Below are 115,343 nucleotides of genomic sequence, written 5' to 3' on the forward strand. Positions count from 1 at the left end.
TTCTGCTTTATTGATGTCTTCTTTGACCTCATCAACATTGAATTTGGCAAAGAGGTACTGACGGTCTTGAACTGGGAAACGTTGATCCAGCTGATCGATAGCTCCCACCTCTACAATCCCTTCTGTGATGACAAAATCCATGACATGGCCACCAAAGGTGTGGTCATCTGAGATAAAGTGCAAATGATAACCAGCCACGCTCACGCCATGGAAAATTTCTGGTGTCCAAAAACCGACGATGGTTCCAGTGACATTTTCTCGTGTATACTCTGGCTGATGGGTTGCAACCTCTGCAAACTTCATCTCTGGTGTTGATTTTGGAATCATACGGACATGCATCTTGGCAAAGTCACCACGAATCTTAATGGAGCGGAAAAGATTTTCCCCATCATAATAAGACTCAATACGAGCTTCCAATTCCTCGTCTGTCATTTCAAAACGTTGGCGGAAAATCACTTCTGCTTGGTGAGGAACGACTGCTGCATAAGGAACCTTGGCATCCGGAGAAACTTCAACAATTTCAGGATGGTCGCCAGATCCCTTGGCCTGATATGCCTTACCATCTAATACGATCAACTCTCCATCAATAGAATCCAGCGTCCCAATTCCGAGGTTCCCATGTTCTAAGAGTTCTCCTATCGTAAATGACCCCCCGTACAGACCCGCCATTAGGGCACCTAAGGTATTGTATTGAAAAAGTTTCACTGGTTCCATGTTTTTCTCTCCTCATTCTATCTTCTACCAGTATACCACAAACTATTCCGAATCTTCACGATATGGTTTTGATTAGAGGCTATCATAGAGGGTTTGCATCTGCACATCGTCTGGTACGATCGCCAAATACTGATTAGCCACTTCACGCGCCTTCGTCACATCTCCAGCCTCACGCAACAAATAAACATAGGCTTCGAGGAATTCTGGGTTGTCCTTTAAATCCTCATAGAGCTCTTGGTAGGCTGAGACGGCCTCTTCTGTTTTCTCCAAGGCAGCCAAAGCACGGGCAATGTTCCAACGGGTGACAACCGTTTCGACTTCTTCATTTTGCCAATCCAAGACTTGGTCAAAGCGTTCCTGTTCCAAATAAAGGGTGGTCAGGCGAAGAGCAATCTCTTCTATATCATCTGCCACTTCTTTAGCCTCTAATAGATAAGCTTCTGCTTGCTCAGGTTGGTGGAGTTCATAAGAAAGCTGAGAAGCAAGGAGCTTCAATTGGGCATCAAATGGATTCTTCTGGATCCCTTGTTTAGCAATCTCAAGCGCTTTTTCACGGTCATTTTCAGCCTGTAAAGCTAAAGCATAACCATACTCATAGCCCTCAAAATCAGGCGACAAGGTATCAATTTGTTTGTAGTAGATCAGGGCTTTTTGGAATTCTTCTTGGTCAGACAATAAGGTCGCTAATTCGTAAGCAATCTGGTCATCAAACTCAATCTCCAGAGCCTTCTCTAAGAAAGGAACAGCTGCTTCAAACTTACCAAGATTGGCATAGGCAAACCCAATTCGTTGATAGGTGGAAATTCCTGTTGCTTCCAAAATCTCCCGATTGTCTAACTGGGCATACTCTTGGATAGCCTCTTGGTAGCGTTCCAATTCCAGATCAATTTCAGCTAGCCCTAATTGAATGATGGGATCATCAGACAAATGAGCAGCTTCAACTAATTTTTCACGCGCCACATCTGCTAGGCCTTCCATCTGATAGAGATCCGCCTTAACCAAGAGACTGGCTACATACCAGTTAGACTCAGGGCCAATTTCTTCTAAATATGCAAAGGCCTCTTCCGTTTGCCCTTCCTCTGCAAGGATGGTTGCCAAACTCAGATATACTTCTGGATAGGTTTCTGCAATCTGTTCATAAACCTCTTTTGCCTGAGGGTAAAAACCGATACTTTCAAGATATTGACCCAAATCCAATAATTGCGCTTTACTATCTTCTAACAAGGCCTTTTGAAATTGAACTTCTGCTTCTTCTAGCTCTTGCTGATCAAGAGCCTCTACCATTTGTTGACTATGACTCACTCTGTGTTTCCTCTTCTATTTCATTGTGTTCTTCATACAAGCCACTAACGACCTTATACCATTCAAAGATAGCTCCGATAACGACCTTAGCAGACGCATAGACCGGAATACCAAGGAAAACTCCCCAGATTCCAAACATAGATCCTGACGTCAAGAGCACAAATAAAATGGTAATCGGATGGATATTTAACTGACTTCCCAAAACCAAAGGTGATACGAAACGTCCTTCAATGGTTTGCTCCACTGCAAATACAATCAAGACCTTGATAAACATCTCTGGTCCTGCTACCAAGCCCAATACTAAGGCAGGTAACATGGCTAAGAAACTACCCAAGTAAGGGATCAAATTCAAGATCCCCGCAGAGATCCCAAGTGTCACCGCATAGCGCAAGCCAATGATCTTAAAGAAGATGATGAACATAATGGCGACGACAATGGCTACCGTAATTTGCCCTCGAACGTAGTTGGAGAGTTGGGTATTGACATCTGAGAGAACTTGCTCAGCCGATTTACGAATCTTAGTCGGTAAGAAGCGAACAATGTGGCCCTTTAAATTTTTTCCATCTCGAAGAAGATAAAAGACAATAAAAGGCATGATAATCAAGGCAACAATGACTTGCGAAGCCACCCCGATCAAGTTGCTGACCCAATTGACAGCCCGCCCGGAGATCGAACTCGCCCAAGAAGTAATGTTTGCAGACAGTTCCTTGGTGATCTCATCTAACTGAGGTTTGATATCAGAAGAGACGCGATTATCTAGAAAATCATCGATGGTTGCATTGGCCTTTTCCAAATAAGTTGGCAAGTTATGAAAGAAACTCACCACTTGTCGTTGGACGGATGGAATCACTACAGCTAGACCCCAAATTAAAAGCACTGCAATCAAGAAAAAGACTAAGGAAATCGCAAAAATCCGCTTGAGTCCTTTTCTTTCAAGAAAGTCAACAATAGGGTTAAGCAGGTAATAGAGCAAACCAGAGATAATAACAGGCAGCATGACTGCTCCTGCAAACTCAAAAATAGGAATAAAAATAAAGGTGATTTTACTCAAAACCAAAAGGTTCAAGCCCAACAGCAAGGTAACTAAAAATACGGTAATAGCCTTGTTGTCTAAAAACCATCTAAAAAACCAGGACAAACTAAACTGTTTTTCTTTATTATCCACAGAGAACTCCTTTTCATTTCAATCTGTTTCTATTTTAGCATTTTTTGAGCTTGAAGTTACGAAAAAACTAGCAAAATAAGAAAGAAAGGCCCTCGCCTTTTTAACTAGCAATTGCCTTCCAATAGGACCTTTGATATAATAAACCTAACAAATCATACGAGGTGACCTATGTCTCAAACCATTTATTTCGGTACCTATACCAAAAAAGAATCCAAAGGAATTTACAAGGCACAATTTGACCCTGAAACAGGGGCATTGAGCCAACTTGAACTAGTGGCAGCTGAACCCAATCCAACCTATATCGCTTTTTCTGAAAAAGGCAACCTCTACAGTGTCGGAGCTGAAGAGGGAAAAGGAGGAATCGCAAGCTTTACAGCTGATTTTCAGCCGCTCAATCACGTCGTTGAAGAGGGAGCACCACTCTGCTATGTCTCTGTCGATGACAAGCGTCAACTGGTCTATGGAGCCAACTATCACAAAGGCCAAGTTCTCGTATATAAGCTAGAGGCAGATGGGCGTTTGTCCTTTGTCGATCAAGATACCCACCAAGGAAGTGGTCCTCATGCCAATCAAGCAAGTCCACATACCCACTATGCAGACCTTACACCAGATCAGTACCTGATCACGTGTGACCTAGGAACCGACAGTTTGCATGTCTATGATGTCAGTGAGGAAGGAAACCTAACCCTGATCAATCAGTATCAAACAGCTCCAGGGGCAGGACCTCGTCACCTGGTCTTTCATCCTCACTATAAGACTGCTTATCTCATCAATGAATTAAATGCTACGATCGATGTACTCTTTTATGACGGTATGGGTGAATTCGAACACTTCCAAACTGTTTCTACACTTCCATCAGACTACGATGGTCAAAAATGGGCTTCTGCGATCAAGCTCTCAGCTGATGGAAAATTCCTCTATGCATCTAACCGTGCTCACAATTCCATCGCTGTCTTCAAAGTTGTGGCTGATGGTAGCCTAGAACTGATTGAAATTGTTCCAACTCAAGGGCTCAATCCACGTGATTTCACACTTAGTCCTGATCAAAACTATTTGATCGCAGCCCATCAAGATTCACCTAATGCCACCGTCTTCAAACGAGATTCTGCTAGCGGAAAATTGACCCTTCTATCCGACGACTTCTATGTTCCAGAGGCCGTTTGTACGGTTTTTCATTAAGTCGTTTTAGTTGTCAAACCTCTAAAAAAATGATTAAATAGATGAGAAAAAGGCGTGAGCCTGACTTCACAACTTATATTTTAGGAGACCCTAACATGAATCCATTGGACTTATTTAACCAAGTGAAAGAAATGATCGAAAAGAAAGATTTCGACGCTGCAAAGAAATTTGTTGATGACAACAAAGACAACCTCGGTGACTACCTTGAACAAGCCAAAGGGCTTGTATCTGGAAATGAAATGGTCAGCGGTGCCTTGGACAAAATCAAAGGCTTGTTCTAATAGAACTACTCCTCAACGCTTTAGTTGAGGAGTTTTTGTTTACCCCAATCGCAAAAAAAGATCCTTGAGAAAACTCAAGGATCTTTCTAGTCTAGTAAACTAGATTATTTTTTCAAGTTGTAGAATGATTTCAATCCACGGTATTCAGCTACTTCACCAAGTTGATCTTCGATACGAAGCAATTGGTTGTATTTAGCGATACGGTCTGTACGTGAAAGTGAACCAGTCTTGATTTGTCCTGCGTTTGTTGCAACTGCGATGTCAGCGATTGTTGAATCTTCAGTTTCACCTGAACGGTGTGATACAACGGCAGTGTAACCAGCTTCTTTCGCCATTTCGATAGCATCGAATGTTTCAGTAAGAGTACCAATTTGGTTAACTTTGATAAGGATAGAGTTAGCACATTTTTCTTCGATACCACGTGAAAGGTAGTCAGTGTTTGTTACGAAGAAGTCGTCACCAACCAATTGAACTTTACCACCAAGACGTTCAGTAAGAGCTTTCCAACCGTCCCAGTCGTTTTCGTCCATACCATCTTCGATAGTGATGATTGGGTATTTGTTTACCAATTCTTCAAGGTAGTCGATTTGTTCAGCAGCAGTGCGGACAGCAGCTCCTTCACCTTCGAATTTAGTGTAATCGTAAACTTTGCGTTCTTTATCGTAGAATTCTGATGATGCACAGTCAAATCCGATAAATACGTCTTTACCTGGAACATAACCAGCAGCTTCGATAGCAGCGATGATAGTTTCTACACCATCTTCAGTTCCGTCGAAACGAGGAGCAAATCCACCTTCGTCACCAACGGCTGTTTCAAGACCACGACCTTTAAGGATTTTCTTAAGTGCGTGGAAGATTTCAGCACCCCAACGAAGAGCTTCTTTGAATGTAGGTGCACCAGCAGGTACGATCATGAATTCTTGGAAAGCGATTGGAGCATCTGAGTGAGATCCACCATTGATGATGTTCATCATTGGAGTTGGAAGAACTTTAGTGTTGAATCCACCAAGGTAGCTGTAAAGTGGGATTTCAAGGTAGTCAGCAGCAGCACGAGCTACAGCGATAGACACACCAAGGATTGCGTTTGCTCCCAATTTACCTTTGTTAGGAGTACCGTCAAGGGCGATCATTGCACGGTCAATAGCTTGTTGGTCACGTACATCGTAGCCGATGATTGCTTCAGCAATAATTTTGTTTACGTTGTCAACAGCCTTTTGAGTTCCAAGACCACCGTAACGAGATTTGTCACCGTCACGAAGTTCAACTGCTTCGTGTTCACCAGTAGAAGCTCCTGATGGAACCATACCACGTCCATGAGCACCTGATTCAGTATATACTTCTACTTCAAGTGTTGGGTTACCGCGTGAGTCTAGGACTTCGCGAGCGTAAACATCAGTAATAATTGACATTTCTTACTCTCCTTATTGAGTTATATTTTTTACTCCTCTATCATATCGTAATTAGGCTATTTTTTCAAGAAAAAACAAGGAAATCTACGAAAATTGAGAAGTTTTTAACAAGAAAACGGTTCCACTTTCTTTTTTTCTTCTATTTCCCTCCTTATTTAATTTTTTCGCATTCTTCTATTCTTCTGCTACGCTTTATGCTATACTAAGCTTATGACAGATATTAATAAAACAATTTTAGAAAAAGCTGCTGGTCCTACTCGATTCAATCCGGATGAGCAGCGTCGATTTTTGGAGACATATGAGGAGCGGGTGATTGCTTCATGCACCTTGGAGGAGGCAAGGGACAAGATGTACCTGGAGCAGTATTCGACAATCCTCACTGATATTTCAGATCGCTTTCATCCTGTTTTGGTCAAGATCTCCCCAGCTTTAGATGAAAACAGCCAGCTACAATATTTGAAAAAAACCAAGGAACTTGGACTTGTGGCAAGCATCGTTTCGGATGACTGTCGTCATTCCCCCTTTGGTCTCATCATCCATACTGACCACCCATCTGGAATTTCACCAACAGACATGAATCTCCAGTATCCAAATTTATTTGAAAAGAAAGAAGAGACTGCCGGTCCAGAAAAGAAATCATTCTGGAAACGTCTCTTTAGCTAAAGAAAAACCAATGGAAGGGAACATCTCCTTTCCATTGGTTTTTTAGTTTGCTTTTATTTTCAAAAGGTTCCCAATATTTCGAGCGCAGGAAATCAGATTCCTTTCAGCATGAGCCAGTGCATCTGCTACCTCACAAGGACCAGGTACGATAGAGAAGGCAGCTTCAATGTGATGACTAGGAAAAGCAGGCAAATCCTCCGCTAAGCTACCACAAATAGCTATCACTGGGATCTTCTCTGGTGTTCGTTTGGCCACCCCGACAGGTGCCTTCCCAGAAAGGGATTGGAGATCCATCCTACCTTCCCCAACAACGACCAGATCAGCTTTTTGTACTTTGTGATTAAAGTCAATCAAATCGAGACTTTTTTCAATTCCTGAGGAAATCTGTCCTCCCGCAAAAGCGACCAAGCCAGCAGCCATGCCACCTCCAGCTCCGGCGCTAGGCATAGACAAAATTCGTGCATCAGCTAGCTGGTAAAAATCCTGCATAGCCTGATCAACAGCTGGAAACAGAAGGGGATTCAATCCCTTTTGCCCACCAAAGATATAGGTCGCTCCTTGACTGCCACAGAGAGGATTGGTTACATCCGTTAAGACTTGGAGCTCGATGTCTTGTAAAGCTTTTGGAACCGCACTGGTATCTATTCTAGCCACACGACCGAGCGAAGCCCCGACAGGACGAAGCAGATGGCCTTGATCATCATAGAAGGCTACCCCAAGTCCAGCAGCCATCCCAATCCCACCATCATTCGTTGCAGAACCACCAATTCCTACACAGATCGTTTTAACCCCTTGGTCAACCAATTGCAAAATAAGTTCACCAATTCCTCGCGTTTCCAGTTCAAGAGGATTTCGTTTTTCAGCTGGAATGGAGCCTAAACCAACAAGTGAAGCCATCTCAAAAAAAGCCATCTCATCTTTTTGGTAGTAAGACATTGAAACAGGCTGTCCAAATGGTCCGGTTACTTGAGTTTGGTACTCCGTTACATCCAGAACTCCAGCTAGGGTTTCCATGGTGCCTTCGCCACCATCCCCAATAGGAAGGAGATCAAAAGTTGCATCTGGTAGAGCCTCTTGAAATCCTTTTTTCAAGGCTTCTGCTACTTGTTTGGCAGATAAGGATTCTTTAAATGAATCCGGTGCTAGTAGGATATGCATGCTGTTTCCTTTCTATGCTGGTCTAGAATTTCAAGAACAAGGCTTAAATCCCTCTTCTCGATACAATATGGGGCTCGCTCAGCGACGATTGGCTTTGCCATAAAGGCAATCCCAATACCGGCTGTTTCAATCATCGGAAGGTCATTGGCACCATCACCCATCGCAATCGTCTGACTTCGTGGGACATGATTTTCTTTCGCCCACGTCAGGAGAGACTCTTTTTTCCTTTCAGGTGTGATTATCCCACCGAGGACTTTCCCTGTCAAACGGCCATCAGAAGCCTCTAAACGATTTGCTAGGACTAGATCAATTCCTAAAGACCTCGCAATAGGGTCGATGACTTCATGAAATCCCCCGGAAACAAGACCAACCTTGTAACCTCTTTGATGTAGTTCCGTGATTAATGTTTCAGCACCCGGCGTGACTTCCATCTGCTCCAAAATTTTCGGAAAGATAGAGGTCTCCAATCCCTTCAATAAAGCAACACGCGCCTCTAAAGATGCTGCAAAATCCAGCTCCCCATTCATTGCTTGGGCTGTAATCTCTGCTACTTTTTCTCCCACGCCAGCTTCTTGAGCTAGTAGATCAATCCCTTCCTGTCGGATCAAGGTTCCATCTACATCCATAACGAGAAGACCTGTTACTTCTTTCATCGCTTTCCTTTCTTATTTCTCCCTTACTATACAAAAATAGGGTTTAAATTTCAAGTTTCAATGATGATTTGAAGATAAAAAAATGACCTCCTAAAAGGTCATTTTTCTGTTATTAAAAGCGAATTTGCTCGCGGGTTTTTTCATAGGAAGTAACAAAGCGATCGGTTACGCCTGCTTCTACCATTTCCAAAGCATCTGAGATGACTTTGAAGGAAGCCGCATAGTCATATTCTCTTTCGAAAATATAAAGGGACTCATCAAAGGCTGCCTGTACATGATCATCAAATGAACGGTAACGGTTCGAGTATTGCAACAATTGTTCTGTTAATGTCGCATTTTGAACAATTCGATACGCCGCTTCTTCCAATTCATTCATATCATTGGTCAAGATTTCCAACAAACGATTGGTTGATTCGATGTTGATTTTATCCCCTTCCAACTCATCCATCAAAGCTTCTGTATTGTTACTTGCAGTGAAGAAAATTTCTAAGAATTCTTGAGGAATTCCTGGCAAGTTCCGTTTGTCCATATAGCGTTTAATGGCATGCAAACGGTTGGCATAGATGTTGACTTTTTGGCGAGCATTGGCATCGTCTTTTTCAATTTTTGAAAGGGAATCACTTAAGCCAATTTGCTCATCTTCGATTTCTTTCAAGCGAGCTTCGATAGCTTCTAACTCTTCTTCTACGATAGAATAGGCCTTTTGTGTTTCAGATGAATCTTTCAAGGCATCTTCTACCACATTTTCTTGTGAAGATAGCTCAGCTTCCAACTCTTTTAACTGTTGGCTGAAGCTTTCATTCAAGACGAATGTTTTACCGAGACGTTCCACTTCTGCCGCAAGCTTACTATTGTTATCTTTAGCATGTTTCAAATAGCCAGGCAGTTGTTTCACTAACTTCTTCACAACTTTTTGTGATTCAATTTCACGGGTAAAGATGTGATACAAAGCATCGATTTCTTCTTGAATTTGTTCATTTTCGTAAATGGCATTGTCCAATTCAAGGGCAGATACATTTGCCATATTGTTCTTCAAGGAAGCATGCAACTGTTGGAAACGAGATTCAATATCTGTTTCAGTGAAGTGGTAACCAGATTCCAAAAGCTTGCGGTAGCCACTTTCCAAATCCTCTAATTGGTCTGGAAGTTTTGCTTGAAGGGCAGTGACAATTTCTGGCACTCGCTCAACAATTTGTTTTAAGGCTACAATATGATTTTCAGCTGTATCAAGGATTTCAGCCGCTTCAACAGGGTCACCTGAAGAATTCAAGGTTACAAATTGTGAGAACTCAGATTGAATATTTCCAATTTGTTTTTCAATTTCAGGAAGCGCACTGCCATAACGATCTGGGTCTGAAGTGACTTCTTTTTGAAGTTCTTCAAACATATCCAAGGCATGAACCACACGACCGCTATTCTTTTGTTCCTGCTCTTCCAGATCAGAAAGGGCTTTGCGAATCGCCTTGATATCTTCGTCGATCAATTGGATCTGACTTTCGATATTGTCAATGGCTTGTTTAGCCTTCATGAAACGGAAAGAATTATTATAGCCTTCCGCTTCAAACAGATTGTTTTCAATATCAGCAAATGAATTTAAGGATAAATCTACCCATTTTTGATTCCATTCACGAAATGCAACTTGACTCTGACCAATCAAATGCATGTTTTTTACGGCCTCTACTTCATCGTTGACCGGAAGGTTGTATAACTTTTCTTTTCGTTCTTCCAGTGCTGCCAGTAAGGCTTCATTTCGTTTTCTCAAAATGACTGCAACCACATATCCTACAATCAAGATAAGGGCGACAATAAAGATGAGAACAATTAGTCCACTAGACATATAAAAACTCCTTCATCGTATTACTTGAACGTAATCCTAGTAATTATACCATAAAATATCCATTAATGGGAAGCGTTCGGTGAATTTTATACATCGAGTGTACTATATTCAGCGTTTTCTTCGATAAATTCACGACGTGGTTCCACACGGTCCCCCATCAACATATCAAAGATCTTATCTGCTTCCGCAGCATCGTCTACTGATACTCGTGCCATCAAGCGGTGTTCTGGATTCATGGTTGTTTCCCATAATTGGTGATCATCCATTTCTCCAAGCCCTTTATAGCGTTGGATGGTTGGTTTTGAGCGACCTTCTGAATAACGTTCCAAAGCTGCAGCTAATTCAGCTTCTTGGTTGGCACCAGGTTGGATATATTCTTTGATTTCACTACCGACTTTGACCCCATAGATTGGTGGTTGCGCGATGTAAACATATCCCGCTTCCAAGACTGGTTTCATATAGCGATAGATCAAGGTCAATAGAAGGGTTCGGATATGAGCGCCATCGACATCGGCATCGGTCATGATCACTAATTTTTGATAACGCGCTTTTGTAACATCAAATTCGGCACCAAATCCAGTTCCCATAGCAGTAAATAAACTACGGATCTCTTCATTGGCTAGAATTTTGTCCATACTTGCTTTTTCAACGTTCAAGATCTTACCACGGATTGGGAGAATCGCTTGGAATTCCCGATTTCGACCAGATTTTGCAGATCCTCCGGCTGAATCCCCTTCGACGATAAAGAGTTCTGTTTCTTGTGGATTATTTGAAGAACAATCTGCCAATTTACCAGGTAGGTTGGAAATCTCAAGCCCTGATTTCTTACGGGTTACCTCACGCGCTCGCTTAGCAGCCACGCGAGCTTTCGCTGCTAAAATCCCTTTTTCGACGATTTTCTTAGCAATTTGCGGATTTTCCAAAAGGAAATCAGAAAAGGCATCACTAAAGAGTCGATTGGTAATCTTAACAACTTCTGAATTTCCAAGTTTGGTCTTGGTTTGTCCTTCAAACTGTGGATTTGGATGTTTAACCGAGATCACTGCTGTTAAGCCTTCTCGAACATCTTCCCCAGTTAGATTGTCTTCGTTTTCTTTTAAGAGTTTATTTTTCTTAGCATAATCATTGATCACACGAGTGAGAGCTGTACGGAAGCCCTGTTCATGCGTTCCACCTTCATGGGTATGAATGTTATTCGCAAAACTCATGACCGTCTCATGGTAGCCTGTGGTATATTGCATAGCTACTTCAACGGTAATATCATCCATTTCCCCATCTGTATAGATGGGTTTTTCAAAGATGACATCTTTGTTTTCATTGATGTATTCAACGTAACTAGAGATCCCACCTTCGTAGTGGTAATGCTTTTCTTGCTCTAAGCCTTCTCGCTTATCCGTCAAAGAAATACGCAAGCCACGATTCAAAAAGGCTAATTCTTGAATCCGTTTATTTAATTTGTCAAAATCATACTCGGTGGTTTCCGTGAAGATTTCTGGGTCTGGAATAAAGTGGACGGTTGTCCCTGTCCGATCAGTCTCCCCGATGACTTTCAAATCATCCACAACGTGTCCACGTCGATACTCTTGGTAATGGATACTGCCATTTTTATAGACGCGAACATCGAGGGATGTGGAGAGGGCATTCACAACTGATGACCCTACCCCGTGAAGACCACCAGAAACCTTGTAGCCGCCTCCGCCAAATTTTCCTCCCGCGTGAAGCACGGTAAAGACAGTTTCAACGGCAGGTCGACCCGTCTTTTCTTGGATATCCACTGGAATTCCCCGACCATCATCGACAACCGTGATAGAATTATCTGCTTCAATGAAAACTTCAATATGGCTAGCAAAACCAGCTAAGGCTTCGTCAATCGAGTTATCCACGATTTCCCAGACCAGATGATGAAGACCTTCTTTTGAGGTAGATCCAATATACATCCCCGGACGCATCCGAACTGCTTCTAGTCCTTCCAAGACCTGAATCTGACTGGCATCATATTCTTGCGCTTGAATTTCTTGCTGTTTATCCTCTGTCATAATTTCCCTTTTCTATTCAAATATAAACTGGTGTAAGTGGGGCATGGTATCAAATAAATAGGTTGAAAGCCCTGCAGCCTTCCCAGCTTCAATATCGATCGGACGATCTCCGATGACCAGACCGTCTTGAATGCCATATTTTTCCTTCAAATAAAGCATAGAGGCTGGGTCTGGTTTTCGAGGAAAGCCCTCGTCTGCTGTTACAATCTCCGTAAAGTAGGGTGCAATGCCTGTCTGTTCAATAAGGGTCAAAACTTGGCGATCCCGATGAGATACCAAAAAATGGCGTCCTCCATGTGCTTGGATCTCTTCTAGTAACTCTTTTGCTCCCTCAAATAAGACCGGCTCTTGCAAGCCCAAGGCTTCTTTTTTCTTGTATTCCGTACGAAAATTGGAAATATGAGGGGCAAAGGTTTGAATTGCATCCTGTGTTGAGATTTTTAATGCTGCATAAACAGAATCATGATCGGCTTGGATGTGAAAGTCCTTCAATGTCGCTACAAAGGCATTTGTGGACGTTTCGTAATTATCCAATAGCGTCCCACCAAGATCCCATATAAAATCATGATAATTCATAGTCAATATTATACCACAAATGGACAAAAAAAATAAGCTAAAACCCTCATTTAGGGGGGATTTTAGCCATTTTTTACGGTCATTTCATTTTAAATCATAGAGAAGTCATTTTCCGTCATAGAATGTGAACTTTCACCAGAAAATATGGTGTCCAAAAGATCTTTTTTAAGCATCTCCAAAGACATCTTGATAGAGCATTCCTTGACGAAGACTTTGGGCATCTCCTCCAAATTGCTCTACCAAGGCATAGGCTAAGGCTAGGGCTGTTGAAGGACCACGACTGGTGAGAAGATTACCATCTTTCACCACTGTTTCTTTCTGATAATGGCCATCTTGAATCTCTTCTTCAAAGCCATCGTAACACGTATAGTGTTTATCTTTTAAGAGACCTGCACGCGCCAAAACAATGGGGGCAGCACAAATTGCAGAGATGGTTTTTCCTTTGCCACTTTCTTCCTGAAGGGCTGTGATCAATTCTGCATTGTCCCTCAAATTCGCTGCTCCTGGCATCCCACCTGGTAAGAAGATTCCATCATAATCTGAAAGATCTCCACTCCAAAGGCGATCTACTTCCACTGTAATTTGGTGAGAACCTGTGACTGTTTCTTCCATGCCAATGAGGTCGCAGTCAATCCCAGCACGTCTCAAAACATCGACAATGGTCAAGGCTTCAATTTCTTCAAAACCGTTTGCTAAAATCGTTGCTACTTTTTTCATTTTCATTCCTTCTTTCTAACTATTGCGCCTTTTTAAGGACTACTTTTTTACGGATTGGAACCTCTTCTTCTGGTCCTTTCTTTTTACTACTATGATTATATATTGAGAGTACTAGGCCAATACCAATCAGATTACTAATAATAGAGGAACCTCCTTGTGAGATAAAGGGGAGAGGAATCCCCGTCAAGGGGAGAAGGCCCGTTACCGCTCCGACATTTTCAAAAATATGAAAGACCAGCATCATAATAAATCCAATGGAAATATAGGTATAAAATTGGTTATTGGACTGGAGGGTAATTTTTAAAATGCGGTAAATCAGGGTCACATATAAAATCAACAGCACCAGAGCTCCAACAAAGCCAAAGTCTTCTGCTACTACTGTAAAAATCATATCACTTTCCCGTACGGGAACCAATAAATTGGAGACATTAAAACCTTGCCCAAAGAGGCCACCACTTGCAATGGCTAGCTGTCCTTGCGCCTGCTGGTAGGTGGTGGTTTGTGCATAGTCAAAAGGATTTAACCAGGCTAAAATACGGTTCATCTGGTAGGTTGGCATCCCTAATTGTTGGTGCAGAAAAGCCCGTCCCCCTTCTGAAAGAAAGAGGAAGAGAAAGCCTGCTAGCCCACCTGCCAGAAGCAAGATGACCGGCAAGATAATTTTCCAGGAAACTCCTGAAACAAGCACTAAGCCCGCAAAGATGGCCAAGAATACTAAGGCCGTTCCCAAGTCCTGCTGGAGAGCCAATAAGGCAAATACCGGAATCGTATAGATGGTCAACTCTAGAATCAAAAACCAATCTTGTCGTAATAATCGTTCACGCCCCTTATTTCTTTGCAAAAATCGGACAATAGAGCGTGACAGCATCAGGATGAAGGGGATCTTCATAAATTCTGAGGGCTGAAATAAGGTGATGTTCCCATAAGCCACCCAGTTTTTAGCTCCTGTTGAAGCTACCAAGTTGGGATTATAAAAAACAAGGGGAAGAACCATCAAGGCCAGGCCAAGCAGGTAAAGAAAGGGAGTGATTTTCCAAAGAAATTTCGTGCTAAAAATGGTCACAATCAGGCAAATGACGCATCCCACACCAATCCAGGCCAATTGCTGCCCTAAAAAAGGCCACACCATTTGGGGATAGTCATGAGAAACTGCTACATAAACAGATAAAATCCCAAGCATGAGAAGGGCGAAGACAATCCCAATGATCGAATAATCCAGGTGAATCGTCCAAAAATGATGTTTCTTCATTCACGTTCCTTTCTGTGAGAATCATCAAATCAATTAATAGAACAACATTTGTAGAATCAAGCTAGATCCTGCTACACAAAACCAAGCAATCAACCCTACTAGAAGGGGGGCTGCTCCTGCTGCACGGAACTGTTTCCAAGAAACCTTGCTTCCGATTCCGACCAAGGCCATGGCCATAAAGAGGTGAGAAAGGTCCTTAAGGTAAGGAAGAACCACTTTAGGTACCAAGCCGATAGATGAAAGAATAGAAGCCACAATAAACCAGATGATGAACCAAGGAATAATTTTCTTTAACATTCCTTTGTTTCTTCCTTGTTGCTTGCTCCGATACCATTTTAAACCGATCAAGCCTAAACAAACTGGTACAATCATCAGGGCGCGTGTTAACTTAACAATGGTCGCCATTTCACCCGCCGCTTTACTATAAGAAAACGCTGCTGCTACAACTGATGACGTATCGTTAATGGCTGTTCCTGACCAGAGGCCAAATTGAAAATTAGACATATGCCATACATGCCCTAATACTGGAAAGATAAAGACAGCCAAAATGTTGAAGAAGAAGATAGTTGACATAGATAAGGCAATTTCCTCTTCGTCTGCTTCAATGATCGGAGCAGCTGCTGCGATAGCAGATCCACCACAAATAGCCGTTCCAAATCCAATTAAGGTCCGTAGGTGAGATTTCAGATGGAAGACTCTCCCAAAGATCATCGCTGCAAGAAAGGCAACTGTTATTGTTGGCAGACTAATCTTCAAAGAAGACAAGCCTGTAGAAGCAACCGTCGCAATCGGCAAGCTAAATCCCATGAAGATAATCGAATACTGCAATAATTTCTTACCAGACCAGTTCAGTCCTGGTCGTGAATTCTCTGGCAAATCTACTAATTCATTGAGGACAATTCCTAAAATCAAAGCAAAGACACTGGAGCCAATGATGGGAAAGAAAGTTCCCAATAACATGGCACAAAGAGCCAGTACAAATGCAATTGCAAGTCCAAATCCTTTATTTTTCATTCTCTCAATTCCTTTCAAAAAAGTCAGCTGCTTGCTCAACAAGCCGCTCTCTCACTGTTGTGTGAAGGGGCAACACTTGCTGCAAGCCATCTAAAATTTGTTTTCCATATCGTTTGGTCACCACCCGCTGATCCAATAAGAGGACCAACGATTCCTGGTCTTGAAAACGGCTGGTTCTCCCAATAGCCTGTTTGAGCCTTAAAATCGCGACCGGAAGGCTATAGTCATAAAAGGGATTTTTCCCCTGTTCTCTGAGTTGGGTATTCAGCTTTTGAACCATATAATCTTTAGGGTTGTCAAAAGGAAGGCGCGTGATGATTTGAATCACTTCTTTTTGTTGGGAAAAATCGACTCCCTCCCAAAAGCTTCCTGTTCCCAATAAAATAGAGCTTTCTCCTCGGTCAAATCGTCGCTTAATATTAGCTGCATCGCCATTTCGATACTGGGCCAAATGAGGAAAGTTCAAGGCGTTTGACGTCTCCAGTAACAATTCTTTTGAGGTAAACAAAAGAAAAATTGGTTTTCTTAGAGGAAAAAGTTCATCGATGAGCTGACAAATTTCTCCTGCATACTCCACAGAAGATAAAGAAACGACATCTGGAAAATCTATCGGCACTAACAATTCCTGGTGTTGTTTGACTGTTATTGGCACCCGGTAGATTTGCTGCTCTTGGTATCCCAAAAGGGCAGGTAAATGCACCTTTTTACTGATAGCGATCGTTGCTGATACAAAGAGCACGGGCACTTCTTCAGGAACAAACTCCTTAAAGGATAGCAAGTCCTCAACTCCTCCATGAAGACGAAGAATCTGGTGGCTTTCAGCCACCTCTTTTTCTATCCAAAAGGTTTGGTAGCGCTCATCAAACAATTCCTTTAGATTCTCTAGAGATTCGGTTTTCAATTCCGATACATCCTGCCGAATTTTTGCCACTGTTTGATCTGATAAGACTGCCGTTTTTCCTTGCACGACTTCTTTGGAGCAGGCATTTAACTCAAATTGAATACTCTCCAGCAAACGTCGTTGTAGAAGATCTTTTTCCTCTTCAATAGCGTGTTGCAAGTTTAAAAGAAGAGATTGCAAGGTTTCTTCTCTCTGTGAAAATTGCTCTAAAGCAAAGAAGAGTTTTTGCGCTTCATCCACGACCAGAACAGACTCTTGAAGTAGACTCTTATCATCTTCAAGACGGGTTAGCAGATAAGCATGATTGGTCAAAATCACCCGGCTGGTTTTCACTTTTTCCTGACCAAGACGCCAAAAATCTTCCTGATAAAATAGTGAACGTTTCGACAATTGACCATCGTGGCAAATGTCTGCTACAAAATGGACATGACGATAGAGTTGACCAATTTCACTGAACTCTCCTGTTTCAGTCATGGTCAGCCAAACCAACAGTTGCATTTTAAAGCGTCGAATCATCCCATTATCTGACTCACTCTGTAAGGTCTCATAAAATTTATCGAGTTGGATATAATCCTTGGGACTTTTCAGGCTATGAAAGGGAATTTGGAAAAGATCCTGGATGGTCTTTCCTTCTTTCTTCATAATTTGATCCTGAAGAATTTTAGTTGGAACACTTACAAGAATACACTTGGAGGTTTTAGCCAAAAGCGTTAACAGATAAGCGTAGGTCTTTCCAATTCCCGTTGGCGCTTCAATAAAACTCGGAAGTGGCTGTTGCAAACTATCCTCGATATAAGCAACAAATTCTCTCTGCTCCGGATAAGCCTCCATTCCCAACAGCTGCATATTGAGTTCAAACTGTTCAGACAAATGACGACTTTCTAAAAACTGTTGCGGCTTTCGCAGATAGAGACCATGAACTTCTACTAAATGAGCTGGTAAAAAAAGGCTACTGTCTTCAAGCGCATCTTCTATTAAGAGTCGTGATTCATAAATCAAACAATCTGCCATCGAAAGAAGTTTTTCGATCAATCCTCTTGGTAAGCTCGCAATTTTCTCTCTCAATTTCAACAGAAGCTGGGCTGTTGCCATAGCATCCGCTAGAGCGGAGTGAGCATGGTGCAACTCAATTTCCAGTTCAGCTGCAAGCGCTCCTAAATTGTAGCGTTCTAAAGTCGGATAGAAAATTTGAGACAATTCAACCGTATCAATCCGAGGAGTCGTTAGCTCAAATCCTTCCCAAAAGAGGGCTTCTGCCAATAAATTCGCATCAAATTTGACATTATGGGCCACAAAGACGGCATCTTCTATTAATTCAAAAATTTCTTTTGCCACTTGTGCAAACTCTGGAGCTTTTTTCAAGCGAGCATCTGTCAGGCCAGTCAATTGTTTGATATGCTCATCCAATCGTTCATGGGGATTCACATCTGTCTCATAGGATTGCCTAATCCTCCCATCTTCAATGATGACAATCCCAACCTGAATGATCTTAGCATTGCTTCCAGCACTGGTCGCTTCCAGATCCACAATGGCATATTTCCGTTTCTGTCTTGTCATAATACTTAAAATTATATCACGTTTGAGCAAGCTCTGCAGATTTTTTTCTCCTTTCATGCTGACTTCAATCCTGTTATTTTCCTCGCAATTTGATACACTATTCTAGAAAGGAGTCCTTATGAAAATCTATCGCACTGTTAATCCTGTAGCTTATGAAAACACCTACTACCTTGAAAATGACCACTCCCTCATTCTTGTCGATCCAGGTAGCGACTGGGCGACTATTCAAAAACAAATAGATCGCATCGGAAAACCAATCGTAGCGATTCTTTTAACCCATACGCATTACGATCACATTATGAGTCTTGAAAAGGTTCGTCAGACCTATCATTTCCCACCTGTTTATGTCCATTCAGCAGAAGCCAGTTGGTTGTCTTCTCCTGTCGATAATTTATCTGGTTTGGATCGTCATGCGGATTTAGAAGATGTTGTATGCAAGGAGGCCGACTTCCTTTATGACATTCGCTCCGATTACCAGATAGCTGATTTCCACTTTTATGTTCTGGAGACACCAGGCCACTCTGCAGGAGGAGTCTCCATCGTCTTTCCTGAGGATCACCTGGTTCTATCCGGTGACGCCCTTTTTCGCGAAACCATTGGACGGACCGATCTTCCAACAGGGAACGCGACACAGTTGCTTAGCAGTATCAGAGAAGAACTCTTTACCCTTCCATCTTCCTACACTGTCTATCCGGGTCATGGCCCTGAGACTTCTATTGGTCACGAGAAGATGTTCAATCCCTTCTTTAGACAATCTTAAAGAATCATGTATCCTCCTTCCTGTCCAAATAAAAGGATACAAAAAAAGCAAGTGTGAACTTGCTTTTTTATTATATCTTAAGAAAACGTCTCATGGAGATTGACGAACCGATCGCTCCGATCAAAATTCCTAATCCAAATAAGCCACCGACCATGATCGGTACCAAGAGATGAGGACTATAGAGATACAAGTTTTGATCTGCCAAGTTATTGTTCATAGATGTATAGACAACATTATACACATAGAAGACCAAAGCTGAAGGAACCAAGGCTCCCAAGAGACCGATCCAAGCACCTTCTAAAAGGAATGGTGCACGAATATAGCCATTTTTTGCTCCTACCAGTCGCATAATCTTAATCTCACGACTACGTGAAATGATGGTAATCCGAATGGTATTTGAAATCAAGAAGACTGCGATGAAGATCAATAAAGCTACACCAATCAAGCCCCAGTTTCGGATGAAGGTTCCAAGAGCAAACAAGCGTTGGGTATCGACCCCACCATCTTTAACCTCAGAAACTCCTTCAATTTTTTTAGCATCTGCTGAGACTTGCTTCACATATTTTGGAGCAGTCGTCTCTACATAATAAGCATCATAGAGAGGATTGGCATCTCCATCAAAAATCTTCCAGTTGTTCCCAGCCGTTTTGATCAGTTTATCATACTGTTCTTCCTTGCTAGAAAAATCAACCTTGTCGACATGCTTCATGGCTGTCAGAGCATCGTAGACCTTATGGTAGTTTTCATTGGTCACGGTTTGACCGTCTTTTTCAATCTGCTCGCTCTGATCTTGAATATCCTTGCGCATGTATACTACAACCCGCACACTGTTTTGAATATCATCTGAAAGCTTGATGGTATTGGCAATAACTGAGGCGAAAATAGCAACCAAGCTAAGGGTAATCATAACCGAGCTGACCGCTGCAATCGTCATCCAACCATTTCGTTTCAAGCTTTTAAGCGATTCGATTAAGTGTCGGAAAAATCTTCTAATCATCGTATCCGTACTCTCCTTCCGCTTCATCACGCACTACACGACCATTTTCAATCGCGATGACACGGTGACGTAAAGTATTTACAATCTGGCTATTGTGGGTCGCCATCAATACTGTGGTCCCTTGCAGATTAATCCGCTCCAAAAGATTCATGATTTCCCATGAATTATCTGGGTCCAAGTTCCCCGTTGGCTCATCCGCAATCAAGACTTTCGGATTGTTGACGATCGCACGAGCAATCGCAATCCGTTGTTGCTCCCCACCGGACAATTCATTCGGGAATGAGCGGACCTTGTGTTTCAATCCGACAAGATCCAAAACTTCCATCACACGCTTTTTAATATTGCGACGGCGCTCACCGATAACTTGCATTGCGTAGGCAATGTTTTCATAAACGGTTTTCTTTGGAAGCAATTTATAATCTTGGAAGACCACTCCCACATTGCGTCGCAACATAGGAATATCGCGTTTTTTGATTTTATCCAAATCAAAATCAGCTACTTTCAAACTTCCTTTATCGTGTTTGACTTCACGGTATAAAAGTCGAATAAAGGTCGACTTCCCTGCACCAGAAGGTCCTACGATGTAGGCAAATTCTCCTGGTTCAATTTGGACAGAGACCCCGCGAAGGGCCGTCGTCCCGTTGTCATACTTTTTGACAACATCTTTCATTTCAATCATTGACATGTAATGAAATTCCTTTCATTCTTTTCTGGTTGATTCCCTCAAGGTTATTGGAGACGCCATTTAAGGTAGGCATCGATAAAGCCATCGATATCTCCATCCATCACCTTGTCCACCTGCGCTACTTCGTAGTTGGTCCGGTGATCCTTAACCATGGTGTAAGGGGTAAAAACATAGGAGCGGATTTGACTTCCCCAGGTGATTTCTTTTTTATCCCCTTTTAGAGAATCCACTTCTGCTGCTTTTTTCTCTTGCTCTAATTGGTAGAGTTTAGCTTGCAACATCTTCATCGCACGATCACGGTTCCCGTATTGGGTCCGATCCACGGTGGACGCCACTACAATCCCTGTCGGAATGTGGGTCAAGCGCACCCCTGTAGAGACCTTGTTGACGTTTTGTCCACCAGCTCCACCAGAGCGGAAGGTGTCCATCTTGATATCATCATCACGAACTTCGACTTCAATGGTATCGTCTAATTCGGGCATGACCTCAACAGATGTAAAGGAGGTATGACGACGTTTAGCGGAGTCAAATGGAGAGATTCGAACCAAACGGTGTACCCCCATTTCAGATTTCAGAAGACCGTATGCATGTGGCCCTTCAAAGGATAGGGTCACAGACTTGATTCCAGCCTCATCTCCAGCCTGATAGTCCAAGACTTCAACTTTAAAGCCGTGGGCATTTCCAAAACGAGTATACATCCGAAGAAGCATGTCGCCCCAGTCCTGAGCTTCTGTCCCTCCTGAACCTGGGTGGATTTCTAAGATGGCATTATTATTGTCATAGGGTTCAGACAATAGCAAGGTCATCTCATAGCTGGTCATACGTTTATCCAGCTCCTCCAACTTCTCGATCAATTCTTCCTTGACCGAATCATCTTCTGCCAAAAAGTCCAGTAAGATTTCTGACTCATCAAAGAGATCCACCATTTGATGGAAATTTTCATAGGTCTGCTTGAGTTCATTTAATTCTTGAGATGTCTTTTGCGCAGCAATGTTATCATCCCAAAAATCAGGTTCTGTCATTTTATTTTCTAAAATGGCAATTTCTTCTTCCAATGCCTCTAAGTCAAAGAGACCCCCTGAAAGAAGCTAATTTTTCACGATTTGCGTCAATTTTTTGACGAATTTCTGAAATGTCCATAAGTACCTCTTTCTATGTATCTAGTCTATTATATCATAACCTTCACTATTTGCCCACCTTCCAATATTGGATCTGCTGGTTGACCACTGCCAAGCCAGCTTTTTTTCAGTATTTTTCTATTTCTTTGTAACCTAATTGTTAGAAAAAAAGATCCTCTTATGCTAGACTGGTAGCATGACAACAGTAGCTTTTATGTCCGATTTACATATTGATTCAAACAACTTCGGCAAAGACGAAATAGAGACCCTGATCACTCTTTTCAAGGACAAAAAAATTCAACATCTCCATATTGCAGGAGATATTGCCAACGGCTTTGAAAAGACCTCACAGGAATTTTTAGACCAACTTCAATGTCACCTTCCAGTGACCTTTAGCCTAGGAAATCATGATATGCTGGGCCTATCAGAAGAAGCCATGAGACCTTTTGAATTTCAAAAGATTCCCTTCTCCAATCATACGCTTCTTGCCTTTTCGGGCTGGTATGACTACAGCTTTGTTCCTACCATCTCTCCCCAAAAACATCTCTAAACCAAAAATCTATTTTGGTTTGACAGACGCCTCCAACGAATGGGATCTGATCCAGCCATTACCCAACGTCTGTTGCAAGAGCTGGAACAAGAGCTCATGCGAGTAGACCAACCCCTGATCATCGCCATGCACTTTGTGCCTCATAGTCATTTTCTTATGCGCCACCCTTATTTTGAACGCTTTAATGCTTTTCTAGGGAGCCAAGCCTTTCATGAACTGTTTAGACAATATCCTGTCAAAGAGGTGATTTTTGGTCATAGCCACCATCGAATGCCAGCAACAACCATTGACAACATCACCTATCATGCTAGACCTTTAGGCTATGTCCGAGAATGGGAGCTCTGCAAACAATTTTTCGAAGCTTTTCCTGAATATGATTTTTCAAAACGATACGATCCCTACAAACGCTATCGCAGAATCAAAGACCTCCCCGAATTTAAAGCATACAAGAAAAAACAGCTCACTCATGAATTTTCTCAAGCCATGACGATCCTTGAACTATAAAAAAATTGGTCCCTCTGGGACCAATTTTTTTACACTTCTGTATCCAAGAGATTTTTTGCAACGATTGCAGCCAGAACACCACCGACAATTGGAGCCAAGATAAAGATCCAAATTTGTTGAAGGGCTGCACCACCAACAAAGAGGGCAGGTGCCAAGCTACGAGCTGGGTTAACAGAAAGTCCAGTAATGTTCAAACCAACAAGAATAATCAAAGTCAAGCTCAAACCGATCACAAGACCAGCGATCTTGCCATTACCTTTGGTAGCTGATGTTACTGTCATGATGACCAAAATAAAGATAAAGGAAGCAATTACTTCAAACAAGAATCCGCCAAATGGAGTCACACCCTTCGCTAGGGCGTTTTCACCAAGACTAGCTGTTGACATACCTGAATTTGACAAGAGGAAGAGAACTGTTGCAGATGCGAGAACCGCCCCCACTACTTGAGCTGCAATATAATTAACCAAGTCCTTTGAAGACAAGCGTTTGTTCACAAACATGGCAATCGAAACAGCCGGGTTCAAGTGGGCACCTGAAACAGTCCCAATTGAGTAAGCTGCTGCAACAATGGATAAACCGAATGCCAAGGCAATTCCTAAATGTCCCAGACCTTCTGTTCCATTTCCAAAAACGACTGCGCCAGTCCCGATAAAGACAAGCATAAATGTGCCGATTACTTCAGCAAAAAACTTTTTCATAACTAAGTTTCCTTTCTTCAAACTGTTGACTAGTTTATCAAAAATCCACACCTACCTCAAGAAATATGCCCAGTCTATTTTGCCCACAAAAAAAGCCATCCAAAGATGACTTTTTTATGTTTAAATGGCGTTTTTATCTTTTCCAAGTGCACGTTGAACAGCTTTAACAATCTCAACGAGAACAACAATCAAGAGCGAACCAATCATAACTGCTAACCATTGTGTCAAACTCAAATGAGAGACATGGAAGAGTTTGTTAAATCCAGGGACAATGATGGTCGCCATCAAGAGAACAAAGGCAACTGGAATCGACCAGTTAAAGGTCTTGTTCTTGAAGAGTCCCACTTTAAAGATCGATTGGTAAACCGATTTAACGTTAAAGGCATGGAGCAATTGGATCAAACCAAGAGTTGCAAATGCCATGGTCAAAGCGTCTGCATGGATTTCGGCACGAGTCGCATGTTCTGGAGAGAGTAAGGCCCAGCCATAAACACCAAGAACCAGCATGGTTTGGAAGATACCTTGATAAAGAATAGCTCCGAAGACCCCACCGTCAAAGAAGTTCGATTTACGTCCACGAGGTTTGTGGGTCATGACACCTGGCTCAGCTGGTTCCACACCAAGAGCGATGGCTGGAAGAGTATCGGTAACCAGGTTAATCCAGAGAAGATGTACTGGTTGAAGAACATCCCATCCAAAGAGGGTTGCAAAGAAGATGGTGAAGACCTCAGCCATATTGGCAGACAAGAGGTATTGGATAGATTTTTGGATATTTGAGAAGACCTTACGTCCTTCTTCTACCGCTACGATAATGGTTGCAAAGTTATCATCGGCAAGGACCATATCTGAAGCTCCCTTAGAAACTTCTGTACCTGTAATCCCCATACCGATACCGATATCAGCTGTCTTAAGTGATGGTGCATCGTTGACCCCATCCCCTGTCATGGCAACAACTTTTCCTTCATTTTGCCAAGCTTTCACGATCCGAACCTTGTGTTCAGGTGATACACGCGCATAGACAGAATATTGCTTGAAGACTTTTTGGAATTCTTCGTCAGAGAGTTCATTCAACTCAGCCCCTGTGAAGACATGGTCTTCGGTATCATTTGGATCGATGATTCCCAGACGTTTGGCAATAGCTTCTGCTGTATCTTGGTGGTCACCAGTGATCATGATCGGACGGATACCCGCTTCCTTAGCGACACGGACAGCTTCTGCAGCTTCTGGACGCTCAGGGTCAATCATACCGACCAAACCAGAGAAGATCAGGTCAGACTCAACAATTTCAGACTCCAAAGTTGGAATTTCCTTGCTTGTCTTATAAGCCATCATCAAGACACGAAGGGCTTGTTTAGCCAAGTCTTTGTTGGTAGCAAGGATAGCTTTCTTATCTTCATCCGTGATAGGACGAACTTCCCCATTGACTTCAATACGCGTCACACGTTTGAGCAATTGGTCAGGCGCACCCTTCACAGCGATAAAGTAAGAACCGTTTTCTTCTTTATGGATGGTAGACATAAGCTTACGGTCTGAGTCAAATGGCAATTCAGCTACACGTGGCTCATCCTTCAAGACTTCACGAACATCAAAGTTGTGATCTAAGCCAAACTGCACCAAGGCAGTTTCTGTTGGGTCCCCAATCAACTTGCCAGATGGGTCCACCTTGGTATCATTGGCAAAGTTCATGATACGAAGGGTATTGTTGCTAGCAGCTATCTCAGTTGCTGCACTTTGTAATTGACCGTTGGTATAGACTTTTTCAACCGTCATTTGGTTCATGGTCAAAGTACCTGTTTTATCAGATGCGATGATTTCTGTTGAACCAAGTGTTTCAACGGCTGGCAATTTACGAACAATCGAATTGCGTTTGGCAAGGGTTGTTGTTCCCAAAGAAAGAACGATGGTTACAATGGCAGGAAGTCCTTCTGGAATCGCCGCAACCGCAAGGGCTACCGCAACCATCAAGCCTTCCAATGGATGCTCTCCACGAACGAAGACACCAACTAAGAAAGTAATGACCGCAATCACAACAATTAAGTAAGTCAAGGCTTTAGAGAGTTGTTCCAAACTTTGCTTCAACGGTGTTTCTGTTTCATCCGCATTGGCCAACATATCCGCAATCTTCCCAACTTCTGTATACATACCAGTGTTAGTCACGACACCAATACCACGACCGTATGTTACGTTTGAGTTTTGGTAACCCATATTGACACGGTCACCAATACCTGCATCAGCTTCGACAAGTCCTGTCACATCTTTTTCAACTGGGACAGATTCCCCTGTAAGAGCTGCTTCTTCGATTTTAAGGGAAGCTGCTTCAAACAAGCGCATATCAGCAGGCACGACATCTCCCGCTTCTAGCAAGACGATGTCCCCAGGAACTAATTCTTTTGAATCAATCTCAATAACGTGGCCATCCCGACGAACCCGGGCCATCGGGCTAGACATATTTTTCAACGCTTCAATGGCTGCTTCTGCTTGCCCTTCTTGGTATACCCCAAAGGCAGCATTCAAGACAACTACGGCCAAGATGATCATGGCATCCGTTAAACCGTCCATCCCTTCTGTAAGCACAGAAAGTGCTGCTGCCACAAGCAAGATGATAATCATCAAATCCTTAAATTGATCAAGGAATTTAGCTAGTAGGCTACGTTTTTCGCCCTCTTCCAACTCATTTCGACCATAAGTCGCTAGGCGTTCTTGAGCCTGGGCGGTTGACAAACCTTCGACAGATGAGTCCAAGTTCTTTAGGACTTCCTCAGAAGATTGCGTGTAAAACAAATCTTTATTTTGTTCTTTTGACAAAACAGTCTCCTCCTTTTTGGCCTCTTTTTACAAAAAAAGAGACCTGTTTTTTAAAAAAACAAGTCTCGCTGTTTAATATAGTGCCGGAAATAATTCGTAATGACGACACTATCGCGGAAAACCGCCAGCTACTCCCTTGAGTGGTTTTATTATACCATTTTTATAGAATAAAGCAAGCGGGATCTCTAATAATTTAATGAGGTCTATTCTTCCCATTCCACTAGTAATTGATAATTGGCAAATTCCTGTTCTCCATCGAGAGTTAACAAGCGATAAGAGACTTGCAAATGACCTGCTTCTAATTGAAAGAGGTCTGTTGTAATCAAAAACTGCTGAATGCCCATCGGAGTTGGGATGATTGCCCCACCATCTTCATTTTTGTAGAAACGCATGATGGATTTAGGACTTGAGAATCGTGTCATGACCAATTCATCGTTGGAAAATTTCAAAGCAACCTTTTCATCTTCTTCATTGGTATACAAGAGATATTGAAAACCTGCTTTTTCCTTCCATTCACCTTGATAGTACTGATCAACGATTTCCATTTCTTCTCCAAATCGAATGGTATTTTGAATGCGAATCTGCATCTTTGTCTCCTTCTCTTCTTTTATTGCCTTACTATTCTATCAAATTTTACGCATTTTGACTGCCCCTATTAGCCTCTAGATCGCAAAATAGGCTTTTTTTTGCTATAATAGACCCATGAATGAAAAAGTCTTTCGCGATCCCGTACATGATTACGTTCATGTGGATCATCCCATCATTTATCAATTAATTAATAGTAAAGAATTTCAACGACTACGCCGCATCAAACAACTGGGGACATCTGGTTTTACCTTCCACGGTGGGGAGCATAGTCGTTTTTCTCACTGTCTTGGCGCCTATGAAATTTCAAGACGCATCCTGTCCATTTTTGAGGAAAAGTATGCAGAGCAATGGAATTCTGATGAAAACTTACTGACCATGACAGCCGCTCTTCTTCATGATATCGGGCATGGTGCCTATTCCCATACCTTCGAAGGACTCTTTGGGACCGATCACGAAAAAATGACCCAGCTGATCATCACCAGTCCAGAGACAGAGGTCAATCAGATCCTCTTACAGGTGGCACCTGATTTCCCTAATCGTGTAGCCAGCGTCATTGACCACACCTACCCCAATAAGCAAGTGGTGCAATTGATTTCTAGTCAAATTGATGTGGACCGGATGGATTATTTACTACGGGATGCTTACTTTACAGGTGCTTCCTATGGAAAATTCGACTTGACCCGCATTCTTCGCGTCATTCGACCGATTGAAAATGGCATTGCCTTCCAACAAAATGGCATGCACGCTGTCGAGGATTACGTGGTCAGCCGTTACCAAATGTATATGCAGGTCTACTTCCACCCGGCTACTCGTGCCATGGAAGTCCTCCTTCAAAATCTTCTCAAACGAGCTAGAACCATTTATCCAGATCAGAAAGAGTATTTTCAACTGACTTCACCTCGCTTGATTCCATTTTTTGAAGAAGAGGTCACCATTCAAGACTACCTAAATCTAGATGACGGTGTGATGAATACCTATTTCCAAGTCTGGATGGATAGTCCGGATACCATCTTGTCTGATCTTGCTCAGCGCTATATCAATCGGAAAGTCTTTAAGTCGATTCTATTTACAGAAGATAAGCGGAAAGACTTAGCAATCCTTGAAAAACTGATTAAAGAGGTTGGCTTTAATCCAACCTACTACACCGCTATTCATCAAAATTTTGACCTGCCTTACGATATTTATCGACCAGAGCTTGAAAAACCACGGACCCAGATCGAGATGATCCGAAAAGATGGGAGTCTCGCTGAATTATCTCAGTTGTCTCCACTCGTCGCTGCTTTAGCAGGAACTCGCTATGGGGACAACCGCTTCTATTTTCCAAAAGAAATGCTGGAGGTTAATGGACTTTTCAGTAAGCAAGTAGAAGAATTCACTTCTTACATTACCAATGATTATTTTACAGGAGAGACGGATGTCCATTAAATTAGTTGCGATCGATATCGATGGTACACTCCTCAATTCAAAAAAAGAGATCACACCTTCCGTATTTGAAGCCATTCAAGATGCTAAAGCCGCAGGCGTTAAAATCGTGATCACAACCGGTCGTCCTATCGCAGGGGTCTCAAAACTTTTAAAAGAACTCCATTTGATGGATCCTGGAGACTATGTCATTACCTTTAATGGCGGTCTGGTGCAAGAAACTGCTACTGGAAAAGAACTCATCAAAGACCTTTTACATTATGAGGACTATCTCGATATCGAGTCTCTTGCTAACAAACTCCAAATCCACTCTCATGCTATTACTAAAGACGGCATCTATACCAGCAATCGCGATATCGGACGCTACACCATTCATGAATCTCAACTGGTCAATATGCCCCTTTATTACCGGACGCCTGAAGAAGTTCGTGAGAAAGAATTTGTCAAGGCCATGTATATCGATGAACCAGATATTCTAGATGCTGCGATTGCAAAAATCCCTAAAGAATTCAAGGATCGCTTCACTATGGTCAAATCAGCCCCTTTTTATTTAGAAATTCTAGGGAAAACAACCAATAAGGGATCAGCTGTTCTTCATCTAGCTGAACGACTTGGAATTCAGCAAGAAGAAACCATGGCCATCGGAGATGAGGAAAATGACCGTTCCATGCTAGAAGTCGTGGGACATGCCGTCGTTATGGAGAATGGCAATCCAGCTCTTAAAAAAATTGCTACAACTATTACCAAATCAAATGATGAATCTGGCGTTGCATACGCCATTAGAAAGTGGGTATTATAAGAAATGTACCATTACCAGCTAGGAATTTCTGCTAGTGAGCATGATGACTTTGTTATTCAGAGTGACCAAACTAATCTCTTACAAAGCAGCTCATGGGCAAAAATCAAAGATAATTGGGGAAATGAACGGGTTGGTTTTTATCAAGAAGACCAATTAGTCGCTGTTGCTAGCATCTTGATTCAACCCCTGCCACTTGGCTTTTCCATGCTCTACATTCCTCGAGGTCCAATCATGGATTACCAAAACAAAGAGCTGGTTTCATTTGTGATCCAGTCCCTTAAAAAGATAGCCAAACAATACAAGGCCTTGTTTGTGAAATTTGATCCAAGTCTTTTCTTGAGTAAACACTTGATTGGACAAGAAAAGACGGAAGCTCCTACTGTGCAAGCGATGATCGACACCTTAACTAAAGAAGGGGTTGAATGGACTGGCCGAACCAGTGATATGGCAGAAAATATCCAACCACGCTTTCAAGCAAATATCCACAAAGAGTTTTTCACCGAGCAAGATCTTTCAAAATCTACTCGACAAGCCATCCGAACTGCTCGAAACAAAGGAATCCAAGTCCAATTTGGCGGAACCGAATTGTTAGAGGACTTTGCTTCTCTCATGAAAAAGACTGAGGCTCGTAAAAGCATTCATTTACGTGGAAAAGACTACTACGAAAAACTGCTCACAACCTACCAAGGACAATCCTACATTACCTTGTCTACGCTAGATCTCGAGAAACGGAAAACCTCCCTTACAAAAGATCTTGAAAAAAACAAGGCAGAGGCTGAAAAATTCACAGAAAAAACAAAGCCTGGCAAGGTTGAGAATAACCAAAAAGAAAAAGAGCGGATAGAGGAAGAACTGCAATTTCTTGAACAGCATCTCCAAGCAGGTAGACAGATCGTTCCTTTATCTGGGACCTTAACCCTTGAATTCGGTGGGACGTCTGAAAATGTTTATGCAGGGATGGATGAAGAATTCCGCCGTTACCAACCTGCTATCCTCACCTGGTATGAAACTGCCCAACACGCTTTCGACCGTGGTGCTTCTTGGCAAAATATGGGGGGCATTGAAAATTCACTCGATGGTGGTCTCTATCATTTTAAATCTAAATTTAATCCTGTCATTGAAGAATTTGTTGGGGAATTCAACCTCCCAACCAGTCCACTCTATCCACTTGTAAACAAAGTCTACAAGATCCGGAAAAAATTAAGGAGTAAATAAAGTTACATGACTCTTACGACAATTTCAAAAGAAGAATTTACCTCATTTGCAAATACTGTCTCCCATCGCTCTTTTATCCAGTCTGCTGAAATGGCAGATCTGCTTAAAAAGCGAGGAAATACCGTCCAATTTATCGCTTGGAAGCAAGAAGATCAAGTCCAAGTGGCAGCAATCTTGTACAGTCTTCCTATGACAGGTGGTCTCCATATGGAAATCAATTCTGGCCCCCTTTACCAAGAGGAATCTATGCTAGAACCCTTCTATGCAGCCTTAAAAGACTATGCGAAAGAAAATGGGGCTATTGAACTCGTTATCAAGCCCTATGATACCTATCAAAACTTTGACAGTGACGGCAATCCAACCAGTGAAGAGCAAACCCATTTTATGGATACCCTAAAAAAATTGGGCTATCAGCATGATGGTTTAACAACAGGTTATCCAGGTGGAGAAGGTGATTGGCATTATGTGAAAGATATGGAGGGTATCACCGAGAAAAATCTTCTCAAGAGCTTCAGTAAAAAAGGAAAGCCACTTGTCAAGAAAGCCAAATCTTTCGGTATTGAACTGAAACGATTAAACCGAGATGAACTGCAACTCTTTAAGGATATTACTTCCTCTACCAGTGACCGTCGCGACTATCAGGATAAGACCTTGGATTATTACCAAACTTTCTATGACAGTTTTGGCGACAATGCAGATTTCATGATCGCAACACTGAACTTCCACCATTACTACACGAATCTTGAAAAAGACCAAGGAAAACTAGCACAGAAGATTGAGAAATTACAGAAGGATCTTGAAGTCAACCCCAATTCAGAGAAAAAACAAAATCAACTTCGTGAATTCTCTAGCCAGTTTGATACCTTTGAGGTGAGAAAGAGGGACGCAAAAGAATATATTGAAAAATATGGAGATCAAGACGTCATTCTTGCAGGTAGCCTCTTCGTCTATATGCCACAAGAATCCACCTATTTATTCAGTGGCTCTTATACAGAATTTAATAAGTTCTATGCTCCTGCTGTTCTCCAGGAATATATGATGCTTGAAACCATCAAACGTGGTATCCCAAGATATAACTTCCTTGGTATTCAAGGAATCTTTGACGGGTCAGACGGTGTTCTTCGTTTCAAACAAAACTTCAACGGCTACATCGTCCGTAAGATGGGGACCTTCCGTTATTACCCAAGTCCTCTGAAATACAAACTGATTTCTCTCGTTAAGAAACTATTAGGACGTTCCTAACTTAAAAGACCAGCTTTGTAGCTGGTCTTTTCTACTATAAAAAAGACGAGAAACCTCTCGCCTTTTTATATGTCATTATTTAACGAAGTCAAGCAATGCCAAGAAGCTTTCTGGATCAAGTGATGCACCACCTACAAGAGCTCCGTCAACGTCTGGACAAGCCATGTATTCAGCAACGTTTTCAGGTTTCACTGAACCACCGTATTGAACACGTACTTTGTCAGCCACTTCTTGACCAAAGTCAGCAGCTACAACGTCACGAACAACTTTACACATTTTTTGTGCGTCGTCTTGTGAAGCTGATTTACCAGTACCGATCGCCCAGATTGGTTCGTATGCGATAACTGTTGAAGCCACTTGTTCTGCAGTCAATCCAGCAAGAGCAGCTGAAACTTGAGCCCCTACAAATTCTGCTGCTTTACCAGCTTCGTAAGTTTCAAGGCTTTCACCACAACAGATGATTGGAAGCATACCGTTCGCAAAGATTGCTTTTGCTTTTTTGTTGATATCTTCATCAGTTTCATGGAAGTAGTCACGACGTTCTGAGTGACCGATCACAACGTAGTCAGTACCGATTTCTTTCAAAACTTGTGGGCTAGTTTCACCAGTGAAGGCACCAGCATTTTCAAAGTAAGTGTTTTGGGCAGCAACTTTAAGGTTTGAACCTTTAGCAGCAGCAAGAACAGTTGTCAAGTCAACTGCAGGAGCTGCGATACCAGCTTCAACAAGGTCAGCTGAAGGAAGTTTTGATGCTACAGCTTCAACGAATGCTTTTGCTTCTTCTGGATTTTTGTTCATTTTCCAGTTACCAGCGATAAATGGTTTACGTGACATTTCACATACCTCTTTTTTCTAATTTTATACTATCTATTTTACCATAATTTTCGTCATAATGAAAGGTTGCACAAGCTCATTTTACTTTTTACCAAAATAAAAACCCCGTCTTCACGGGGTTTTCTGTCTGTCTATATAATTGTTAATCTGGGAACTAGATCGAATTAAGCTTCGATTTCAGTAACCATACCTGAACCAACAGTACGTCCACCTTCACGGATTGAGAATGTAGTACCTTGTTCAACGGCGATTGGGTGGATCAACTCAACGTCGATAGTCACGTTATCACCAGGCATTACCATTTCAGTTCCAGCTGGAAGTTCGATAGATCCAGTTACGTCAGTTGTACGGAAGTAGAACTGTGGACGGTAGTTGTTGAAGAATGGAGTATGACGTCCACCTTCTTCTTTAGTAAGGATGTAAACTTCACCTTTGAATTTAGTGTGTGGGTTGATTGAACCTGGTTTAGCGATAACTTGTCCACGTTCGATTTCATCACGTTGGATACCACGAAGAAGCACACCAACGTTATCCCCTGCAAGACCTTCGTCAAGTTGTTTACGGAACATTTCAACACCAGTAACAACTGCTTTTTGGATTTCGTCTTTGATACCAACGATTTCGATTTCATCGTTGACACGAACAACACCACGGTCGATACGTCCTGAAGCAACTGTACCACGTCCAGTGATTGAGAATACGTCTTCGACTGGAAGAAGCAATGGTTTGTCAGTATCGCGTTCTGGTTCTGGGATGTACTCATCAACAGTATCCATCAATTCCATGATGATATCTTCATATTTAGAGTCACCTTCAAGAGCTTTAAGAGCTGAACCTTGGATAACTGGAAGGTCATCACCTGGGAAATCGTATTCTGAAAGAAGGTCACGGATTTCCATTTCAACCAATTCAAGCAATTCTTCATCGTCAACCAAGTCAACTTTGTTCATGAAGACGATCAAGTGTTTAACACCAACCTGACGTGAAAGAAGGATGTGTTCACGTGTTTGTGGCATTGGTCCGTCAGTTGAAGCTACTACAAGGATAGCTCCGTCCATTTGAGCGGCACCAGTGATCATGTTTTTAACGTAGTCCGCGTGTCCTGGAGCGTCGATGTGAGCGTAGTGACGTTTAGCAGTTTCGTACTCAACGTGTGCAGTGTTGATGGTGATACCGCGTTCGCGTTCTTCTGGAGCAGCATCGATAGACGCATAGTCTTTAGGTTGGTTAACTGATGAAGGCAAACGACGTGCCAAAACAGTTGTGATTGCTGCAGTTAGGGTAGTTTTACCGTGGTCAACGTGTCCGATTGTACCGATGTTAACGTGCGGTTTACTACGATCGTATTTTTCTTTTGCCATTTGAGTAAAAGCCTCCAATAAAATATATTTTATAGATAGACAGTAGGCAATACAGTCTAACTTTCCTTACTATTCTATCGAATTTTAGATAAAATTGCAAGCCTTTTACCTATATTTTCTTAATTATTCCTCTTCTTTTCTTTTATTTTATCAGCTTGCTGAAAGATCCTGATCTAGCTTTGAAAATTCTCATTTAAAATCTGCTATTTAAGCCTTTCTGTACCTTTTGCTTCTTTGGGTTCAGGGAATAAAAAAATCGGAACAGTCGTTCCGATTTTTTTAACCTGAATTACGTAATCCTGTCGCCACACCGTTGATGGTGATATGGATTAGCTTGTCTTGATCGGCTGATAATTGTCCGGTCCGTTGACGTCGAATCAATTCTAACTGAATATAGTTCAAAACGTTAAAGTACGGCATCCGATAATCTAAACTTTCTTTCAGATAAGGGTTTTCAGCGAGCAACTCGTCTTGCTCTTCAATCATCAAGATGATGTCCTTGGTCAATTGCCATTCATGTAAGATGATCTGATAGATATTACGAACTTCTTCCTCTTCACACAATTGGGCGTACTCAAAGGCAATGTCCATGTTGGCTTTGGATAAGACCATGTCCACATTTGACAAGAGAGATTGGAAGAAAGGCCAGTTTTTATACATGTATCGAAGGGTTTCGATATTCTCAGGATCCTCATCGATAAATTCCTTAAAGCTAGAACCTACTCCGTACCAACCAGGGAACATCACCCGACTTTGTGACCATGAGAAGACCCATGGGATAGCACGCAAACCACCGATTTCTGTAATGGTCTTACGAGCAGCAGGACGTGAACCAATATTAAAGCTTGAAATTGCTTTGATCGGACTTGATTCAAAGAAGTAGTCATAGAAGTGCTCATTTCCAAAGACCAAATCACGATAGATATCGTAACTGCGATTCACGACTTTATCCATGACTTCCCCGAAACGATCAAACATAGAGAATGGACTCTTTTGTTCGGCAATCATTCGGTTAATGGTTGCAGAGACGAGCATCTCAAGGTTGTAGTAGGCAGCATCTTTATTTCCATATTTATTGCCGATCACTTCCCCTTGCTCAGTTAAGCGGATACGGTCATTAATGGATTTCAACGGTTGAGACGTGATGGCTTCATAAGTAGGACCTCCACCACGGCCAACAGTACCACCACGACCATGGAAGAAGGTAATCTTCACTCCAAACTCATCTCCGATAGCGGTCAATTGTTGTTGGGCTTTAAAGAGGGTCCAACAAGAAGACAAGTATCCACCATCTTTGTTGGAATCAGAGTATCCTAACATAATCTCTTGGTAGTTGTTCTTAGAAGCAATCCAACGTTTGGCAATCGGAAGAGACAAGTAACTTCTCATGGTTTCTTCTGAATGATCCAAATCTTCGATCGTTTCAAACAAAGGTACGATTTGAACGCGAGCTTTTTCTGTATCGACTAAGCCCACTTCTTTCAGCATCACAGCCAATTCCAACATATCTGACACACTGGTTGCATGAGAAATGATGTTTTGACGAATGACTTCTTCTCCTAAACGATCCTTCAATTCACGGGCTGTTTGGAAAATCGCCAATTCTTTTTCAAGCAGTTCAGATTTTTCAGCATGAGTTGCTGATAAAATACGTGGGTCTTCTAAAAGTTCTTTCAGGAGAACTTGACACTTTTCATCCTCTGATAAATCAGAATAATGGTCATTAATTCCAGCTGATTTCAGCAATTCTGCCACACAGGCTTCATGCACACTAGAATCCTGGCGCATATCAATAGAGGCCAGATAGAATCCAAAAACATCGATGGCTTCTAGCAGTTCTGCAAACTCACCAGAAATTAAATACTCTGATTTGTTTTCTAACAAGGAATCTTTTATCTTTTCAAGGTCTTCTTTAAATTCTTGAGCTGATGCATAAGCTGGAGCTTCTTTCTCAGAAATTTTCTTTAGAGCCCCAGAGATACGATTGCCGATATAATCAGAAACTGGCCCTTGTTGATGAGCGTTTGCCCCTAATAATCTCTCGACAGCATAACGATCTTCTCTAGTTTCCCCAACCATAGTCCATTCTTTTAAATTGACCAAGGTTTGGATCAATTTTGACTGGATATAGTGGAAAGCCCGACGGTAAGGTTCTTTTTCACGAAAGACGGATGTATCACTGGATAGGGCGGCCATTTCAGCTACTGCTTCACTTGTTTTAGAAAGACTCGTTGAAAGGGAGAAATGACGGTATAATTTTGAAATCTTTTCGATGTAATAGTTCAAAATGACTTCACTTTGAATAGTTGCTGAACGCTTCAAGGTCTCAGCTGTTACAAATGGATTCCCGTCCCGGTCTCCCCCGATCCACATACCCATTGTGATCGGACGTGGTTGTTCAAGCTCTAATCCATGCTCTTTTGCCAAGCGTTTGTATTCCAACATCAGGTTTGGAACAGCTTGCAAGAAGGAGCTATTGTAATATTCCATGACGTTGGTGATTTCATTAGTAACCTTCAATTTTTTGTCACGAATCATATCCGTTTGCATCATGATTTCGATATTACAACGAAGGTTGTTATACCACTTATTCTCATTCATTAAACCAGCTTTAACATCCCGGTGCTGACGAAGAAGAGCATGAATATGATTGGTTAGATCCAGCATGGTTTTTCGTTGCACTTGAGTTGGATGGGCTGTTAAAACAGGTACAATATTGAGATTTTCAAGAATTTCTTGTGCATCTTCATTTTTTGCAACTTCTTTAATGGTTGAAGAAAGTTTTCCGAGGTATTCACCATCCACGTTATTCAAATGATTGATTTCATAGGCCAAATCGACATCTTCTGAGATGTTAATCAAGAGTGGTAAAATGGCAAAATAACGTGAAATCACTGTCATTTCTTCATTTGTCAATTGTTCCACTATTTGATTCAACTCACGATAGTTCTGTGTTTTTGATAGATCCTTCAACTGCCTAATTTTATCAAAGGTTTCCGGACGAACCAAATTTTTCGTAATATCATCTAATAAATTGGTTAAGATTTCGGCTTCTTCTTTGATAATATCTTTATTTGTGAAGTTCTCTAATTTTTGTAAGACCATTTTTTCTCCTTTTTGAATAGCCATTCAACAATTCCCTTTTAATAATAAGGTTTGATTTTACCTTTTTCTTCAAAAACCATGCCTTCTTGTTCCATCTTAGCCCGTTTTTCACTAGCATCGATATTCAAAACGAAAGCAATCGCTACGGATAAGACCCATAAGCTATTTCCCCCTTGGGATAAGAAGGGGAAGGTCACTCCTGTAGACGGAATCAAACCAGAAATTCCTCCGATGTTAATGAAGGTTTGCACTAAGATCATCCCACCGATCCCAATGGCCATCATCGAATTAAAAGGATTCTTTGCTCGAATACCGACTAAAATGATCCGAAGAATTAAGAAAAATAGGAGAGCAAGGATCAAGCTAGCTCCAACAAAACCTAATTCTTCAATCACGATCGCAAACACAAAGTCTGTGTGCGCTTCTGGTAAGTAACCTTGTTTTTCAATGGAATTTCCTAGCCCCAAGCCAAACCAACCACCGTTACTCATGGCATAGTAAGAATTAGCTAATTGGTGACCTGCGCCAGACAAGTCATTAAAGGGGTTAAAGAAGGCACTAAAACGTTTGGCTACATAACCAAAGACAGGAATTTTAGCGACACGGTCCACACCGATAATCCAAATTGAACCAAGGACAATGGTGGATGCTCCTACAACTAAACCAAGTAAAGAGGTAAACCAACGATAGCCCACTCCACTAGCCGTAATCATGATCAAGACCGTTAAGGCCAAGATCGTCGCATTTCCCAAGTCCGGCATAATCACAACGATTCCAATCAGAATCAAGGTCAGCCAACGCCAATCGTTTAAATTCCTTGGAATCCATTCATTGTGGGTCAAGGCTTGATAATCATAATCGCGGATCTCGTCTTGTCGTTTAGAAAAGATCAAGGCTAGATACCAGACTAAGATCACCTTGAGATATTCTGCTGGCTGGATACTAAACCCTCCAGGAATGGTCAACCAACCGTGAGCCCCATTGACCGTATCTGTGATAAACCTAGACAAAATCAACAAAATCACTTCAGCAAAAATGACAACAGCCAGTACTTTTTTATTTCGAAGGAAATCTAAGCTAAATTTATAAATCAGGGCGATGGTTAGGAGACTAAGGATAAAAAAGAGTCCCTGTGTCCGTACCATCCGAATCGAACTCACTCCACTTTGAATTGCCAAGGCACTTGTTGTCGAATAGACAACAATCAAGCCAATGATGGATAAAATCAAATAGGGAATGAGGATGGAATAATTTAAAAGATGTCTTTTTTCAATTTTCATAATTCACCATATTCCTAATGTTCAACCTTCATTATATCATTTTTAAGAAGCAAAACCAAGGAAAGGCCAGAAAAGATTCGGCTTCTTCCCTATTTTCAAGAAATATTCTAATCATTCTTCTTATTTTCATATATTTTTATCCTTTTTCGATGAAAAGATTCCTTTTTTTTGAAAATAATGGCTGAAATCAGCATCTTTTAAGCATTAAGTTTTGCCTTTTCGTTTTTTTTACGGTAAAATGTTTCTGTATGAGAAAAAGGATAAAACCCGTTGTTCTCTTGGTCTTTTTTATCGGTATCATTTCTTTTCTCGTTCTTTCACGAACGATTGCCGATCTACAAGCAAGAGAGCGACAAGAAACAACCAAAACCATTCCGAACTCCAATACATCAAAAAAAGCAACAACTGCTTCCTCTTCTTCAAAAAAAGAAGAAGACATTAATCCAGAACTGGTTGGTCGCCCGATCATTGATATTTCTGGTTGGCAATTGCCAAGTGAAATCGATTATGATACCCTTTCTCAAAATGTAGGGGGCGTGATCGTTCGTGTTCACAGTGGTGCTCAAGCTAAAAAGGAAAATGCAGCGACCTACTTAAATGGTCTGGATAAATCTTATCAAACTCATATCCAAGAATTCCAAAAGCGGAACATTCCTGTCGCGGTCTATGCTTATGTCGCGGCCAAGGATAAAAAAGAAATGGAGAAAGAGGCAGAAGAATTTTACAAGGCTGCTTCTCCTTATAAACCGACCTACTATTGGTTGGATGTTGAAGAAAAAACCATGAAGGATATGAATGCAGGCGTTGAAGCTTTCCGAGCAAAACTACAAGCTTTGGGTGCAAAAAATATTGGACTCTATATCGGAACCTACTTCATGGAAGAACACAGTATCTCCACTGATAAATTTACGGCTCTTTGGATTCCTACTTATGGATTTGATGATGGCTACTATAATGCTGCACCAGATACCAACACGGAATACGACTTGCATCAATATACCTCTCAAGGGCAATTAAATGGATTCTCACACTACTTGGATCTCAACCAAATTGCTCCGACGCAAGACCAGGAAGCGATTTATCGGAAACTTTTCAAGGTACAAAAAGATAACTCTTCCTCATAGCCTTAAAACAGCAGATCAAGTGATCTTCACTTTTTCTGCTGTTTTCTATTTTTAAGGAGAAGACAATATCGTCGCTATTATATGTTATAATGGTCTAATGAAATCTGATTTTGTAGAGAAAAAGAGAAAAGGAGAAAGCCATGGCAAAAAAAAATAAAGTAAAAAAAACCTTGGTCGAGCAGATCTTGACAAAAGCAAAAATTGAACACGTAGGCCTACAAATCAACGCTTTAGAAGGGATCTTACCAGAAGGGATTGATCGCTCTACTATTTTCAAAACCCTAGCTCTCAAAGGTGATAAAACGGGTCCTGTGATTGGGATCATTCCTATTACGGAGCATCTTTCAGAGAAAAAATTGGCCAAATTATCGGGAAATAAGAAAGTGGCTATGATTCCTCAAAAGGATCTCGAAAAAACCACAGGTTATATTCATGGTGCCAATAATCCGGTGGGCATTCGTCAAAAGCATCCTTTCCCAATCTTTATCGATGAATCAGCCCTTCAGTTAGAGAGCATGATCGTATCTGCTGGGGAAATCGGCCATAGTATTCAAATCAAACCACAACTTCTAGCAGACTTCGTACAAGCGACTTTTGCAGATATTTTGGAATAACGACAGAGAAGGAGACAAGATTGTGAAACTATATTTTATTCGACACGGACGGACAGAATGGAATGAAGAGGGACGTTTTCAGGGATCAAATGGCGATTCTCCGCTGTTACCAGCCTCTATTCATCAGCTTGAAAAATTAGGAAAGCACCTAGCTAGTGTTCCTTTTGATGCAGCCTTTGCAAGTGATCTGCCACGAACAGTCCATACCGCACAGATCATCCTCGATCAATTGGAGACACCTCTAGAATTGCAAGCAACGCCTGCTCTTCGTGAGTGGAATTTAGGAAAACTGGAAGGTGCTAAAATTTCTACCATTTCAGCTATCTATCCCCAACAAATGGATGCCTTTCGCCATAACCTAGCCCGCTTTCAAAATGAAATCTTTGATGCAGAATCTGTCTATGAAACGACCAAACGTACCTGTGATTTTGTAAAAAGCCTGAAAGGAAAAGAGCTCGATACTGTTCTCATCGTTGGACATGGGGCTAATTTGACAGCTTCTATTCGAACCTTGCTTGGTTATGACACAGGAGAACTCCGCAAAAATGGCGGACTAGATAATGCCAGCGTGACGATTCTGTCAACAGATGATTTTGAGCACTATCACTTAGACACTTGGAACGACACCTCTTATATGGAAGACTAAAAAACACTGATCTTGCGATCAGTGTTTTCTTTTAGCTTATTTCATAGTTGGGAAGAGTAGGACGTCGCGAATTGTTGTTACATTGGTCAACAACATAACGAGACGGTCAATACCAATTCCAAGTCCACCTGTTGGTGGCATACCATATTCAAGGGCTTCAACATAGTCATAGTCGATGCCTGTAGCCTCGTCATCTCCCAATTCTTTGGCACGCGCTTGCGCTTCAAACCGTTGCAATTGATCGATTGGATCATTCAATTCCGTGAAGGCATTGGCATACTCTTTGGTCATGATAAAGAGTTCGAAACGGTCAGTGAAGCGTGGATCTTCTGGATTTTTCTTAGCCAATGGAGATACTGCTACTGGGTGACCGTAAACAAAAGTTGGTTGTGTCAAGGTTTCTTCAACGAATTCTTCGAAGAAGGCATTGATAATTTGTCCCACTTCTGTGTAGTGTTTTTCAACTGGTACATGTTTTTCGTTTGCCAGTGCTACAGCTTCTTCAAAGGTCATGTCTTTCCAGAAGTCAACACCTGTGATTTCTTTAATCGCATCAACCATGTGAACCCGTTTGAATGGTTCGTTGATTTTGATTTCTGTTCCTTGGTAGTCAATTGGACCATCACCATGGACCGCTTTCGCAGCATGTTGGATAATGCCTTCAGTTAAGTCCATGATATCGTGGAAGTCAGCGTAAGCTTGATACACTTCGATCGAAGTGAATTCAGGGTTGTGAGTGGCATCCATTCCTTCGTTACGGAAGATCCGTCCGATTTCGTAAACGCGTTCCATCCCACCAACAATCAAACGTTTCAAGTGAAGCTCAGTCGCGATACGAAGCACCATGTCAATATTTTGCGCATTGTGGTGAGTGATAAATGGTTTGGCAGCCGCACCACCAGCTTCATTGTGAAGCACTGGTGTTTCCACTTCAAGGAATCCTTGACCATCTAAATAACGACGGATTTCAGAGATGATTTTTGAACGGGTTACAAAGCGTTCGAAGCTTTCACGGTTTGAAATCAAATCCAAATAACGTTTGCGATAGATGGTTTCAACATCTGAAAGTCCGTGGAATTTTTCAGGCAAGGGACGAAGGGCTTTTGACAAGTGAGTGATATGAGTTGCTTTAATCGAAAGTTCACCCATATCTGTGCGCATGATTTCCCCTTCAACACCAAGGAAATCACCAAGGTCTGCTTTTTTGAAGATCTCGTAGTTTTCTTCTCCAACTGCATCCTTACGAACGTAGATCTGAATTTGACCTTCACGGTCTTGAAGATGGGCAAAGCCAACCTTTCCTTTTCCACGTTTTGTTACAAGACGACCGGCAATAATAGCTGTTTCGTTCAAGTCGTGGAGTTGTTCTTTATCTAATTCTGAATATTTTTCTTTTAATTGACCTGAATTTGCAGTACGTTCGAATCGTTTCCCAAATGGATCGATTCCTTGTTCACGAAGGGCCGCCATTTTCTCACGACGGACAATCTGCTGGTCATTCAATTCTTCCATATGTTCAGTAGTCATTTGGAACCTCCTAAGTTATTCTCCCCTATTCTATCATATTTAGGCCAGAAATTCACTAATATTTACCAATTAAACAAAAATAAGATGGAAGAAAAAATGCAGCTTCTTGAATGAATACTCAAAAACATCTGAAGACCGTCATTGACTGTCCAAATAGTTTGACCTGTATAAGACAAGGTTTCGACAAGCTATTCCAAAACAGCATCAAAAAGGAGCTTGGAGAATCTTAAGCAATTCATCCTGACCCGCTCCTATTTTTTTATTCATAACGCAGTGCTTCGATCGGGTTTAACTTAGAAGCCTTATTCGCTGGTAAAATTCCAAAGATGATGCCTACAAAAGCAGAGAAAATAATACTGCCGATGGCGACATTTAAGGAAATAATCGGTGGTCCTTCTAGGGAGGCTGCTGCGAGTGTAGTAATCAAGCTATTCACACCATAAGCAAGGCCAAGGCCAATCAGCCCACCAATGATGGTTAAGACCATCGACTCAATCAAAAATTGAACCAAAATCTTACCTCGGGTTGCTCCCAATGCTTTGCGAAGACCGATCTCTCTCGTCCGCTCTGTCACAGAAACCAACATGATATTCATGACTCCAATCCCGCCAACCAAAAGGGAAATCCCTGCAATAGCTCCGATGACTGATGTCATAATTCCTACTACTTTATTGGTTTCCTCTAAGATGCTATCCAAATTAAAGATTTGGAATTCTCCCTGGCGAACACCTGAAAGTTCTGTTAACTTTTGAGCAGCTTCGATCCCAACGGTTTTGATCTGTTTCACATCTGGTACATGGACGACAATATTTTGAATTTCATCGGTTCCAAATTCAGATGCCAGCTGGGTATTAGCCATCAAGGCACTTCCACCTGAAGAAGCTCCATAGAGGGCTGTCCCTGCATTTGGATCCTTGAAAATACCAACGACGCGATAATTGTTATCCCCAACAGAGACCACCTGATTCAGTGGATTCTCCGTTCCAAATAATTGTTGGGCCAATCCTTCATCAAGGAGCACCACCCGGGAGAAATTACTATAGTCTGAAGGGGTTAATTTTCGTCCAGATAAGAGCTCAACCTTTTTGACAGAAAAATAGGTTTCATTTACCCCTTGGATGTTTACCCCTTCTGCTTTTTTCTTTTGAAAAGCAATGGTTGCATTGGAGGTATTGCTAACATAGTAACCATCGATGCCTTGAATCTTGGTTAATTCCTTAACCCAAGATTCTTGCACAACTGGTGGTGCTTCTTGGACTTGACCATCAACATCTTCAGCGTTTTCCCCATCGATATCCGATGGAGCAGCCATCCCTCGGTCTTCAGCTGCAGGGCCACTTTCGCCTCCGCCTTCTCCTTCTCCAGTATCATCAGAAGGACCAATATTGATCCCAGTCACATAGCCACTCTTGTTGGGAGAATAGGAGATTTGTACATACTCTTGGTCCTTGGTGAAGGTCTTGGTGACACCAGCTTTCATACCATCTCCCAGAGCCATGATGACAACGACAGAAGCGACCCCAATAATGATCCCCACCATGGTCAAGAAAGACCGTAATTTATGGCTCATAATTGAGCTGATCGCAAATTTCCAATTTTGCATTAGGTCCCCCTTTCCAGCTTGCTATCTGAGGAGATCACTCCATCACGAATGACGATGCGGCGATGCGCAAAGGCTGCAATTTCTGGCTCGTGTGTAACCATGATAATGGTTTTTCCTTCTTGGTTTAGCTTGGTTAACAAGTCCATTATTTGCTCCCCCGTCTTGGTATCTAGGGCTCCAGTCGGCTCATCTGCTAAGACGATGGCTGGCTGATTGACAAGGGCTCGAGCAATCGCAACCCGCTGTTTTTGACCCCCTGAGAGTTCCGACGGCAAATGGTGCATGCGAGAATGGAGCTCCACCTTTTCAAGGTACTGCTCAGCTAATTCCTTCCGTTTAGCTGGATGAACTCCCGCATAAATGAGAGGCAGTTCTACATTTTGAAAGGCATTGAGCTTAGAGAGAAGAAAGAATTGTTGAAAGACAAAACCGATCTGTTCATTTCGAACACGTGCTAATTTTTTCTCACTGAGATTTCCAACCTCCTGATCTTCTAGAAAATACTCTCCACTGGTCGGGCGGTCCAACAAGCCAATGACGTTCATCAAGGTCGATTTTCCTGAGCCAGATGGACCCATAATGGCCACAAATTCTCCCTCTTCGACTTCTAAATCGATGTCTTTTAAGACACGAAGTTCCTGATCCCCATTTTTATAGGTTTTATTGATTCCTTTTAGTTCAATCAATTTTGTCATATTTTCCGATCTCTTTTCCATCTTCCAGTTTCTCATTAGGATTCACAATAACTTGAGCATCTTTCTTCAAGCCTGACAAGATTTCCTGGTTTTCAGCATCGGCGTTACCAAGCGTCACTTTTACTTTCTTAGCCTTGCCATTTTCGACCGTCCATACATAGCTCGTATCCCCATCAGCCATGACACTTGTCACGGGAACAAGGGGATGTTGAGTAGAACTTTTGACTTCAATATTGACAGAAAAGCCTTGTTTGAGTTCTCCAATCTCACTGGTAATATCCACTGTAAATGGGTACTTGGCTCCACCGCTTCCTTGTGTTCCACCTGCTGCATTGGCACCTGCTTGACCCGCGTCGGTCGGATAGTTGGCTACATAAGAAATCTTGCCTGTCCAGGTTTTATCCGGATAAACCTTGGAAGTGAGGACCACTTCCTGACCTTCAGAGATATTGGCCAAATTGTATTCAGACAACTCCCCTTTGACTTGTAAATTCCCGTTGCTCACAATGTGAACCAGAGTTTGGTTGGTCCCTGTAGTCGATTTTGAAACATCTTTATTGACTTCGACCACGGTACCATCTGTATTACTCCTAACTGTTGTCGCATCCAGAAGAGCCTTAGCCTTGTTCATATTATCGACCGCATCCGACTTGGCATCTCGTAAATCGCTAGCTTGAGAATCAACTGTTCGTTGGGTCTGAGAAGCTGATTTGGCATCTGCTTCTTCATCACCTGTCGTATCAATGGTCACACCATTTGTCAGTAAGTCATTTAACTGACGATCTGCCTTATTGACAGCACGAACGGCTGCATCATAAGCTGTTTGGGCCTCTGTACTGCTATACTGAACAATTGGCTGACCGGCCGTCACTTGATCTCCTACATTGACCAAAATCGATTGCAAATCCCCTTTTGTTCCATCAAAATAGACATACTGTTCCTGGTTGGCAGTGACTTTCCCAGTTAACAAGACTGAAGAAGCGATCGATCCATCCTTGACCGTTTGCACCATTGGAGTTTCTTTCGTGATTGCTTGATCAGGTGTATTTGGGTGCGAAAACATCATCACACTTCCTGTTCCAATCACCACAATTGCTGCACCTGCAGCTGTAAATAGTTGCCATTTTTTCAATTTCTTCATCGTTTTTCTCCATCAAAGAAAGCGTTTTATTCTATACCATAGTATACCATATTTCCTTACTTTTCTATCTAAAATTGACACGGCAAAATGAAATTTAAATGCTTGGTAACATGCTAAACCCTTGACTTTTGTAACAGTTGATATTACAATCAAACTGAAATCCCATTTAGGAGGAAAACATGAAAGAATTTGATATTATTTCAATTGGTGGAGGTAGTGGAGGAATCGCTACCATGAACCGGGCTGGGGAGCACGGAGCGCGCGCTGCTGTCATTGAAGAAAAACAATTGGGTGGCACCTGTGTCAACAGAGGATGTGTGCCTAAAAAGATTATGTGGTATGGTGCACAAATTGCAGAAGCTATTCGCGCTTATGGACCAGACTATGGATTTACTTCTGAACAAACAAGATTTGATTTTGCAACCTTAAGAAAAAATCGCGAAGCCTATATTGATCGTTCCCGTAATTCCTATGATGGCAGTTTCAAGCGAAATGGAGTTGAACGAATTGAAGGACGTGCCCGTTTTGTGGATGCTCATACGGTTGAGGTAAATGGAGAAACCATTAAGGCTAAGCATATCGTGATTGCGACCGGTGCCCATCCTTTTATCCCTTCTGTTCCTGGAGCAGAATTCGGCGAAACTTCTGATGATGTCTTTGCTTGGGAAAAACTGCCAAGTTCCGTTGCCATTATTGGAGCTGGCTACATCGCGGTGGAACTAGCTGGTGTGCTCCACCATTTAGGCGTTCAAACAGACCTCTTCATCCGAAAAGATCGGGTTTTACGTAGTTTTGATTCCTACATTATCGATGGCTTAATGGAAGAAATGGAAAAACAAAACCTTCCGCTTCACAAACACAAGGTTCCCATGAAGCTTGAAAAATTAGAAGACGGTCGTGTGAAGATTTATTTTGAGGATATGACCAGCCACGTGGCAGATCATGTTATCTGGGCAACAGGACGAAAACCAAATGTCCAGGATCTCAATCTAGAAGCTGCCGGCGTCACCTTAAATGAAAAAGGATTCATCGCAGTGGATGAATACCAGAATACAGTTATTCCAGGAATCTATGCTCTTGGGGATGTCACAGGAGAAAAAGAATTAACCCCTGTCGCTATTAAAGCTGGACGCACTCTTTCTGAACAACTATTCAATGGAAAAGTCAATGCCAAAATGGATTATACAAACATCCCAACCGTTGTCTTTTCTCACCCTGCTATTGGAACCGTTGGCCTAACGGAGGAAGAAGCCCAGCAAACTTATGGAAAAGAGAATATCAAAGTCTATACTTCTCAATTTGCTTCCATGTACACCGCTGTTACCCAACACCGCCAGCAAGCAAAATTCAAACTCATCACTGCTGGTCCCGAAGAAAGGGTCGTTGGCCTTCATGGTCTTGGCTACGGAGTCGATGAAATGATCCAAGGATTTGCAGTTGCTATCAAGATGGGAGCGACAAAAGCCGATTTCGATGCAACTGTCGCCATTCACCCAACCGGATCCGAAGAATTTGTGACGATGAGATAAAAAATAAGAGAGTGGGACAGAAATCGGTAATTCCTTAGAATTCGATTTCGTCGTCCCACCTCCGCACAGTTGAGTAGGGCTGTAAAAGCTGATGAAATCAGCGTAGTAGAGCCCACTCAACCACTGCGTCTTGTTCTACAATCCAAAAACAATTGAGAGGCTAGGACTTTTGTCCCAGCCTCTTTTTCTTTGTTTATGGTAAGATGGCAATGGCACGGACAGGTGAACCAGTTGCCTTGTCCCAGTGAGGGAAAGCAATCGAAATCAAAGCACCTACAGCTGGAACTTGGTCCAATTGGTTCAAGACTTCAACTTGGTAGATATTTTGTTCCAAGAGGTAGTATTCATTGACCAAACCATGCTCTGCTGCTGGAATACCTGCATCGGTATCAAAGGTTTCATGACCCACAGCCTTGACATGGCGTTCATGAATCAAGAATTCCAAGGCTTCACGGCTCCATCCTGGACTTTGTTGAACACCATTTTCATCTAGGTTACGCATAGCATCTTGATCTGGCCAACGTTTTGACCAATCACTGCGGAAGGCAACAAAAGCACCCTCAGCAATTTGTCCATGCTCTGCCTCAAAGTCTAAGATATCTTGTTTGCTCAAGATAAAGTTTGGATTGGCAGCAACTTCTTTAGACTTGTCGATAACATAAAGTGGCAAGAGGAGATCTTTGAGGTCAATCTCATCCAACCAACGACCCCCTTTTACAAAGTGAATCGGTGCATCAATATGCGTTCCGTATTGACCAACCACTGTAAATTTTTGAACATGGAAACCATCTTTTAATGTGAAAAGATCTTCTTGTTGCAAAGCAGGAAGGGCTGGGAAGTGTGGACTTTCCGCATTGATTTGGTGACTCAAGTCCACCCATTTTTTAGCTTGCAATTCTTTATAAATACTTAGTAAATCTGACATGTTTCTTCCTCCTTATTCGCCCCAAACTTCAGCGACAATTTCCTTAATCAAACCGATTTTTTTCCATTGGTCTTCTTCTGTCAAAATGTTTCCTTCTTCTGTCGAAGCAAAGCCACACTGAGTAGACAGGTAAAGATTTTCCAACGGTACATACTGACTTGCTTCTTTAATACGAGCAATCACTTCGTCCTTGTTCTCCAATTGACCACTCTTAGATGTCAAGAGGCCTAACACCACTCCTTTACCAGGGGTTACTTCTGCAAGTGGTTCAAAACCACCAGCTCGATCAGTATCAAACTCTAGGAAGTAAGCATTGACGGCTTCTTCTCCAAGGAGTTCTTTGGCAATCGGCGCATAGCCACCTGATGAAGCCCAAGTAGAATGGAAGTTTCCACGACAAACGTGCGTATTGACGGTCAAACCAGCTGGAACATTTTGGTAGACATCGTTGTTAAAGATCAAGAAGAGATCAGCGAGTTCTCGGCGAACCTCATCTTTTGACTTGCCTTGAGCTGCTCCCCAAGCCGTCAAGAAATTATCATCTACCAAGACACCCCACGTACAGTCATCTACTTGAAGAGTCCGAAGACCTGCATCATACAAATCTTGAATCACTTGAAGATAGGCTTGCTTGATGTCTTCACGAACAGCCGCAAAATCAGGATAGATGGTATTCAATTGTTCTACATGTTCTGCATCACGGATCAATTCAAAATAGAATTGCGCAGGTGCTGGAATGGTATATTTAGCCTCTACACCATCTACATCTGCCACAAGATCCCGCAAGAACTTGTAATGCTCTACAAATGGATGATTGGCTCCTGTGATTTTTCCAACGACAAGTGCTGAGTCCGCCTTGGTTGTTTCATCATGGAATTGATAACCTTGAGCAGCCTGGACATGATCAATGCCCCCAAAGCCCCAGAAGAAATCCAAATGCCAATAAGCTCGGCGGAATTCTCCATCAGTTACTGACTTCAGACCAGCAGCAATTTCTTTTTCAACGAGGTCACGAATCGCCTGATCTTCTACTTTTGTTAAGTTAGCCTGACTGATTTTTCCAGCTGCGAAATCTTCACGAGCCTGAACCAAAGCGGCTGGACGAAGAAATGAACCAACATGGTCTACACGATAAGGTGCATGTGTATGTGTCAATATGATTCCCTCTTTCCTATAAGTTTTACATTAATTCATCAATGCAACCATTATAGCAGTCTAAAACTTGATAAACAAGGGTTTAGGATAATCTAATATCTTTGACATCTATATAGCCTTAGACTATAACAAAAAAGAAGCCCTTGAAGGACCTCTTTTTCTTAATTTTTAAATGCATCGAGCATGACTTGGAACTCTTCGTTCGTGAGTGTAATGCCTTTTCCCATCTTTGTATGGTCGGGACTCCAGGTCCGGATATCATACTTAGCAGGAGCACCATTAAAACTCACACGGTTCAATTCTTTGGTCCAACCCTTGTCATTTTCTGACAAGACCAGCAAATGTTCTTCGATTTGGAATGAAAATTCTGCCATTTCACGACTCCTTTCTTGCCTTCTCATCTCTAATATTCGTAAATCATTTACAAAATCGTTGAAATTATCTATAATATATTGTATCAAGTTATGGAGAATTTAGCTATGAAAAAATTTCTCGAGATCGTTAAAGACCGAGCAAATGAATTTTTCAATGGAAAAGTCAGTACCCCTGCCCCATTAGAAGATGAGAGAATTATTGACATCATTCAACAAGCATTGCGAAAAAAACAAGGGGTACATGTTATTTTTTCAAACAAGAGTTTTACAGGCGATATTGTCAAGTATGACCAAGAACGCCGACAACTGATCGTGAAAAATTTTAAAAAGAGTATGTCCACGATTATTCGGATTTCTGAGATCCAGAAAATCAGTTTGGTCCCCAATAATATTCGCATCGCCCAACAAAAAGGAGAGGTTTAACCCTCTCTTTTTTTGTTATACTCGAACAGTTTTACTTGCCCCATCTTTTGAGTAGAGATTGATTAAACCTTCCTGGCAAGAACGAATCATATCTCCTGGCTTGACTTCTTGTGGAACGGTGATCGTAAGAAGTTCCATCGGATTTGGTGCGCGATCAATCTTCACTCCATCCTTATCATGTAAGTCTTGGATCTGGCATTCAAAATGACGGAAGCCTGGTCCGTAGAATTCCACTTGGTCGCCTTCATTGATGACATTCCGTTGGCGAATCGTCGCAGTCATGGTAGATGGATCAAAGTCAACCACTTCTCCTACAAATTTGTATTGAGGAATCTTACGACGTGCCCCAAACAATTGTTCGTTTTCAGTCGGTGTTTGGTAGTAGAATCCAGTTGCCAATTCACGTTGAGCAACTTTCCACAATTCATTGATCAAATCATCCTTGATGGCATAAAAGGCTTCTGGACTTTCCATATAAGCATCACAAGCTGCCTTGTAACAGTTGGCTACTGTTGATACGTAATGGACAGATTTCATCCGGCCTTCAATCTTCAAACTATCAACCCCATTATCAATCATATCTGGAATATTTTCGATCATACACATGTCCACGGCTGACATAGAGTATTCTTCTGGGACTTGCCCTTTGATACTCTTGCGTTCTTGGCCAAATGGCATATCATAGAGATCGTATTTCCAACGACAAGATTGAGAACAACCACCACGGTTGGCATCCCGGTCAGACATGTGGTTAGAAAGGGTACAACGTCCGGAATAAGAAATACACATGGCTCCATGAACGAAGGCTTCGATCTCAAGATCGGTACGCTTACGGATCTCTGCCAACTCTTCCATGGATACTTCACGGGCCAAGACGACACGGGTCAAGCCATATTCTTTCCAGAAATGGAAGGTCTCCACATTGGTTGCAGAAGCTTGCGTAGACAAGTGAATATTGAGTCCAGGTGCATAGGTTGCACAGATTTCAATCAAGGCCGGGTCTGAAACGATCACGGCATCAAGGCCCATATCCCGTAATTCACGGAACCATTCACCAGCCCCTTGTTCATTTCCCTCATGGGTTACCATGTTCGAAGCCACGTGTACATCTACGCCACGTGCATGAGCATATTCGATACCTTCACGAAGCTCATCCATGGTGAAGTTTCCGGCACGGCTACGCAAACCATAGGCTTGTCCACCAACGAACACAGCGTCTGCCCCATAATTAACGGCAACTTTTAATTTTTCTAATGTTCCAGCAGGTACCAAGACCTCTGGACGTTTTTTTGTATTTGTCATGTTTTCTCCAATTTACAAGATTGTCGATATGATGAATAGCCTCTTCGTTCCCTGAAAAAGGAAAACTCACAAACGAAGAAGTCCTAGTTTTTTTATTATTTTACACGATCTGGTTCATAATCATAGAAACCAGTATCCAAACCACGATTAGCTGGATGCAATTTGCGGATTTCTTCATCAAACAGATAGGCTTGATCCTGTGTAAATGTTCCATTTTGAATCAAATCACGAGCCTTGACAAAGTACTCTGTAATCTTGACAAAGTTTTCACCCGGACAGTAGACACCATCGAGTTTCCAATGATCAAATCCGTGTTCTACCAACTCAGACAATTTGGTCATCATATTCAAGTCATTATTTGAGAAGATATGGGTTCCATGTTTGTCCTCATAGACTGAATAGTGAGAATTGGGATCTCCTGGTTCTGCTAAGAACAGATCGCGATCTTTGGTCACAGACTCTTCTGTCTTGATAAAGTTGTAATAATTCTGAAGTAGCGGTCGTTTCGAATGGTGAATAATGCTAGCACCATAGACCAAGACTTCTGCTGGAATCTGAAGATTCTCAGCCATTACGAATAATTCGGCAGATGGAATCTCACGAGCCAAAACAGCCTCGGAAGCTCCTGCTTGTTTTCCCCAGAAGTTGATCTGGCGGCTAGAAGTGACCATGGTAGAAGCATCGTAAATCGTTTTGAATGGATAGCCATCTCGTTTCAAGACATAAAAAACGCCCGCATCTCCGACAGTAATATAATCAGCCTGAATTTCCTTTAAAAAATCTAGGAAAGGCTTGATTGAATCCATCATCGATTGGTGCATGAGTGCATTTACAGCTACTGTCAATTCTTTGCCAGCAGCATGGACCAGTTGGGCAATTCGATTTATTTCGTCATAGCTTAAAGTTTGAGGCAATCGTAATCCGTAGTTTTTTTCACCGACATAGATTCGGTCAACCCCTGCATCAATCAGGGCTTGCGTTTGCTCAACACTCTCTGCTGTTGCTGTAATAATAATATTTTTCATAGAACCATTATAACAAAAATTCCGATATTCTAGAAAAATTTATTCATTTTGTAAAATTTGTAACATTTTTGTAACATTTATATAGCTGAATTCATGATAGAATAATAGAGTACTGTTAGGAGAGAGAAAATGCCCGTAAGAAATTTAAGACACTATGATGAAGAATTCGATTATATCGAATTAACCAAACAAACCCAAGAAACCCCTATTCAGGACTATGCTCCTGAAGTTGAACCCGCACCTCAATTAAGTGAATTGCTATATTTTTTGAATATCGCTATTTTCTGTGTGTTGACGGTTGTATTTAGTTTTGTCTTTTTAGCAACAAAAATGAATACCTTCTTTGCGTTTGCTTTAGCGATTGGTTCTAGCTTTGCTACTATTCAAGGGTTCCGAATTTACTACAATAAACGAAAAAAATAAAATCAGGTTCGCCTGATTTTTTTATTTACTCGAATTTTTTTAATTCCTAAGTTGTCAAATTAAGTTAGACTTTTCATGTAACTCAGAAAAACTTGGTATGGTGTTTGATAATTCAAAGGCTTCCTAGGAATTCTATAAGAATAAATACTTTTTATGAGTTAAAGTTATTCAATGATCTTTTGAAACTTTCCGCCGTGAGAAAAGTGCCTGAAACAATTATGTTTCAGGCACTCGGGAGTTTTGAAACTTTAGGTTCAAAACTAAGTCATGGAACTTCTTTGAAGTTCGCTGACGTCCGTACTCACTTAAGGAAAGTTTCTAAGATGAATTTATCTTCAATCTGAAAAGAGGCTCACTGAGCCTCATTTTTTATGCTTCTTTTGTTTCTTCTTCAGCTGCTTCTTCAGAATTTTTTTCATCCAATTCTAAAACGATGTCTTCTGATTCTGTTTGTTTGCGAATGGATTGAACCAAGTCATTGCCACTTAGATTTTCTTTTTGAAGTTTATCCTTAAATGAGTGATAGACTTCTTGAGATTTTTCAACCACATCTTGCGTCTTTTCTTTGACAGATTCCAAAACAGTTCCTGTCGTAATTTCTCCAGAACCAACTTTTTCTTTGGTTTGTTGGATCACTTCTGCTGCTTGTTTTGAAACATCCTTAGCAGTTTGTTTCACCGATTCATGTACTTCTTGAGGATCTTCTTGATAATCTTTTACGAAGCGCACCACTTTTTTAGTGACTTTCTTTCCTTGCTCTGTTGATAAATAGTAGGCTGCTGAAGCACCTGAAATCACACCAATTAATAAACTAGATAAACGTCCCATATTCTTCCTCGATTCTATTTAAATAATTTTGAAGCCATCTTAATCGCTTTTAATCCGATAGAGGCTTTCACTGTTTTTCCACCAGCTGACACCGCTTTGACACTCAATTGACGGGCTTGATCATTCAAATCTGAAACAGACTCTGAAAGATCCGCCACGGCTGTAAAGAGCGGGTCAATCGTTGCAACTTTTTGATTCAAATCATCCGTTAAAACATTGACCTTTGCCAATAGATCATTGGTCTGATGCAAGGTGACATTGACATCTGATGTCAAAACTTGGATGGCTTTTTGCGTCTCATCTACTACTTTTCCAATCTTTGAGAGGAAAAAAATCATATAAATGACAAGCGCTACTAAGGCAAGGCCTAAGAGGCCGTAGGCAATTTCAATAAACATATATTACTCCTTTGCTTCTACATAATAAGGGGCTTTTTTGCAACGTTGGTAGATGATGATGGCGAGTCCAACTAGAATCAGGATCATCGACAACCACTGGGAAACACGTAAGCCCGCAAACATCAGGCTATCTGTCCGCATTCCTTCGATGATCATCCGACCAAAACCATACCAGATAAGGTAAAAGGCTGTGATCTCACCTTGCCGCAAAAATTGTGGCTTCCTCCGAAGAATCAAGATCAAGAGAAAACCTAGCAGATTCCAACTGGATTCATATAAGAAGGTTGGCTGACGGTAACTACCATCTATATACATTTGATCTCGAATAAAAGAGGGCAGGTAGTTGAGACTTTTAACAGCAGCTCCATAAGCTTCCTGGTTAAAGAAGTTTCCCCAGCGACCAATACTCTGTGCAATCATGACGCTTGGGGCCGCAATATCTAAGAAATCAATTGGCTCAATCAAGCGTCTACGAGAGAATAGATAGAGGACAAGGGCACCTGTCAAGAGGCCACCATAAATCGCGATTCCTCCGTTCCAGATCGCAAAAATCTCACTAAGATGCTGGCTATAGTAACCCCATTCGAAAATAACGTAATAGAGTCTGGCCCCCACAATCGCAAGAGGAAAGGCGATCAAAATGAAATCAATGATAGCATCTGGATCAATTTTTTTACGGGGCGCTTCTTTCATAGAAAGATAAACGGCTAGAATCAAGCCAGAGACAATACAAATCGCGTACCAACGAATACTGATCGGACCTAATTGAAGGGCTACTGGATTCATTCCTTCACCTCATTTTGACTAATCAACTGGGACAAACGTTCTTCAAAAGTTTTGGTAGCATCATAGCCCATTTCTTTGGCACGAACATTCATCGCTGCGGCTTCGATCACGACCGAAATGTTCCGACCAGTCTTCACAGGGATGCGAATCCGAGGAATGGTCACGCCACCGATTTCTAACTCTTCTGCATTATTACCCAGACGATCATAAACCTGATCTTTGGCATAATTTTCCAAGTAAACGGCGATTTGGACTTGTGAAGAATCCTTGACAGCACTGGCTCCGTAGAGACTCATGACATCTATAATCCCGACACCACGGATCTCTAGTAAGTGGCGTAGGATTTCAGCTGGCTCTCCCCAAAGGGTCATCTCATCTCTCGCATAGATATCGACTCGGTCATCTGCTACGAGGCGGTGACCCCGTTTGACAAGTTCCAGACCTGTCTCGCTTTTTCCGATTCCACTATCTCCTTGGATCAAGACACCCATCCCATAAATATCCATCAAGACACCGTGTACACTCGTACGTTCTGCTAGCCGACTATCCAAATAGCTAGAAAGCTCTCCAGATAAACGACTCGTTGCAACATTGCTCTTCAAAATAGCTAGTTGCTTCTCTTCCGCAGCACGCAACATTTCTTCTGGAATTTCTAAGTTCCGCGCGACAATGATGACAGGTGTCTCTGGCTGGAACATCTTGCGCAGGACCTGATGACGGTTGTGAGAGCTCATCTTCACCAGGTAGGACCATTCTTTCATTCCTACAAGCTGAATCCGCTCAGGTGTGTAATAGTCGAAATAGCCCGTCATTTCAAGACCTGGACGTGAAATGTCCGCAGTCGTAATTTCCTTGCTTAAGAGTTTATCATCCCCATAAACAACCGATAGACGAAGCTTTTCCTGTAGATCGCGAACAGTAACTGCCATATCATTCTCCCTTTTCAAATTCTCTCTCTATTATAGCAGATTTTCTCTTCAGACGAGAGACTGAAGTATCATTTGAAAGATCCATTTTCAACTCCTTTTTAAGGCAAGCAAAAAGAGGCCAAGACAAAGGTCTCCAACCTCTAGGAAATGATGGGAACATATGAAGAATGCTCTAGCCTTGGCCTTGCAAGAAATCTTTGATCATAGATTTGATTCCGGTAGAGACTGCATAGACCACCGCATTTGAAGGAAATGCGATCAAGCCTAGCATAAAGGTGGTAGGTCCTCCCCCCAGCAAGGACAAAACCAGATACAAAATCGGAAGAAATAAAATCGAAAACCGATAAATTTGTGGTTTTCTAGCCATTTCTGTTGGCAGAAACAAGAGGTAGAAGAGGCTATTCCAAATGCCCAGTGGAAAAAGGAGCATTCCGATCAAAACTGTTCCAACTCCTTCACCAAAAAAACGATTTAAAATGAAAAACTGTCCTATAAAACTGAAGAAGAGATATAGAATAAAAGCAAGGGAATAGAACTTCTGCTTCACTCAAATCTCCTTTTAGAAAAATGGACTATCATTCTGATCATGGATGGGTTCGGCCTCTTTTCTTCGACGAGGTCGAGGGCCATCGTCAAACATTTCCTGCTCCTCCTCGTCCTTATAAGGCAAGGTCGTATCTAACAGTAAATAGATAATCACACCGATAAAGGCATGAGAAACCGTAAAAAGAATAAACAAGAAGCGTAGGAGAGTTACACTCAGACCAAATTTATCAGCTAAGCCAGCTAGCACACCTGAAACCAGGCGATGTCGTTTTAATTTGTAAAATGATGATGTCATTTGATTTTCCTCTTTCTAGTTAGACCTATTTTAGCAGAGTCGAACTGGAAAGAGATCCGCCTAAAGACTGATTCTTACACTTGTCTCATTTCAAGAAATTGCAGGCGGCTGTGACAGCGACCGCAGGCATATCTCTTCAGATCGATTTTTCGCTTTCGTCTATACTCTTGGCCACAATGGGGACATTGATAGAGATAGATCCGCTTGACTCGCCCAGTTCTATCTGGTAGAGGAGGTGTGAAACGAAGACCGTCCACTTGCTGGAGAAGTTGCTTAAAGTCTAGATCTTTATGGCGATAGCCTTTACCTTGATCGTAAAGATGGTAATGGCAGAGCTCGTGACGGACGATTTTACGAAAGACCTCTAACCCGAAAGCTTGGTATATTTTCGGGTTGAAATCAAGGTGTCGATCTTTGGGAAAGAAACGACCCCCAGTAGTTTGAAGACGTGAATTCCACTCTGCTTGATGGCGGAATTCTCTCCCAAAATCTTCTAGGGATACTTGGCGTACATACTCAGTCAGATTCATTCGGAGCTACCAAACTGAGATTGACTTTTTCGCGTTCCACATCAATCTTCTTCACCCAGACGGTTACCAAATCACCCACTGAGACGACCTGGCTTGGATGCTTGATAAACTGCTTACTCATATGGGAGATATGAATCAAGCCATCTTCGTGAATGCCAATATCGACAAAGGCTCCAAAGTCAACCACATTACGCACAACCCCTTCTAATTTTTGGCCTATATGGAGGTCTTTAATATCTAAGACATCCTGACGGAGCACGGGTGCATCAAAGGAATCCCGCAAATCGCGACCTGGTTTTAGGAGATCGGCAATAATATCTTTCAGGGTTTCTGGTCCCAGATCCAGCTGAGTAGACATCTCCTTTATGTTCACAGCTTTTAATTTTTCCTGAGCGGATGCATCGAGGTCGGTAATTTCAAGAAGTTGAAAAAGTTTTTCAACTTCCTTGTAACTTTCAGGGTGAACGCCGGTATTGTCCAAGATATTTTTACTTTCAGGAATGCGTAAGAATCCAGCCGCTTGCTCGAAAGCCTTGGCGCCGAGACGAGGGACTTTTTTAATCTGTGCTCGTGAAAGAATCATTCCTTCTTCTTCCCGGTATTTCACAATATTTTCAGAGATGGTTTTATTGAGTCCTGCTACATGGGCTAAGAGAGAGGGACTAGCCGTATTGATATTGACCCCAACTTGGTTGACGACAGTATCTACCACGAAATCCAAGCTTTCTGTCAGTTTTTTCTGATTGACATCGTGTTGGTATTGACCGACACCGATGGATTTGGCATCGATTTTCACCAATTCTGCTAATGGGTCTTGCAGACGACGGGCAATGGAGATGGCCGAGCGTTTTTCAACGGTTAATTCTGGGAATTCGTGACGGGCCAACTCACTAGCTGAGTAGACAGAGGCTCCACTTTCATTGACAATGACATAGCGAACTCCTGGATGGTCATGGAGGACCTCTGCGACAAAGGCCTCACTTTCACGGCTGGCGGTTCCATTTCCAATCGCAATAATTTCTACTCCGAACTCCTTGATCAAGGAGGACAGATCCTTTTTAGCCTGCTCGATCTGAGCTGGTTTTGCAGGAGCAACTGGATAGATGACCTGGGTGGCAAGCATCTTTCCTGTCTCATCGACAACGGCTAGTTTAGCACCAGTCCGAAAGGCTGGGTCAAATCCAAGGACCACGCGCCCTTTCAATGGAGGTATTAACAGGAGATTCCGTAGATTCTCAGAGAACAATTGAATGGCCCCGTCTTCTGCCACTTCTGTCAATTCTGTCCGTATCCGACGTTCGATTGCAGGTACGATTTTTTTCTTAACCGCTTGCTGAATAACCTCATCGACATAGGCATTTTTGGTTTTAAAACGAGCTTCAAAGATGCGAATGATTCGATCCAGATGGTGCTCAAATCCGACTTTAAGAACCCCCAATTTTTCCCCACGATTGAGAGCCAGGGTCCGGTAGCCCTGCATACTCTTGATCTTCTCGGAAAAATCATAGTAAATTTCAAAGGTTCTCTTAGGATCTAAACTTTCATCCTTCAAGGTTGACGTCATGAGAGAATGACCATGAATTTCTTGATAGGTGAGGGCCCGTAATTGGGTATCCTCTGAAATAGCTTCTACCAGAATATCCACTGCACCAGCTAAAGCCGCTGTTTCAGTTGGGAAGGCCTCACAGGTAAATTTCTGAGCCTCTGCTTCCAAGTTTGGACTATTCTGCAGGATGAGACGTGCCAAGGGGAAAAGTCCTGCTTCTCGGGCAATCGTCGCCTTAGTCCGCCGTTTTTCCTTATAAGGTAGATAAAGCTCTTCGACATCCGCTAATTTTTCAGCAGCTTCAATAGCCTGCTTGAGCGCCTCTGTCAGTTTTCCTTGTTCCTCAATCTTAGCAAGGACGGTTTCCTTTCGTTCAGCTAGAGCCGTTAAGGATTTGTCCCGATCAATAATAGCCTTGATCGCTACTTCATCTAAATTTCCCGTCATATCTTTTCGATAGCGAGCAATGAAGGGAATGGTTGAGCCTTCTGCGGTCAGACTCAATACGGTATCGATTTGTTTTAAGCTAACACCCAATTCGTGGGCTATTTTTTCATATTTATCCATAGCTTCTATTATAGCATATTTTACCGTAGCCAAGGCTTCTAGCCACCTATTTGCTAGGGTTTTGTAGAAGTTTCCTCCTTGTCTTTTATGCTCCATTTCCCCCTTGCTCTTTCCTTTTTGTTATAATGAAAGAAAATAAAAAGGAGGCCCAACAATGGCTATTAAATTCTCAAAAACAGATGATCTTGATAAAATGTTTGAAAATTTTGCGAGTTTTCCGGATGTAGAAAAGAAAGTAGAATTTCCTGAAGAGAAAAAGAAGGCAGAAACTGCTACCACTAAAGAAGCAAAGAAGGTTAAGTAATGACATTCTTTCAACACCTTCCCTCTAGCGTCTTGCAGGCTGGGGCTATTTTTCTCTCGATTATTATCGAGGCCCTACCGTTTGTCCTAATCGGAAGTATCATTTCAGGGATTATTGAGGTCTATATCACCCCCGAGAGGGTCTACCGCTTTCTTCCCAAAAATAAATTTGGGCGGATCTTCTTTGGGACTTTTATCGGCTTTATCTTTCCTTCCTGTGAATGTGGAATTGTTCCCATTATCAATCGCTTTCTAGAAAAGAAAGTCCCAAGTTATACTGCTGTTCCCTTTCTGGTGACAGCACCGGTCATCAATCCCATCGTTCTCTTTGCGACCTACTCAGCCTTTGGGAATTCTGTTAAGATGGCCCTCTACCGCGCCCTTGGTTCCTTGCTTGTCGCAACAGTACTAGGGATCTTCCTTGGCTTTATTCAGACAGATTCGATCCAAAAAGAACATCGCAAACCTGTGCATGAACATGATTTTAGGGACTTGAGCAAAGGCCAAAAGCTCTTTCAAGTCTTGGTGCAAGCCATTGATGAATTCTTTGATACAGGACGTTACCTGGTATTTGGTTGTCTCTTTGCCAGCCTCGTCCAAGTCTATGTCCCAACACGGATCCTTACCTCGATCAGTGCGACACCGGTTATTGCTATTCTCCTCCTTATGGTCTTGTCCTTCCTCCTCTCACTTTGTAGCGAGGCGGACGCCTTTATCGGCTCTTCTCTTTTGAGTAGTTTTGGAGTAGCGCCTGTGCTTGCCTTTCTGGTGATTGGGCCTATGCTTGATGTCAAAAATCTCCTCATGATGAAAAATTATCTCAAAACCCGTTTTATCTGGCAATTTATCGGGATTGTGAGTGGAGTTGTGCTCCTTTATGCTTGGTTTGTGGGGGTAGTGCTATGATTCGTTTCTTGATATTAGCTGGCTATTTTGAGCTCACTATGTACCTGCAATTATCTGGTAAGCTCAATCAATACATCAACTTACACTATTCTTACTTGGCTTATATTTCCATGTTCTTGTCCTTTGTTTTAGCTCTTGTGCAGCTGATCATCTGGGTCAAGCAGATGAAGATCCACAGTCATCTCTCTAGCTTCTGGGCAAAAGTGGCGAGTATTTTCTTGCTCTGTATTCCTTTATTTGTCGGGCTATTTTTCCCTACAGTGACACTGGATTCCCAAACAGTCTCTGCCAAAGGCTACCACTTCCCGGTTGCTGCTGGTTCTTCCAAGGAAATCCAGCAGGACGAAGGAACAACTACCCAGTATCTCAAACCAGATACTAGTAGCTATTTTACCAAGTCAGCCTATGAGTCAGAAATGAAGCAGGCGGCAAAGAAATATGTTGATAAAAAAGTGATCCAGGTGACCACTGAGAATTACATGGAAGTCATGGAGGTCATTTATGATTATCCAGATCAATTTGCGGGAAAAACCATCGAGTTGACCGGTTTTGTTTACAATGACCCTAATAACAAAGACAGTCAATTCCTCTTTCGCTTTGGGATCATCCACTGTATCGCAGACTCGGGTGTCTACGGTCTTTTAACAACCGGTGCTCCTCAACATTTTGACAACAATACCTGGATCCATGCAAAAGGAACCTTGTCCATTGAATACCACAAACAGCTCAAGCAAAGCTTGCCTGTCCTCCACATTACGGATTGTCAAACCATTACAAAACCGGCTAATCCTTATGTCTACCGCGTATTCTGATGGAGCTTCCGTTGTAGATCCAATTACCTTATAACAGTTCAAGCTAGAATCCACATTGGTTCTAGCTTTTTCGATGCTGTCTACTCAAATCCCATCGGAAAATATTCGGAACAACGATTCCAGCAAAGAAATCTTGTAGATTTTATGGTAAAATATGGTTAATAAAATAGGAAATAGGTACTTAAATGTCTTCAAAAGTTATTGTAACCATTTTCGGGGCCAGTGGAGATTTAGCCAATCGCAAACTCTACCCATCCCTTTTTAGACTCTATAAATCAGGAAATCTATCTGAACACTTTGCGGTTATCGGAACAGCCCGTAGACCATGGAGCAAAGAATATTTTGAATCAGTCGTGGTAGAATCCATCACAGACCTCGCAGATAGCCCTCAACAAGCCCAAGAATTCGCCAGTCATTTCTACTATCAAAGTCATGATGTCAATGATACCGAACATTACATCGCCCTGCGCGAATTGCAAAGCACTCTGGATGAAAAATACCAAACAGAACACAACAAGGTCTTCTTCTTATCTATGGCCCCTCAATTTTTTGGAACTATTGCCAAACACCTGAAATCAGAAGGGATTGTCGATGGACAAGGTTTCGAGCGCTTGATCGTTGAAAAACCTTTTGGTACAGACCTAGAAACGGCTAGTCAGCTCAACAAAGAATTGGAAGAAACCTTTGATGAAGAACAAATCTTCCGAATTGACCACTACCTTGGCAAAGAAATGATCCAAAATATCTTTGCCATTCGTTTCGGCAATCTCATTTTTGACAACCTCTGGAACCGAGACTTTATTGACAATATCCAAATTACCTTTGCTGAACGCTTGGGTGTTGAAGAACGCGGTGGCTACTATGATCACTCAGGTGCCCTCCGGGATATGGTGCAAAACCACACTCTTCAGCTTTTGTCTTTGCTTGCCATGGATAAACCAGCTACCTTTACCAAGGATGCGATTCGAGCTGAAAAAGTTAAAGTTTTTGAGCAATTGCACAATCCAACAGATGAAGAATTAAAGAAATTCTTTATCCGTGGTCAATACCATTCAGGGACCATCGAAGGGAAAAAAGACATCTCTTATCGCAGTGAGCCCAATGTCGACCCTGAATCTACTACGGAGACCTATGCTTCTGGTGCGTTCTTTGTTGATAGCGATCGCTTCCGTGGAGTTCCTTTCTTCTTCCGTACTGGAAAACGCTTGACGCAAAAGGGAACCATGGTCAATGTGGTCTTCAAGCAAACCGACTCCATTTTTGGACATAGCTTGCAACCTAATGTCTTGACCATTTATATCCAACCAAATGAAGGTTTCTCATTGAGTATCAACGGAAAAGAGGTCGGAGAAAAATTCAGTATCGCACCGATTTCCTTTGACTACGAAACAGATGCAACTGCAACTGGTGCTTCCCCAGACCCTTATGAAAAATTAATTTTCGACGTGTTGAACAATGACTCAACTAATTACAGCCACTGGCACGAAGTCCGCGCTTCATGGCAATTGATTGACCGGATCGAAAAACTATGGGCTGAAAATGGAGCACCGCTCTATGAGTACAAGTCAGGATCCATGGGACCAACAGCATCCGATGATCTCCTTGCAGACTACGGAGCAGAGTGGGTTTGGAAACCTGAACCTAAGAATTAAAGTAAGCCACCTTCGGGTGGTTTTTTGATAGCGCATGGAAACAAAAAAGACAAATTGTCCTTCCAACAATTTGTCTTTTTTATTCGACTTTAAATCAAGCCTTCCAAGAGACCTCTCATGAAGTTTTCTGAATGGAATGGTCCGATGTCATCGATCTTTTCTCCAAATCCAATCAACTTCACCGGAATGTCCAATTCTTCACGGATCGCAAGAACAACTCCACCTCGAGCCGTTCCATCGATCTTGGTCAATACAATCCCTGTCACAGGCGTAATTTTTGAAAACTCTTTGGCTTGCACCAAGGCATTTTGACCGGTTGAAGCATCAAGGGCCAGCAAAGTTTCATGTGGTGCCTCTGGTACCACCCGTTTGATAATCCGGCCGATTTTTTCAAGCTCGGCCATGAGGTTGTCCTTGTTTTGCAGACGACCAGCCGTATCAATCATCAGAACATCGATGTTTTCAGCGATCGCGCGTTCCATTCCATCAAACACGACGCTAGCAGGATCTGATTTTTCAGGACCTGTTACAACTGGAACATCTACGCGGCGTCCCCATTCTGCCAGTTGAGCCACTGCTCCTGCACGGAAAGTATCTGCTGCAACCAACATGACTTTCTTGCCCTCTTGTTTATATCGGTGGGCTAACTTCCCGATAGATGTGGTTTTACCAACTCCATTGACCCCAACAAAGAGCATGACTGTGAGACCATCTTGAAAACGAATGGCTTCATTAAATTGGCCATCCTTTTCATACAAGTCCACCAATTTTTCGATGATCACGCGCTTGAGAGCATCTGGTTTTTTGGCATTTTCCAAACGGGCTTCATAGCGCAACTCTTCGGTTAAATTAGAGGCCACTTGAACCCCTACGTCACTCATGATCAAGAGTTCTTCCAATTCTTCAAAGAATTCTTCATCGACTGAACGGAAATTGGCAAAGAAGGCATTGAGGCGTGCTCCAAATCCAGTTCGTGTCTTTTTCAAGCTACGATCGTATTTTTCCTGAATGGTTTCTCGCTGAGGCTCAACCTCGTCTGGAATTGGCTGCTCTGCCTCTTCAACAGTCTTTTCCTCAACGACTGATGCAGCTTCTCCTTGAGGAAGTCTGGACTCGGCTTCTGCCACTTCTGCAGTTTCCTCCACTTGAGCGATCGCTTCTGATACTTCAGGTTCTGGGACAGCATCCTGAGCTTCTACTAGTTCTGGAACCTCCTCTTCTGTCGTGCTCCCTTCTACTAGCTCAGCTTCAGATGATGGAGAAGCAATCGGTGACTCTTCTTCCAGTTCTACAACATCAATCTCATCTGCTTCTCCAACGGTTTCAGTTTCTTCCACTTCCATTTTCACTTCTTCAAGAGGCTCAGTCTCCTCCGTTTCATCAGCTAGTGGTGAAACTTCTTCTGGACTGGCCTCTGTTTGAGCAGGTTCAAAGGCCACTGGAGACTCCTCTACTGGTACTTGGTCTTCATGAGTCTCTGATGTCACTTTTTCTTCTACAAAAGGTTCCTCTGACGGCTCTTCTTGAGCGACGGTTGAAGCAGGTTGATGAGTGGCTGCAATTCGCGCTTTGAGCTCTTGGTAATAAGCCTCCATATCAGCGATTTTTTGCTCTTCCTTGTCATTTCGGGTAGCCGCCGGCTCCTCTGTGACAGTTTCTTCAACCTCAGTACTTTCCGTCACTTCTTCAGAAGACGGAAGCACTTTTTCAGCTTCTTCTTTTTTTCCAAATAAACGATCAAATAACCCCATTTATTCACTCTCCTTTAGCACATAATTTTCAATCGCCCATGCGACAGCATCTTGGTCATTGGTCACAGGGGCCACAAGCGCTGCAACTTCCTTCACTGCTGGAATCGCATTGCCCATGGCAACCCCCAGCCCAGCCCATTGGATCATTGACAGGTCATTAGCTTCATCTCCACAGGCCATGACTTGATCTGCCTTAAGACCCAAAATAGTTGCCAGTGCCTCTAAACCTGTCGCTTTGTGAACATTTTTAGGGCACCATTCCAGCAACATTTCCCGAGATTTAAATATTTCATAGTCTTGAAATAAGTCCGGCTTGATCTCCTTGATCGCTGCATCTAAAAAGTCTTGATCAACGGCTGTCACACACTTGTTGTAGGAAATCGTGGATGGCAGGTCTTTAAAATCTGTCTCAATAAAGTTCAGATAGGGATTGTAAAGGGAATAGAGAGACTTTCGATCTGCATGAATCTCATAAACCCTTCCCTCACTGATAGCATCCAGCGGAAGGCCTAGACGGGCTGTTTCATCATGAATAGTTGCAACATCTTCTGGTGCCAAGACAACTTTTGAGAGAATCTCTCCATTATTTCGCTGCACCAGACCACCGTTGAAGGTAATCGTATACTCTTCTTTGAGGCCTGCTGTTCCCAATTCTTCCAAAAGAAAATCCATGGCTTTCAAGGGGCGACCAGTGGTTAGAACCACCTTGACACCTTGGGCCTGTGCAGCAACGAGGGCTGCTCTATTGCGAGGGGAGATCTTTTTTTCAGAATTGAGAAGGGTCCCATCTAAATCCAGCGCAATCAAGGAAATCTGACTCATACAATTTCCTCCATGTAGCGTAGGACAGAACCCGTCGCATGGTGGCCGATGACTGTTTCAGCAATCGCTAAGATTTCAGGACGTGCATTTTCTGGCGCTACAGGATGGCCCACGACTTGCATCATATGGAGGTCATTTAAGTTATCCCCGAAAGCCATCACCTGATCCATCGAGATCCCTAGTTTATCCGCTAAGGCGGTAATGGCCACTCCCTTACCGACATAATCGAGGACAATATCAATCGATTCAAAACCTGTCGTCATCGCTTTGACACCTGGGATATTCTCAGTGACCCATTGTTCACCTTCAAGTACAAGAGCTGCATCAAAGTTGGTGGTCAATTTGAAAATTTCATCCTGAATATCTGCTAGGCTTTTCACTTTTTGAATGTTTTCATTGTAGTGCTGACTCAAGGCCAGATAGTCGGGATCTACTGTTTCTAATACATAGCTCCCTTTTTTCCCAGTCAAAAGAAGCTTATTCGGGTCTGCATAAGGTGAGGATTTCAAAGCCTCAAAAACACCCAAATAAAAGTCTTTGGACATGGTCGCTTCGTAGAGATCTTCTCCATGAAATTCTACCACACTACCATTTTCAGCAATGAAAATCATCTGGTCCTCAAATCCTTTAAAGAGGGATTTGAGAGAAAGGAGGGCACGGCCACTTGCAGCAGCAAAATAGATGCCTTTTTCTTTGCAACTTGCTAATACCTTGCGTAAAAGGTCTTGATCATACTGATGTTGGTCATTTAGAAAAGTTCCATCCATATCCGTAGCGATCAATTTAATATCATTATTCTTCATTTTCTAAGTCTTTCAATTTTACTGAGACGATTTTAGAAACCCCAGATTCTTGCATGGTCACACCATAGATGGAATCTGCAGCCGACATAGTTCCTTTCCGGTGCGTCACGACAATAAACTGGCTTTCCTTATCAAAGCGGTTCAAATAATCCCCAAAGCGCTTAACATTGGCCTCATCTAGGGCTGCCTCTACCTCATCCAAAATGACAAATGGAATAGTCTTGACACGAATAATCGAGAACAAGAGAGCCAAGGCAGACAAGGCCTTTTCTCCTCCACTCATGAGGTTTAAGGATTGGATCTTTTTACCAGGTGGCTGCACAGAAATCTCAACACCAGCTGTCAGAAGATCTGGCTCTGTCAGAATCAAATCAGCAGCCCCCCCACCAAACATTTGACGGAAAGTAACTTTAAAGGATTCACGAATGGCTTCAAAAGTTGATTTAAAGCGTTCCTTGACTTCGTCATTCATGTCGTTGATGGTAGACAGTAGCATATTTTTCGCAGCCAAGACATCCTCACGCTGGCTCGAAAGGAAATCAAAGCGTCCCTTCACCTCGTCATACTGCCCGATCGCATCCACATTGACTGGACCAAGTGCCTTAATATCTTTTTCGATGCTCTTGAGCTGGTTTTCAGCTGCCGCAAGATTTTCAACAGGTTTGGCCTGCTCTTTGGCTTGGTCAAAGCTTTGCATGAATTCATCGGTAATTTGCGTTAAAAGCTTGTTCAAACGATCCGCATGCTTTTCACGCGTCGCTTCAGCCTTGGCTTGTTGACGAATCCACTCTTCGTTTTTCTTGCGAGCTTGTTCCATCTGTTCTGCAACATCTTCGGCCTGGCCTTCCAAATCATCCAGCTCAAAGCGTTTCCGAATAACTCCTTGTTCCAAGTCCGTTTTCTTAGCTTGGGCCTGTGCCAATTGATTGGCTAGCTGCTCCACATCCACTGTCTGAACTTGGGCCTCGCCTTGTTCAATCAGCAATTGCAACTGACGCTTTTCTACTTCCAACTGGGAGATCGTTTCTTCCAAGCGACGAGCATCTGTTTGCTCATAGCTTTGTTGGCTCTTACATTCGGTCTGTTGAAGTCGCAATTCTGCCAATTGCTCTTGCAAGTATTGCACTTTTTGTTGCAGAACATCTTTATCCGACTTCATGGTTTCAATATCGCGATTTAAGTTTTCTTTTTGAAGCTCAATTTCTGCCAATTGCTCAGTAAGGGACTCCAGCTCTTCTTGGAGAGACTGGGTCGCATCTGTTGCCAATTCTGACTTCAAAGCTTCTAAGAGTTCCTGAATTTCTTTCAGTTGCTCTTGGCTTTGTTGGTAGGCCAATTGGGCCCGCTGTTGCTCTAGACGCGCTTGCTCACCCTGGCTTTGAATGGAGGCTAGGTATTCTTGCGCCTGCTTGAGCAGATTGTCCTTGGTCTCGACCTCCTGCTCTGCTTCTCTCAAACGAGCATCCAGAGCTTGCATTTCCTGCTTCAAACTATCTAATTCTGGTTTGACAAAAACCGTATTTTGGGAGCGATTGGCACCACCGGCATACGATCCTCCGGTCCGCAATTCGGTCCCATCCAAGGTCACCATCCGAACTTGATAATTGACTTTACGAGCCGCCTCACGCGCATGCTCCGTCGTGTCAAAGATGGCCGTTACTCCAAGCAGGTTTTGGAAAATCTGTTCAAAACGATTTTCATAGGTCACTAAGTCACTCGCAATTCCTAGAAATCCTGCACTGGCTTGAATCAATTCCAAATTCCGAGGAGATAGTTGACGGGCTTTGATCGTCGTGAGCGGAAGGAAAGTTGCCCGTCCCAAGCGATTGCGTTTCAAGAAATCGATCGCTCGCGTTGCGGCCTTTTCATCCTCGACAATGATCTGTTGGCTGCTAGCCCCCAGAGCAATTTCAAGCGCCGTCTGGTAGTCTTTTGAGAAACTCAAATTCTCACTAACAGCCCCACAGATGCCTCCTAACCGTTCTGCTTCTTGCAAAACGCTCTTGACGCCTGCATAGAAGTTACTATGGTTCTTCTGAATAGCTTCCAAGCTATTGATCCGCGCCCGCTTGTTCTTGCTCTCATCCATCAGGTCAAACATAGCCGTTTGAGCCTCTTGGTAAGTAGCTTTGGCCTGCTCCACTTTTACCAATTGCTCTTGATATTCTACTAGTAAACCTTTGACTGTCGCTTGTGCCTGATCCAACTCTTCCAATTGTCGGACTTCTTTTTCCTTGGCAGTTTCAAAGTTTGTTTGTGCCTTGGTCAAATCCTCTTGACGATGGCTAGATTCTTGCAGGAGTGCTTGGATCCGGCTCTCAATGGCTGTCCGCTCATTCGATTTTTCAGCCTCTGTCTGCAAGAGTGCGACATACTGCTCGCGTAGATGCTCAATGACTTGTTCCGGATCTTCTTCGTAGTTGGCTAATTCTTTTTCCAACTCTTCTTGTTGCTGACGGTTCTCTGTCAGTCTTTGTTGAAGCACAGCTAGCGTCTCTTGTTTTTGCGCCAGCTCTTTTTTCGCTTCTTCCAGACGGGCCAAAACAGCATCCAGCCGCTCAAGATTTTCCCTGCGACTATGGGCTGCTTGACTCGATTGCAACTTAGCTACTTCGATTTGCTTTTCCAAATCACTGATCAAACGAGTGACCTCAAGTAAGCTGGCCTGGTCCTCAGCTAAGCTTTCATCCAACTGATGGCGGGCTTTCTTGATACGTACATTATCTTCTTCTAAGACCTGACGACGTTGGTAATAAGAAGCCAACTGTTCTTGAATGGCTTTTTCTTCTTGATCAGCCTTTTCGTAGAGCTCTTTTGTCAGATCGACTTGAGCAACTAAAACATCTAGCAAGAGAACCTGCCGTTCTTGGTCTAATTCCAAGAAACGACGAGCAACCGTCGCTTGCTTTTCAAGAGGCTGGATCTGTCCTTCTAATTCATAGAGGATGTCCTCTAGACGGTCCAAATTCTCCTGGGTTTGGTTGAGTTTGGTCTCCGTTTCCTTGCGCCTCGTCTTAAATTTCAAGACACCAGCAGCTTCCTCAAAGATAGCCCGGCGTTCTTCCGGTTTGGAGTTAAAGATTTCCTCTACACGACCTTGGGAGATAATCGAGAAAGAATCCCGTCCCAATCCCGTATCCATGAACAAATCATGCACATCTCTGAGACGTACTTTCTTACCATCGATCTTGTACTCGCTGTCTCCCGAACGATAAATATGGCGTTCGACCCGAATTTCTTTACCTGCCTGCTGGATAAAACCATCCTGGTTATCTAAGACAACTGTAACACAAGCATAATTCAGCGGTTTACGCGATTCTGTCCCTGCAAAAATGACATCGGGCATCTTGCCTCCACGTAGACTCTTGACACTGGATTCCCCTAAGGCCCACCGCAAGCTCTCCGTGATATTTGATTTTCCAGATCCATTAGGCCCTACAACGGCAGTAACCCCCTTGTCGAACACGACTTTTGTCTTATCCGCAAAGGATTTAAAGCCTTGGATTTCAATCTCTTTTAGATACATGGCCCATCATTCCTCGTTTCAACTGCATTGCGGGCTGCTTCTTGCTCCGCTAACTTCTTGGAACGACCATGACCGTGCCCTAGGGTTTTGCCGTTCACGAACACTTCCACTTCAAACTCCTTTGCATGAGCGGGACCAGACTCATTTACCACTTGGTACTGGATCTCCACATCCCCGTGAACCTGCAACAGTTCTTGCAAACGAGTCTTGTAGTCAATAACTTGGGAAAATTGACCCGTTTCAACCTTAGGAATCATGACCTGATAGATGAAGCGTTTGACCGCTTCCACACCTTGATCTAAGAGCAAGGCACCTAAAAAGGCTTCAAATAAATCGCCAAGAATCGTATCGCGGTCCCGACCACCAGATTTTTCTTCGCCTTTGCCTAGTTTGATATAACGGTCAAATTGGCAATCCCGAGAAAAACCAGCCAAACTTTCTTCACGGACAATCATGGAACGGAATTTGGACAAATCTCCCTCCGGTCTGTTTGGGTGTTCCTTATACAAATATTCGGAAATAACTAATTGAAGAACAGCGTCTCCTAAAAATTCCAAACGTTCGTTATGTGAAATTTTTAAGAGGCGGTGCTCATTGGCATAAGAGGTGTGTGTAAAAGCTGTATCTAATAAACTGCTATCTGAAAAAACGATCTGAAACCGTTCCGATAACAGGGTTTGTAATTTCTCCATGGGAAGCCTACTTTCTAATAAATTCATACCTTTAAGTATACCAAAAAAGAAGCACGAACGCACTTCTTTTCCTAGTTCTAGGGCCTGAATTCTCCAATTTTAATCAGGATCTTCTTCTGTTTGATTTTCGGACTTATTGGGAATCACTTTTAAGAGATAATAGGTGATAAAAATCGTCAAAGCACCTAGAGCAAGCTTCACCCAAATAATCGGTGCCAGATAGATCGAAATCCCCATCAGAATGTAGATCTGAAGAAGGATCCATTTCTTCCGTTCTTTGGCAATCGATTTGGTCTCTCGGTAATCCGCTACATAGGTTTGATAAAGCTTGGTTTGGTAGAGCCAGGTTTCAAAGCGTTTGGAACTTTTAGCAAAGCAGGCCATCGATAGCAGTAAAAAGGGAGTCGTCGGTAAAATCGGTAAAGGAATCCCAATAATTCCTAATCCCAAAGACACAAAACCAATCGTAAGATAAACAAGGCGCATTTACTTCTCCTTTGTATGATTCATTTTTTGCTATCACTCTACAGCGTTCACGTCTGACATTTGAAGCTTCATCTTAGATGGGTTTGACATTCCATCGACAATCTTCATTTGCTCCTCGTTCAATGGTAATAATATCATAGTTGCTGTATGAGAGGGTAATTCACCACTATCTTTGATGAAATAGCTAACCTTTTGATTCTCAAAAATAGTCTTGCTATCATAAGACCACGTAATTGAAAAATTTAAATCTTTCTTGATATCTACATCTGTCTTATTGACCAGCATGAGTGCAGCTCTTCCTTCAGAAATAGCTCCCGTGAAGTAGAGCGCCATATTACCTTCACTTCCGAGTTCAGGATGTTCCTTGACCAATTTTTTTCCTAGCTCGATGAGATCAGACGTTTTACCTTCATACTGAGGTGCTACTACAAATTTCAAACCTTTTTCTTCTTTATCTTTAGAAGACTCTGATATTTTTGTTTCCTTCGTCGTTTGATTGGAAGTCGACTCTTTCGTAGCTTGCTTAGACTGACTACAAGCAGTTAAAGCAACCAAACCAGCCAGTAATAACATCATTTTTTTCATTTATTATCTCTCCTCTACTTTCGTGATTCTCACTCAGAATTCGTTCTTTCCTATCATACACGAATTTTGGGTAAAGAGCAAATTCATTACTAGATATAGATTTCCTCAAATAGGCAGATAAAAAACCACCCGAAGGTGGTTTTCTATCTTATATCTTCGTCAAAGGGGTCGCGGTATCTGGCGAGGTATCTAGCACCTCAAAATCATGGCCAACAGCTAGATCTGCTCGAGCCAGTTGATTCTCCATAGTCATATGGGCCAATTCTTTGATATTGTTCTCTTTTGACAAATGTCCCAGATAAATCTTCTTGGTGCGATTTCCCAAGGTTCGGATCATGGCATCCGCACCGTCTTCGTTAGAAAGGTGGCCTAGGTCTGACAAGATCCGCTGCTTCAAGCGCCACGCATACGAACCTGCTCGAAGGATCTCTACATCATGGTTGGACTCAATCAGATAGCCATCAGCATCTGCGACGATTCCTGCCAAGCGATCACTCACATAGCCCGTATCCGTCAGCATGACGAAGCTCTTGCCATCCTTCATAAAGCGATAGAATTGAGGGGCAGCAGCATCGTGACTGACCCCAAAACTTTCGATATCAATATCGCCAAATGTCTTGGTCTTCCCCATTTCAAAAATGTGCTTTTGAGCATCATCGACCTTGCCTAGATACTTGGTGCCTTCCATGGCCTTCCAAGTTGCTTCATTAGCATATAGATCCATGCCATATTTCCGCGCTAAAACACCCACACCATGGATATGGTCTGAGTGTTCGTGCGTAATCAAAATGGCATCTAAGTCTTCTGGTTTGCGATCAATTTCAGCCAATAGTCCCGTAATCTTTTTCCCTGATAACCCTGCATCAATAAGCAGTTTTTTCTTTGGCGTCTCAAGGTAGAAAGAATTCCCACTAGAACCTGAAGCTAAAATACTATACTTAAATCCCTCTTCTGTCATTGACTCCTTATTCTTCCTCTTCTGTATCCCAGTCGTCTTTAATAGCATCTTTGTCGTACGGCAAGACAATGGTAAAGGTAGATCCCTTGCCATATTCACTCTTGGCCCAAATAAAGCCTTTGTGTTGCTTAACGATCTCCTTAGCAATGGCTAAGCCTAGACCAGTCCCACCTTGGGCCCGGCTACGCGCCTTATCCACTCGGTAAAAGCGATCAAAAATACGTGGCAAGTCTTTCTTGGGAATCCCCAAGCCCTCATCTGAGATAGAGATAATCAACTGAGCATCTGTCGTTTTCATCCCTACCTTGATCTTTCCACCATCAGGTGAGTACTTGATGGCATTGTTCAAGATATTATCGATCACCTGGGTCATTTTATCCGTATCAATTTCCACCCAGATCGGAGTGATCGGGTATTCCCGGATCAGTTCATACTTCTTGGTATCTTCTTGCGATTGACTCTTGATCTTATCAAACCGGTTTAAAATAAAGGTGATAAAAGCCGTAAAGTTGGTCAACTCGATGTCCAACTGACTGGTTTCATTATCGATTCGAGACAAGCTCAATAGATCTGTGACCATGCGCATCATGCGGTTGGTTTCATTGAGTGAAACCTTGACAAAATCTGGTGCTACTGGTTCTGACAAAGCGCCATCGTCAAGGGCTTCCAGATAGGATTTCACACTGGTCAAAGGAGTCCGTAATTCATGACTCACATTGGAAACAAAGAGGCGACGCTCCCGCTCTTCCTTGTCCTGCTCTGTCGTATCGTGCAAGACAGCTACCAGACCAGAGATAAAACCTGACTCGCGACGAATCAAGGCAAAGCGCACACGAAGACTTAAGTATTCCCCATTTTCATCCTGGGAATCGATGGTCAATTCTGGTACTTCTGTAATCAAGCTGCGCAGATCATACTCGTCTCCAATCGAAAGCAAATCCAGAATACTGGTATTGAGCACCTCATCTGGATTAACATTCAATTGCTTGGCTGCCATTTCATTGACCATGATGATCTGACCACGTCTATTGGTCGCAAGCACCCCGTCTGTCATGTAAGAAAGGATACTGGTCAAACGCTTGGTTTCTTGTTCCAAGTTTTCATGCGTCAGGCGAATAACCTCCGACAGATCATTAATGCTATTGGTCATATCTGTCAGTTCTGGACTTCCTTGCATGTCGACCACTTCGGAATAGTCCCCTGCAATCAGATCCTTAATTTTGGCGTTTAATTGTCTGAGCTTGATATTGTCCCTACGGTTTTCTAGCAAAAGCAAGGCTACCACAATGATAAACCCAACCGTAATCAGAACAAAGACAAAGTTCGACGACATTACAAATTGTTTTAGTTGATCAATCATTGTTTCTCATATAATATCCGACACCACGGCGGGTCAAGATATATTCTGGACGTCCCGGTGTGTCCTCGATTTTTTCACGCAAACGACGAACTGTCACGTCCACTGTCCGAACATCACCAAAGTAATCATAGCCCCACACCGTCTCAAGAAGGTGTTCACGGGTCATCACTTGACCGACATGGGTCGCAAGGTGATAGAGCAATTCAAATTCGCGATGGGTCAAGTCCAATTCTTTGTTGCCTTTTTGAACCAAGAAGGCATCTGGAAGAATGTGAAGATCACCAATGACAATTTCCGTATCGGCATCATTTTCAAGCTGAGGATCAGCCGCAAACTCAGAACGACGCAACAAGGCTTTCACACGCGCTTGCAATTCCCGATTCGAGAAGGGTTTGGTCACATAGTCATCCGCACCGATTTCAAGCCCGATGACCTTATCAAATTCCGTATCCTTAGCAGATAGGACAATGATCGGCACATTGCTAGTCTTACGAATGGTACGCGCCACTTCCAAACCATCAATCTCTGGCAACATCAAATCAAGAATAATAATATCCGGATTTTCAGCCGCAAAGACCTCTAAAGCTTCCCGACCATCAAAGGCTGTCAATACCTCATAGCCTTCTTTTGCCATGTTAAATTTGATAATATCTGAAATTGGTTTTTCATCATCAACTACTAATATTTTTTTCATCTTACATACCTGTTTCTAATGATACTTTTCCTTATCAATCTCTATCTTCTTATTATATCAAACTTATGAAGAAATGTGGAGTCTCAATTGCTGGACTTTCCAATAAGACAAAGCAAAAAGAATGAGATCGTTACATCTCAATCTTTTTATTTTTTCATTATTTCTCAACACGTGATTTGTTGGAGATATCAGCTAGGATTGCTGCTACAAACTCATCATCTTTAAACATTAAAACGGTATCTACTTTCAGAGGAGATACCGTTCTCCTTCTTTGAATAAGGAATCTAAAATTTCTGACTTTCTCTATCTGTTCAATTGATAGATTTCTTCAGAGAAAGACTGTAAAATTTTTGATATAATATGCAGGATGGACTGATGGATATTTAAAAGATAATGTTCAAAAGAATTACAAATGAGAATTAAAAACATGTCAGTTTGGACAGAAGTCTCTCTACCATCATCCATGCAGAAACAAGATTATATGAAATAAAAGGAGTAACCAATGTCCGGAAACTATTCAACACGTGAATTCCGCGAGAAACTATATGATGACCTTCATGTTCGATTAAGAGATACAGTGATTTTGATGTGTTCGATTTTTATTGCCTCTATAGGTCTAAATATGAATTCAACAGCTGTCATTATTGGAGCCATGCTGATTTCCCCTCTTATGACACCGATTATTGGACTGGGGTTTGGTTTAGCTATTTTTGATACGCGTTTAATCAAGCAATCTCTAGGGGTTTTATTTACTCAAGTATTGGTCAGTTTGCTTGTCTCGACTCTATATTTCTGGATTTCTCCCTTATCTTATGCAAGTAGCGAATTGATTGCACGAACCTCTCCAACCATTTGGGATGTTCTCATTGCTATTGCGGGTGGGATAGCAGGTGTCATTGGTTCAAGAAAAAAAGAAGCAAACAATATCGTGCCAGGAGTAGCTATTGCAACAGCTCTGATGCCACCTATCTGCACTGCAGGCTATGGTTTAGCTAATGGAAATGTACGATTTTTATTTGGGGCTCTCTATCTTTTCTTGATCAACTGTGTCTTTATCATGCTAATCAATATTGTTGGAACAAGAATTATGATGAGACAATCTCCCTTAAGTTCATTTAAAGAGCTAAACATGAAAATGAGAATTGGGTTGATCTCCTTGATTGTATTATTGGTTCTTCCAGCCAGCTATTCAGCAGTCACTCTGACGATGGATCAAGCACGAAAAGAAGGGATCAAACAGTTTGTAGGAAAAGAGTTTGCCAATCATACGATCATTAATCAAGTCTACAAGTCAAGTAGCAATGAATTGGTCTTGACAGTTGTTGGAGATCCGATTTCAGAAGAAGAATTAGAAACCATTCGCCAAAAACAAGACTCTTACGGTATTCAATCTGTTCAATTGAAAGTCAATCAAGTCCATAATTCGACAAAATTAGACAGTGAGACGACCAAGGAATTTTACGAAAACATTGACAAGTATATCGATCAAAAACTCTCTGAAAAAGATTCACAAAACGATCTCGTAAAAGAAAATGAAGCAGACAAGGACTGAGGATAGTCAACTTATCTAACTCATGGAAGCAAATCTTGGGAGGATATCCTATATCCAAAAGTTAATGGATAGAAAGGATTGTTGATGAGGATACTATTTATGGTGGTTTGACCGATCACTACTGGCTCAGGTGAAACAAAATAGAAAAAGCAACAACTGAAATAGTTGTTGCTTTTTCTTACTAATAAATATTTTTCAGACTGTGATCGTTTTATTTCTCAACACGGGATTTATTTGCAATATCTGCAAGAATCAATTCTACAAATGCATCTACCGGCATGGTTTCTGTTTCTTTTTGACCATAACGGCGAACGTTTACAGCCTGCTCTTCCATTTCCTTGTCCCCAACGATCAATTGGTAAGGAATCTTTTGTGTTTGAGAAGCACGGATCTTGAACTGCATTTTTTCATTGCGTTCATCCACATCGGCACGAACACCACGATCACGAAGTTTCTTAGCTACTTCCCAAGCGTAGTCCACGTGTTTTTCGTTCGATACTGGGATGAGGGTTACTTGGTGTGGCGCAAGCCAGGTTGGGAAGGCACCCTTGTAATTTTCAATCAAGATCGCTGTGAAGCGTTCCATGGTTGAGATAACCCCACGGTGGATCATAACTGGACGGTGTTCTTCTCCGTCTGCTCCAATGTAATGAAGATCAAAGCGTTCTGGAAGCAAGAAGTCTAATTGGATAGTAGAAAGAGTTTCTTCTTTACCAAGAGCTGTTTTCACTTGGATATCCAATTTTGGTCCGTAGAAGGCTGCTTCCCCTTCAGCTTCATAGTACTCAACACCCATATCATCAACGGCTGCTTTCAACATGCGTTGAGCATTTTCCCACATTTCATCGTTATCAAAGTATTTGTGTTTGTCTTCAGGATCACGGTAAGACAAGCGGAAACGGTAATCTATCAAGTTAAAGTCTTCATACACATCGATGATCAATTGAAGGATCTTCTTGAATTCTTCCTCGATTTGTTCTGGAGCCACAAAGGTATGACCATCATTCAGAGACATTTCACGCACACGTTGAAGTCCTGTAAGGGCACCAGATTTTTCATAACGGTGCATCATCCCGATTTCAGCGATACGGATTGGCAATTCACGGTAAGAATGCACATGGTGTTTGTAGACTTCAATGTGGTGAGGGCAGTTCATTGGACGAAGAACAAACTCTTCTCCATCTCCCATATCCATTGGTGGGAACATGTCTTCACGGTAGTGATCCCAGTGACCTGAAGTTTTATACAGTTCTACAGAAGCAATTGGTGGAGTGTAGACGTGTTGGTAGCCTGCTGCTACTTCTTTATCAACGATGTAGCGTTCCAACTCACGACGGATGGTCGCACCATTTGGCAACCAGAATGGAAGACCTTGACCAACTTCTTGAGAAATCATGAACAAATCAAGCTCTTTACCAAGTTTACGATGGTCACGTTCCTTAGCTTCTTCACGCATTTGAAGGTAGTTCTTCAAGTCTTTCTTATCAAACCAAGCTGTACCATAGATCCGTTGCATCATCGCGTTGTCGCTATTACCACGCCAGTAAGCACCAGCAACGTTAAGAAGGTGGAAGATTTGGATGCGACCAGTTGATGGGACGTGTGGGCCACGGCAAAGGTCAACGTATTCACCTTGACGGTAGATCGTTAATCCACCTTCGTCTTCTGAGTGTTCTTCAATCAATTCTAATTTGTATGGATCATTTTTGAAGATTTCACGCGCTTCATCTTTGGTCACTTCTTCACGAATAGATGGGAAGTTTTCTTTCACGATTTTCTTCATTTCTTCTTCGATACGGGGAAGGTCTTCGTTAGAGATTTGACCCGCTTGGTTGTCTGTATCGTAGTAGAAACCATCTTCGATCGCTGGACCAACACCCAAGTGAATGTCTGGGAAGAGGCGACGAGCAGCTTGGGCAAATAAGTGAGCCGCTGAGTGACGCAAGATTGGAAGAGCATCTTCGTGATCAGGTGTCACGATTTCAATGCTTCCATCTTCGGTGATGGCACGAGTTGTGTCAATCAATTTGCCGTTGAATTTACCAGCAAGAGCTTTTTTAGCCAAAGAATTGCTGATAGATTGGGCAATTTCAAAAGTAGTAACGCCAGAATCGAATTCACGAACAGCGCCATCTGGGAAAGTAATCTTAATCATGATGTTCTCCTTATAAAGTTTTTAGTAGCTAAATGGGTGGGAGGTATCTTTGAACATTGGAATCGTCTCTTCTTTAGATTTCTTCATTAAGAAATCAAAAAAGCGACCTCCTCGAAAGGACGTCGCAACGTGGTTCCACCTTCATTTATGTTCCTCAAAAAAGAGGGACACCTCTGATTGGCTCTAACGTAGCCACCGTTTTATGTTTGCATAAAAGAATCACGAGTAGTCCCAAACCTATCCTCTACGCGATTTCCAGCCCCACGCGCTCTCTATCAGATTTCCTAGATTTGATATGTCTCTGTCAGTTATTATAGCACGATTGAAAAATTTTGCAAGAAAAAGTTTCGTTTTCAATCAAAGAAATGCGTGATTTTACGGATTTTCTTCACTTGTTTGACCGAAGCCTTCATCATCTTCACAGATCCATTGACCGGAAGAGCAATCACCTTGGTCGGGATTTTCACAATGGTCTTAGACATCCGCTTAACCCGACTTTGCTCAGGATTCAAATCATTTGAAAAGTCTTTCGAGATGATTTTATCCAGGTAAAATTCGTAGACCCGACGGCCAAAAGTTGCTGCAGAAATATCATCAATCTTTTCTGCCCACTTGGTCTCATCGATTGCAGGCATCTCATCAATCGCTTCAAGAATCGCTTGTGCCAGATCGCTCTCCTCATAAAAGAGCTTTCCAAACATAGGATCATCAATCACATGATCGAGATAAGGATTGCCATGAGCGATGATCGGGGTACCACTCGCAATACTCTCTAAATAGGTCAACCCTTGCGTCTCACTCGTTGAAGCTGAAATAAAGAAGTCAGCCGCCTTATAGTAGAGAGCTGTCTCATTTGGCTGGATCATCCCTGTAAAGACAATAGCATCTGATACGCCAAGTTTCGCCGCTTGTTTTTTCAAATCATCCAAATAAGGACCATCTCCAGCCACGATCAACTTAACTTTAGAATTGGCTTGAAGGACATCAGGAAGGGCCGCAATGACAGCCTGAATATTTTTTTCATAAGAGACCCGCGACAAGCTCAATAAAAGCGTTTCATCTTCTGCGACTTCATATTTTTCACGAAGAGCGGCTGTCTCTATCGGAGTGATTTCTGGCCGGTCAAACTTGGCCAAATCAATCCCTGTCGGAATAATGCGTTTTTCTGCCTTGACCTTGTACTTTTGGAGCAAGTCATAGACGATCTCGCTTGGGCAGATGACACCGTCCAGATCATTCATATAACTTCTCACAATGTATTTGACCATACTTGGGCGAATGACCATGCCTCTCGCAATATAGCGGACATAGTCCTCATACTGGGTATGGTAGGTATGAATGACTGGAATCCGCAACTCGCGTCCAATCCAAACTCCCAAAAGGCCCAGTGAAAACTCAGTCTGGGTATGGATAATATCCAGCTGGTATTGCTTGGCAATGGCAAGCGCCTTTGAGAAGCCACGATATGCAACGCGGCGGTCCTTAAAGGCGAAGAAAGGCACACTTGGAATCCGAATGATCTGCCAATCTTCATAGCGGTTGACATCTTTATCCGTTGTCGTAAAGATAAAGACCGTGTGACCCAATTTTTCTAATTCTGTTTTGAGCGTCCGAATACTGGTCGCCACTCCCGAAACTTGCGGGAAATAGGTATCTGTAAATAACCCTACACGCATCTTACATCTCCAAAACTGTTTGATAGGCTTCGACCAATTGATAAGCCACTAAGTCGATCGAACGACTTTCAGCGACCTTGTAGCCCGCCTCCCGCTTGTCTACTTGTCCGTTCAAGACCTTGTTCAAGGAATCCACAAATTCGTCTACATTATGGCACAATTCAGAAGACGTCTCGTCGATCCAGCCATTGTATACTGGAATATCCCGCAAGACCGTGTGCTGATGACTGGCCAAGGCTTCCAAAACAACGATTCCTTCTGTTTCTTCATAAGATGGGAAGAAGAAAGCATCTGAACCCGTCATGGCCCCTTGGAAGACCGCTCCCTTGAAGTAGCCAGGGAATTCCACATTACTTGGATGATCCTTTTCCACGATACGACGAATCTTACGCGGAATGATCCATTTGTTGATAGAACCTAGCCAGATAAAGCGCACATCCGGCATGCGACGAGCCACTTCTACGAAATCTTCAATCCCTTTGCGTTTAAAATAAAGCCCTGCACAGATGACAACCTTTTGGCCTTCTTGGATATTAAAATGCTTGCGAAAGACTTCTTCTTTTTTCGGATCCTTCTTGTATTTTTCCAAATCAATTCCATTGGAAACCGCGATAATCGGTGTGGTCACCCCATAAGACTGAATCAGGTGTTTGGAATACTCAGATGGCGTGATCACATAGTCTGCCTTTTGGTACATGTGAGCCAAATACTTCCCAAACAAGGGCGCAAAAAAGTTAGACCCGATAAAGGAATTTTCAAAATCCTCACGGGTTGAATGGCCATGCATGATGACTTTCTTTCCACGACGCTTTGCTGCATGGAGCAAAAGGAAACTCCGTGGGCCATAGGTATTGATATGCACCACATCATAATCTCCTAAAATATCTGTCGTATACGGAATCCCAGCCAAATCCAGCGCATGCATTTGATGCTGCAAGGCTCGACCAATTCCTGATTTTTGTAATACGGATTTTCCTTCTAAATACAGTAAAACTTTCATACCTTCTATTATACCGAAATAAAGAGTGCCCAGCAAGTCTCTACCTGTTTGCAGTATAAAAAAGAGGCTAGAACAGTTCTGTTCTAGCCTCTCAGACTAGTAGACACGTCTTCCCATGTCGAGACTCTAGTCTACTAATCCTTATTTTTTGGTCGTTCCACGTTGGTTGATCGTATGAGACAACAGTACTTCGCGTTCTTCCAACTCTTCTTTATGCATGATCTTGGTCAACATGCGCATACTGATCGCACCAAGGTCATACAAAGGTTGGCCAATCGTTGATAGATTTGGACGTGTGTAACGAGTTACTTGTGAATCATCACTAGTAATGATTTCAAAGTCTTCTGGTACTTTGATACCGTGATCAGACAAGCCGTTCAAGAGACCTGCAGCCAATTCATCACCTGTTACAAAAGCAGCTGTTGCTTTTGACGCAATGATACGTTCTGCCAAGTTGTAACCTTCATCATAACGGTATTTCGATTCAAAGACAAGTCCTTCGCTGTAGCTCAATTTTTTCGTTTTCAAAGCTTCTTTATAGCCAGCCAAACGGATTTTTCCATTGATATCATCCACCAATGGGCCACTTACAAAAGCAATCTTCTTATTGTGTTTTGCCAATTGTGCAACAGCATCAACAGTCGCTTGCTTGTAGTCGATATTGACACTTGGTAATTGGTGTTCTACATCGACTGTCCCAGCAAGGACGACTGGCGTCCGAGAGCGTGAAAACTCTGAGCGAATCTTTTCTGTCAAGTGATAGCCCATGAAAATGATTCCATCCACTTGTTTTGAAAAGAGGTTGTTTACTACTGAAACTTCTTTGTCATCGTCTTCATCGCTATTTGCAAGGACGATGTTGTACTTGTACATTTCCGCAATGTCATCAATCCCTTTAGCCAAGGTAGAGAAATAGCTGTTGGTAATGTTTGGAATCACAACACCGACCGTTGTGGTTTTCTTGCTGGCAAGACCACGCGCAACAGCATTTGGACGGTAATCCAAGCGTTCGATCACTTCCAAAACTTTTTTACGTGTATTTTCTTTAACGTTCTTATTTCCATTCACTACACGACTAACGGTTGCCATTGAAACCCCTGCTTCACGGGCGACATCATAAATCGTTACTGTATCGTCTGTATTCATAAGATTTCCTTTCATTGTTGAAAATTTCGTTTTCATTCTCTAATTAATCCTATTTTATCATGGATTGTAAACACTTTCAAGTATTTTGGTAAAATTTTGTAAACTCTTGCTTTTTTAGGGAAAATTTGACAAAATAGATCCATAGAAAGAAGGTAGCATTATGTCTAAATTAGATCAAATCGTCGATTTTCTTGAAACTGAAAAAACAGACGTCGCTGTTGTATCTGATCCTGTCACGATCAATTACCTGACTGGATTTTACAGTGATCCCCACGAACGCCAACTCTTCTTGTTCGTCTATACAGACCACGAACCCCTTCTCTTCGTTCCTGCACTTGAAGTGGAACGGGCGACTGCAGTTGTCGATTTCCAAGTGGTTGGCTATGTGGATTCTGAAAACCCATGGGAAAAGATTAAAGGAGCTATCGCAAAACCCGATGCCAAAACCGTTGCACTTGAATATGATAACTTGATCCTTACCAAATACAATGGCTTGCGCACAGTCTTTGAACAAGCTCAATTCACCAACTTGACACCACGGATTAACCGGATGCGCTTGATCAAATCTGCTGATGAGATCCAAAAAATGTTGGTGGCTGGTCAATATGCAGATAAGGCTGTCAATATGGGATTCGACGCCATCTCACTGGATAAAACTGAAACTGATATCGTAGCAGAAATCGACTTTGGTATCAAACGCTTGGGCTATGAAATGAGCTTTGAAACCATGGTCTTGACGGGAAATAATGCAGCTAACCCACACGGAATTCCTGGAAGCAATAAAGTCGAAAACAATGCTCTCTTGCTCTTTGACCTTGGCTGTATGGTCAATGGTTATGCATCAGATATGACCCGTACCGTCGCGGTTGGAAAACCGGATGATTTCAAAAAAGAAATCTACCACTTGACGTTAGAAGCTCAACAAGCAGCCATCGATATGATCAAACCTGGTGTAACCGCACATGACGTTGACCGTGCTGCACGGAGCGTCATCGAAAAAGCTGGCTATGGTGAATACTTCAACCACCGCCTTGGACACGGTATCGGTATGGATGTGCATGAATTTCCTTCTATTATGGAAGGAAATGACCTGGTACTTGAAGAAGGCATGTGCTTCTCAGTCGAACCAGGGATCTATATTCCAGGTAAAGTCGGAGTCCGTATCGAAGACTGCGGCTATGTGACAAAAGACGGCTTTGGACTCTTTACAGAAACCAGCAAAGACTTGCTTTACTTTGACTAATCCTTTTGTAGATCCAAGTCGCAGCAAACAGAATGTTTCGTCAATAAATATAAAAAATGAGGCTGGGACAAAAGTCCTAGCCTCTTAATTGTTTTTGGATTGTCGAACAAGACGCAGTGGTTGAGTAGTCTATACTGCGCTGATTTTATCAGCTTTTACAGCCTACTCAACTGTTCGGAGGTGGGACGACGAAATCGAATTCTAACGAATGACCGATTTCTGTCCCACTCTCTTTTTTCTTATGAAACCGATTCGAGGTCCATTCTTTTCTGCGCGTCTTCTACGACTTCTTTTAGGCTGGTTTGAGCCATCTCTTTTTCCATAGCAGTCTGAATGTCTTCGAGCTTCCCATCTAAGACATGATGGATATTGTGACCTATTGGGCAATTTGGATTGGGGTTTTCATGGAAACCAAATAATTGGCCTGTCGAACCTAAGCATTCGACCGCTTGATAGATATCCAGCAGACTGATCTCATCGGCTGCTTTAGCGAGTTCAGCTCCTCCTGTCCCACGCGCTACATGGATCAATCCCGCTTTCTTTAACTGAGACAAGGTCTTTCGAATAATGACCGGGTTCACCCCAACACTCTCAGCAATCATATCACTGGTCACCTTGGTACAGTCCCCTTTTAGGGCAATCATCACTAGTACATGGGTTCCAATGGTAAAGCGACTCGAAATTTGCATGTCTTTTCTCCTTTCTGCCTGTTCTGAAAGTGACATCCATTGGACGATTGTCAACAGATGACTCTTACTACCCTTATTATACTAGTTTTTGTTGTAATGTCAACAGTTACACTATTGAAAAAAGTCCTCTAACCAAGCATCGATTTCTCGATCATGACCTTCTCTCTGCTCAATCTCATGAAGTAGCTCATGATTGTGGGTATGATGAATGCCATTGACCAAACTTTCATAATACACTTGATAATAAGGAAGATGGAGGTCTTTTGCCAGTTGAAGTTCTTTTTGCACATCATAATCCACCCGTTTAAAATCGATATCTTTTAGCCCCGTTTGATCAAATTCAAGAATGGCATACATGGCCCGAAGATCCTTGCGAAGATTCTTTTCCAAAAAGAAAGGTTGACCGATCGACCCAGGATTGATGATCAGTTCTCCTCCTGTCCCGTAGCGAAAAAACTGCTGGTGAATGTGTCCGTAAACTGCAATATCACAAGACGGGTTTGTCACCAAGCGATCAAAATCCTTCTGCTCACCAATGTGGATCAATTCCCGACCCCAATTCTTATCGGGTAAGTGGTGGGTAATGCCGATCTTTAAACCGGCGATTTCTCTATGGACCTGCATGGGCATTTCCTGCATGGCTTCAATTTCCTGAGGCGTGATTTCTTCAAGAATATATTGACACTGGCGCATAAGGTAGCGATGACTTGGTCTAGTCTCATCCAACATCCCCCTCATGGCGCGCCAAAGACTATCTTCCCAGTTTCCAAGGACTTTCACCGTAATAGGAAGCTCCTCTAACAGCTCCAAAAGAGCGCGTCTGCCTGTTCCAGGCATCAAACTATCTCCCAAGAGCCAATATTCATCCACCTTGGCTTTTCGACTATCCTCTAGGACAGCTTCCAAAGCTGTCGTATTTCCATGAATATCTGAAAGTAAAGCAATTTTAGTCATGATCTTCTCCTACTCTCCATTATAACAAAGAGAAGAAAAACTTCCACCCTGAGGTGAAAGTTTTATGAGAATTCTGTGCTGCTCGAAATGAAAAATAAGGTTAGAGGGCTCATTTTGTCGCTATCAGCTACGGGCTTTGTATCTTATAAACGAACACGCCTCCAACTCTTTGTATCTTAGTCTACTGATTTGAGAGCTTCGAGCATGTCTACTTTTCGGAGATAATGGTCAACATAAATTCCTAACAGGAGCAAGAGAAGGAGCATTCCTCCGACAGGAAAGAGAAAAACGCTAAGTCCCACTTTAGGGTAAAAGAGAATGGCATCTGGTGCAATCATTGCAATGAGGAATTGATGAAGATAATAACCACCCACTAATCCCATGAGGATCCCTATGATAGACAATAAGATGGTTTCGCGGTAAATATAGAGCGTCACTTCCTTATTATGGAATCCTAAGACCTTAATGGTCGATAATTCACGGATCCGCTCTGCCACATTGATATTGGTTAAATTATACAAGATCACGATAGCTAGCAAGATCGATACGACTACTAGAATCATCATAGTGGTGTCCAAAGATTTGGCAACTGAGTTAAAGAGGGAAATCATCGAAGCGTTCTGACTAACCGCCTTCACAGCTGCAAGATTCATCATATCCCGACTAACAGCCTGCACTTGTCGTGTAGAAGGATTTTTCAACTGCAGCAAATAGCTATTTGCTGAAGTCCGCTTTCCGTAGATTTTTTGGTAACTTGCCTGATCCATATAGACAAAATGGCCGACATAATTTTCAGTGATCCCTGCTACCTTAAAAGTATGGTCATCTAAGGTCAGTCGATCGCCAACTGTAACTCGGGCTAGTTGTGCTAGCTTACTACTGATGATAACCCCTTTCTTGAGAGACAAGGGCTCTCCTTGCTTGAGAGAACGCAGGCTGACAAAGGGAGAAAAACCTGCACGATCCGTAACCATCATCGTAATGGTCTGCTTGTCGCGTCCACCCTTTAAAGAAGCTTCGATGACCTTACTATAAATGGCTCGATAATCTTTGATATCTGATTTTGCCAGACGATTGGTTAGTTCCTTGCTTTCTTGGCTTGATACATTGGGTTTTTTGGCTACAATCAACTCATAGGATAGGATCTCTTGAAATTGGCGTTTAGAAACCCCTCCTACAGAAGATTGAATCCCTAGCCCTGCAAAGAGGAGAGCAACAGAACCTGCCACTCCAAATATGGTCATCAGCATCCGTTGTTTGTAACGAAAGAGATTACGAGCAGTGACCTTGTGGGTGAAACTCAGACGCTTCCAAATAAACTGGAGACGCTCCAGGAAAATCTTCGAACCAGATACCGGTGGTTTGGGCAGTAATAACAGATTGGCTTCTTCTTTTAATTCCTTACGCGAAACCCAGTAAGCCGGAAGCACACTCGCGACGAAAGACAGTCCGAGCGCAATCAGAGTCATATCCCCATAAAAATACTCTCTGCTCTCTCCAATCACCATCCCTTGCGTAATAATGTTGGAAATGATCCCCGATAGGAAATAATGGCCCAGCAGGGTTCCTAGTAGGGTCCCGATCGTCCCTGCAAAGAATCCATAGAGGACAAATTTGAGAATGATATCCTTGGTACGATAGCCCAGTGCCTTAAATATACCTGCATTGGTCCGCTCTTCATCGACAAAGCGGGTCATCGTGGTAAAGGTCACCATGGCGGCTACCAGATAAAGAACGACTGGAAAAATATTTCCGACAGCGGAAATACTACTACTAGCATTGCTATACATCAAGTAACCTTGTCCACCTGGCATGGTCTTGCGGTCATAGACATGATAAGTTGGAATTTCCAGCTGATCTCGCTCCCTTTGCGCTTTTTTCAGCTCCTCCTCTTTTTTTGCGAGCTCCGTTTCACCTGCAGTCCAGTCCTTCTTTTTCTGATCAATTTGTTCTTGGGCTTGATGGAGCTTTTCTTGACTGGCTACTTGCTCTTTAGCTGGCAGAAATGGAGCTAATTTCTTGAACTGGGCCTCCTGCAAGTCTAATTGTTTTTGAGCCTGATCGATCTGATTTTTAGCTGACTGGAGTGTTTCCTCGGCACGACTGAGTTCTTTCTGGCCTTTTTGAATCTGCCCATCCGCCTCCTGCTTGAGTCTTTGATAGCGGGCCTTTCCATTGTCTTTCAGAAGTTTTTCTAACTCTTCTTGATGAGCTTTGAGCCCTTTTTGGTAGACTTGCGAAAAAGAATCTAAAGACTTCAGATCATCAAACTGGATCCGCGCCATCGCGGGAAGTTTAGTCGTAAAGACCTCTTTTGAAACTAGTGCATAGGCATCTAGATTTCCACTGCCACTCATGGCAGTGCCTAAATTCTTTTGAGACCACATCTCAGAGGATTGAACAAAACCAACAATGGTGAATTGCTTTCGCTTTAAACTAGAGCGCGTTCCAGCCTTTTCTTCAAGTGTGAGGGTATCCCCTATCTGATAGCGATCCTCCCAAAAATTTGCTAGGGCCAGTTCCCCTTCTTTTTGGGGCAGGCGCCCCTTGGTCACACGAAAAGAAGAAAGACTTTTTGGGGCAGAAAAAAGTCGAATTGCCTTTCCTGTTCCTCTCACTGTCAGATCTAGCAGTAAACCAAATTCGACACGCGCTCCTTTGACTCCTAAAAGTTCCTCTTGGTCTGCCTGGTCTAATCCCAAGTCCCCCATGACAGCAAGATCTAGCATCTTTTGTTGCTGAATAAACTGGTTAGCCGTTCGGTGCATATTTGGAGTGGTCACCTTTAGGCCTACCAAGGCCAAGCTTCCCAACAACATCAAGGTTAAGATGGAGAGAAAACGTCCTTTTGAATGTGTAAAGGAAGCAAATAGATCCTTCCAATAGACTTTTCGTTTCATGCTACCACCTCTTCTAATACTCTAGTGTAGCAATATCTTGAGGAAGCTCATTGATTTCTACCGACTTGACCTTGGCATCATGCATGCGAATCACACGGTCTGCAATCGGAGCTAGGGCACCATTATGGGTTACGATGATGACCGTCGCTCCCTTTTTTCGAGACATATCCTGTAAAATCCCCAATACTTGCTTACCCGTCTGGTAATCCAAGGCTCCCGTTGGCTCATCACAAAGGAGAATTTTAGGGTTCTTCGCCACTGCCCGAGCGATCGCCACCCGTTGTTGCTCTCCCCCTGACAATTGGGTAGGAAAATTATCAAGACGATTGCCAAGTCCTACTTCTTTTAAAACAGCTTCCGGATCTAGAGCATCAGAAACAATTTCTGAAGCCAACTCAACATTCTCCTTAGCTGTCAAATTAGGGACCAGATTATAAAATTGAAAGACAAAACCAACATCATCTCGTCGATAATTGGTTCGTTGATGGGCATTGAGTTTTGCAATATCCACTCCATCAATCAGAACCTGACCCTCGTCATTGGTGTCCATCCCTCCTAAGATATTGAGAACCGTTGATTTTCCAGCTCCTGACGCCCCTAAAATAATGACCAACTCGCCTTTTTCAATCTCAAAGGAAACATCCTGGTTAGCGAAAATTTCTGTTTCTCCACTCGTATAGCGCTTGTAACAGTGCTGCATTTCGATGTAGGCCATTTCCTCTCCTCCCTCCTACTTCCTATCTATATTATAGTCCTTTTCTGATAGATTACAAAGAAATCGAGGTAGTATAAAACAAGGTTATCCTAAATTATCATGAACTATTATAAATTTTATGCTATAATTAGAGACAAATTTGATTTATTCTTAGAAAGAAGGCTCATTATGAGTTTACAACAGTTTGAAAGGAAATCACTTCAAGAAATCAACCAATCTATTGACGTGCCAAAAGGGATCCCTTTTTGGAAGACTCTCCTGCTCTTTTCAGGGCCAGGAAGTCTAGTAGCTGTCGGCTATATGGATCCGGGAAACTGGATTACTAGTGTCGTTGGAGGGGCCCAATACCGTTACCTCCTCTTATCAGTGGTTCTTCTCTCGTCTTTAATCGCCATGCAGTTGCAACAAATGGCTGGTAAACTTGGGATTGTCCATCGTAAGGATCTAGCTCAAACAACCGCCCATCATTTGCCAAAATGGCTTCGCTATACCCTTTGGATTGTGATTGAGCTTGCCTTGATGGCGACAGATTTAGCAGAAGTCATCGGATCAGGGATTGCCCTTCACCTCCTCTTTGGCTGGCCCTTGCTCTTTTCCATCCTGATCACCATCTTTGATGTCTTCCTATTACTAGGACTCATGCATCTAGGATTTCGAAAGATCGAGGCCATCGTATCAACCTTGATCCTCACGATCCTTGCAATTTTTGGCTATCTGGTATTCCTATCGAAACCAGATATCGGAGGAATCTTCGCTGGCTTCCTCCCTCAAAAAGAGGTGCTAGGAATTGGACTTCCAAAAGGAAATGAAGCCTTAACCTTGGCGCTTGGAATCATCGGGGCAACCGTAATGCCCCACAACCTCTATCTCCACTCTTCCATTTCGCAAACGCGAAAGGTGGACTACAAAGATCCAGCAGATATCAAACGGGCAGTGCGCTTTATGACCTGGGATTCAAATATTGAATTGAGTTTGGCCTTCGTCGTCAACTCCCTCCTCTTGATTCTTGGAGCAGCCCTCTTCTTTGGTCACGGAGATAAGATCGGTGCTTTCTCTAGCATGTATAATGCCCTCAAAGATAATCATATTGCCGGCGCTATCGCTAGTCCCTTCTTGTCCACCCTCTTTGCCATCGCTTTGTTAGCCAGTGGTCAAAATTCAACCATTACCGGGACCCTAACCGGTCAAATCGTTATGGAAGGTTTCTTGAGATTCCGCCTGCCACAATGGGTCGTTCGTCTCATGACTCGGATCATTGCCCTTCTTCCTGTCATCATCGTTGCGATCTTATTTGGAGATCAGGAACATGTCCTCGACGACCTTCTAGTCTACTCTCAAGTCTTCCTATCAGCGGCTCTTCCATTCTCCATCTTCCCTCTGGTTTATTTCACCTCCAACAAGGAAATCATGGGAGAACATGTCAATGCGAAATGGAATACTTTCTTAGGCTATCTCGTTGCGATTGTCTTAACTATCTTAAATTTCAATTTGATCGTGACAACTTTTATCAAATAAAGAGAGAGTGGGACAGAAATCGGTAATTCGTTAGAATTCGATTTCGTCGTCCCACCTCCGCACAGTTGAGTAGGGCTGTAAAAGCTGATGAAATCAGTGCAGTAGAGCCCACTCAACCACTGCGTCTTGCTCGACAATCCAAAAATAATTGAGAGGCTAGGACTTTTGTCCCAGCCTCTTTTGGTTGATTACACTCCCTTTTCCATCTTGCTCCTCCATTTCCTAAAAATTTCCTGACCATTTTTTTAGGAGGGAATTATTTTAAATCACTAATTATTGTGAGATTTTCACAAAATCTTGTCAGTGCCCGTCATTCATAAACTTGTAAAATTTTTGTACACTTTCCGTTATCTGTACAAAAATTAGAATTGTTGTCTAATTTATTCTTTTGGAGTATAATGCTCTTTGTTAGTGTCGTAAAATTATTTAACATATAAATTATTTTAACGTCAAATAAATAGAAACAGATTGATACAACTACAGAAAGGAACATATGGTACGCCAAAGACAAACAACAACCAAGTCAGACTTACGAAATGCGCTCTCAAAACTCCTCTTGCAACAACCTTTTGAAAGCATCACTATTCGACAATTAACTGAAACCGCTGGGATTAACCGCGGGACCTTCTACTTGCACTATGTCGATAAATACGACATGTTTGAGCAAATGAAAATGGACATGATGCAGGAATTGGATAGCCTCTTCGTTGAAGGAAGCCCTGTCAAGGTAAACTTTCTCAATGTGTTAACCGCTATTAAAGAGAATTATGATTTTATTTACGCATTGTCACAATCCTGTTGCTCGGACTTCCGTAAATTGGTAAGAAGTTTTACCCTTCATGCACTAGACGATACTCCCCATGCGAAAGAACACATCATTTCAGACTTTCAAGTTCCATACAAGTATGGGCTAGAAATTTTCATCGCTACAATCGAATCTGTGATTGTGACCTGGTTAGAATCCGGTGCCAAGGAAGAGCCAATCGAAATCGGGACGATCATTCTCAGCGTCTGCGACTTTGCTAGCTGGAACTAAATTCCCCAACCTTTTCCTACCTTTATGGAGAAGGTTTTTCTTTTTGGCAAATGAACAACATATAGATCACCTTGTTCAACTTGTTTGTAGAAAGCAAAAAAGCAGGATGCTAGGCTCCTGCTTTTTCTTTATTTTTTCTTTGCCAACATGGTTGCAAATCGAAGTTGAATCCGATGGCCATTCTCATCTCGCCGATGGAGATGGCCTGGATTTTCATTGTACTTGACCAATTCCCAATCCTTGTAATACTCCGCCAATTCTCCTTCTTTGAAGGTGAACGAGAAGGGCATCTGGCAAGGATAATCTTCCGTATCCATGGCACAGACAATGAGATTATAGCCCCCTGGATTGGTATGCTCTTGCATATTGCGGATAATCGCTGGAATCCGATCAGCGTCTAAAAACATGAGGACCACAGTTGATACGATGAAGTCATAGTTTTGGGTAAGAGCTGCAGCATTGATATCATAGAGGCCCACTGGCATGTCCAGATCTTCCTCAGCGACAATACTTTGTAAGATTTCAAGAGCCAGTTCATTTTGATCTACAGCTGTTACGTCAAAGCCATGTTGGGCCAAAAAGAGGGCGTTGCGTCCTTGCCCGCATCCTAGATCCAGTGCCTTTCCAGCTGGGACAATTCCCACTGCTTCTAGCACTTCTGAATGGACAGGATTGGTGTTGTATTTTTTGGGGAAATAGTCTTTTGGCTCACAGTAAAATTCCAAGTACCACTCCACATCGTCCGTCGCTGCTTCCACACGGTGCCAGGCCTGGGGCTCGGCCATGGGGTTCTCTGCTCCTGCTTCAAAGAGGTGGCTCGCGATTTCTTCCCCCTCTTCGGTCAATTCAATAAATCGTAACTGACCTTTTAAAACAGTAATCTTTCCCCAGGTTCCTACCTTGGTATTGTGCTTTCTTTGAAGAGCTTCTGGCATGGTATCCTTGGTCCAGATAGGCATGCGTTTGTAAGCGATCAATTTTTGTGTCATGCTGCTTCTCCTTTTTCTTTCACTACCCTTATCATACAGAAAAAAGCCCCTTTTTACAAGTTGGAAAAAGGAGAGCCCATCTCTAAGAAAAAAGACAGTTCTGAAACAAGTTTCAAAACTGCCTTTTTCTTTAACGTGTATTGTATTGTTTCATGACCCGTTCGATGTCTCGGTTTTGTTCCCTACGTTTGATGGATTCACGCTTGTCATAATCATGTTTCCCTTTAGCAAGCCCCAAAAGCAATTTGGCATAGCCATCCTTGAGATAGACCTTCAAAGGCACCAAGGTCATTCCGGTCCCTTTGGTGTCTTGGTCCAGCTTTTGGATTTGCTTTTTATGAAGAAGGAGCTTGCGACGACTGTCTGGATCTTGGTTCCAGATATTGCCTTCCTCATATGGAGCAATGTGGACATTGCTAAGCCAAACTTCGCCATTTTTCACTTGCGCAAAGCCATCTTTCAAGTTAATGCGTGCTGCACGGACACTTTTGATCTCTGTCCCCGTCAGCACCATCCCTGCTTCAATCGTATCCACGATGGTGTAGTCATGTCTCGCCTTTTTATTTTGCGCGACTACCTTTCCTTCGCCCTTTGCCATGTTTGGCTCCTTTCTTTGCTACTTCCTTGTAAAATGGTTTCTTCCCTTTTTTCTTTTTGGATTTAGAGGAAGAATCTTTCCGCTTGTCATCTTTTCTAGCGGTTGATCCCTTAGAAACTTTTTTGTCCTTGCGTCTACGATCCCTGCGATTACCATCTCGGTCACGTACTTTTGCTTTGAGGCCTGTTTCGACGACATCCCATTCACTTGGAATATAAGAGAAATCAATCTCTCCTGTCATCTTGTCGGCTCTTTCTACTTTGATCCGGATTTGCTGACCGACACGGAAGGTTACTCCTGATTTTTCCCCGCGAAGGGTTAGATCTCGTTCATTAAAGTGGTAGAATTCAGGGAGATTGGTAATATGGATCAAGCCTTCAACCGTATTTGGCAACTCCACAAAGAGGCCAAATTTAACCACACTGGAAACCACGGCATCGTACTCTTCCCCAACATAGTCTTCCATGTATTCGGCCTTCTTCATGGCTTCTACTTCGCGCTCTGCGTCAATAGCCCGGCGCTCTCGACTAGAGGATTGGCTGGCAATGTCTGGAAGGACTTGTTCAAAGTGTTCTGCCACTTCTTGGTATTTACCGTATTCGCGCACCATTCGATGAACCATCAGGTCTGGATACCGGCGAATGGGACTGGTAAAGTGGGTGTAATATTCCGCAGCAAGCCCATAGTGGCCATGGTTGTGCTCTGAATAACGGGCCTGTTGCATCGAGCGCAACAACATCATCGAAAGGACATCTGCATAGGGTTCTCCTTCGACCTTGCGCATGATTTCTTGCAGGGCTTCTTGGCTCATCTCACTAGCCGTTCCGTAGATCTGGATCCCAAAGCTAGAAGCATAATCGATAAACTTCTGTACTTTTTCTGCCTTTGGATCTTCGTGGATCCGGTAGATGAACGGCAGTTTCATTCGTGTAAAGTGCTCCGCCACTGTCTCATTGGCAATCAGCATAAAGGACTCAATCATCCGCTCGGCAATTCCTCTTTGACGAAGGACAATGTCGACCGGTTTTCCTTCTTTATTGACCAGAATTTTAGCCTCATTGGTATCAAAATTGAGGGCTCCGCGACGAATCCGCATGCTTTCTAGAATGCCATGCAAGGTGGCCATTTGATGAATACTTGGGACAATTTTCTTAAAGGTTTGAGCCTTTTCTTCGTCTCCCGCTAAGATATCATTGACGTCGCTATAGGTCATTCGGAAGGTTGTGTTGATCACTGTTTGGGTAATGGTATGCTTGACAACCTTGCCATGAGGATCAATCTCCATGATGGCAGACTGGGTCAGGCGGTCCACATTCGGATTTAAAGAACAGATCCCATTGGAGAGACGCTCTGGCAACATGGGTACTACTCGGTCGGTCACATAGACAGAGGTCGCCCGATTTAGAGCTTCCTTGTCGAGTGCTGAACCTTCCTGAACGTAATAAGAAACATCTGCGATGTGAACACCCAGCTCAAAGTTGCCATTCTTGAGTAACTTGATATGGACCGCATCGTCCAAGTCTTTGGCATCAGCCCCGTCGATGGTAAAGGTGATCTCATCTCGCAGATCCAAGCGTCCCTCTAAATCCTTTGCAGACGGTGCATCTGGAACCTGCTCGGCTTCCTTCAGCACTTCTTCTGGAAATTCTGAGACAATGTCCATGGATTCTAACACTTCCAAAACATCGATTCCTGGATCTGTCACATGACCGACCACATCCCGCACCGTCGCCACAAAATAATTGTGCTTGCGGCTCGGGTATTGATCAATTTCGACCTTGAGGATTTCGGTCCCTTCCAATTGGATGGCTGGCTTCTTCACATAGATCAGCTGGCTGATCTTTTGATTTTTCGAACGAATGTAGCCGGCATATTTAGGCTTTTCCTCATCCAGAACGATTTGTCCAACTACCGTTTTGATGCTATGCTCCAAGACATCAATAATCTTAGCTTCTGCTGCCGTTCCCTTGTTTCGGTCTGCTACCTTGGTAATGACGATCTCAACGGTGTCACCATCGATAGCGTGATTAACATCATTTCGGCCAACAAAGAGGTCCTCTTCTTCGCCTTCTAAACTGACAAAGCCAAAGCCATTCTTATGCGCATGAAAGATCCCCTTGAGGGTAATGGCTGGGGCCTTCTTTTGAGCTAAACGAAGAGAGCCATCATCTTCGAATTTCAACTCATGACGGCGTTCCATCAGAGAGATGGTTTTGACCAAGTCACGGAAATCCTTAGACCCTTCCTTTCCTAGAGCTGCTGCCAGATCATTGATCTGGGCTTTGTCATGCTCCTGTAAATATTCTTTAATACTTGTTTTCATTGATTTATTTGCTGGTTATCCAGCCTCCTTTTTCTATCTACTTGTGTCTTTGTTTTACAAAATAAAAATAGGCAAAGACATTGTCTGAGCCTATCTTATCTACTAGAAAGTACCATTAAGATCATCGCGATCAATAACCAAAAGAAGATCATAATAGCTGTTAAACGCTGCATCACGGCTTCAAACCCGCGCGCTTTTGAACGTTCAAACAAGTCATTTGAGCTTGCGTCAAAGACGTTGCTCGATTGGTTTTTTGTTGGTTGCATAAAAATTGCGATAATAATCAATACTGATAATACTAGTAAAATAGTTGTTAATGCTCCGCTCATATTCAAAACTCCTTAAAATCTTCACTATTATACCATGAAAATCATTTTGATTCAATATGTAAGGTTACTTTTCTTTCCTTGGGACAATACTTCAAGACCTCGATCTTTTCAGGATGGGTTTTGATATTTTTACTGGTCAAATAATTCTGACTCCCACAGCTGGTGCAGGTCAATTGAACTTTAATTCGCACGTACGTCTCTCACTTTCAAATACTTTCTAAATAAGAATAAGAGGAACATCAAATCGGTAAAGGCCAAAAGGGCTGTACCGTAAAATACCCAATGATAGCCAAAATGCATGAAAATACTCGATCCCATCATTGGCCCTAATACACCACCTAAGTAATAAAAGAGCTGGTTGTAGCTAAAGATCCGAGAAATCCCTTCAGGAGGGGTTAAACGATTCAATAATGCAGAAACTCCTGGTAGTAGGGCTCCTGTCCCGATCCCAAAGAGGAAGCGTAAAATCCCTAATTGAAGGGGTGTTTGCGCTTGGGCACAAAGGATATAGAGACAGCCACTATAGAGAAGGGCGATTAATAAGAGCCGGTGATTCCCGATTCGGTCTCCGAGTTTTCCCATCCAACCTGAAAAGAGCATACTGGAGACTCCCATAGCTGAAACAATCATCCCCGATACGAAGATCAGATTATCTCTTTGTCCCAAAGCTCGCACATAAAGAGGCAGGATCGGAGAAATAGATTGAGCGATCATTTGAATGGTCATGCTGGTCAAAAAGAGGCCTAAGAGGATATCTTTTTGCTGAATAGATTTGAGCAACTCCCAACTGGATTTTTGTTCTTCTTTTGGAAGGGGCTCATAGTCTTCCTCAATGCCCCAGAAGGTTAAGAGGGAAACCAAAAATAAGAAGAAACCGACCAAGAGAAAGACATTGCGCATTCCCAGATTTTCGGCAATGAGTCCCCCAATCAAAGGCCCCATCAAGGTTCCAGCCACGACACCGGTCGACAAGGTCCCTAGGGCATAGCCGGATTGGTCCTTGGGAACTTGACTGGCAATCAGGGCTGTACTATTGGGGACAAAGCCTGAAAAGACCCCATTGAGCAAGCGCAGGACCAAGAGCCAAAAGACGGATGGGACAAAGGCAATGCCTCCCATGGTCAGCGTCATGGCAATGGAAGCTCTAAGCATCATGGGTTTTCGACCATAGCGGTCGGCTAAGCTCCCCCAGATGGGAGACATGATCGCAGAAGTTACAGAAGAACTTGCGACGGCAATGCCAGCATAAAAGGGAACAGCCTTGCCCGTAACACCCAACTCTTCCACAAAGAGGGCCATAAAAGGAACGACTAAAGAAAGGCTGGCTCCGATGAAAAAGCACCCGATCCAGGCAATATATAGATTTTTACGCCAATTGATTTCTCTTGTGATAAAATCATCTTCTTTCTAATTGTTGTAGGGCTGCATCTAATTGGGCATAGAGGGCCGTTAGATCGCCATTATTGTCTAAGACCAGATCTGCATGGGCTCTTTTTTCATCTAGCGGCATTTGAGACGCGATGCGTTCTTGGGCCTGCAGTTCTGATAAGTGGTTGCGTTCCATCAGGCGTTTGAGCTGGGTTTCTTTTGATACAGCTACCAACCAGACAGATTCAAACCACCCTTCATAGTGCTGCTCGATTAAGAGAGGAATATCCATAAAAAAGAGATCGGATTGTGCAGCTTGTCTATCTCTTACCTCAGCTAGAGCCTCACGAATAAGCCTGCCTTGAACGCGATTGGACCAGTCTCTTTCACTAAGGTCTGAAAAGATCCGCTGACCCAAAGCGACGCGATCCAGCTCTCCTTCTTTGGTAAGGATCTCTCTCCCAAAATGATCCACTAAGACACGGTAGAGGGCTCCTCCTGGTGCTTGCAAATCATGGACCACTTGATCCGCATCAATGACAGGATACCCTTTTCCTCTCAAATAGGAGGTGACAGTGGACTTTCCTGAAGCAATCCCTCCTGTTAATCCGATGATTCTTGCCATCTAGTTCTCCTTTTGGCAGTGGGGGCAAAAATGGGTTCCGCGTCCCCCTAACTGGATTTTCTCAATCGGTGTCCCGCAGCGCAAACAAGGCTGGCCTGTTTTCCCATAGACCTGGTGTTCTTCCTGCATGGTACCATCTTCTCCAAAAGCATTGCTGTAGGAGCGAATGGTGGAGCCACCCTTTTCAACAGCTTGAGCAAGCACAGCAATCGTTTCTTTGCGGATTGCTTTGGCTTCTCTAGCAGTCAAGCTTTGACCCAAACGTGCTGGATGAACCTTGGCTCGATAAAGAACCTCATCCACATAAATATTGCCCAAACCAGCCACTAATTTTTGGTCTAAAAGAGCTGATTTAATGGGTTTCTTTGATTTTTTAAGAGCTGCTTGGAAGGCTGGTGCTTTAAAATCCGCTTCTGTCGGCTCTGGACCAATTTTTTTCGCCAAAAAATAGCTGTCGACAAGCTCAGGTACTAGGACTTCCATGGTCCCAAACTTGCGGACATCTTCATAGACCAGGGTGCTACCATCTGTAAAATGAAAGAAGACATGGGCATGCTTGCGAAGAGGAACCTCGTCTGGATAAAAGAAATACTTGCCTTCCATCCGCAAATGCGAGATCAAAACCAAATCCGTCAAATAAAACAAGAGGTATTTCCCGCGGCGCCCCATGGCCCGAATTTCTTGACCTGGAAGATCTTGACAAAAAGCATCTAGATCCGTATGAATCATCTTTTGATACTTTACTTCCACTGATTGGATGGTTTTCCCAAGAATTAATTTCTCAAGACCACGCCGAACGGTCTCAACTTCTGGTAATTCCGGCATAGAACTCCTTTCAAAAACAAGAAGCAGGCTTCTGCCCACCTCTTCTTAGTATTCTTTTTCGTTGTACCCGAAATCGGCAAGATCCAATTTCTTATCCCGCCAATTTTTTTTGACCTTGACCCAAGTTTCTAAGAAGACCTTGTCTCCTAGCATGAGCTCGATATCCTTACGCGCAAGGGTTCCGATCTTCTTGAGCATGGCGCCACCTTTTCCGATGACAATGCCTTTTTGGCTATCGCGTTCCACCATGATGGTTGCACGGATATGAACCTTATCTGTTTCTTCATCCCGCTTCATGGAATCCACTACTACTGCAACAGAGTGGGGAATTTCTTCTCGTGTCAAGTGCAAGACCTTTTCACGGATCATTTCAGAGACCAAGAAACGCTCTGGGTGGTCAGTAATCTGATCAGCAGGGAAATATTGGAAACCTTCTTCTAAATTTTCGCTCAAAATATCAATCAAACGCGAAACATTGTTTCCTTGAAGGGCTGAAATCGGCACGATTTCCTTGAAGTCCATCTGACTATGGAAGTCATCGATTTGCGCCAAGAGTTGGTCAGGGTGCACCTTGTCGATCTTATTGACCACCAGAATAACCGGCACCTTAGCAGCCTTGAGGCGTTCGATAATCATATCATCGCCCTTCCCACGTGGCTCGTCTGCTGGGACCATAAAGAGAACGGTATCCACTTCTCGAAGGGTACTATAGGCCGACTCCACCATGAAGTCTCCAAGGGCTGTCTTGGGTTTGTGAATCCCTGGGGTATCGATAAAGACGATCTGTTCCTTATCGGTCGTGTAGATTCCCATAATCTTATTGCGCGTTGTTTGCGCCTTGTCACTCATGATGGCAATCTTTTGCCCCATGACGTGGTTCAAAAATGTTGACTTCCCGACATTGGGACGTCCTAAAATGGCTACAAAGCCTGATTTAAATGTCATATTATCCTTTCACGAGGGCATGCTCCCTCTTATCCAAATACCAAGGCCCAGAATTTGGGCACAAAAATGATCAATCCTGTCACCAAGGCAAAAACTGATACAACGAGGACCGCTCCAGCCGCCATGTCTTTGGCATTCTTTGCCAACATAGAGAAATGGTAGTTACTGGCTAGATCCACCACATTTTCAATGGCTGAATTCATAATTTCAAAAGCAATCACCAAGGTAATGCTGAGCAATAAAAAGAGCCATTCTGTCGCAGAAATCCTAAATACCAAACCAGCAAGCATTGCTACAAGGGCTGATAAGGCGTGCTTGCGCATATTGCGCTCTTCTTTGATCGATGTGAAAATTCCTGTTATCGCAAACTCCAGGCTTGAAGTGAAGTCTCGATTTTTCCATTTTCGCTTATTGTCTTGTGAGTCCATAGGCTGTCAAAATCTCTTCCTGTAAGCCAAACATTTCCTTTTCTTCTTCTGGCGTATAGTGATCATAGCCATTGATGTGAAGAAAACCATGTACTGCCAAAAATCCCATTTCGCGCTCAAAGCTATGACCATATTCTTCCGCTTGCTCCCGCGCCTTGTCAATTGAAATAAAGAGCTCACCAATATAGGTATCGAATTCCGCCATCATCTCTGCCAATTCTGGATTTTCTGCAAGGTCTTCCTCATCAAAAGAAATCTCCATCTCAGGCTTGTATTCTAAACTGATGACATCTGTCGGACGATCCGTATCACGGTATTCAAGATTTAGTTCATGACTGCGTTCATTGGTCACAAAAGTCACAGCCATTTCCTTGTCTTCTTTCCCAATTTTTTGAGCAGCAAATTCTAAAATTTCTTGCGTTTGTTTTAAGATTTCGTCAGAGACTTGGCCCGTCTCATCTACCATTTCAATATACATCTGGATCACCTCACTATTATCACTTCATTATAGCATAAAACCAGCCTATATACTAGATACAGGCTGGTTTTCAAACTTTTTCTTTGCATGATAATCTTACACCACTGTTTGCTGGATGGCATTCATCTGGGCATAGATCCCGCCTAGTGCAACCAGGTCCTCATGTCTACCACGCTCTACAATGCGCCCTTCAGATAAGACTAAGATCTGATCTGCATCTTGGATAGTGGACAAACGATGGGCAATGATAAAAGTGGTCCGGCCCTTTTGGAGGACCGCCATAGCTTGTTGGATGACTTCTTCTGTTTCCGTATCGATGTGAGAGGTTGCCTCATCCAAAATCAGTATTTGCGGATTCATATAGAGCGTCCGCGCAAAGGAAATCAACTGGCGCTCGCCACTTGAAAAGGCAGCTCCTTTTTCTACGACTGGATGGTCGATTCCCTTTTCAAGACGCTCTACAAAGGGCCAAGCACCAACTTTTTTCAGCGCCTCTTTGACCGCATCCCGATCAATATGATCCTGGCTCATGGCCACATTGCTGGCAATGGTTCCTGTAAATAGATAAGGATCTTGCAGAACAATGCCCATGTGGCTTCGCAGGCTCTCTCGAGAGACTTGGCGAATATCTTGCCCATCGATCAAAATCGCTCCATCTTGAGGATCATAGAAACGATAGAGCAGATTCATAATAGAAGACTTACCCGATCCAGTATGGCCCACAAGAGCGATGGTTTCCCCGGGACTCGCCTGAAAGGCAATATCCTGTAAAACTGGCTTGCCTTCTTCATAAGCAAATTGAACATCATCAAACACGACTTGAGCCTTTTCTATCTTCAGTTCCGATGCACCATCGGCCTCTAAGGGTTGATCCAAGAAGGCAAGGACGCGACTCCCCGTCTCTAGTGATCGCCGAATATTCGGAAATTGACGACTGAGATTGGCCATGAGATCAAACAGATTGATGACATAGTTAATATTGATAAATAAGAAACCAGCTGTCACACCGATATTGCCCTGTAGGAAAGAAATCCCAGCGATGGTCAATATACCTGCAATCACTAAAAACTTGAGCAATTCTGTCAAGGTCCAAGAAGCGATGGAATCAGCTAAGAGGATCCGATCATTGGCTCCTAACATCTTCTGGGTAGTGGCTTCAAACTCCTCTACCACACCAGGTTCTTGATGATAGAGTTGAATCATACTGGCACCATGCAAGAGTTCATTGACTTGGGTATTGACCTCGCTTCTCGCATCAAAGAAATCCTTCATAGGTTGGTCCGTCATGACCTTGTAGAGATACTGGATTCCATAGAAAATTGGAAAAACCAGACACAAGAGTAGCCCCATCATAGGACTCAGGTAAAAGAGAATCCCTAGGATAAAGAGAAATCGCACCAAATAGATGACTAGTATCATACAAGAGTTATAAAACTGGGTCCGCAAGGTCTCCGTATCATTGACAATTCTTGTTGCGATCTTTCCAGCCGGCTTGTCATCAAAATAAGAAATAGGCAGACCTTGCATGACTTGAAAGGCTTGGTCTCTCAGACTAGCGGTTACTTGATTACTTCCATGTAATAAGATCCGATTTCCTAGGTAGCTAATCAGCTGTCCTATGCTCAAGACCAAGAGATAAAATGCTCCCATCTGAAGCAAGTCCCCTTGTCCTCCACCGTGGGTCAGTGCAGTCAAAGGCCCATCAATCATCTTTTGGAGAAGAAAAGGAGACAATTCAGAAAAAATGGTGGCTAGTAAGAGACAAATAAAGCCGGAAAGAAAAACCATCGGATAAAGAGTGATCCGAGATAATAATCGTTTCAATACTTTCATCTTATTCTCCTTCCTGTTTTTGTTGCCGTTGGTATTGTTCATAATACCAGCCCTCTTGAGCCAGTAAATCACTAGCTCTACCTTCTTCCACAATCTGTCCTTGATCCAAGACAATGATCCAATCCGCCTGATGAACCGCAGACAAGCGATGGGAAACAATGAGGGTCGTCTTGCCTTTTCGCTCTGTTTGAATGGTGTCAATAATGGCCTGTTCGGTCTTGGCATCCACCGCTGAAAGGGAATCATCTAACAGCAAGAGATCCGCATCCCTTAAAAAAGCACGTGCCAACGAGATCCGCTGTTTTTGACCACCTGATACAGAGACCCCTTTCTCACCGATCATGGTGTCCATTCCCTGAGACATCCGCTCAAGATCATCCGCAAAAGCAGCTTGGGCAACAGCTTCCACTAATTCCTCTTCACTAGCACCATTTTTACCCAGAGCAATATTGTCGCGAATGGATTTTGAGAATAAAATATGTTCTTGGGAAACGTAGCCGATTTTAGCTTCAATGGAGTGTCGGTTGTAGTCCACGATCGGTTGCTGGTTGACCAAGAATTCTCCCTCACCAACTGGGTACTGCCGCAAGAATTGTCGAACCAGACTAGTCTTTCCTGCTCCGGTACGACCAACAATTCCAACTGTCTGTCCTTTCTGAATGGTCCAATCAATGCCTGATAGACTCTTTCGCTCAGCACCAGGATAGCTGAAAGAATAATTCTTAAACTGCACCGAATCAATCTGCTCTAAATAGTTAGGACCATCTGGTTCGAGATCATCCGTTTCATCAATCACTTCTTTTAATTTTTTATAGGACATTTGCCCTGTCTGATAGACCAAGATCAGGTCCGCCATCATCCACATAGGCTCAATTAAAAAGACCAAATACAGCTGCAAAGCCAATAACTTGCCAAGGCTCAATTGCCCGCTTGCTAATGACTGACCTCCAAATACCAAGAGTAGGACCGTCGAAAAACCAATAAACAACAGGGCTAAGGGGCCAAAAGAATATTGGATAGAAGCAATTTTGTCCCCTGTTTTGGATAGACTGGCTGTTTTCTTCTGAAACTGTTTGGCCTGCTGGTCCCGTTTACTATAGGCCCTCATGACCCGAACCCCTTCGATAGACTCCAAGACTTCATCATTCAACTGAGCGACTGCTTCCCGGTTTTGCTCAACATACTCCTCCTGCTTTCTACTCAAAAAATAGGTCGAGACGATGAGGAAGATCATCGGAATAAAGGAAATCAAGGTTAATTGCCAAGAAATGAAAAACATGGTTGGAATAATAAAGGCAAACAAGCCACCGCCAAACAGGAGCACCATCATCCCGTAACCAGCCATGTCGGCCATGCCATCGACATCTGTCGTGAACCGCGTCAAGAGATCTCCTGAACGGAATTTCTCAAAAAAGGGACGCCGCATAGCTACTAGTTTACGAAAAGCTTGTCCCTGAAGGGTCGCCTTGAAATGAACTGACGACTGAAAGAGGCGCAACTGCCAATAAAAAGCCGTCAGGTAATTGAGGATGGCTGATCCTACCAAGAGGACCATATCCCATACAAAGTTGGATTGCGTCAGCGTCTGCTGACTCAGACGATCCACTAGACGCTGAATAACTTGCGTCGGGATCAATAAGGTGTAATCATAAAGAATCAGGATCATAGCGATCTTCACATATCGCCACTTGCGCTCCCTGATATACTCCCAAATAGCTCTGATCATATATTCTCCTTTTCAAAACGGCACAGAAAAAACCCAAGCAAGGAGCTGAGTAGGTGCTCAGTCCACACTTGGGCCTTCTGATGCCTGTCACCAATTCAGTTAAGGCAGGCAAAAATGCATACAAAAAACCCAAGACAGACTCCTCCATCTTGGGTTTCATTCATTGTTTACATAGAACTCAACTGAGATTGGAGAAGCTGTGTATTCAATTGTGTCATCAAAACATCTACTTTGTTCATGATGGTTTTCTCCTTTCTCTTTGTTGCTCTAACTTTACCACGGATTTCTGTGCTTGTCAACGTTTTTTTGAAAATTATTGAAAAAAGCTGGACTTTTAAAAATGGACTCGTAAAAAAAAGAAGCCTAGATCCTCTCTAAGCTTCTCTCTTCTGCTATGCTAGTTGCCGGGATTGAACCGGCGACCTCATCCTTACCATGGATGCGCTCTACCGACTGAGCTAAACCAGCAGTACCTATCTACTATATCATGGAGATAGGTCTTTTGTCAATATCCTGACTCATTTTTCTGTCAAATATTCTTCCTTTGTGAGGACATAATGAACTCTCGTCACCATTCGCCCCTCTTCATGCAAGTCTAGCATCGCGTAGGGCTCCTCGTGAGAATATTTCATCCCTGATTTAGCCATCACCCGGCCAGAAGCTGGATTGTCCTTATCATGAACAGCAATGAGCTTGTTCATTCCTAACTGTTCAAAAGCCAAGGCAATAACTGCCTTGGTAGCCTCTGTCGCAAGACCCTGGTTCCAATAGTCTTTATTCAGAACATAGCCGATACTCCCCTTCTTCAGACAAAGATCCAAATCCAGTAAATCAATCGTCCCTATAAATTTTTCATTTTCTTTGAGCTCGATCCCCCATTTTCCAAGTGGGCTCGCTAGGTAAAAGAGGGCAATATTATTACGCGTCTCTTCAAGACTATGATTGGTTGCAAAGGTATAGCGCGTAACTGTCTCATCAGAAGCATACTCAAACATAGCTGGTGCATCATCAAGAGTGACCGGACGCAAGTGCAAACGCTCTGTCTCCACTTCACGATAAGCCGCTAACTTCACATATAAATTTTCCATTTGACACTCCTTCTTTAGGTATTAGTTTAGCAAATAACCTAAAGGAAGGCAAGCTCAAATTTTTCTTGCTTTTTAACCCACTTTTCTATACAATTAAATCAATCAAAACAATCAGATAAGGAGTGAAAAGGTCATTGAGTCAAGAGAGCCATCTCACACCAATGGCCTTTTTACACCTAAATCTGAGCAAGGAGGCAAGAATGCTCATTGGAATTCCTAAAGAAATTAAAAACAACGAAAATCGGGTCGGTTTGACTCCTGCAGGCGTACAAAGCTTGGTCAAGAAAGGCCATCAAGTTTTTGTAGAAACAAATGCCGGACTTGGTTCTGGCTTTGCGGATGAAGATTACACGAAGCAAGGGGCAACCATCGTTGCGACTGCTGCAGAAGCTTGGGCCGCTGAGATGGTGGTCAAAGTCAAAGAACCCCTCGCTGAAGAATATGGTTTCCTTCGCGAAGACCTCTTGCTCTTCACTTACTTGCATATGGCTGCTGCTCCAGAATTAGCGGACGCTATGGTCGCAGCTAAAACAACAGGGGTGGCCTACGAAACGGTGCGTGACCTTGATGGACAATTGCCACTTTTGGTGCCAATGAGTGAGGTGGCTGGACGGATGGCCGTGCAAATCGGTGCTCACTTCCTGACCAAACAAGAAGGTGGATCAGGAGTCCTCCTAGGTGGGGTGCCAGGTGTTCCAAAAGGAAAAGTTACCATCATCGGAGGCGGGGTCGTTGGAACCCACGCGGCTCGTATCGCCCTTGGACTTGGTGCCCAAGTGACCATCTTAGATATCAGTGCTAAACGTTTGGCTGTTCTGGAAGATGTCTTTGGTCACCAAATCCAAACCCTTATGTCCAATCCATTTAACATTGAAGCCAGCGTCCGTGATGCCGATGTTGTCATCGGAGCTGTCTTGATCCCTGGAGCTAAAGCTCCTAAATTAGTGACAGACGATATGGTCAAACAAATGCGTCCCGGTTCAGTCATCGTCGATGTGGCCGTTGACCAAGGTGGTGTTATCGAAACAGCAGACCGTGTCACAACGCATACGGAACCAGTTTACGAAAAACATGGCGTGCTCCACTATGCCGTTGCCAATATCCCAGGGGCTGTCGCTCGTACCTCTACTATCGCCCTTACCAATGTGACCCTTCCTTATGTTGAATCCCTAGCTGACAATGGCTTCCACAAGGCCATCGCCCTCGATGAAGGCTTACGCCAAGGTGTCACTACTTACCAAGGCCATATCACAAGCCAACCTGTTGCTACTGGTTTAGAGCGCGACTTCACACCAATCGATGAATTGGTTTAAACTATCATATATTTAAAGAATTACCATCGAAAAAAATAAGCAACTTTTTTTCATATGAACTAATTAAAAATGTTTTGAGTTTCTAAATCATTTTCAAAGACTTTCCGCCGTGAGAAAAGTGCTTGAAACAATTTAGTTTCAAGCACTCGGAATAATTGAGACCTTAGGCTCAATTATTAGTCATGGAACTTCGTAGAAGTTCGCTGACGTCCGTTCTCACCAAAGGAAAGGCTAGGAGATGATTTCATCGTCAATTTAAGGCAAAGATCCGATGATCTTTGCCTTTTCTTTTATTCTTCTTCCACATCCAGTTTTTCTTTGACAACTGAATTTGGAATGGGCTCGTAGGCCCGGATAATCTCTGCTACTACCGGATGTCGAACGACATCCTTGGCAGAGAAATGCACAAAGTCAATTTGAGAAATGTTCTTCAATTTCTCCTGAGCATCAATCAATCCGGATTTCACATTTCGCGGAAGGTCGATCTGGCTGGTATCCCCATTAACAATCATCTTGGAATTAAAACCAAGACGGGTCAAAAACATCTTCATCTGCATGATGGTGGTATTTTGCGCTTCATCGAGAATGACAAAGGCATCATCCAAGGTCCGGCCCCGCATATAAGCTAAGGGAGCTATCTCGATAATCTCGCGCTCCATCATCCGAGTTGTTTGGTCCTTGCCCAAGATTTGATAGAGGGCATCATAGACCGGACGGAGATAAGGGTCTACTTTTTCTTTGAGATCTCCTGGAAGGAAACCAAGGCTTTCTCCGGCTTCCACAGCTGGACGAGTCAAAATGATTCGCTTAACCTGACCACGCTTGAGGGCGGTCACGGCCAAGGTCACAGCTAGGAAGGTTTTCCCAGTCCCCGCTGGTCCGATTCCAAAGGTGACATCATGATTTTTGACACTATCGACATAAATCTTTTGACCCAGCGTTTTAACCCGAATGGGCTTGCCGTAACTATCCTTGATAATCTCTTCTTCATAGAGAGCGATGAACTTATCCAATTCCCCATTTCTCACCATGGTAATGGCGGTCACCACATCTGGCGTTCCAATGGTCATGCCACGGTTGACGAGGACCAAGAGAGCCTGGATGACCTGACGAACCTGCTCGCAGTTTTCCTCTTCCCCAATGATTTGGACGATTTCTGTCCGGGCATGAATAGTCACCCCAAATTCTTGCTCCATCAAACGGAGATGGCGTTCGTTGGATCCAAACAAATGAAAGAGATCGTCTGGATGCGTTAATGTAATTTCAACTGAATGTTCTTGCAAATAAAGAACCTCTCTACCTGTGTTTTTCTATTATTATAACAAAGAGGTCGAGAAAAAACCATCCTCGACCTGTCCTTTTCTAATGGGCTTGGTATTCTTCCCAAATCGCATCAAAATCGCTAAGATTAAATGAAAAGCTGGCATGCTCTTCTAGATAGCGACTGACTTCGTCGAAGTCATCTGTATGCTTGGGAAAAGCGGACTCATGAAATGCAAGATCCGCTAAAATGGCCTTAGGAGCATTGCTTTTAGGATTGCGCTCCGTCATCAACCAAGTATAAAATGATTTTCGCATAAGCCTCCTCTTAGATCAACTCTGTTCCAAACTGGTCTTGCTTGATTTTTTTGGCCTTCATCAGCCCCCCCAAAGCCTTTTTGAACTGCCCTTTTGAAATCCCAAAGGTTGCCTTGATCTCTTCTGGAGATGACTTATCATTCAGGGTCATAAAGCCTCCATTGGCTTCCAAATAGGTCAGAATCATTTGGGCATCGTTTTCAAGCATTTCAAAAGAGCGTGGCTTCAGCGACAAGTTCAAGGTCCGATCCACTTCACGAAAACCGATGACGCGAGCATTTACGACCTCTCCCAAACGAGGTTCTGCATAGCGCTCACTTGGGTGGATAAAGCCCAGCATATTGTTCTCTGGAAGGTAAACAAAAGTTCCAGACAATTTCAAGCGGTAGACAATGGCTGGCCAGTTTTGGTTTTGCATATTGTTGTAAGCTGGACGAGCCAAACGCTGGAAATCTTCCTGGTAGGCTAAGATCCCCCAAATCCGATCTTTCTTATCGACTTCTAAGCGAATATAGAGACGATCGCCCTTTTTAGGCCATAGATCTTTGATCTCCGGTAGGATATCTAGTGAGACAACAATCTGCTTATCTGGAAGCCCTGTATCCACGAAGACTCCCAAATCCTTGCGCACTTCCGTGACCGTTCCCCAGCCAAAGCTTTCTTGAGTTGCAGTGACTTCAAGTGTCGTGAGTCGTAGCTTTTGCTTCATATCTGTATAGGCAAAGCCCTTGACACTTTCTCCGACTTGGTGTGGGCCTTCTGCTTTATCAAGCGCGTAGGTCTGGCCATCTTTTTGAACAAAATAGAAGTGATCATTTTCATCAATGACCATTCCCATGATGTAGCTTGCTAGATTCGTATTCATGTTTCCTTCTTTCCTCTTGCCTCTTCACAAGAATAATGGAAATAAAACCCAGCCAGCAGTGCCAACTGAGTCTATCTTTCCTGTAATGGTTGGGATGGATTAAACTTCCATCAATTCTTTTTCTTTGTGAGCTGTCATTTCATCTACATGCTTAACAGCGTCATCCGTAACTTTTTGAATCTCTTTTTCAAGACCTTTCAATTCATCTTCTGTGATTTCTTTTGCTTTTTCTTGTTTCTTCGCTTCATCCATAGCATCACGACGGATGTTACGGATCGCTACTTTAGCATTTTCACCCACTTTTTTCACTTCTTTTGCCAAGTCACGACGAGTTTCTTCTGTCAAAGCTGGGATAACCAAGCGGATAACAGATCCATCGTTGGCTGGAGTGATGCCAAGGTCAGAAGCATTGATGCTGTGCTCGATGTCTTTCAAAGATGATTTATCAAATGGAGTGATCAACAAGACACGCGCTTCTGGAATGGTGATAGATGCCAATTGGTTCAAAGGAGTCTCTACTCCGTAGTATTCTACGAAAATACGATCCAAAAGACTTGCGTTTGCACGTCCAGCACGGATGCTACCAAATTCACGTCCCAAACTTTGGTGAGACTGGGTCATTCTTTCTTTTGCTTTTTCTACGATTGGGTTTGCCATAATCTTCCTCTATTTTCTATTATTTTTCTACGTTATTCGATACGGTTGTACCGATATTTTCACCAAAGACAACTCGTTTGATATTGCCTGGTTCATTCATATTGAAGACAACCAAGTCAATGTCGTTGTCCATGGAGAGAGTAGAGGCTGTTGAGTCCATGATGCGAAGACCTTTGTTGATCACATCACGGTGGGTCAATTCCTCAAATTTGACAGCTGAAGCATCTTTTTTCGGATCAGCATTGTAAACACCATCCACCCCATTTTTAGCCATGAGGATGGCATCTGCTTCAATCTCAGCTGCACGAAGGGCTGCAGTCGTATCTGTTGAGAAGTATGGAGAACCGATCCCTGCACCAAAGATCACGATCCGATCTTTTTCAAGGTGACGAAGGGCCCGACCACGGATATAAGGTTCTGCAACTTGTTGCATGGCAATCGCTGTTTGAACACGGGTATCCACGCCAACTTGTTGAAGCGAATCAGCCATCACAAGGGCGTTCATGACGGTACCGAGCATGCCTGTGTAGTCTGCTTGGACACGATCCATCCCTGCTTCAGCAGCAGGTTCTCCACGCCAAAGGTTTCCACCACCGATAACCAAGGCAATTTCAATTCCAAGTTCGTGAACTTCCTTGATTTCTTGCGCCATATTTTGGACAGTTTTGATATCGATTCCGACACCACGTTCGCCAGCAAGGGCTTCACCAGATAGCTTGATTAAGATACGTTTATACTTAGGTTCTACCATTTTCTCTCTCCTTTTTTGATCTGTATTATTTTACCATAAATTACGTTTTTTATATAGTCATATCCATCAAAATTTTCTTTTTTCCATCCGATTAGTTTTACCAACTGTAGCAAATAAAAATGGCGTACAAAAAAAGCTACCCGAAGGTAGCTTTTCATTTCAATTAAAGTGAGTTAACATCCACTTTGATACCAGGACCTTGAGTTGTAGTCAAAGTCAAGCTAGTTACGTAAGTACCTTTAGCTGTAGCTGGTTTTGCTTTTTGGATTGTGTCGTTGAAAGCTTTAAAGTTTTCAACCAATTTAGTATCATCGAATGAAACTTTACCGATGATCGCTTGAACGATACCTGCTTTATCAGCACGGTAAGTGATTTTACCACCTTTAGACTCTTCAACTGCTTTCGCAACATCCATTGTTACTGTACCAGTTTTAGGGTTTGGCATCAAGTTACGAGGTCCAAGGACACGTCCAAGACGTCCAACAAGAGCCATCATATCTGGTGTAGCGATAACTACGTCGAAGTCCAACCAACCATCGTTGATTTTCGCAACAAGGTCATCTTCACCTACGAAGTCTGCACCAGCAGCTTTTGCTTCTTCAGCTTTTGCACCACGTGCAAATACAAGTACGCGAGCTGTTTTACCAGTTCCGTTTGGCAATACCATTGCACCACGGATTTGTTGGTCAGCTTTTTTCACGTCGATGTTCAAGTTGTATGCAACTTCTACAGTTGCGTCAAATTTTGCAAAGTTAGTTTCTTTTGCAAGAGCTACAGCTTCTTCTACGCTGTAGACTTTTGTGCTGTCGATTTTTTCAAGAGCAGCACGAAGTTGTTTGCTTTTTTTAGCCATTTTATCTTTCTCCTTGTAATGTGGTCATATCGATTTTCATCTCCCACGTCACTCGTCATTTGATCAAGTGTATTGCGGGCAAATAGGATTGTTACAATTAGTCAGTAACAGTGAATCCCATAGAACGAGCAGTACCTTCGATCATACGCATTGCAGACTCAATGTTTGCAGCGTTCAAATCTGGCATCTTAGTTTCAGCGATTTGTTGTACTTGTGCACGAGTTACAGTTGCAACTTTCGTTTTGTTCGGTGTACCTGAACCTTTTTCAACACCTGCAGCTTTTTTCAAAAGAACAGCAGCTGGTGGTGTTTTTGTAACGAAATCGAATGATTTGTCTTCATAAACAGTGATAACAACTGGGATGATCATACCAGCTTGATCAGCTGTACGAGCGTTAAACTCTTTAGTGAATCCCATGATGTTGATACCTGCTTGACCAAGCGCTGGACCAACCGGTGGAGCTGGAGTAGCTTTACCAGCAGGGATTTGCAATTTTACAAGTTTTTCGACTTTTTTAGCCATTTCTTAAATCCTCCTTTGTGGTTTTGGCGGTAATTACAGATTTTTACCTCCCACAAGTATGCTTTGTGCATACCTTTCTATTATACACGATTTCTCATTTTTTGCAAGAAAAAATTAAAATATAGTAAACTTTTTTTTCGTTTTATGATAGAATGAAGCTATGTTAATCAAAGTTGCTTCTGTATTATTTATTTTTTTAACGCTGATTCTGAGCGGCATCATTGTTCACCTCTTTAAGCTTCAGAAAAGAGGATGGCGATCGACCGATATTGCCTTTCCTTTATTTGCCCTAGAGTACTACCTGATCTCAGACAGCGCCTTTTATCACAGCCTCTTGCCGCTGCTAGCTTTAAGCCTTTCGCTTTTAGCTTTGGGGCTAACGATTTATTTCTTAAAAAAGAAAAAGTGTTTTTATTACCCTAGATTTATCAAATACTTCTGGCGTGCTGGATTTCTAGTTACCTTCTTACTCTATCTGATCTTAACAGCTAGTTTGTTTATTTAATACCAAAAGGAGGCTGGGACAAAAGTCCTAGCCTCTCAATTGTTTTTGGATTGTCGAGCAAGACGCAGTGGTTGAGTGGGCTCTACTACGCTGATTTCATCAGCTGTTACAGCCCTACTCAACTGTGCGGAGGTGGGACGACGAAATCGAATTCTAACGAATGACCGATTTCTGTCCCACTCTCTTTCTTTTATTTCTTCCGATGAAAGAACCAGCCCACTAACTTCTTAAATACTTGAATTAAGACGAGAGCGAGAGCCGCCATGATGGCGCAGATAAGCAGCGTTTGAAGTCTCAAGGGGCTCATGTTAAAGAATTTACCTAGGATACTACTTGAAACCAGAAAAGCTAGGATATTTCCTAGGAAAACCAGTCTTTTGTAGTGATTGAGAGGCTGGGATTCTTGGTAGATGATGGTAAAACCGACAAAGGCCATCAAGCAGATGGCTGCACTCGAGAGCTCTTCCGATTTCATACCAAATGCTGAAGAGAGCAAAATCAGACTAAAGATCAGTATAAAATCCGTCAAGGCAGCAGGCAGTGCATTTTTAAAGACCGTTTCGATAAAGCGCCCCTTGATGCGCTCGCTATTGGGCTCAAGCGCCAGGAAGAATCCTGGAATCCCAATTGTAAAACCACTGATCAAAGACATCTGCGACGGCATGATGGGATAGGTAAAGGCTAAGAGCGTCACTGAGATAGCCAACAAAATGGAGAAGATATTCTTGATCAAAAAGAGACTAGCTGATCGCTGAATATTATTGACCACCCGCCGACCTTCTGCCACGATAGACGGCATCTTCCCAAAGTCAGAATCCAGTAAGACCACTTGCGCCATCTTTTTGGTCGCATCATTTCCAGATTCCATCGCAATACTACAATCCGCTGTTTTTAAGGCTAAAATATCGTTAACACCATCTCCGGTCATAGCGACCTTGTGTCCTTTTGCCTGCAAGCCTTCTACAAGGCTTTTCTTTTGCTCTGGGGTCACCCGACCAAAGACTGTATACTGGTTCGCAGCTTGGTGCAAGTCTTCTTCCGTCAGTAAGGTTCTGGCATCGATCAAGTCTTCTGCTCCTTCAATGCCTGCTTTTTGTGCAATAGCTGAGACGGTAGCAGGGTTGTCCCCTGAAATGACCTTAATGGTTACACCTTGTTCTTTAAAGTAGGCAAATGTTTCTTTGGCATTTTTTCTCAAAGGATTGGAGAGAATAATCCAGGCTACTAAATCTACAGGAGCCTCTAACGTCTCTCTAAGGTCTTCTCCCCTATATTTCCCAAAGGCCAAGACCCGATTACCTGCCTGCGTAGCTGGGGCAATCTCTTTTTCAAGCTCAGAGAAGCCTTCTCTTAAGACAAATTCTGGTGCGCCTAATACATAGATCCCCGATTCAAAGGCAATGGCCCCATACTTTTTCTTAGACGTAAAGGGCAGTATTTCAAGAGGCTTCCAAGGACGGCTGACTGGCATCTTGTGGAATTTTCGGATCGCATCCATGGTATCGTTTTGATCCATACTAGCTTCTACATACTGAGCTAGAGCTTCCAAGTCTTGAGCGTCTTTTGCCGGACGAATCTCTGTCACTTCCATACCAGGCTCTGTAATAGTCCCTGTCTTATCGACACAAAGGACATCCACGCGCGATAAGGTCTCAATCCCCTTCATGCTATTGAGCAGAACCTTTTCCTTGGCCAATCTGACAGCACCAAGAGCCAGCGCCAAGGTCATCAAGAGGTACAAACCTTCTGGAATCATCCCGATCAAGGCTCCGACTGTTGAAGTCACACTGAGCTTAAGGCTGTCACCTAGGCTGATATAGCTCCGAAGAAAAAGGAGGGAACCTAGCGGAATGATAAGGAGACCAATGATCCCTACGATGCGGTTAACTGCATGAACCATATCAGACTCCTCATGGGACTTGACCTGCTTGGCTTCCAAGCTCAATTGGTTGATGTAGGAGTCATTCCCCACTTTTTCCAATCGTGCCAGCCCTTGACCAGCAATCACAAAGCTACCTGACATGAGCGCATCTTGCGCTCCTTTTTTGACCTCATCAGCTTCACCTGTCAATTGAGATTCATCGACTTTTAGCTCGCCCTCCAGCAAGACCCCATCCGCATAGATCTGGTCTCCAGCTTGAAAGCGAACTAGATCGCCCTCCACCAGCTGATCGATAGGTAGAGCGACTTCTTTGCCTTCGCGAAGAGCGATCGCCTCACTCATGTGTAGAAATTGCATCTGACGTAAGATCCGTCTAGAGCGGACTTCCTGCACAATTCCAACTAAGGAGTTGACCACCACAATCGGGACAAACAAGAGATTGTTCCAAGATTTCACTGCTACCAGCAAGACCGCCAAGACCAGGAAAATCAGATTAAAGTAAGTAAAGACATTGTCTCGAATGATCTGCCCAATACTTTTTTCTGTCTTAATCGTGACCTTATTTTGCTTGCCCTCTTGGATCTTTTTCGCTACTTCTTCCTGACTGAGTCCTTCTAATCTAACCATTGCTTTCCTCACTCATGTATTTCCAAGGGCAATCCTTCTGGATCGAAGAAAAATGCCATCTTCTTGCCATCAAAATCATCATAGCGAAGGCCTGTATTCTCAATACCTAGCTGATCCAATCTAGCTAGATAGGTCTCTACATCGTCCACTTTAAAGGCCAGATGACGCAGTCCCGCATGCTCGGGCAAGGGGAGCTTAGGCCGTTCTGGGGCCGTCGGTTTGATAAAGAGTTCTAAAGTCAACTCCCCTTGGCGGAGATTGATCAAGATATCTCTGCGTTCGGGACGGTCATACTCACTGACAATCGCAAAGCCCAACTGGTCCACATAAAAATGCAACATGGCGTCGCGATCCCGTCCAATGATGGCAATATGATGAATCGTGTCTAACTTCATCTGGTCCTACTTTCTATTTTCTATAAAAAGAAAAGGGAGTGGGGCATATGCCCTTTTTCCCTATCCTTATGATTGTTGCAATACTTTTCGAGGCTTGGTCCCTTCAGCTGGTCCAATCACACCCGCTGCTTCCAACTCTTCCATGAGGCGAGTCGCCCGGTTAAAACCAACCGATAAGCGGCGCTGGATCATTGAAGCACTGGCTTTTTGGGTCTCGATGACGAGCGTTTTGGCCTCTTCAAAGAGAGGATCACCTTCGTCTAAGCCACCCATGCCTCCGTCAAAGTCCGACTCCGATACTTCGCCTGGATCAAAGGCATCATCATAATCAGCTTCTGCCTGCTCTTTGACAAAGTTGACAATCTGCTCCACATCGTCATCTGAGATAAAGGATCCTTGTAGACGGATTGGATGATTTTCATCGATCGGTTTAAAGAGCATGTCCCCACGACCGAGCAATTTCTCTGCGCCATTTTCATCCAAGATGGTCCGTGAGTCGGTTCCAGATGATACCGCAAAAGCGACACGGGAAGGCACATTGGCCTTGATCAAACCTGAGATAACGTCAACCGATGGCCGTTGAGTCGCAAGGATCATGTGGAT

General features: G+C 42.9%; 106 protein-coding genes, 1 tRNA gene and 1 pseudogene (1 of these 108 running past the window's edge). 25 read left to right on the forward strand and 83 right to left on the reverse strand.

Annotation, left to right across the window (positions count from 1 at the left end):
* From budA to O3629_RS00015, 3 genes are all read right to left on the reverse strand, one after another.
* Positions 1 to 714 (reverse strand): acetolactate decarboxylase (gene budA, locus O3629_RS00005; RefSeq protein ID WP_371608522.1); only part of this gene is annotated, 714 nt, incomplete at its 3' end.
* Positions 715 to 786: 72 nt separating this feature from the next.
* On the reverse strand, positions 787 to 2,016 hold the full coding sequence (locus O3629_RS00010; RefSeq protein WP_371608523.1) for a tetratricopeptide repeat protein: 1,230 nt from the start codon (positions 2,014 to 2,016) through the stop codon (positions 787 to 789).
* The gene (locus tag O3629_RS00015) at positions 2,006 to 3,181 is read right to left on the reverse strand and encodes an AI-2E family transporter (protein ID WP_371608524.1); all 1,176 of its coding nucleotides are present in this window, start codon (positions 3,179 to 3,181) and stop codon (positions 2,006 to 2,008) included. The genes O3629_RS00010 and O3629_RS00015 overlap by 11 nt, the downstream gene beginning before the upstream one ends.
* Before the next feature lie 168 nt (positions 3,182 to 3,349).
* On the opposite strand from O3629_RS00015, the gene O3629_RS00020 reads away from it, so the two are divergent.
* Positions 3,350 to 4,360, forward strand: coding sequence for a lactonase family protein (locus tag O3629_RS00020; RefSeq protein ID WP_371608525.1), 1,011 nt, complete (start codon positions 3,350 to 3,352; stop codon positions 4,358 to 4,360).
* A gap of 95 nt (positions 4,361 to 4,455) precedes the next feature.
* Entirely contained in the window at positions 4,456 to 4,641 is a 186-nt protein-coding gene (locus O3629_RS00025; RefSeq protein ID WP_003002861.1) for a hypothetical protein, read from the forward strand.
* Positions 4,642 to 4,745: 104 nt separating this feature from the next.
* Here the strand turns inward: O3629_RS00025 and eno are convergent, their stop codons facing one another.
* Positions 4,746 to 6,050 (reverse strand): surface-displayed alpha-enolase, encoded by a 1,305-nt coding sequence (eno, locus tag O3629_RS00030; RefSeq protein ID WP_371608526.1) that lies wholly within the window; start codon positions 6,048 to 6,050, stop codon positions 4,746 to 4,748.
* 210 nt (positions 6,051 to 6,260) lie between these two features.
* Here eno and O3629_RS00035 point away from each other — a divergent pair, with 210 nt between their 5' ends.
* Positions 6,261 to 6,713 carry a DUF1694 domain-containing protein gene (locus O3629_RS00035; protein ID WP_371608527.1) on the forward strand — a complete coding sequence of 151 codons (453 nt, stop codon included), beginning with the start codon at positions 6,261 to 6,263 and terminating at the stop codon, positions 6,711 to 6,713.
* Between the two features lie 42 nt (positions 6,714 to 6,755).
* On the opposite strand, the gene O3629_RS00040 is transcribed toward O3629_RS00035, so the two are convergent.
* From O3629_RS00040 to O3629_RS00080, 9 genes are all read right to left on the reverse strand, one after another.
* On the reverse strand, positions 6,756 to 7,871 hold the full coding sequence (locus O3629_RS00040) for a glycerate kinase (protein ID WP_070665397.1): 1,116 nt from the start codon (positions 7,869 to 7,871) through the stop codon (positions 6,756 to 6,758).
* On the reverse strand, positions 7,856 to 8,524 hold the full coding sequence (gene serB / locus O3629_RS00045; protein ID WP_371608528.1) for a phosphoserine phosphatase SerB: 669 nt from the start codon (positions 8,522 to 8,524) through the stop codon (positions 7,856 to 7,858). The genes O3629_RS00040 and serB overlap by 16 nt, the downstream gene beginning before the upstream one ends.
* 112 nt (positions 8,525 to 8,636) lie before the next feature.
* Positions 8,637 to 10,361, reverse strand: a complete 1,725-nt coding sequence (gene ezrA, locus O3629_RS00050; RefSeq protein ID WP_023918629.1) for a septation ring formation regulator EzrA — start codon at positions 10,359 to 10,361, stop codon at positions 8,637 to 8,639.
* Between the two features lie 86 nt (positions 10,362 to 10,447).
* Positions 10,448 to 12,397: a DNA topoisomerase (ATP-hydrolyzing) subunit B gene (gyrB, locus tag O3629_RS00055; RefSeq protein WP_070665399.1), complete on the reverse strand. Its 1,950-nt coding sequence runs from the start codon at positions 12,395 to 12,397 to the stop codon at positions 10,448 to 10,450.
* A 12-nt stretch (positions 12,398 to 12,409) separates the two neighbouring features.
* Positions 12,410 to 12,973, reverse strand: coding sequence for an HAD-IA family hydrolase (locus O3629_RS00060; protein ID WP_049507692.1), 564 nt, complete (start codon positions 12,971 to 12,973; stop codon positions 12,410 to 12,412).
* Positions 12,974 to 13,138: 165 nt separating this feature from the next.
* Entirely contained in the window at positions 13,139 to 13,690 is a 552-nt protein-coding gene (locus tag O3629_RS00065; RefSeq protein WP_320909904.1) for a DJ-1 family glyoxalase III, read from the reverse strand.
* A gap of 19 nt (positions 13,691 to 13,709) precedes the next feature.
* Positions 13,710 to 14,939, reverse strand: a complete 1,230-nt coding sequence (locus O3629_RS00070; protein WP_371608529.1) for an FtsW/RodA/SpoVE family cell cycle protein — start codon at positions 14,937 to 14,939, stop codon at positions 13,710 to 13,712.
* A 33-nt stretch (positions 14,940 to 14,972) separates the two neighbouring features.
* Positions 14,973 to 15,953, reverse strand: coding sequence for a YeiH family protein (locus O3629_RS00075; RefSeq protein ID WP_049507684.1), 981 nt, complete (start codon positions 15,951 to 15,953; stop codon positions 14,973 to 14,975).
* A 4-nt stretch (positions 15,954 to 15,957) separates the two neighbouring features.
* On the reverse strand, positions 15,958 to 18,411 hold the full coding sequence (locus O3629_RS00080; protein ID WP_371608562.1) for a bifunctional DnaQ family exonuclease/ATP-dependent helicase: 2,454 nt from the start codon (positions 18,409 to 18,411) through the stop codon (positions 15,958 to 15,960).
* Positions 18,412 to 18,529: 118 nt separating this feature from the next.
* Here O3629_RS00080 and O3629_RS00085 point away from each other — a divergent pair, with 118 nt between their 5' ends.
* On the forward strand, positions 18,530 to 19,171 hold the full coding sequence (locus O3629_RS00085; RefSeq protein ID WP_155199804.1) for an MBL fold metallo-hydrolase: 642 nt from the start codon (positions 18,530 to 18,532) through the stop codon (positions 19,169 to 19,171).
* Positions 19,172 to 19,241: 70 nt separating this feature from the next.
* Here O3629_RS00085 and ftsX read toward each other — a convergent pair whose 3' ends face one another.
* The 3 genes from ftsX to prfB all read right to left on the reverse strand — a co-directional run bounded on the left by ftsX (position 19,242) and on the right by prfB (position 21,993).
* A complete protein-coding gene (gene ftsX, locus O3629_RS00090) occupies positions 19,242 to 20,168 on the reverse strand; it encodes a permease-like cell division protein FtsX (protein WP_042759907.1) in 927 nt (308 codons plus the stop codon).
* Positions 20,161 to 20,853: a cell division ATP-binding protein FtsE gene (gene ftsE, locus O3629_RS00095; protein WP_003008021.1), complete on the reverse strand. Its 693-nt coding sequence runs from the start codon at positions 20,851 to 20,853 to the stop codon at positions 20,161 to 20,163. Before ftsE ends, ftsX begins: the two co-directional genes overlap by 8 nt.
* A gap of 44 nt (positions 20,854 to 20,897) precedes the next feature.
* Positions 20,898 to 21,993 (reverse strand): peptide chain release factor 2 gene (gene prfB / locus O3629_RS00100; protein ID WP_100209015.1). Its coding sequence is split into 2 segments (ribosomal slippage): positions 20,898 to 21,920 and positions 21,922 to 21,993, totalling 1,095 coding nucleotides; the frame shifts between segments, so codons are not numbered across the junction.
* A gap of 174 nt (positions 21,994 to 22,167) precedes the next feature.
* On the opposite strand from prfB, the pseudogene O3629_RS00105 reads away from it, so the two are divergent.
* Positions 22,168 to 23,025: pseudogene (locus O3629_RS00105) on the forward strand (metallophosphoesterase).
* A 29-nt stretch (positions 23,026 to 23,054) separates the two neighbouring features.
* On the opposite strand, the gene O3629_RS00110 reads toward O3629_RS00105, so the two are convergent.
* The 3 genes from O3629_RS00110 to O3629_RS00120 form a co-directional block, all read right to left on the reverse strand.
* Positions 23,055 to 23,723, reverse strand: coding sequence for an MIP/aquaporin family protein (locus O3629_RS00110; RefSeq protein WP_223141720.1), 669 nt, complete (start codon positions 23,721 to 23,723; stop codon positions 23,055 to 23,057).
* 120 nt (positions 23,724 to 23,843) lie between these two features.
* Complete coding sequence (locus tag O3629_RS00115) at positions 23,844 to 26,528, reverse strand: cation-translocating P-type ATPase (protein WP_371608530.1); 2,685 nt, start codon at positions 26,526 to 26,528, stop codon at positions 23,844 to 23,846.
* A 203-nt stretch (positions 26,529 to 26,731) separates the two neighbouring features.
* Entirely contained in the window at positions 26,732 to 27,115 is a 384-nt protein-coding gene (locus O3629_RS00120) for a DUF1934 domain-containing protein (protein WP_003008038.1), read from the reverse strand.
* Positions 27,116 to 27,230: 115 nt separating this feature from the next.
* Here O3629_RS00120 and O3629_RS00125 point away from each other — a divergent pair, with 115 nt between their 5' ends.
* Genes O3629_RS00125 through O3629_RS00140 form a run of 4 tightly spaced genes read left to right on the forward strand, consistent with a single transcriptional unit; the run spans position 27,231 to position 31,794 of the window.
* Positions 27,231 to 28,541 (forward strand): HD domain-containing protein, encoded by a 1,311-nt coding sequence (locus O3629_RS00125; RefSeq protein ID WP_013903868.1) that lies wholly within the window; start codon positions 27,231 to 27,233, stop codon positions 28,539 to 28,541.
* Positions 28,531 to 29,337, forward strand: coding sequence for a sugar-phosphatase (yidA, locus tag O3629_RS00130; protein ID WP_049507679.1), 807 nt, complete (start codon positions 28,531 to 28,533; stop codon positions 29,335 to 29,337). The genes O3629_RS00125 and yidA overlap by 11 nt, the downstream gene beginning before the upstream one ends.
* A gap of 3 nt (positions 29,338 to 29,340) precedes the next feature.
* A complete protein-coding gene (locus tag O3629_RS00135) occupies positions 29,341 to 30,552 on the forward strand; it encodes an aminoacyltransferase (RefSeq protein WP_031574026.1) in 1,212 nt (403 codons plus the stop codon).
* 6 nt (positions 30,553 to 30,558) lie between these two features.
* Positions 30,559 to 31,794 carry an aminoacyltransferase gene (locus O3629_RS00140; protein WP_371608531.1) on the forward strand — a complete coding sequence of 412 codons (1,236 nt, stop codon included), beginning with the start codon at positions 30,559 to 30,561 and terminating at the stop codon, positions 31,792 to 31,794.
* A gap of 75 nt (positions 31,795 to 31,869) precedes the next feature.
* Here O3629_RS00140 and tpiA read toward each other — a convergent pair whose 3' ends face one another.
* The 4 genes from tpiA to ftsW form a co-directional block, all read right to left on the reverse strand.
* Positions 31,870 to 32,628 carry a triose-phosphate isomerase gene (gene tpiA, locus O3629_RS00145; RefSeq protein WP_003002560.1) on the reverse strand — a complete coding sequence of 253 codons (759 nt, stop codon included), beginning with the start codon at positions 32,626 to 32,628 and terminating at the stop codon, positions 31,870 to 31,872.
* 164 nt (positions 32,629 to 32,792) lie between these two features.
* On the reverse strand, positions 32,793 to 33,989 hold the full coding sequence (gene tuf / locus O3629_RS00150; protein WP_003008055.1) for an elongation factor Tu: 1,197 nt from the start codon (positions 33,987 to 33,989) through the stop codon (positions 32,793 to 32,795).
* A gap of 279 nt (positions 33,990 to 34,268) precedes the next feature.
* Complete coding sequence (gene ppc / locus O3629_RS00155) at positions 34,269 to 37,094, reverse strand: phosphoenolpyruvate carboxylase (RefSeq protein ID WP_371608532.1); 2,826 nt, start codon at positions 37,092 to 37,094, stop codon at positions 34,269 to 34,271.
* A gap of 38 nt (positions 37,095 to 37,132) precedes the next feature.
* On the reverse strand, positions 37,133 to 38,374 hold the full coding sequence (gene ftsW / locus O3629_RS00160; protein ID WP_045759674.1) for a cell division peptidoglycan polymerase FtsW: 1,242 nt from the start codon (positions 38,372 to 38,374) through the stop codon (positions 37,133 to 37,135).
* 248 nt (positions 38,375 to 38,622) lie between these two features.
* Between ftsW and O3629_RS00165 the strand changes: the two genes are divergently transcribed.
* The 3 genes from O3629_RS00165 (at position 38,623) to O3629_RS00175 (ending at position 40,758) form a co-directional block, all read left to right on the forward strand.
* On the forward strand, positions 38,623 to 39,498 hold the full coding sequence (locus O3629_RS00165; protein WP_254742225.1) for a GH25 family lysozyme: 876 nt from the start codon (positions 38,623 to 38,625) through the stop codon (positions 39,496 to 39,498).
* A gap of 140 nt (positions 39,499 to 39,638) precedes the next feature.
* Positions 39,639 to 40,112, forward strand: a complete 474-nt coding sequence (locus O3629_RS00170) for an aminoacyl-tRNA deacylase (protein ID WP_049497416.1) — start codon at positions 39,639 to 39,641, stop codon at positions 40,110 to 40,112.
* A 22-nt stretch (positions 40,113 to 40,134) separates the two neighbouring features.
* Entirely contained in the window at positions 40,135 to 40,758 is a 624-nt protein-coding gene (locus O3629_RS00175) for a histidine phosphatase family protein (RefSeq protein WP_118396691.1), read from the forward strand.
* A 36-nt stretch (positions 40,759 to 40,794) separates the two neighbouring features.
* Here O3629_RS00175 and lysS read toward each other — a convergent pair whose 3' ends face one another.
* The 4 genes from lysS to O3629_RS00195 all read right to left on the reverse strand — a co-directional run bounded on the left by lysS (position 40,795) and on the right by O3629_RS00195 (position 45,724).
* The gene (gene lysS / locus O3629_RS00180) at positions 40,795 to 42,285 is read right to left on the reverse strand and encodes a lysine--tRNA ligase (protein WP_070665415.1); all 1,491 of its coding nucleotides are present in this window, start codon (positions 42,283 to 42,285) and stop codon (positions 40,795 to 40,797) included.
* Positions 42,286 to 42,544: 259 nt separating this feature from the next.
* The gene (locus tag O3629_RS00185; protein ID WP_118227962.1) at positions 42,545 to 43,888 is read right to left on the reverse strand and encodes an ABC transporter permease; all 1,344 of its coding nucleotides are present in this window, start codon (positions 43,886 to 43,888) and stop codon (positions 42,545 to 42,547) included.
* Positions 43,888 to 44,583 (reverse strand): ABC transporter ATP-binding protein, encoded by a 696-nt coding sequence (locus tag O3629_RS00190; protein ID WP_371608533.1) that lies wholly within the window; start codon positions 44,581 to 44,583, stop codon positions 43,888 to 43,890. Before O3629_RS00190 ends, O3629_RS00185 begins: the two co-directional genes overlap by 1 nt.
* Positions 44,567 to 45,724: an efflux RND transporter periplasmic adaptor subunit gene (locus tag O3629_RS00195; protein WP_371608534.1), complete on the reverse strand. Its 1,158-nt coding sequence runs from the start codon at positions 45,722 to 45,724 to the stop codon at positions 44,567 to 44,569. The genes O3629_RS00190 and O3629_RS00195 overlap by 17 nt, the downstream gene beginning before the upstream one ends.
* A gap of 179 nt (positions 45,725 to 45,903) precedes the next feature.
* Here O3629_RS00195 and gorA point away from each other — a divergent pair, with 179 nt between their 5' ends.
* Positions 45,904 to 47,253: a glutathione-disulfide reductase gene (gene gorA, locus O3629_RS00200; protein WP_371608535.1), complete on the forward strand. Its 1,350-nt coding sequence runs from the start codon at positions 45,904 to 45,906 to the stop codon at positions 47,251 to 47,253.
* Between the two features lie 193 nt (positions 47,254 to 47,446).
* On the opposite strand, the gene O3629_RS00205 is transcribed toward gorA, so the two are convergent.
* The 3 genes from O3629_RS00205 to O3629_RS00215 form a co-directional block, all read right to left on the reverse strand.
* Positions 47,447 to 48,178, reverse strand: a complete 732-nt coding sequence (locus tag O3629_RS00205; protein WP_151378638.1) for a cyclase family protein — start codon at positions 48,176 to 48,178, stop codon at positions 47,447 to 47,449.
* Between the two features lie 12 nt (positions 48,179 to 48,190).
* On the reverse strand, positions 48,191 to 49,333 hold the full coding sequence (locus tag O3629_RS00210; protein ID WP_254742231.1) for a 5-methyltetrahydropteroyltriglutamate--homocysteine S-methyltransferase: 1,143 nt from the start codon (positions 49,331 to 49,333) through the stop codon (positions 48,191 to 48,193).
* A gap of 161 nt (positions 49,334 to 49,494) precedes the next feature.
* Entirely contained in the window at positions 49,495 to 49,707 is a 213-nt protein-coding gene (locus O3629_RS00215; RefSeq protein ID WP_003002541.1) for a YdbC family protein, read from the reverse strand.
* 90 nt (positions 49,708 to 49,797) lie between these two features.
* Here O3629_RS00215 and O3629_RS00220 point away from each other — a divergent pair, with 90 nt between their 5' ends.
* Entirely contained in the window at positions 49,798 to 50,130 is a 333-nt protein-coding gene (locus tag O3629_RS00220; protein ID WP_003008097.1) for a hypothetical protein, read from the forward strand.
* 15 nt (positions 50,131 to 50,145) lie between these two features.
* Here O3629_RS00220 and O3629_RS00225 read toward each other — a convergent pair whose 3' ends face one another.
* Positions 50,146 to 51,432, reverse strand: coding sequence for a U32 family peptidase (locus O3629_RS00225; RefSeq protein WP_003002878.1), 1,287 nt, complete (start codon positions 51,430 to 51,432; stop codon positions 50,146 to 50,148).
* A 95-nt stretch (positions 51,433 to 51,527) separates the two neighbouring features.
* Positions 51,528 to 52,457 (reverse strand): peptidase U32 family protein, encoded by a 930-nt coding sequence (locus tag O3629_RS00230; protein ID WP_254742234.1) that lies wholly within the window; start codon positions 52,455 to 52,457, stop codon positions 51,528 to 51,530.
* Between the two features lie 129 nt (positions 52,458 to 52,586).
* Between O3629_RS00230 and O3629_RS00235 the strand changes: the two genes are divergently transcribed.
* A complete protein-coding gene (locus O3629_RS00235; protein ID WP_254742236.1) occupies positions 52,587 to 52,880 on the forward strand; it encodes a DUF3270 family protein in 294 nt (97 codons plus the stop codon).
* Between the two features lie 369 nt (positions 52,881 to 53,249).
* Here the strand turns inward: O3629_RS00235 and O3629_RS00240 are convergent, their stop codons facing one another.
* The 8 genes from O3629_RS00240 to O3629_RS00275 form a co-directional block, all read right to left on the reverse strand.
* Positions 53,250 to 53,708 (reverse strand): YtxH domain-containing protein, encoded by a 459-nt coding sequence (locus O3629_RS00240; protein ID WP_070674971.1) that lies wholly within the window; start codon positions 53,706 to 53,708, stop codon positions 53,250 to 53,252.
* Between the two features lie 14 nt (positions 53,709 to 53,722).
* Positions 53,723 to 54,106: a DUF948 domain-containing protein gene (locus tag O3629_RS00245; protein ID WP_254742239.1), complete on the reverse strand. Its 384-nt coding sequence runs from the start codon at positions 54,104 to 54,106 to the stop codon at positions 53,723 to 53,725.
* Between the two features lie 3 nt (positions 54,107 to 54,109).
* Positions 54,110 to 54,892, reverse strand: coding sequence for a prolipoprotein diacylglyceryl transferase (gene lgt / locus O3629_RS00250; RefSeq protein WP_254742242.1), 783 nt, complete (start codon positions 54,890 to 54,892; stop codon positions 54,110 to 54,112).
* Positions 54,889 to 55,821 carry an HPr(Ser) kinase/phosphatase gene (hprK, locus tag O3629_RS00255; RefSeq protein WP_021153591.1) on the reverse strand — a complete coding sequence of 311 codons (933 nt, stop codon included), beginning with the start codon at positions 55,819 to 55,821 and terminating at the stop codon, positions 54,889 to 54,891. Before hprK ends, lgt begins: the two co-directional genes overlap by 4 nt.
* Positions 55,822 to 55,993: 172 nt before the next feature.
* The gene (locus tag O3629_RS00260) at positions 55,994 to 56,368 is read right to left on the reverse strand and encodes a hypothetical protein (protein ID WP_195326757.1); all 375 of its coding nucleotides are present in this window, start codon (positions 56,366 to 56,368) and stop codon (positions 55,994 to 55,996) included.
* 12 nt (positions 56,369 to 56,380) lie between these two features.
* Complete coding sequence (locus O3629_RS00265; RefSeq protein WP_195412408.1) at positions 56,381 to 56,662, reverse strand: PspC domain-containing protein; 282 nt, start codon at positions 56,660 to 56,662, stop codon at positions 56,381 to 56,383.
* 74 nt (positions 56,663 to 56,736) lie between these two features.
* Entirely contained in the window at positions 56,737 to 57,192 is a 456-nt protein-coding gene (locus O3629_RS00270; RefSeq protein WP_155167511.1) for a SprT family protein, read from the reverse strand.
* Complete coding sequence (locus tag O3629_RS00275) at positions 57,179 to 59,305, reverse strand: Tex family protein (RefSeq protein WP_155167509.1); 2,127 nt, start codon at positions 59,303 to 59,305, stop codon at positions 57,179 to 57,181. The genes O3629_RS00270 and O3629_RS00275 overlap by 14 nt, the downstream gene beginning before the upstream one ends.
* Positions 59,306 to 59,459: 154 nt before the next feature.
* On the opposite strand from O3629_RS00275, the gene O3629_RS00280 reads away from it, so the two are divergent.
* The 4 genes from O3629_RS00280 to zwf all read left to right on the forward strand — a co-directional run bounded on the left by O3629_RS00280 (position 59,460) and on the right by zwf (position 62,978).
* Positions 59,460 to 59,609, forward strand: a complete 150-nt coding sequence (locus O3629_RS00280) for an SPJ_0845 family protein (protein ID WP_023918704.1) — start codon at positions 59,460 to 59,462, stop codon at positions 59,607 to 59,609.
* On the forward strand, positions 59,609 to 60,514 hold the full coding sequence (locus tag O3629_RS00285) for a permease (protein WP_045759689.1): 906 nt from the start codon (positions 59,609 to 59,611) through the stop codon (positions 60,512 to 60,514). Before O3629_RS00280 ends, O3629_RS00285 begins: the two co-directional genes overlap by 1 nt.
* The gene (locus O3629_RS00290; RefSeq protein ID WP_371608536.1) at positions 60,511 to 61,326 is read left to right on the forward strand and encodes a TIGR03943 family protein; all 816 of its coding nucleotides are present in this window, start codon (positions 60,511 to 60,513) and stop codon (positions 61,324 to 61,326) included. Before O3629_RS00285 ends, O3629_RS00290 begins: the two co-directional genes overlap by 4 nt.
* A gap of 185 nt (positions 61,327 to 61,511) precedes the next feature.
* Positions 61,512 to 62,978: a glucose-6-phosphate dehydrogenase gene (gene zwf / locus O3629_RS00295; protein ID WP_371608537.1), complete on the forward strand. Its 1,467-nt coding sequence runs from the start codon at positions 61,512 to 61,514 to the stop codon at positions 62,976 to 62,978.
* An 89-nt stretch (positions 62,979 to 63,067) separates the two neighbouring features.
* Here zwf and ftsY read toward each other — a convergent pair whose 3' ends face one another.
* The 10 genes from ftsY to yycF all read right to left on the reverse strand — a co-directional run bounded on the left by ftsY (position 63,068) and on the right by yycF (position 74,655).
* On the reverse strand, positions 63,068 to 64,729 hold the full coding sequence (gene ftsY / locus O3629_RS00300) for a signal recognition particle-docking protein FtsY (protein ID WP_371608538.1): 1,662 nt from the start codon (positions 64,727 to 64,729) through the stop codon (positions 63,068 to 63,070).
* Positions 64,730 to 65,551 carry a Cof-type HAD-IIB family hydrolase gene (locus O3629_RS00305; protein WP_371608539.1) on the reverse strand — a complete coding sequence of 274 codons (822 nt, stop codon included), beginning with the start codon at positions 65,549 to 65,551 and terminating at the stop codon, positions 64,730 to 64,732. It abuts the gene before it with no gap.
* Entirely contained in the window at positions 65,548 to 66,354 is an 807-nt protein-coding gene (locus O3629_RS00310; RefSeq protein WP_371608540.1) for a Cof-type HAD-IIB family hydrolase, read from the reverse strand. Before O3629_RS00310 ends, O3629_RS00305 begins: the two co-directional genes overlap by 4 nt.
* The gene (smc, locus tag O3629_RS00315) at positions 66,344 to 69,880 is read right to left on the reverse strand and encodes a chromosome segregation protein SMC (RefSeq protein WP_371608541.1); all 3,537 of its coding nucleotides are present in this window, start codon (positions 69,878 to 69,880) and stop codon (positions 66,344 to 66,346) included. Before smc ends, O3629_RS00310 begins: the two co-directional genes overlap by 11 nt.
* Entirely contained in the window at positions 69,871 to 70,572 is a 702-nt protein-coding gene (gene rnc, locus O3629_RS00320) for a ribonuclease III (RefSeq protein ID WP_155167501.1), read from the reverse strand. The genes smc and rnc overlap by 10 nt, the downstream gene beginning before the upstream one ends.
* Positions 70,573 to 70,671: 99 nt before the next feature.
* A complete protein-coding gene (locus O3629_RS00325; RefSeq protein ID WP_070665432.1) occupies positions 70,672 to 71,058 on the reverse strand; it encodes a YbaN family protein in 387 nt (128 codons plus the stop codon).
* Between the two features lie 33 nt (positions 71,059 to 71,091).
* The gene (locus tag O3629_RS00330) at positions 71,092 to 71,643 is read right to left on the reverse strand and encodes a hypothetical protein (protein WP_155167499.1); all 552 of its coding nucleotides are present in this window, start codon (positions 71,641 to 71,643) and stop codon (positions 71,092 to 71,094) included.
* A gap of 148 nt (positions 71,644 to 71,791) precedes the next feature.
* Complete coding sequence (locus tag O3629_RS00335; RefSeq protein WP_023918725.1) at positions 71,792 to 72,601, reverse strand: MBL fold metallo-hydrolase; 810 nt, start codon at positions 72,599 to 72,601, stop codon at positions 71,792 to 71,794.
* A gap of 7 nt (positions 72,602 to 72,608) precedes the next feature.
* Complete coding sequence (gene vicK / locus O3629_RS00340; RefSeq protein WP_023918726.1) at positions 72,609 to 73,961, reverse strand: cell wall metabolism sensor histidine kinase VicK; 1,353 nt, start codon at positions 73,959 to 73,961, stop codon at positions 72,609 to 72,611.
* Positions 73,954 to 74,655 (reverse strand): response regulator YycF, encoded by a 702-nt coding sequence (gene yycF / locus O3629_RS00345; RefSeq protein ID WP_024054739.1) that lies wholly within the window; start codon positions 74,653 to 74,655, stop codon positions 73,954 to 73,956. Before yycF ends, vicK begins: the two co-directional genes overlap by 8 nt.
* Before the next feature lie 502 nt (positions 74,656 to 75,157).
* On the opposite strand from yycF, the gene O3629_RS00350 reads away from it, so the two are divergent.
* On the forward strand, positions 75,158 to 76,207 hold the full coding sequence (locus tag O3629_RS00350) for a DUF389 domain-containing protein (RefSeq protein ID WP_003008156.1): 1,050 nt from the start codon (positions 75,158 to 75,160) through the stop codon (positions 76,205 to 76,207).
* 211 nt (positions 76,208 to 76,418) lie between these two features.
* Here O3629_RS00350 and thrS read toward each other — a convergent pair whose 3' ends face one another.
* The 4 genes from thrS to ccpA all read right to left on the reverse strand — a co-directional run bounded on the left by thrS (position 76,419) and on the right by ccpA (position 82,184).
* The gene (gene thrS, locus O3629_RS00355) at positions 76,419 to 78,362 is read right to left on the reverse strand and encodes a threonine--tRNA ligase (RefSeq protein ID WP_371608542.1); all 1,944 of its coding nucleotides are present in this window, start codon (positions 78,360 to 78,362) and stop codon (positions 76,419 to 76,421) included.
* Positions 78,363 to 78,715: 353 nt separating this feature from the next.
* Positions 78,716 to 80,038 (reverse strand): glycosyltransferase family 4 protein, encoded by a 1,323-nt coding sequence (locus O3629_RS00360; protein WP_371608543.1) that lies wholly within the window; start codon positions 80,036 to 80,038, stop codon positions 78,716 to 78,718.
* Position 80,039: 1 nt separating this feature from the next.
* The gene (locus O3629_RS00365) at positions 80,040 to 81,038 is read right to left on the reverse strand and encodes a glycosyltransferase family 4 protein (protein WP_003008161.1); all 999 of its coding nucleotides are present in this window, start codon (positions 81,036 to 81,038) and stop codon (positions 80,040 to 80,042) included.
* Between the two features lie 141 nt (positions 81,039 to 81,179).
* On the reverse strand, positions 81,180 to 82,184 hold the full coding sequence (gene ccpA / locus O3629_RS00370; RefSeq protein ID WP_061591300.1) for a catabolite control protein A: 1,005 nt from the start codon (positions 82,182 to 82,184) through the stop codon (positions 81,180 to 81,182).
* A 160-nt stretch (positions 82,185 to 82,344) separates the two neighbouring features.
* Between ccpA and O3629_RS00375 the strand changes: the two genes are divergently transcribed.
* Positions 82,345 to 83,427 carry a Xaa-Pro peptidase family protein gene (locus O3629_RS00375; protein WP_155167493.1) on the forward strand — a complete coding sequence of 361 codons (1,083 nt, stop codon included), beginning with the start codon at positions 82,345 to 82,347 and terminating at the stop codon, positions 83,425 to 83,427.
* Positions 83,428 to 83,666: 239 nt separating this feature from the next.
* On the opposite strand, the gene O3629_RS00380 is transcribed toward O3629_RS00375, so the two are convergent.
* The 4 genes from O3629_RS00380 to O3629_RS00395 all read right to left on the reverse strand — a co-directional run bounded on the left by O3629_RS00380 (position 83,667) and on the right by O3629_RS00395 (position 88,685).
* A complete protein-coding gene (locus tag O3629_RS00380; RefSeq protein ID WP_045759708.1) occupies positions 83,667 to 84,116 on the reverse strand; it encodes an Rrf2 family transcriptional regulator in 450 nt (149 codons plus the stop codon).
* A 111-nt stretch (positions 84,117 to 84,227) separates the two neighbouring features.
* Positions 84,228 to 85,070, reverse strand: coding sequence for a metallophosphoesterase (locus tag O3629_RS00385; RefSeq protein WP_061591427.1), 843 nt, complete (start codon positions 85,068 to 85,070; stop codon positions 84,228 to 84,230).
* Between the two features lie 176 nt (positions 85,071 to 85,246).
* Positions 85,247 to 87,970, reverse strand: a complete 2,724-nt coding sequence (locus O3629_RS00390) for an FtsX-like permease family protein (RefSeq protein ID WP_371608544.1) — start codon at positions 87,968 to 87,970, stop codon at positions 85,247 to 85,249.
* A 13-nt stretch (positions 87,971 to 87,983) separates the two neighbouring features.
* Positions 87,984 to 88,685, reverse strand: a complete 702-nt coding sequence (locus tag O3629_RS00395; protein WP_155167489.1) for an ABC transporter ATP-binding protein — start codon at positions 88,683 to 88,685, stop codon at positions 87,984 to 87,986.
* A gap of 168 nt (positions 88,686 to 88,853) precedes the next feature.
* On the opposite strand from O3629_RS00395, the gene O3629_RS00400 reads away from it, so the two are divergent.
* Together O3629_RS00400 and O3629_RS00405 are read left to right on the forward strand one after the other, a co-directional pair.
* A complete protein-coding gene (locus O3629_RS00400) occupies positions 88,854 to 90,200 on the forward strand; it encodes an Nramp family divalent metal transporter (RefSeq protein WP_003013089.1) in 1,347 nt (448 codons plus the stop codon).
* Positions 90,201 to 90,693: 493 nt separating this feature from the next.
* On the forward strand, positions 90,694 to 91,236 hold the full coding sequence (locus O3629_RS00405; RefSeq protein WP_049483745.1) for a TetR/AcrR family transcriptional regulator: 543 nt from the start codon (positions 90,694 to 90,696) through the stop codon (positions 91,234 to 91,236).
* A gap of 128 nt (positions 91,237 to 91,364) precedes the next feature.
* Here O3629_RS00405 and tehB read toward each other — a convergent pair whose 3' ends face one another.
* The 15 genes from tehB to O3629_RS00480 form a co-directional block, all read right to left on the reverse strand.
* Positions 91,365 to 92,225, reverse strand: coding sequence for an SAM-dependent methyltransferase TehB (tehB, locus tag O3629_RS00410; RefSeq protein ID WP_070588787.1), 861 nt, complete (start codon positions 92,223 to 92,225; stop codon positions 91,365 to 91,367).
* Between the two features lie 130 nt (positions 92,226 to 92,355).
* Complete coding sequence (gene smpB / locus O3629_RS00415) at positions 92,356 to 92,823, reverse strand: SsrA-binding protein SmpB (protein WP_371608545.1); 468 nt, start codon at positions 92,821 to 92,823, stop codon at positions 92,356 to 92,358.
* A complete protein-coding gene (rnr, locus tag O3629_RS00420; protein WP_371608546.1) occupies positions 92,786 to 95,146 on the reverse strand; it encodes a ribonuclease R in 2,361 nt (786 codons plus the stop codon). Before rnr ends, smpB begins: the two co-directional genes overlap by 38 nt.
* A gap of 95 nt (positions 95,147 to 95,241) precedes the next feature.
* A complete protein-coding gene (gene secG, locus O3629_RS00425) occupies positions 95,242 to 95,475 on the reverse strand; it encodes a preprotein translocase subunit SecG (RefSeq protein WP_003008189.1) in 234 nt (77 codons plus the stop codon).
* 41 nt (positions 95,476 to 95,516) lie between these two features.
* Positions 95,517 to 95,666, reverse strand: a complete 150-nt coding sequence (gene rpmG / locus O3629_RS00430; protein ID WP_083312235.1) for a 50S ribosomal protein L33 — start codon at positions 95,664 to 95,666, stop codon at positions 95,517 to 95,519.
* Positions 95,656 to 96,855, reverse strand: coding sequence for a multidrug efflux MFS transporter (locus O3629_RS00435; protein WP_303660010.1), 1,200 nt, complete (start codon positions 96,853 to 96,855; stop codon positions 95,656 to 95,658). Before O3629_RS00435 ends, rpmG begins: the two co-directional genes overlap by 11 nt.
* A 16-nt stretch (positions 96,856 to 96,871) precedes the next feature.
* On the reverse strand, positions 96,872 to 97,468 hold the full coding sequence (coaE, locus tag O3629_RS00440; RefSeq protein ID WP_070675027.1) for a dephospho-CoA kinase: 597 nt from the start codon (positions 97,466 to 97,468) through the stop codon (positions 96,872 to 96,874).
* A complete protein-coding gene (gene mutM / locus O3629_RS00445; RefSeq protein WP_155167485.1) occupies positions 97,469 to 98,293 on the reverse strand; it encodes a DNA-formamidopyrimidine glycosylase in 825 nt (274 codons plus the stop codon).
* 45 nt (positions 98,294 to 98,338) lie between these two features.
* Complete coding sequence (gene era, locus O3629_RS00450; RefSeq protein WP_155167483.1) at positions 98,339 to 99,238, reverse strand: GTPase Era; 900 nt, start codon at positions 99,236 to 99,238, stop codon at positions 98,339 to 98,341.
* Positions 99,239 to 99,267: 29 nt separating this feature from the next.
* Positions 99,268 to 99,666, reverse strand: a complete 399-nt coding sequence (locus tag O3629_RS00455; RefSeq protein ID WP_070587079.1) for a diacylglycerol kinase family protein — start codon at positions 99,664 to 99,666, stop codon at positions 99,268 to 99,270.
* Entirely contained in the window at positions 99,647 to 100,144 is a 498-nt protein-coding gene (ybeY, locus tag O3629_RS00460) for an rRNA maturation RNase YbeY (protein ID WP_003005431.1), read from the reverse strand. Before ybeY ends, O3629_RS00455 begins: the two co-directional genes overlap by 20 nt.
* A gap of 96 nt (positions 100,145 to 100,240) precedes the next feature.
* Complete coding sequence (tetB(46), locus tag O3629_RS00465) at positions 100,241 to 101,977, reverse strand: tetracycline efflux ABC transporter Tet(46) subunit B (RefSeq protein WP_155167481.1); 1,737 nt, start codon at positions 101,975 to 101,977, stop codon at positions 100,241 to 100,243.
* 1 nt (position 101,978) lies between these two features.
* Positions 101,979 to 103,703, reverse strand: coding sequence for a tetracycline efflux ABC transporter Tet(46) subunit A (tetA(46), locus tag O3629_RS00470; protein WP_155167479.1), 1,725 nt, complete (start codon positions 103,701 to 103,703; stop codon positions 101,979 to 101,981).
* Positions 103,704 to 104,098: 395 nt separating this feature from the next.
* Positions 104,099 to 104,171: transfer RNA gene (locus O3629_RS00475), tRNA-Thr, on the reverse strand.
* A 50-nt stretch (positions 104,172 to 104,221) separates the two neighbouring features.
* Positions 104,222 to 104,791, reverse strand: a complete 570-nt coding sequence (locus tag O3629_RS00480; protein ID WP_155167477.1) for a GNAT family N-acetyltransferase — start codon at positions 104,789 to 104,791, stop codon at positions 104,222 to 104,224.
* Between the two features lie 200 nt (positions 104,792 to 104,991).
* Here O3629_RS00480 and ald point away from each other — a divergent pair, with 200 nt between their 5' ends.
* Complete coding sequence (gene ald, locus O3629_RS00485; protein ID WP_155167475.1) at positions 104,992 to 106,104, forward strand: alanine dehydrogenase; 1,113 nt, start codon at positions 104,992 to 104,994, stop codon at positions 106,102 to 106,104.
* 290 nt (positions 106,105 to 106,394) lie between these two features.
* Here ald and O3629_RS00490 read toward each other — a convergent pair whose 3' ends face one another.
* The 7 genes from O3629_RS00490 to rplK form a co-directional block, all read right to left on the reverse strand.
* Positions 106,395 to 107,387, reverse strand: a complete 993-nt coding sequence (locus tag O3629_RS00490) for a PhoH family protein (protein ID WP_155167473.1) — start codon at positions 107,385 to 107,387, stop codon at positions 106,395 to 106,397.
* 79 nt (positions 107,388 to 107,466) lie between these two features.
* Entirely contained in the window at positions 107,467 to 107,682 is a 216-nt protein-coding gene (locus tag O3629_RS00495) for a YozE family protein (protein ID WP_049507495.1), read from the reverse strand.
* 10 nt (positions 107,683 to 107,692) lie between these two features.
* Complete coding sequence (cvfB, locus tag O3629_RS00500; protein WP_049472906.1) at positions 107,693 to 108,547, reverse strand: RNA-binding virulence regulatory protein CvfB; 855 nt, start codon at positions 108,545 to 108,547, stop codon at positions 107,693 to 107,695.
* 99 nt (positions 108,548 to 108,646) lie between these two features.
* Positions 108,647 to 109,204, reverse strand: a complete 558-nt coding sequence (gene frr / locus O3629_RS00505; protein ID WP_003005165.1) for a ribosome recycling factor — start codon at positions 109,202 to 109,204, stop codon at positions 108,647 to 108,649.
* A gap of 19 nt (positions 109,205 to 109,223) precedes the next feature.
* Positions 109,224 to 109,955, reverse strand: coding sequence for a UMP kinase (gene pyrH, locus O3629_RS00510; RefSeq protein WP_003005706.1), 732 nt, complete (start codon positions 109,953 to 109,955; stop codon positions 109,224 to 109,226).
* A 163-nt stretch (positions 109,956 to 110,118) separates the two neighbouring features.
* The gene (rplA, locus tag O3629_RS00515) at positions 110,119 to 110,808 is read right to left on the reverse strand and encodes a 50S ribosomal protein L1 (protein ID WP_003005355.1); all 690 of its coding nucleotides are present in this window, start codon (positions 110,806 to 110,808) and stop codon (positions 110,119 to 110,121) included.
* A gap of 97 nt (positions 110,809 to 110,905) precedes the next feature.
* On the reverse strand, positions 110,906 to 111,331 hold the full coding sequence (gene rplK, locus O3629_RS00520; protein ID WP_003005369.1) for a 50S ribosomal protein L11: 426 nt from the start codon (positions 111,329 to 111,331) through the stop codon (positions 110,906 to 110,908).
* Between the two features lie 160 nt (positions 111,332 to 111,491).
* On the opposite strand from rplK, the gene O3629_RS00525 reads away from it, so the two are divergent.
* On the forward strand, positions 111,492 to 111,836 hold the full coding sequence (locus O3629_RS00525) for a DUF3397 family protein (protein WP_049474322.1): 345 nt from the start codon (positions 111,492 to 111,494) through the stop codon (positions 111,834 to 111,836).
* A gap of 190 nt (positions 111,837 to 112,026) precedes the next feature.
* On the opposite strand, the gene O3629_RS00530 is transcribed toward O3629_RS00525, so the two are convergent.
* From O3629_RS00530 to O3629_RS00540, 3 genes are all read right to left on the reverse strand, one after another.
* On the reverse strand, positions 112,027 to 114,345 hold the full coding sequence (locus O3629_RS00530; RefSeq protein WP_371608547.1) for an HAD-IC family P-type ATPase: 2,319 nt from the start codon (positions 114,343 to 114,345) through the stop codon (positions 112,027 to 112,029).
* 8 nt (positions 114,346 to 114,353) lie between these two features.
* Positions 114,354 to 114,740, reverse strand: coding sequence for a VOC family protein (locus tag O3629_RS00535; RefSeq protein ID WP_155167469.1), 387 nt, complete (start codon positions 114,738 to 114,740; stop codon positions 114,354 to 114,356).
* Between the two features lie 66 nt (positions 114,741 to 114,806).
* Positions 114,807 to 115,343, reverse strand: partial view of a DNA translocase FtsK gene (locus O3629_RS00540; protein ID WP_155167466.1) — the end only. The gene runs 1,824 nt beyond the window's last position; the window shows 537 of its 2,361 coding nt (coding positions 1,825-2,361); its start codon lies beyond the right edge, outside the window; it ends in the stop codon at positions 114,807 to 114,809.

It is taken from the genome of Streptococcus sp. 27098_8_12 (assembly GCF_041432115.1).
Lineage (GTDB): Bacteria > Bacillota > Bacilli > Lactobacillales > Streptococcaceae > Streptococcus > Streptococcus parasanguinis_V.

What these genes read in the sequence shown, in the direction of transcription:
- O3629_RS00395 (WP_155167489.1), bottom strand. Translation starts at nt 88,685, where the DNA reads ATGGCCTACATCGAAATGCAGCACTGTTACAAGCGCTATACGAGTGGA.
- rplK (WP_003005369.1), bottom strand. Translation starts at nt 111,331, where the DNA reads ATGGCTAAAAAAGTCGAAAAACTTGTAAAATTGCAAATCCCTGCTGGT.
- O3629_RS00140 (WP_371608531.1), top strand. Translation starts at nt 30,559, where the DNA reads ATGACTCTTACGACAATTTCAAAAGAAGAATTTACCTCATTTGCAAAT.
- O3629_RS00455 (WP_070587079.1), bottom strand. Translation starts at nt 99,666, where the DNA reads ATGGACTCACAAGACAATAAGCGAAAATGGAAAAATCGAGACTTCACT.
- O3629_RS00535 (WP_155167469.1), bottom strand. Translation starts at nt 114,740, where the DNA reads ATGAAGTTAGACACGATTCATCATATTGCCATCATTGGACGGGATCGC.
- O3629_RS00110 (WP_223141720.1), bottom strand. Translation starts at nt 23,723, where the DNA reads ATGAAAAAGTTTTTTGCTGAAGTAATCGGCACATTTATGCTTGTCTTT.
- smc (WP_371608541.1), bottom strand. Translation starts at nt 69,880, where the DNA reads ATGTATCTAAAAGAGATTGAAATCCAAGGCTTTAAATCCTTTGCGGAT.
- frr (WP_003005165.1), bottom strand. Translation starts at nt 109,204, where the DNA reads ATGGCAAACCCAATCGTAGAAAAAGCAAAAGAAAGAATGACCCAGTCT.
- era (WP_155167483.1), bottom strand. Translation starts at nt 99,238, where the DNA reads ATGACATTTAAATCAGGCTTTGTAGCCATTTTAGGACGTCCCAATGTC.
- rnc (WP_155167501.1), bottom strand. Translation starts at nt 70,572, where the DNA reads ATGGAGAAATTACAAACCCTGTTATCGGAACGGTTTCAGATCGTTTTT.
- smpB (WP_371608545.1), bottom strand. Translation starts at nt 92,823, where the DNA reads ATGGCAAAGGGCGAAGGAAAGGTAGTCGCGCAAAATAAAAAGGCGAGA.
- ftsY (WP_371608538.1), bottom strand. Translation starts at nt 64,729, where the DNA reads ATGGGGTTATTTGATCGTTTATTTGGAAAAAAAGAAGAAGCTGAAAAA.
- O3629_RS00365 (WP_003008161.1), bottom strand. Translation starts at nt 81,038, where the DNA reads ATGAAAGTTTTACTGTATTTAGAAGGAAAATCCGTATTACAAAAATCA.
- O3629_RS00230 (WP_254742234.1), bottom strand. Translation starts at nt 52,457, where the DNA reads ATGAAAAATATTATTATTACAGCAACAGCAGAGAGTGTTGAGCAAACG.
- O3629_RS00405 (WP_049483745.1), top strand. Translation starts at nt 90,694, where the DNA reads ATGGTACGCCAAAGACAAACAACAACCAAGTCAGACTTACGAAATGCG.
- O3629_RS00385 (WP_061591427.1), bottom strand. Translation starts at nt 85,070, where the DNA reads ATGACTAAAATTGCTTTACTTTCAGATATTCATGGAAATACGACAGCT.
- O3629_RS00225 (WP_003002878.1), bottom strand. Translation starts at nt 51,432, where the DNA reads ATGACAAATACAAAAAAACGTCCAGAGGTCTTGGTACCTGCTGGAACA.
- O3629_RS00330 (WP_155167499.1), bottom strand. Translation starts at nt 71,643, where the DNA reads ATGAAAAAAATGATGTTATTACTGGCTGGTTTGGTTGCTTTAACTGCT.
- O3629_RS00240 (WP_070674971.1), bottom strand. Translation starts at nt 53,708, where the DNA reads ATGGGACGTTTATCTAGTTTATTAATTGGTGTGATTTCAGGTGCTTCA.
- ald (WP_155167475.1), top strand. Translation starts at nt 104,992, where the DNA reads ATGCTCATTGGAATTCCTAAAGAAATTAAAAACAACGAAAATCGGGTC.
- ftsE (WP_003008021.1), bottom strand. Translation starts at nt 20,853, where the DNA reads ATGTCAATGATTGAAATGAAAGATGTTGTCAAAAAGTATGACAACGGG.
- O3629_RS00040 (WP_070665397.1), bottom strand. Translation starts at nt 7,871, where the DNA reads ATGCATATCCTACTAGCACCGGATTCATTTAAAGAATCCTTATCTGCC.
- O3629_RS00170 (WP_049497416.1), top strand. Translation starts at nt 39,639, where the DNA reads ATGGCAAAAAAAAATAAAGTAAAAAAAACCTTGGTCGAGCAGATCTTG.
- eno (WP_371608526.1), bottom strand. Translation starts at nt 6,050, where the DNA reads ATGTCAATTATTACTGATGTTTACGCTCGCGAAGTCCTAGACTCACGC.
- O3629_RS00400 (WP_003013089.1), top strand. Translation starts at nt 88,854, where the DNA reads ATGAGTTTACAACAGTTTGAAAGGAAATCACTTCAAGAAATCAACCAA.
- ppc (WP_371608532.1), bottom strand. Translation starts at nt 37,094, where the DNA reads ATGGTCTTACAAAAATTAGAGAACTTCACAAATAAAGATATTATCAAA.
- O3629_RS00325 (WP_070665432.1), bottom strand. Translation starts at nt 71,058, where the DNA reads ATGCGCCTTGTTTATCTTACGATTGGTTTTGTGTCTTTGGGATTAGGA.
- yycF (WP_024054739.1), bottom strand. Translation starts at nt 74,655, where the DNA reads ATGAAAAAAATATTAGTAGTTGATGATGAAAAACCAATTTCAGATATT.
- lgt (WP_254742242.1), bottom strand. Translation starts at nt 54,892, where the DNA reads ATGAATCCAGTAGCCCTTCAATTAGGTCCGATCAGTATTCGTTGGTAC.
- thrS (WP_371608542.1), bottom strand. Translation starts at nt 78,362, where the DNA reads ATGATTAAGATTACTTTCCCAGATGGCGCTGTTCGTGAATTCGATTCT.
- coaE (WP_070675027.1), bottom strand. Translation starts at nt 97,468, where the DNA reads ATGGCAAGAATCATCGGATTAACAGGAGGGATTGCTTCAGGAAAGTCC.
- O3629_RS00380 (WP_045759708.1), bottom strand. Translation starts at nt 84,116, where the DNA reads ATGCAAATTTCGAGTCGCTTTACCATTGGAACCCATGTACTAGTGATG.
- O3629_RS00020 (WP_371608525.1), top strand. Translation starts at nt 3,350, where the DNA reads ATGTCTCAAACCATTTATTTCGGTACCTATACCAAAAAAGAATCCAAA.
- O3629_RS00195 (WP_371608534.1), bottom strand. Translation starts at nt 45,724, where the DNA reads ATGAAGAAATTGAAAAAATGGCAACTATTTACAGCTGCAGGTGCAGCA.
- O3629_RS00190 (WP_371608533.1), bottom strand. Translation starts at nt 44,583, where the DNA reads ATGACAAAATTGATTGAACTAAAAGGAATCAATAAAACCTATAAAAAT.
- tuf (WP_003008055.1), bottom strand. Translation starts at nt 33,989, where the DNA reads ATGGCAAAAGAAAAATACGATCGTAGTAAACCGCACGTTAACATCGGT.
- rnr (WP_371608546.1), bottom strand. Translation starts at nt 95,146, where the DNA reads ATGAAAACAAGTATTAAAGAATATTTACAGGAGCATGACAAAGCCCAG.
- O3629_RS00245 (WP_254742239.1), bottom strand. Translation starts at nt 54,106, where the DNA reads ATGTTTATTGAAATTGCCTACGGCCTCTTAGGCCTTGCCTTAGTAGCG.
- secG (WP_003008189.1), bottom strand. Translation starts at nt 95,475, where the DNA reads ATGAGCGGAGCATTAACAACTATTTTACTAGTATTATCAGTATTGATT.
- O3629_RS00220 (WP_003008097.1), top strand. Translation starts at nt 49,798, where the DNA reads ATGGAGAATTTAGCTATGAAAAAATTTCTCGAGATCGTTAAAGACCGA.
- O3629_RS00275 (WP_155167509.1), bottom strand. Translation starts at nt 59,305, where the DNA reads ATGGATAAATATGAAAAAATAGCCCACGAATTGGGTGTTAGCTTAAAA.
- O3629_RS00125 (WP_013903868.1), top strand. Translation starts at nt 27,231, where the DNA reads ATGAATGAAAAAGTCTTTCGCGATCCCGTACATGATTACGTTCATGTG.
- O3629_RS00335 (WP_023918725.1), bottom strand. Translation starts at nt 72,601, where the DNA reads ATGACAGAAGAGGGATTTAAGTATAGTATTTTAGCTTCAGGTTCTAGT.
- O3629_RS00235 (WP_254742236.1), top strand. Translation starts at nt 52,587, where the DNA reads ATGCCCGTAAGAAATTTAAGACACTATGATGAAGAATTCGATTATATC.
- O3629_RS00205 (WP_151378638.1), bottom strand. Translation starts at nt 48,178, where the DNA reads ATGTCAGATTTACTAAGTATTTATAAAGAATTGCAAGCTAAAAAATGG.
- O3629_RS00025 (WP_003002861.1), top strand. Translation starts at nt 4,456, where the DNA reads ATGAATCCATTGGACTTATTTAACCAAGTGAAAGAAATGATCGAAAAG.
- O3629_RS00075 (WP_049507684.1), bottom strand. Translation starts at nt 15,953, where the DNA reads ATGAAAAATAAAGGATTTGGACTTGCAATTGCATTTGTACTGGCTCTT.
- O3629_RS00060 (WP_049507692.1), bottom strand. Translation starts at nt 12,973, where the DNA reads ATGAATTATCATGATTTTATATGGGATCTTGGTGGGACGCTATTGGAT.
- O3629_RS00215 (WP_003002541.1), bottom strand. Translation starts at nt 49,707, where the DNA reads ATGGCAGAATTTTCATTCCAAATCGAAGAACATTTGCTGGTCTTGTCA.
- O3629_RS00280 (WP_023918704.1), top strand. Translation starts at nt 59,460, where the DNA reads ATGGCTATTAAATTCTCAAAAACAGATGATCTTGATAAAATGTTTGAA.
- O3629_RS00525 (WP_049474322.1), top strand. Translation starts at nt 111,492, where the DNA reads ATGTTAATCAAAGTTGCTTCTGTATTATTTATTTTTTTAACGCTGATT.
- O3629_RS00265 (WP_195412408.1), bottom strand. Translation starts at nt 56,662, where the DNA reads ATGACATCATCATTTTACAAATTAAAACGACATCGCCTGGTTTCAGGT.
- yidA (WP_049507679.1), top strand. Translation starts at nt 28,531, where the DNA reads ATGTCCATTAAATTAGTTGCGATCGATATCGATGGTACACTCCTCAAT.
- cvfB (WP_049472906.1), bottom strand. Translation starts at nt 108,547, where the DNA reads ATGAATACGAATCTAGCAAGCTACATCATGGGAATGGTCATTGATGAA.
- lysS (WP_070665415.1), bottom strand. Translation starts at nt 42,285, where the DNA reads ATGACTACTGAACATATGGAAGAATTGAATGACCAGCAGATTGTCCGT.
- pyrH (WP_003005706.1), bottom strand. Translation starts at nt 109,955, where the DNA reads ATGGTAGAACCTAAGTATAAACGTATCTTAATCAAGCTATCTGGTGAA.
- O3629_RS00305 (WP_371608539.1), bottom strand. Translation starts at nt 65,551, where the DNA reads ATGAGTCAGATTTCCTTGATTGCGCTGGATTTAGATGGGACCCTTCTC.
- ftsX (WP_042759907.1), bottom strand. Translation starts at nt 20,168, where the DNA reads ATGATTAGAAGATTTTTCCGACACTTAATCGAATCGCTTAAAAGCTTG.
- O3629_RS00185 (WP_118227962.1), bottom strand. Translation starts at nt 43,888, where the DNA reads ATGCAAAATTGGAAATTTGCGATCAGCTCAATTATGAGCCATAAATTA.
- O3629_RS00070 (WP_371608529.1), bottom strand. Translation starts at nt 14,939, where the DNA reads ATGAAGAAACATCATTTTTGGACGATTCACCTGGATTATTCGATCATT.
- O3629_RS00480 (WP_155167477.1), bottom strand. Translation starts at nt 104,791, where the DNA reads ATGGAAAATTTATATGTGAAGTTAGCGGCTTATCGTGAAGTGGAGACA.
- O3629_RS00135 (WP_031574026.1), top strand. Translation starts at nt 29,341, where the DNA reads ATGTACCATTACCAGCTAGGAATTTCTGCTAGTGAGCATGATGACTTT.
- ezrA (WP_023918629.1), bottom strand. Translation starts at nt 10,361, where the DNA reads ATGTCTAGTGGACTAATTGTTCTCATCTTTATTGTCGCCCTTATCTTG.
- O3629_RS00120 (WP_003008038.1), bottom strand. Translation starts at nt 27,115, where the DNA reads ATGCAGATTCGCATTCAAAATACCATTCGATTTGGAGAAGAAATGGAA.
- O3629_RS00530 (WP_371608547.1), bottom strand. Translation starts at nt 114,345, where the DNA reads ATGGTTAGATTAGAAGGACTCAGTCAGGAAGAAGTAGCGAAAAAGATC.
- O3629_RS00035 (WP_371608527.1), top strand. Translation starts at nt 6,261, where the DNA reads ATGACAGATATTAATAAAACAATTTTAGAAAAAGCTGCTGGTCCTACT.
- mutM (WP_155167485.1), bottom strand. Translation starts at nt 98,293, where the DNA reads ATGCCGGAATTACCAGAAGTTGAGACCGTTCGGCGTGGTCTTGAGAAA.
- O3629_RS00310 (WP_371608540.1), bottom strand. Translation starts at nt 66,354, where the DNA reads ATGAAGAATAATGATATTAAATTGATCGCTACGGATATGGATGGAACT.
- ftsW (WP_045759674.1), bottom strand. Translation starts at nt 38,374, where the DNA reads ATGAAAATTGAAAAAAGACATCTTTTAAATTATTCCATCCTCATTCCC.
- O3629_RS00390 (WP_371608544.1), bottom strand. Translation starts at nt 87,970, where the DNA reads ATGAAACGAAAAGTCTATTGGAAGGATCTATTTGCTTCCTTTACACAT.
- rplA (WP_003005355.1), bottom strand. Translation starts at nt 110,808, where the DNA reads ATGGCTAAAAAAAGCAAACAACTTCGTGCTGCTCTTGAAAAAATCGAC.
- O3629_RS00290 (WP_371608536.1), top strand. Translation starts at nt 60,511, where the DNA reads ATGATTCGTTTCTTGATATTAGCTGGCTATTTTGAGCTCACTATGTAC.
- O3629_RS00085 (WP_155199804.1), top strand. Translation starts at nt 18,530, where the DNA reads ATGAAAATCTATCGCACTGTTAATCCTGTAGCTTATGAAAACACCTAC.
- O3629_RS00270 (WP_155167511.1), bottom strand. Translation starts at nt 57,192, where the DNA reads ATGAATCTGACTGAGTATGTACGCCAAGTATCCCTAGAAGATTTTGGG.
- vicK (WP_023918726.1), bottom strand. Translation starts at nt 73,961, where the DNA reads ATGATTGATCAACTAAAACAATTTGTAATGTCGTCGAACTTTGTCTTT.
- hprK (WP_021153591.1), bottom strand. Translation starts at nt 55,821, where the DNA reads ATGGCAGTTACTGTTCGCGATCTACAGGAAAAGCTTCGTCTATCGGTT.
- O3629_RS00360 (WP_371608543.1), bottom strand. Translation starts at nt 80,038, where the DNA reads ATGCGTGTAGGGTTATTTACAGATACCTATTTCCCGCAAGTTTCGGGA.
- O3629_RS00065 (WP_320909904.1), bottom strand. Translation starts at nt 13,690, where the DNA reads ATGAAAAAAGTAGCAACGATTTTAGCAAACGGTTTTGAAGAAATTGAA.
- serB (WP_371608528.1), bottom strand. Translation starts at nt 8,524, where the DNA reads ATGAAAGAAGTAACAGGTCTTCTCGTTATGGATGTAGATGGAACCTTG.
- gorA (WP_371608535.1), top strand. Translation starts at nt 45,904, where the DNA reads ATGAAAGAATTTGATATTATTTCAATTGGTGGAGGTAGTGGAGGAATC.
- O3629_RS00350 (WP_003008156.1), top strand. Translation starts at nt 75,158, where the DNA reads ATGTCCGGAAACTATTCAACACGTGAATTCCGCGAGAAACTATATGAT.
- O3629_RS00165 (WP_254742225.1), top strand. Translation starts at nt 38,623, where the DNA reads ATGAGAAAAAGGATAAAACCCGTTGTTCTCTTGGTCTTTTTTATCGGT.
- tehB (WP_070588787.1), bottom strand. Translation starts at nt 92,225, where the DNA reads ATGACACAAAAATTGATCGCTTACAAACGCATGCCTATCTGGACCAAG.
- O3629_RS00375 (WP_155167493.1), top strand. Translation starts at nt 82,345, where the DNA reads ATGTCTAAATTAGATCAAATCGTCGATTTTCTTGAAACTGAAAAAACA.
- ccpA (WP_061591300.1), bottom strand. Translation starts at nt 82,184, where the DNA reads ATGAATACAGACGATACAGTAACGATTTATGATGTCGCCCGTGAAGCA.
- gyrB (WP_070665399.1), bottom strand. Translation starts at nt 12,397, where the DNA reads ATGACAGAGGATAAACAGCAAGAAATTCAAGCGCAAGAATATGATGCC.
- O3629_RS00080 (WP_371608562.1), bottom strand. Translation starts at nt 18,411, where the DNA reads ATGACAAGACAGAAACGGAAATATGCCATTGTGGATCTGGAAGCGACC.
- tpiA (WP_003002560.1), bottom strand. Translation starts at nt 32,628, where the DNA reads ATGTCACGTAAACCATTTATCGCTGGTAACTGGAAAATGAACAAAAAT.
- O3629_RS00495 (WP_049507495.1), bottom strand. Translation starts at nt 107,682, where the DNA reads ATGCGAAAATCATTTTATACTTGGTTGATGACGGAGCGCAATCCTAAA.
- ybeY (WP_003005431.1), bottom strand. Translation starts at nt 100,144, where the DNA reads ATGTATATTGAAATGGTAGATGAGACGGGCCAAGTCTCTGACGAAATC.
- O3629_RS00285 (WP_045759689.1), top strand. Translation starts at nt 59,609, where the DNA reads ATGACATTCTTTCAACACCTTCCCTCTAGCGTCTTGCAGGCTGGGGCT.
- zwf (WP_371608537.1), top strand. Translation starts at nt 61,512, where the DNA reads ATGTCTTCAAAAGTTATTGTAACCATTTTCGGGGCCAGTGGAGATTTA.